Origin of the sequence: Streptomyces sp. NPDC006610, from assembly GCF_040611575.1 — a bacterium.
Lineage (GTDB): Bacteria > Actinomycetota > Actinomycetes > Streptomycetales > Streptomycetaceae > Streptomyces.
Window position 1 is genome coordinate 57672 of record NZ_JBEXOP010000002.1, and the last position, 114685, is coordinate 172356.

Below are 114685 nucleotides of genomic sequence, written 5' to 3' on the forward strand. Positions count from 1 at the left end.
CAGCTTGGCCAGGCCCCGGCCGCGGAAGGCGCGGGCCGTGCCGGTCATGGCGCTGCCGTAGCGGCCGTGGCCGTCGGTGTGGGCGACGCTGAAGGCGACGGGGCGGCCGTCGGCGACGGCGACCGAGGTGAGTTCCAGGTCGAGCAGCGGATGGCGCCAGGTCTCCGCGAGCCACGCCTCGTAGTCCGTGAACTCCGCGCCGACGTCGCTCGGTTCGTCCGCCGTGGCCTCCGCGTCCAGCTCGAACAGGGGCCGCGGGTCGTCCGCGTAGTCGGCGGCCGTGCGCAGCTCCACGCCCGGCGGCGGATCCTGGAGCGGAGGCAGGGCCCCGTGCGCCAGGTCCAGCCGCAGGAAGTGCGCCGAGCGCCCGGGACGGTAGCCGTGCCGCTCGGCGAACGCCCGGTTGCCCGGCTCGTCCGGCACCCACGCGAACAGCCTGGTCGCCCCGGCGCCGGCGAGGTGCTCCTCGGCGGCGCGCACCAGCAGCGAACCGGCGCCGCGCCCCGGCCTCCCCGGGTGGACGTACACATTGAGGTACCCCTGGCCGGGCAGCGGGCTGTCGTGGGCCAGGCCGACCTGGGCGGTGCCGACGATCTCCCCGTCCTCCTCGGCGACGAGCTGCCGGAACCGGGCGTCCGGATGGGCGTGCGCGAGCTGGTGCAGCACGGAGTCCGGGGTCGACAGCATGAAGGGCAGGGCCAGCCGGCGGATCGCGCTGAAGGCCGCCGCCTCGGCCGGCGCCTCGGGACGGATGTCGCGGACGATCATGCTCATGAGGGCGCACGCTACGCCGGGGAGGGGCCGGACGCCTCTCATTTTCCGTCGGGTACGGGACAATCGGCCGGTGACCTTGAAGATCCACATCGATGAGGGCGCCGCGGCGGCGCCGTACGAACAGGTGCGCGCGCAGATCTCCGCGCAGGCGCGGTCGGGCGAGCTGCCGGTCGGCCACCGGCTGCCGACGGTGCGCGGGCTCGCCGAGTCGCTGGGGCTCGCGGTGAACACCGTCGCCAAGGCGTACCGGGCGCTGGAGACGGACGGCGTGATCGAGACGCGTGGACGCAACGGCACCTTCGTCGCCGCCGCGGGCTCGGCGGCCGAGCGGGAGGCGGCGACGGCGGCGCAGGCCTACGCGGAGCGGGCGCACCGGCTCGGATTGTCGCGGGACGCGGCGCTGGTCGCGGTGCGGGACGCACTGCGTGCCGCCTACGGCGAGTAGCGCGTGTCGGCGGGGCACGGGCGAGCGGGGGTGCGCCGGCCCGGGTGGTCACGGGACACGGCGCCGGCCGTCGCACGGGACGCCGTGCGTTTTACGACGAGTGGTGTGCGCCTTACGGCGAGTGGTGCGCGTCGGCTGCGCGGAGTGGGCGGGGGCGCCGACGCGGGACGAGGCGCCGGCCGCCGTACGGAAGGGGCCGCGCGCCGCCCACGGCGAGGGGCACCGGTCGCCGACGAGGGCGGCTGCTACCGCTGCCCCACCAGTTCCCGCGGGGTCCGGGTCACCGTCAGGCCCGCCCTCCTCGCCAAGGACGCGAACGTCGACGCGTCGCCCACCGCCGCGCCGCCCGGGTCGTTGTTGAAGTACGCGTAGACGTCCTGCCCCCGGGGGAACGCCTCGGCGACCCGCCGGACCCAGGTGCGCAGCGAGCGCTCGCCGTAGTGCGGCCACGGCCGGGCGCGGCCCTGGTGGAAGCGGACGTAGCCCCAGTCGGCCGTGCGCCACAGCGGAGTCGCCGGACGGGCCAGCACGTCTGCCCAGCACAGCGCCGCGCCCCGGGAGCGCAGCACCTCCTCGGTCTCCGGCGTCCACCACGACGCGTGGCGAGGCTCCACCGCGACCCGCGCTCCGGCCGGGAAGCAGGCGAGGCACGCGTCCAGCAGCGCGGGGTCGGCGCGCAGCGTGGGCGGCAGCTGGAGCAGGACGGGGCCGAGGCGGTCGGCGAGCCCGGCGGCGTGGCTCATCAGCCGCTCCACCGGCTCCTCGGGCTCCCGCAGCCGCTTGATGTGCGTGAGGTAGCGGCTGGCCTTGACCGCGACCACGAAGTCCGGCGGCACCCGCTCCCGCCACGCCTCGAAGGTCTCCCGCGACGGCAGCCGGTAGAAGGCGTTGTTGATCTCCACCGTCGCGAACCGCCCCGCGTACTCCTCCAGCCACAGCCGCGTGGGCCGGTCGTCCGGGTAGAGGACGCCCCGCCAGTCCTTGTACTGCCAGCCCGAGGTGCCGACGAACAGGGTCATACGTCCATGAAAGCACCCTGGACGCGCCGGGCCCTGCCGGCGGACCGGCCTTCAGCGGCGACCCGGCCCCGGCGGATGACCCGGTCATCGCGGCGGCCCCGGCCCTACAGGTACAGCCCCGCCTCCGCCCCGCCCCGCGGCTCCGGCAGCGACGTCGGGGACGTGCCGCGGCGCAGCGCGAACAGCTCCGCCAGGGTCGCCCCGTCCCGCCCGACGCCCTCCTCGGTGCCGAGCCAGTCGACGGCCTCCCGCCGGGTCAGCGGGCCGACCTCGATGCGGGCCAGGCAGCGGCCGGGCCGCACCACGGCCGGGTGCAGGCGTTCGAGGTCCTCGTTGGTGGTGACGCCGACCAGGACGTTGCGACCCTGGCCGAGCAGGCCGTCGGTCAGGTTGAGCAGCCGGGACAGCGCCTGGCCGGCCGTGTGCTTGGCCTCGCCGCGGATCAGCTCGTCGCAGTCCTCCAGGAGCAGCAGCCGCCAGCGGCCCTTGCCCGTGGAGTCGTCCTCGCCGATCGCGATGTCCATCAGATAGCCGACGTCGGAGAAGAGGCGCTCCGGGTCGAGCACGCAGTCCACCTGGCACCAGTCCCGCCAGGACCGGGCCAGCGTGCGCAGCGCGGAGGTCTTGCCGGTGCCGGGCGGACCGTGCAGGAGCAGCAGCCTGCCCGCGATGTCCTCCGGCGTCGTCTTCATCAGCCGGTCCATCGCGTCGGCCACCGGCGCGGTGTAGTTGGGCCGCACCTCGTCCCAGGTGCCGGCGGAGATCTGCCGGGTGGTGCGGTGCGGGCCGCGCCGCGGGGAGACGTACCAGAACCCCATGGTGACGTTCTCCGGCTGCGGTTCGGGTTCGTCGGCCGCGCCGTCGGTGGCCCGGTTGAGGACGCTCTTGGCGAGTTCGGCGCTGGTCGCGGTCACGGTGACGTCCGCGCCGCGGTTCCAGCGGGACACCAGCAGCGTCCAGCCGTCGCCCTCGGCGAGGGTCGCGCTGCGGTCGTCGTCGCGCGCGACGCGCAGCACCCGGGCGTCCGGCGGCAGGAGCGTCGCCCCGGACCGTACGCGGTCGATGTTCGCCGCGTGCGAGTACGGCTGCTCGCCCGTCGCGAAACGGCCGAGGAACAGCGCGTCGACGACATCGGACGGCGAGTCGCTGTCGTCGACGTTGAGCCGGATCGGCAGTGCGTCGTGTGGGTTCGGGGACATGCCGCCATGATCGGGCACCCGGCCGCCGCGTGCACCCCGTTTCCGAGGTGCGCCGCGGGTCGGTACGGAGATCGGCGAGCGGCTGCCCGGACGCGGGAGGTTCCGAGAGCCGGAAAGGTTCCCCGGAGGCGGCCGTGGCCTCCGGGGAACCCTCCGTCACATCGGCGTCTGCGGCGCGAGTCCTACGGGACGAGCTTCAGCAGGCGGTTCGGGGAACCGGTGCCGGGGCTGGTCACCTTGCCGGTGGTGGCGCCGGCGATCAGGGCCGAGGCGACCTGGGCCGGGGTGGCCGAGGTGTGGCCGGCCAGGTAGACGGCGGCGGCGCCGGCGACGTGCGGCGTCGCCATCGACGTGCCGGAGATGGTGTTCGTGGCGGTGTCGCCGGTGTGCCAGCCGGCCGTGATGGAGGAGCCGGGCGCGAAGATGTCCAGGGCGGAGCCGTAGTTGGAGTAGCTCGCCCGGGCGTCGGTGCTGGTGGTGGCGCCGACCGTGATCGCCTCGGCGACGCGGGCCGGGGAGGACGAGGAGGCGCTGGTGTTGCTGTTGCCCGCGGCGACGGCGTAGGTGACGCCGCTCGCTATCGAGCGGCGCACGGCCGCGTCCAGGGTGGTGGACACGCCGCCGCCGAGCGACATGTTGGCGACCGAGGGCCCGGAGTGGTTGGCCGTGACCCAGTCGATGCCCGCGATCACGCCGGCGGTGGTGCCCGAGCCGCTGTTGTTCAGCACGCGGACCGCCACGATCTTCGCCTTCTTGGCGACGCCGTAGGTGGAGCCCGCGACGGTGGTGGCCACATGGGTGCCGTGACCGTTGCCGTCCTGCGCGACGCTGTCCCCGTCGACGGCGTCGTAGCCGTTGACGGCGCGGCCGGTGAGCTGCGAGTGGCTGATGCGCACGCCCGTGTCGATGACGAACACGGTCACGCCGCTGCCCGCGGTGTCCGGGTAGGTGTAGGTGCCGGACAGCGGCAGCGAGGTCTGGTCGATGCGGTCCAGGCCCCAGGGGGCGTTGGACTGGGTGGCGACGGCCTGGACGCGCTGGTTCTGCTCGACGGAGGCGACGGCCGGGTCGGCGGCGAGTCTCTTCGCCTCGGCCGCGGAGAGGGTGGCGGTGTAGCCGTTCAGCGCCGCGCCGAACGTCTTCTTCACCGCGCCGCCGTACTCCTTGATGAGGCTCTTGCCCTCGCTGGAGGACGCCTTGAAGCCGGCGTCCTTCTTCAGCGTGACGATGTAGCTGTCCTTGACGGCGGTGGGGGAGCCGGCCGCGAGGACGGTGCCCTGGGCCGGGGCGGCCTGGGCGGGCAGGGCGGTGAGCCCGCCCAGCAGGGCGGCGGTGGCCACACCGGTCAGGGTGGCGAACCGGAGCTTGTTGCTACGCAGTTGTGCCATTACGAGGGAGTCCTCCTGTTGGCGGCGCGTGCCCGGGTGAGGGCGCGCGTCTGTGGGGGGTGAGCGCGTATTCGAGCCCACGGCCGGGGGCGTCGCGTGCCGCCCCGGGCTGCGGTACAGCGTGGGCGATCTCCGCCGTGGGGACAAGGGAGTTGAACGCCTGTCAACAAATCTGTCATGAACACGAAATCGAACGCAAGGCGAACGTGCAGGCGAATGCCCGGCTACCTAAGGAGGTATGGCCGGAAACTTTTGGCATGGACACTTCCATTCAACACGCGTAGTTGATACCAACGTTCCGATGGAGTTGCTGCTATAGGGAGGTTCCATGAGACGTTCCCGCATTGCCGTATACGTCAGCTCGTTGCTGCTGGCCGCAGGCGCCGCTCTCGGCGGCGCGGCGACCGCGCAGGCGGCCGAGACCGCCGCCACCGGCTATGTGGCGCTGGGCGACTCCTACTCCTCGGGAGTCGGCGCCGGCAGCTACATCAGCTCCAGCGGTGACTGCAAGCGCAGCACGAAGGCGTACCCCTACCTGTGGGCCGCCGCCAACTCACCCTCGTCGTTCACCTTCGCCGCCTGCTCGGGCGCTCGTACGGATGAAGTTCTCGCCGGACAGCTGTCGTCGCTCGGCGCCGGCACCGGTCTGGTCTCCCTCAGCGTCGGAGGCAACGACGCCGGTTTCGCCGACGTCATGACCACCTGCGTCCTGCAGTCCGACAGCGCCTGCATCTCCCGCATCAACACCGCCCGCGCGTACGTCGACACGACCCTGCCCGGCAAGCTCGACTCCGTGTACACGGCGATCCGCAACCGGGCGCCGTCCGCCCGCGTCGTCGTGCTCGGCTACCCCACCTTCTACAAGCTCGGCACCAGCTGCCTGGGCCTGTCGGAGACCAAGCGCGCGGCCATCAACCAGGCCTCCGACCACCTGAACAGCGCCATCGCCAGGCGTGCCGCCGCCCACGGCTTCACCTTCGGCGACGTCCGCACCACCTTCACCGGCCACGAGATCTGCTCCGGCAGCTCCTGGCTGCACAGCGTCAACTGGCTCAACATCGGCGACTCGTACCACCCCACCGCGAACGGGCAGTCCGGCGGCTACCTGCCGGTGTTCCGCAACGCGGCCTGAGCGCCCGTCACCAGTCGTACGAACCCGTTCAGTCGCTGACGGAAGGCGACGGCGACGCCGAGGTCCCGCCCGTCGGGGTCCCGGCCGCCGTCGCGCAGCTCACCGAGAACGGCACGGTCCGCGACCTCGTCTCCACGGGGGACCGCACCTGCACGCCGATCTCGTTCTCGTACGTCCCACCGCCCGCGTACGCCGTCACGGTCACCCGGTCCTGGCGCGTACGCGGGCCGTCCTTCGAGAAGGACAGCGTCTTCCAGCCACCGCCGGCCACCTCGCCGTCGCGCGTCACCCAGCGGTAGTCGACCTCCGCCGGCAGCCGGCCCACGGTGAACGTGGCCGTGAACGCCGGCGCCTCGGCGCCCGGCGGCGGACAGGGGCCGGAGTAGGCGGTGCGCTCCCCGGAGACGGTCACCGTCACCGACTGGGGCGGCGCGGTGGCGCTCGGCGCGCTGCGACTCGGGCGCGGGCTCGGGGCCGACGTCTCGTCGGGGGCGCTCTCCCGCCCGGTCGCGCTCGCCGGGGCGCTTACCCGCGCCGACGGCGTGGCGGTGCCGCCGCCCGCGGTCCCGTCGCCGTCCCCGTCGTTCAGCAGCGTGTACGTCAGCCCGGCCAGCGCCAGCGCCACGGCGGCGACGCCCGCGACCAGCACGGGGACGGCGCGGCGGTCGCGCGGTGGTGGAACGGCCGTGCTCCCGGTCGCCGGGGCGGGGGCCGGAACAGGTCGCGTGGGCGCCGTCGACGGCGGTTCCGCGGCCGGGGTCGCAGCGGCCGGGGCGTACGGCGTCGTCGGCGGGGCGTCCGCGCGCGGGGTGCCGCCCGCGCCGACCAGCCGCAGGTCCTCCTCGGCCCGCTCCGCCGGGATGCGCTCGGCCGGGTCCTTGCGCAGCAGCCCCGCGATCACGGTGGCCAGCGGCCCCGCCCGGCGCGGCGGCGGCAGCTCCTCGTCCACGATCGCCCGCAGCGTGCTCAGCGGGGTGTCCTGCCGGAACGGCGTGCCGCCCTCCACCGCCGCGTACAGCAGCACCCCGAGCGACCACAGGTCCGACTCCGGCCCCGGCCTGCGGCCCAGCGCCCGCTCCGGCGCGAGGAACTCGGGGGAGCCGATCAGTTCGCCGGTCATGGTCAGCGCCGAGCTGCCCTCGACCATGGCGATGCCGAAGTCGGTGAGCACCACCCGGCCGTCGTTGGACAGCAGCACGTTGGCCGGCTTGACGTCCCGGTGCAGCACCCCGGCCCCGTGCGCGGCGCGCAGCGCGGCGAGCACCTCGGCGCCGATGTGCGCGGCCCGCCGGGGCGTCAGCGGCCCCTCGGCCTCCAGCAGCTCGGCCAGGGAGATCCCGCGGACCAGCTCCATCACGATCCACGGCCGGCCCTCCTCCGCGGCCACGTCGTACACCGTCACCACGTTGCGGCTGGTGATCCGCGCCGCCGCCCAGGCCTCGCGCTCCAGCCGTGCGTACATCCGCTCCACGTCGGCGGCGGGCAGCCCGGCCGGGGCCCGCACCTCCTTGACGGCCACCTCGCGGTGCAGCACCTCGTCGCGGGCGCGCCACACGGTCCCCATGCCGCCCTCGCCGAGCGGGGCGAGGAGACGGTAGCGGCCGGCGATCACACGTTCACTGCCCGGTTGCACGGACACGGGCGCCCCCATTCGCGTCCTTCCTCCCCAACGTAGCTCAGCCGAAGGCGGATGCCGCCCCCCTGAACACCGGTCCGGCGCCGACGGCCACCACGACGCACGCCGCGCCACCGGGCCGCGCGACGGACCGGCCCCGCCGCCGGGGCCGCCGACCGGCGGGGGCCGGCGCGCTGGGGCGGACGCCACCGCTCGGAGAGGCGTCCGGCCCGCTGCCGCCGCCGCGTCGCCGAGGTCGCGCCCTGTCCGAGGACGCCCTGCGGCCGGCCCGGTCCACGGCCGCCCCGGCGCGGCCCGCCCTGCGCGAACGGGTCATGGCCGCCGCGCGCGCCACCCCGCAGAAACCGCGCCGACGGCCCGCAGGCGCACGCTCGCGCTGCCCGTCGCCCCTCCGGGGGACACGGCCGCTCCCGCGCACCCGTACGCCCCGGACGCGTCCCGTGACCCTGCGCGGACACGGCGAACCGCCCGGCGGGCGCGTCCACCGGCTCCCGCTCGGCGTCCGCGGGAGCGACCGCGCTCCCGCGGGCTCCTCGACGGCGACACGCCCCTGGTCGCCGCCGGCCTCGGCCCCGCCGCCACGTCACTCGCCGTGACCGTCGAGCCCGGCGGGTCCGAGCGGCCCACCAGCGGACCCCATGTCCAACTCGCCCTGGATTCTGCCGGATTCGGAGAGTAGCCGAAGAGGCGTCGTCAACACCCTTACGGGGAACGTGTTTCCTGTGAGGCCGATACACGAGTGCCCCGGCGGGGCGATAGGGTTACCCTGCCCGGGCCGGGTGGACTCGTACGGGTGGGGAGTGACATGGAACAGATAACAGTGCGCAGCAGGGCGAGGGTCCCTGCCATCACCTGCGGGAGCAGCGCGACCAGTTCGCGCCTCGACCGCCATCTCTCGGTGCTCGCGGGGCCGGCGGTCCCGCAGCGGGAGGCGGCCGAGGCGACCTCGCTGATGCGTGAACTGACCGCGCGAGAGCCCGCGCACACTCCCAGCGCCAGGGGTGCGCGAGTGAGCCGTGTGTCGCTCTTCGCTCCGCTGCGCCGGCTGCGCCGTACCCTCTTCGGCGGCCACTGACCGGCGTCCGGCCCTCCCCGAGGGCCGCTTCGGGAACCGTGCTCAGGCGGCCACACCGTCCCGGCGCAACGCTGCGATCTCCTCGTCCGTCATCCCCACGGCACGCAGCACCGCATCGGTGTGCTGCCCGAGCGCGGGTACGTCCCCCATCCCCGCCTCGTCCCCACCCGGCAGCGTGATGGGCGGCAGCAGCGTCTTCAGCGGCCCGGCCGGCGAACCCACCTCCCGCCACCGCCCCCGGGCCGCCAGCTGCGGATGCCCGGCCAGCTCCCGCACGTCCCGCAGCCGGGCGCACGCGATGCCCGCGCCCTCCAGCCGGGCCAGCGCCTCGTCGGTGTCCAGCGCGCTCAGCGCCCGCGCGACCCGTGCGTCCGTGCGCTCCCGGTTCGCCACCCGCGCCGCGTTGGTCGCGAACGCCGGATCCGCCCCCAACCCCGGTTCTTCCAGCACCCGTTCGGCGAGCCGTCGCCACTCGCGGTCGTTCTGCACCGACAGCAGCACCCGTCCCCCGTCCGCCGTCGGATAGGCGTCGTACGGGGCGATGACGGCGTGCGCGAGGCCGGTGCGCGCCGGGGGCGTGCCTCCGTGCAGGGCGTGGTGCAGCGGATGCCCCATCCACTCCGCGAGCGCCTCCAGCATCGACACCTCCACCGGACCGCCCCGGCCCGTGACGCCGCGCCGCACCAGCGCCGCCAGCACGCCCGAGAAGGCGTACATGGCCGCCGCGATGTCAGCCGCCGGGATACCCGCCTTGACCGGCCGGTCCGGCGTGCCGGTCACCGACACCAGCCCCGCCTCGCACTGCACGAGCATGTCGTACGCCCGCTTGTCCGCGTACGGACCCGACGACCCGTAGCCCGAGATGTCCACGGCGATCAGGCGGGGGTGCGCGGCGCACAGCGTGGCGGCGTCCAGGCCGAGCCGGGCGGCGGCGCCCCGGGCGAGGTTCTGCACGAACACGTCCGCACCGGCGACCAGCCGCCGCACGGCCTCCAGGCCACGCGGGTCCTTCAGGTCCAGCGCGACCGATTCCTTGCCGCGGTTGCACCACACGAAGTGCGAGGCCAGTCCCCGCGCGGCGGTGTCGTAGCCGCGGGCGAAATCGCCGCCGTCCACCCGCTCCACCTTGACCACCCGGGCGCCGAGGTCGGCGAGCTGACGGGTCGCGAAGGGGGCGGCGACGGCCTGTTCGACGGCGACGACGGTGATGCCCGCGAGGGGCGGCGGCTGGCGTTCCATGGCACCGGATGATGGCAGCGCCGCTCACAGCAGCGCGAACTGGCCCTCCGGGCCCTCCTCGCGGTGGTCCAGCACCGACGCCGGCCGGCGCGCGGAGGGCGGCGCCGGCAGGACGCCCGCCGCACGCAGGTCCGCCGCGGTGACCGCCGACCCGGGCTCCGGCGGCCGTACTTCGGACAGCAGGGCCAGGACCGTGATCAGCTCCAGCAGTTCCGACGTCCACGACTGCGGCCAGGTCGCCGGGCGGACGGCCCGCAGCGTGCCGGGCCCGGCCTCGGCGGTGCGCGCCGCGAACCACTGCTCCAGCACCCTCGCCCCGCCCGCTTCGAAGTCCCACGCCTCGGGCGGCACCGGGGATATGCGGCCCTCGTCGACGTACAGGGCCTCCTCCTCGCGGTCGTAGCGCAGGGCGAGCGGGCGGGGCGGGAGCGGGGCGCGGACGTAGGGGCGGCGCCCGCCGGGCAGCTTGGGGCGCTCGCCGTCGCGGCGCATCAGCCACAGCATCCGGCGGCCCGTGCGCACGCCCTCCGCCCAGAGGTCCGGGTCGTCGGTGAGGGGCACGGAGAGGTCCGGGCGCACGACGGCGAGGGTCCAGGCGAGCACGTCCACCGGGTCGGGGGCGTGACCGAGGCGGGCGGCGAGGTGGTCCAGGAGGCCGGGGGCGAGGTTGGGCTCGGCGGCGCCGGGGCGACGGTAGAGCGGGCGGACGCGGCCGGGGCGCAGCAGCGGGACGCGGGAGGTGGCCAGCAGACGGGGACCGCCGGGGCCGGGCGCCTCGACGGCGAAGATCTGGTGCTCGTCGGCCGCCCGCCACAGCTCGGGGCGGGCCGCGTCGATCAGACGGTGGTCGGGAATCAGCCACTGCTCGTCGAAGGGCGCGTACAGCACCCGGACCGGCTCCGCGCAGGGGCCCGAGGCCCGCGCCAGCTTCTCCGTGCCGCCGCCCCCGCCCGGCAGCCGGCCGACCGCCGTGTGCAGGGTGCGCGCCCGCGACGGTTCGAACAGCGCCTCCCGGTCCGGCCCCTCGGCCTTGATCAGCGCCTCCCACCGCGCCTTCAGCGAGCCCGGGTCGGGCGCCGCCGGCCACCCCCGGCCGAGCCGCGGCGGTGCGACGGACCACGGCATGAGGTCCGCGAGCAGCGGAGCATCGTCGTGCGTCACGCCCGGCATCGTACGACGGGCGGCCTGCCGGCGGGCGGGGCGGCGGGCGGCGCGGGCGGTGCGCCCCGCGATCCGCCGGTCCCGCGATCCGCCGGTTCCGCGATCCGCCGGTTCCGCGATCCGCCGGTTCCGCGATCCGCCGGTTCCGCGATCCGCCGGTTCCGCCGGCCGCCGGAGACCTACGCGTCGAGGGTGACCGTGAAGGAGAAGCGGTCGCCGCGGTAGTGGATGACGGCCACGTCCAGGGCGCGGCCCGTGCTGTCGTGGGTGACGCCCGTGTAGTGCAGGATCGGGCTCAGCAGCGGGACCTGGAGGAGGCGGGCCGTCTCCGGGTCCGCGAGGCGGGCCTCCACCGTGTCCGTGATGCGGCTGATGTCCGCGCCCACCACGTCCCGCAGCACCTTGGTCATCGGCCAGCGCGCCAGGTCGTCCAGGTCGATGCGGGCCGCCAGTTCCGGGCGGACGTAGTTGACGGCGTGGTTGGTCGGCTCGCCGGTCTTCTCGTCGCTGCGCAGCCGGTGGTACCTGGCCACCTCGGCCAGATCGGGGAAGGTGTCGGCCAGTTCGGCCGGCACCGGCGTCCGGCCGTGGCCCAGCAGCTTCGTCGTCATGCCGGACTGCTGGGCGACGATCGCGTCCACCGAGCCGAGCAGCCGTACCGGCGCGCCCCGCAGGGCGTCCGGCTCGATGAACGTGCCGCGCCGCCGGTGCCGGGTGATGAGCCCTTCGTCCTCCAGCTCCTTCAGCGCCTGCCGCATCGTCAGCACGGACACGCCGTAGTGGCCGGCGAGCTGTTCCTCGGTGGGCAGGCGCAGCGGGTCCCTGGGCGAGCGTCCGAGTATCGAGGCGCGCAGCGACTGCGACACCTGGTACCAGAGCGGCAGCTTGCGGTTCAGGACGATCGAGTCCGGGGCGAAGGAGGTCACGGGGCCATCCGTACCGGCAGGGGATGTTTCAGTGCAAGGGGCGGAAGTGCCGCTCCAGGCCGAGCCACACGTCGTCGTAGCGCGACTGCAGGTGCTCCGCACCGGCCGCCTGCGGCGTCAGGGTCACCGGCCGGCGGGTCTCGAACATGAACGCCAGCCCGTCGTCCACCTTCTGCGGACGCAGCTCCGCGGCGCTCGCCCGGTCGAACGTCTCCCGGTCGGGTCCGTGCGCCGACATCATGTTGTGCAGCGAGCCGCCGCCCGGCACGAAGCCCTCCGCCTTCGCGTCGTAGGCGCCCTCGATCAGGCCCATGTACTCGCTCATCACGTTGCGGTGGAAGTACGGCGGCCGGAAGGTGTCCTCGCCCACCAGCCAGCGCGGCGCGAAGACCACGAAGTCGGCGTTGGCCAGACCGGGCGCGTCCGACGGGGACGTCAGCACCGTGAAGATCGACGGATCCGGGTGGTCGTACGAAATGGTGCCCAGCACATTGAAACTGCGCAGGTCGTAGACGTAGGGCACATGGTTTCCGTGCCAGGCGACGACGTCGAGGGGCGAGTGGTCGTAGGTGGCCGACCAGAGGTTGCCGCAGAACTTGTTGATCACCTCGACCGGTCCCTCGACGTCCTCGTACGCGGCCACCGGCGCGCGGAAGTCCCGCGGGTTGGCGAGGCCGTTCGCGCCGATCGGGCCGAGGTCGGGGAGGCGGAAGAAGGCGCCGTAGTTCTCGCAGACGTAGCCGCGGGCCGTCGCGTCGAGCAGTTCGACGCGGAAGCGGACCCCGCGCGGGATCAGCGCCACCTCGCCCGGACCGGCGTGCAGCAGCCCGAACTCGGTGCGCAGCAGCAGCCCTCCGCGCTCCGGCACGATCAGCAGCTCGCCGTCCGCGTTCCCGAACACCCGCTCCATCGAGGCGTTCGCGTGGTACAGGTGCACGGCCATGCCGGTGCGCTCCGCCACGTCGCCGTTGCCGCCGAGGGTCCACAGGCCGGCCAGGAAGTCCGTGCCCGGCTCCGGGGCGGGCAGCGGGTTCCAGCGCAGCCGGTTCGGGTCGGGCGCCGTCTGGTGGAACGGGGCCGTGCGCAGCGCGCCGTTCCGCGTCCGGGTGAACGCCGGGTGCGCGGCCGAGGGGCGGATGCGGTACAGCCACGAGCGCCGGTTGTGCGCCCGGGGCTCGGTGAAGGCCGTGCCGCTGAGCTGCTCCGCGTACAGCCCGAGCGGCGCGCGCTGGGGTGAGTTGCGGCCCTGTGGCAGCGCCCCCGGGACGGCCTCGGAGCTGTGCTCGTTGCCGAATCCCGTCAGGTACGCCAGCCCTTCGGCGGTCTTCCGCGCGTCCGCGCCCATGATCGCTGCTCCCTTGCCAAGCCGATTCCTATGCATCACCGTAGGATTGTGATCGCGGGCGACGCAAGGGGTCGGCGCGAAGCCGGGCCGGCGCGCCGGGCGCAGGCCGCCCCGCAGGCCGCCCCGCAGGCCGCCCCGGTCTGCCCGTGGGTCGCCCCCGCAGGGCGCCCCGTGTGCCGCTCAGGTACCACGCGCCTCCTCTCACCGGACGACAACGAGGCCGACCGGAACCAGACTTCAGGGGGATTCGAGGTGTCGGACCCGTGTTCTAGGCTCCCGGACATGTCGTGGACGCGCCGATGCGGCGCCGCGCTCGCCGTCTGTGTCCTGCTGCTGACCGGATCCGCGGGCTGCGGCGCCGGTGATACCCAGGAGCCCCAGTCGCCCCCGCCGTCCTCGGGGCCGTACCGCGAGATGGCGGAGGACGCCGACCCCGAGGTCGGCATCGAGGTGCAGCCCGACGGCGCCGACTGGGCCGTGCGGCTCACCCTGCGCGACTTCCGCCTCTCCCCGTCCGGCACGCCGTCGCGGGCCGCCCCCGGCCGCGGCGTCGCCCGCCTCTACCTCGACGGCCGCGAGATCGCCGTCCTGCGCACCCCCGAGTACCGCCTGCCCGCCTCCCTCGTCCCGCGCGGCACCCACGAGGTCACCGCGCGCCTGTACGCCGACGACGGCAGGGCGTGGGCCGTGGACGGGGAGCCGGTGCAGGCCACGGCGGACATCACGGCCTCGGGGAGCCCCGGAGGGCAGGCCGGCACCGAGGGCGCGGGGGAGCGGCCGCAGGGAGCGGACCAGCCCTGAGCGTGCGCCTCTCGCGGCGCGTACTCCGGGGTGTGGTTCACCCGATCGCCGCGGAGAGGCATCATGAAGCCCGTGCCCCATCCCACGCTTCGCCGTGCGCCGGTCCAGCGCCGCAGCGCCGAACGGCTGACCAGGATCCTCGACGCCTGCGCCGACCTCTTGGACGAGGTGGGCTACGACGACCTCAGCACCCGTGCGGTCGCCGAGCGCGCCGGCGTCCCGATCGGCTCGGTCTACCGTTTCTTCGGCAACAAACGCCAGATGGCCGGCGCCCTCGCCCAGCGCAACCTGGACCGCTACGCCGAGCGCGTCACGGAACGGCTGCGCGACGCCGAGCCGGGCGACTGGCGGGCCGCGATGGACGCCGTACTGGACGAGTACCTGGCCATGAAGCGCACCGCCCCCGGCTTCTCATTGGTCGACTTCGGCAACCAGATTCCGGTCGGCGCCCACGGGACCGAGCCCAACCACCGGGTCGCCGACCGGCTCACCGAACTGCTCGCCGGACCCATCGGCCGCGAGCCCGACGACGCCCTGCGCCGCACCTTCCTGATCGCCGTCGAGACGGCCGACGCCCTGGTGCAGCTGGCGTTCCGGATCGATCCCGAGGGCGACGCGCAGATCATCGGCGAGACGCGGGAGATGCTGCGGGCGTATCTCGCGCGCGTTCTGGACTGACCCCCGGCGCGGCGGGGCGGCGCCCGTCGTCACTTCGGCGCGGCGGCCGGCGGGTGGCCCTCACCCCGCCTCGGGTCCTGCGTCCCGCCCCCTCCTCGGATCCCGTGCCCAGGCCCCGAGGCCGTACGCCCGCCGTCCCGAGTCCGTACGCCCCCCACCACCCCACCCCTTCGCCCCCCTCCCCACCATGCCTACCGGTCGGTATGCTCGGCCCCGACCCGTGCGTCACCGTCGCCGCCGACCCTCCGGGAGGACCCCGTGCCCCGCACCGCCCTGCGCATCTGCCCCCTGTGCGAGGCCACCTGCGGCCTGACGCTCACCATCGAGGGGACCCGCGTCACCCACGCCCGCGGAGACCGCGACGACGTCTTCAGCCGGGGGTTCGTCTGCCCCAAGGGCGCCTCCTTCGGCGCCGTCGACGCCGACCCCGACCGGCTGCGCACCCCGCTCGTGCGCCGGGACGGCGAGCTGCGCGAGGCCACCTGGGAGGAGGCCTTCGACGCGGTCGCCGCCGGTCTGCGCCCGGTCGTGGAGCGGTACGGCCCGCACGCGGTCGGCGTGGTCCTCGGCAACCCCAACGTGCACACCATGGCCGGCGGCCTCTACCCGCCGCTCCTGATCGGCGGGCTCGGGACCCGCAGCGTCTTCAGCGCCTCCACGGTCGACCAGATGCCCAAGCACGTCTCCTGCGGCCTGCTCTACGGCGACGCCAACCTGATCCCCGTCCCCGACCTCGACCGCACCGACCATCTGCTCCTGATCGGCGCCAACCCCCTGGAGTCGAACGGCAGTCTGTGCACCGCCCCCGACTTCCCCGGCCGGCTCAAGGCGCTCAAGGCCCGCGGCGGCGCCCTCACGGTCGTCGACCCGCGCCGCACCCGCACCGCCGCCCTCGCCGACCGCCACATCGCCGTACGGCCCGGCACGGACGCCCTGCTGCTCGCCGCGATGGCCGCGACCCTCTTCGAGGAGGACCTCGTCGCCCTCGGCCACCTCGCCCCGCACGTCCAGGACCTGACCGAACTGCGCGCCGCCTCGCCGAGTTCACCCCGGAGGTCGTCGCGGACGCCTGCGACGTGGACGCCGCCCTCATCCGCACCCTCGCCCGCGAACTCGCCGCCGCCCCCACCGCCGCCGTCTACGCACGCATCGGCAGCTGCACCGTCCCGCACGGCACCCTCGCCAGCTGGCTCGTGGACGTCCTCAACATCCTCACCGGCAACCTCGACCGCCCCGGCGGCGCCCTCTTCCCGCAGTCCGCCACCGACCGCACCCCCCGCCCCGCCGGACCCGGCCGCGGCTTCGCCCTCGGGCGCTGGCACTCCCGCGTGCGCCGACACCCCGAGGCCAAGTCCGAGCTGCCGATCGCCGCGCTCGCCGAGGAGATCGACACCGTCACCGGTGACGGCGAGCCGATCCGCGCCCTCGTCGCGATCGGCGCCAACCCGGTGCTGTCCGTCCCCGACGGCGACCGCCTCGACAAGGCCCTGGACTCGCTGGAGTTCATGGTGAGCGTCGACCCGTACCTGAACGAGACCGCGCGCCACGCCCACGTCGTCCTGCCGCCGCCCCCGCCCGCCCAGAGCGCGCACTACGACTTCGCCTTCAACACCCTCGCCGTCCGCAACCAGGCCCGCTACACCCGCCCCGCCGTCCCCCTGGAGCCCGGCCGGATGCCGGAGACGGAGATCCTCGCCCGGCTGATCCTCGCCGCCACCGGCATGCACGGCGCCGACCCCGCCGCCGTCGACGCCATGGTGGTCGACCAGACCCTGGCCAAGGCCGTCCGCGAACCCCACTCCCCGGTGCACGGCCGCGACCCGAAGGAACTCGCCGCACAGCTCACCGGCGACGACGGCCCCGAGCGGCGGCTCGACCTGATGCTGCGCCTCGGCCCCTACGGCGACGGCTTCGGCGCCCGCCCGGACGGGCTGACCCTGGCCAGGCTGCTCGCCCACCCGCACGGCATCGACCTCGGACCCCTGACGCCCCGTCTGCCGCAGCCGCTGAAGACCCGCAGCGGCACGGTGGAGCTGCTGCCCGGCCCGATCGCCGACGACCTGCCCCGCCTGCGCGAGGCCCTGCGCGAACGCCCCGCCGGACTCGTCCTGGTCGGCCGCCGCCATCTGCGCTCCAACAACAGCTGGCTGCACAACGTGCCCGCCCTCACCGGCGGCACCAACCGCTGCAGCCTGCACATCCACCCCGACGACGCGGCACGGCTCGGGGTCCGCGACGGGGCCGCCGTCACCGTCAAGGGCGCCGGGGGAGCGGTGACCGCCCCCGCCGAGGTCACCGACACGGTGCGCAGGGGCGTGGTGAGCCTCCCGCACGGCTGGGGCCACGACCGCCCCGGCACCCGGATGCGGCACGCCGCCGCCGACCCCGGCGTCAACGTCAACCAGCTCCTCGACGGCAGTCTGCTCGACCCGCTGTCCGGCAACGCCGTCCTCAACGCGGTGCCCGTCGAGGTCGTCCCGGCCGCCGAGCAGCACACCGCGCTGACCTGAGCAGAGCGGTGACCTGGAGTTTTGCGCTTATTGCTCGCAGGCGGACGTCTTGTTGACGCGGCTTGGCGGGACCTAACGTCCAACGCACCGCCGGCTCAGGTGGGAGTTCAAGGGCGAACGTTAGGTAACCACTCATGCTGACCCTCCTCGGCTTCGCCATGATCGCGACCTTCCTGGTCCTGATCATGATGAAGAAGATGTCGCCGATCGCGGCGCTCGTGCTCATCCCCGCGCTCTTCTGCGTCTTCGTCGGCAAGGGCGCGCAGCTGGGCGACTACGTCATCGACGGCGTCACCAGCCTCGCCCCCACCGCGGCGATGCTCATGTTCGCGATCGTCTACTTCGGCGTGATGATCGACGTGGGGCTGTTCGACCCGATCGTGCGGGCCATTCTCCGGTTCTGCCGGGCCGACCCGATGCGGATCGTGGTCGGCACGGCCCTGCTGGCCGCGATCGTCTCCCTGGACGGCGACGGCTCCACCACCTTCATGATCACCGTGTCGGCGATGTACCCGCTGTACAAGCGCCTGAAGATGAGCCTGGTCGTGCTGACCGGCGTCGCCGCGATGGCCAACGGCGTGATGAACACGCTGCCGTGGGGCGGCCCGACCGCTCGTGCCGCCACCGCCCTCAAGGTCGACGCCGGTGACATCTTCGTGCCGATGATCCCGGCCCTCGCCGCCGGCCTGCTGTTCGTGATCGCCCTGTCGTACGTCCTCGGCCTGCGCGAGCGCCGTCGGCTCGGCCTGCTGACGCTGGACGAGTCGCTGGACGAGTCGCTGGTCGAGGAGCAGGAGACGGTGCTGGTCGGCGCCGGCGGCTCGACTGCCGGCCCCGCGCCCGAGTCCCCCGCGCCGAGCGGCGGTCGTGGCGAGGACGACGACTTCCGGGGCCTGGACCAGAATCGCGACACCCTGCGCCCGAAGCTGTACTGGTTCAACGCGCTGCTCACGGTGACCCTGCTCACCGCCATGATCATGGAGTGGCTGCCGATCCCGGTGCTGTTCCTGCTGGGCGCCGCCCTCGCGCTCACCGTCAACTTCCCGCGCATCCCCGACCAGAGGGCCCGCCTCGCCGCCCACGCCGACAACGTCCTCAACGTCTCCGGCATGGTGTTCGCCGCCGCCGTCTTCACCGGAGTGCTGCAGGGCACCGGCATGGTCGACGGCATGGCCACCTGGCTGGTCGACATCATCCCGGCCGGCATGGGCCCGCACATGGCCCTCGTCACCGGCCTGCTGAGCCTCCCGCTCACCTACTTCATGTCCAACGACGGCTTCTACTTCGGCGTTCTGCCGGTGCTCGCCGAGGCGGGCGCCGCGCACGGGGTCTCGCCGCTGGAGATCGCCCGCGCCTCGATCGTCGGCCAGCCGCTGCACATGTCCAGCCCGCTCGTCCCGGCCGTCTACGTCCTGGTCGGCATGGCGAAGGTGGAGTTCGGCGACCACACCCGGTTCGTCGTGAAGTGGGCGGCCCTGACCTGCCTGGTGGTCCTCGGGGCGGCCCTGCTGTTCGGCATCGTCTGAGGCATCCGGCGACAAGTCGAGAAACCGGCACCGACAGGGCGTCGAAAGCAGGGCGCGAAAGACAGTCGTCGACAAAGAGACGTCGACGAACGGACGTCGACACAGGACGTCGACGAAGGGGTCTCGTCGAAGGGGCCCGTCGAAAGGCTCGTCAAAGGGGCGTCGTCCGAAGATTTCGGCCGGCACGCAGGGAGGACACGACCATGGGGCCCGGTGGGAACCGCGGCTGGCTGCTCCGCCTCGTCATCGCCTTCGGCTTCGCGCAGGGGGCGGTGTCGATGGCCCGGCCCGCCGTCTCCTACCGGGCCCTCGCGCTGGGCGCCGACGAGCGGGCGATCGGCGTCATCGCGGGCGTCTACGCGCTGCTGCCGCTGTTCGCCGCGGTGCCGCTGGGCCGCCGTACCGATCACGGCCGCTGCGCGCCACTGCTGCCGGCCGGCGTGGTCCTCATCGCCGCAGGCTGCGCGCTCAGCGGCGTGGCCGGCTCGCTGTGGGCCATGGCCGTGTGGAGCGGGGTGATGGGCCTCGGGCACCTCGCCTTCGTCATCGGCGCCCAGTCGCTGGTGGCCCGCCAGTCCGCGCCGCACGAACAGGACCGCAACTTCGGCCACTTCACCATCGGCGCCTCGCTCGGCCAACTGGTCGGCCCCGTCGCCGCGGGCGTGTTGACCGGCGGCCACGACATGGCCCGCAGCAGCGCCCTCGCGCTGGCCGTGGCGGGGGCGACAGCCGCGGTCGCCTGCTCGTCGCTGTGGCGCGTCGAGGACCGTACGGCGGCCAAGTCCCCCACCCCCCAAGGGGAACAGGTCCCCGTACGGCGCATCCTGCGGGCGCGGGGCGTGCCCGGCGGCATCCTCGTCAGCCTCTCCGTGCTCTCGGCGACCGACGTCCTCACCGCCTATCTGCCGGTCGTCGGCGAGCGCCGCGGCATCGAACCGGCGGTCGTCGGAGCGCTGCTGAGCCTGCGGGCGGCAGCCACCATCGCATGCCGGCTGGCCCTCACGCCGCTGCTGCGACTCCTCGGCCGCACCGCCCTGCTGACGGCGAGCTGTCTGCTGGGCGCGCTGCTGTGCGCCGGACTCGCGCTGCCGGTGCCGGTGTGGGCGCTCGCGGTGCTGCTGGCGGTCCTCGGGTTCTGCCTCGGCGTGGGCCAGCCGCTGTCCATGACGACCGTCGTCCGGGCGGCCCCGGAGGACGCCCGCTCCACCGCCCTCGCGCTGCGGATCACCGGCAACCGGCTCGGCCAGGTCGCCGCGCCTGCGGCGGCCGGTCTGGTGGCCGGCGCGGCGGGCGTCGCGGCGCCGTTCGTGCTGCTCGGCGCCCTGTTGCTGCTCTCCTCGGGGGCCGCCCTGCGGTCGCCCGCGCGGCCCGCCGGGCCACCGGAGGAGACTGCGGAGGAGAGCGCGGAGAAGACCGTGGGGGAGGGCTCCGGGGGAGTGCGGACGGGAGGGCTCCGGGGGAGTACGGGCGGGGCGGCCGGTGGGCCGAAGGGGTGATGTCCGACGGGGCTTCCGGCGCGGTTGTCGCGCAACGCGGGTCGAGGTGACTCACAGTCAGGTGCAGAGTGATTTGTATGAAAATCGCCTGAACTGAAGGGATGTCCATGTCCACCTCGGTCCGTACGCGCCGCGCCGCCACGCTCGCGGCCCTCGCCGTGGCGGGGTCCGCGTTCGTCGCGGTCCCCACGGCCGTCGCCGCCCCCGGCGACAACGGAGACATCAAGATCCACTCGGTCGGCACGCCCGCCGACGACCCGCGCAACGAGCCGAAGGTGTGCAAGTTCTACCTCGCCGCCTTCAACTTCGACACCATCCAGCAGGTCGCCTGGACCATCCAGACCCAGCCGCTCGACCCGAACGGGGCGACCCGCACCGGCGCCCTGACCCTGGTGACGGGCACGGGCCGGTCGCCGGACCTCTCGCTGCCCGACGGCACGTACAAGCTCACCTGGACCTTCGCGGGCCAGCAGGGAGCGGCCAAGCAGAAGGTGTTCAAGGTCGACTGCCCGACCGACCCCTCCGCCCCGCCGAACGGCGGCCCGCCCGCGGGCGGCGGCGGCCTCGCCCGCGGCGACGCCTTCACACCGGTCGCCGGCGCCGCCGGCGTCGGGCTGGCGGCGGTCGGCGGAGCGGTCTGGCTGCGCTCCCGTCGCCGTTCCCATGGCGCGGCCTCCTGAGTACCGCGGCCGGCCCCGCGGCCGGACGCGCGCCTACCGCCTGACGCGGACGGCCCTGCTGGCCCTCTGTCTGGTGGTCGGCGGCGTCTGGTGGGCGCAGGACGAGGAGCCCGGAGCGGCCACCGCCGCTCCGGGCCCGGCGGCGGCCCGCGCGGGCGCCTCGGCGCCGGACCGGACGGCGCGCCCGGACTCGCCGCCGGGCGTGGCGTCCGGGCAGGGCGGTTCCGGGCCCGCGTCGTCCGCGTCGCCGGCCGCCCGGATGGGGGCCGCGGAGCGGGGTCCGGGCGCCCGGGCCGACGGTCCCGACTCCCGTGCCGGGGCCGGACGGCCGCGCTCGAGTCCCGGGTCCGGCGGTTCCGGGGCGCCTCCCCAGGCCGGCGGTCCGGGGGCTCGTCCCGGTTCCGGACGGCCGGGCGCACACGCACAGTCCGGCGGTCCGGGCGCCCGCCCCGGGGCCGAGGGGCCGGGTTCCCACGCGGGCGCCGGGAGCCGGGGTCCCCGGGCAGGCTCCCCGGGCCCGGGCGCCCGTACCGGAGCGGCCGTTCCGCGCGCCCCGGCCCGCCCCGCCCCCCGCCCGCTGCCGCCCTCCCGCGCCGCCCGGCTCACCGTCCCCTACCTCGACATCGACGCCCCCGTCGTCGGCATCGGCCTCGACGACCGCCGCCGGATGACGGCCCCGCCCGACGACGACCCCAACCTCGTCGGCTGGTACACCGGCGGTCCCACGCCCGGCGAGAACGGCACCGCCGTCGCCGTCGGCCATCTCGACACCATGAAGGGCCCCGCCGTCTTCGCCGGACTCGCCGAGCTGAGGCCCGGCCGCAGCATCGAGGCCCGGCGTTCCGACGGACGGACCGCCGTCTACACCGTCGACGCCGTGAAGTCGTACACGAAGGAGGACTTCCCCTCCCAGTTGGTGTACGGCCACCGGGGCCGCCCCGAGCTGCGCCTGATCACCTGCGACGGCGATTACGACCGTCGTTCCGGCTACTCCGGAAACCTGGTCGTCTTCGCCCATCTCACCCAGATCCGGGAGCCCGGACGAGCACCCGCGCGTGGCTGAATTCCACCGTCCGCTTCATCGCCGACTGATCCGGAGCGCCCGATCCCGCCCGATGTCTTCCCCCAGGTGGGCACATTCCGTTAACTTCCGTGACCCACAGGCCCCGCACGAACCGTGCGGGGCCAACCGACCGCGGAGCACCAGCGCTCAGTGAGCCCACGGGGGCACCTCTCATGACACGCGCCATCTCCCTGCACGACGTGAGCAAGTCCTACACGCGCGGCGTTCGCGTGGTGGACCGGATATCGCTCGACATCTCACCCGGCGAGTTCCTCGTCCTGCTCGGCCCGTCCGGCTGCGGCAAGTCCACCGTGCTGCGCATGATCGCCGGGCTGGAGGAGATCGACGAGGGCGAGCTGCTGCTGGACGGCGAGTTCGCCAACGGACAGGCGCCGTCCGAACGGGACATGGCGATGGTGTTCCAGAACTTCGCCCTCTATCCGAGCATGTCCAGCCGCGACAACATCGGCTTCCCGCTGCGCATCGAGGACCCGGGCGCCGACCCGCGGCCCCGGGTGGACGCCACCGCCCGGATGCTCGGCATCGAGGACCTCCTCGACCGCTACCCGGGCCAGCTCTCCGGCGGCGAACGCCAGCGCGTCGCCATGGGCCGGGCCATCGCCCGGCACCCGTCGGCCTTCCTGATGGACGAGCCGCTGTCCAACCTCGACGCCAAGCTGCGCAACCACCTGCGCGCCGAGATCTCCGCGCTCACCCACGAACTGGGCGTCACGACGGTGTACGTCACGCACGACCAGTCCGAGGCCATGTCGCTCGGCGACCGGGTCGCCGTCATGCGCGGCGGGGTGCTCCAGCAGGTCGACACCCCGCGCATGGTCTACGCGCTGCCCCGCAACGTCTTCGTCGCCGCCTTCATCGGCACCCCGCGCATCAACCTGCTGCGCGGCATGGTGCGCGCGCCGCTCGGCGGGGCGATGACCATCTCCCTCGGCAAGCAGTACCTGCGGCTGCCCGAACCGCTGTCGCGGGACCACCAGTTGCTGCGGGTCCAGCAGGGCCGCGAGATCATCGTGGGGCTGCGCTCGGAGGCCATCCGGATCGGCAAGGCGGAATCCGCCCGCCCCGGCGAGGTGCCGATCAACGGCCTCGTCGAGCACGTCGAGTACCAGGGCCACGAGAACCTCGTCCACTTCAACACCGGCTCCGTCCCGGCCGTCGTGCCGGAGCTGGAGGCCCCGCGCCCGTCCCGTCCCACGCGGCGGCGACGCCGTGACGGCACGGTGCTGGATCGGCTGCGGGAGAAGGCGGGCGCCCTGCGCTCCGGGTCCGTCGCGGTGCTGGACCGCCCGTCCGAGGAGCGCCCCCAGACCTCCGCCTCCGTCCCGCGGCTGCCCGGCGACCTCATCGTCCGCACCACCCCGGACATGGCCCTGCGGCACGGCATGCACGTCCCCCTCCTGGTCGACCTCGCCCACATGTTCGTCTTCGACCAGGACGGGGAACGCATCTGCCCGGCCCCGTCGCGGCTGCCCGACCTGGAGGCGTGAGCGGTATCCCGCGGGCGGCGTGAGGCGTGCCATGGAGGCGGCCCCTGGTGCCGAAAAACTAACGGCGCTAGTTTGGGGTCGGACGACGAGGCCCGCCCGGAGGGAACGCGATGAAGGCACATGACGGCATGTACATCGACGGCGCCTGGCGCCCGGCCGCCGGCCGGGACGTGATCGAGGTGGTGAACCCGGCCGACGAGCGGATCGTCGGGCGGGTCCCGGCCGGCGCCGCCGAGGACGTCGACGCCGCCGTACGGGCCGCCCGCGCGGCCCTGCCCGCCTGGTCCGCCACGCCGCCCGCCGAGCGGGCCGCCCGGATCGCCGCCCTGCGGGACGTCATGGTGGCCCGCGCGGACGAGATCGCCGAGACGGTGACGGCGGAACTGGGCTCGCCGCCGAAGTTCTCCCGGGCCGTGCACGTCGGCACCCCGATCGCGGTGGCCGGGTCCTACGCCGAGCTGGCGGCCACGTACCCGTTCGAGGAGAAGGCCGGCAACTCCACCGTCTACCAGGAGCCGGTCGGTGTGGTCGCCGCGATCACCCCGTGGAACTACCCCCTGCACCAGATCGTCGCCAAGGTCGCCCCGGCGCTGGCCGCGGGCTGCACGATCGTCGTGAAGCCCGCCGAGGACACCCCGCTCACCGCCCAGCTCTTCGCGGAGGCGACGCACGAGGCGGGGGTGCCGGCGGGCGTGTTCAACCTGGTGACCGGGCGGGGCTCGGTGGCCGGCCAGGCGCTCGCCGAGCACGCGGACGTCGACATGGTCTCCTTCACCGGCTCCACGGCCGTCGGCCGCCGCATCGGCGCGCTCGCCGGAGCCGCCGTGAAGAAGGTCGCCCTCGAACTGGGCGGCAAGTCCGCCAACGTCATCCTGCCCGGCGCCGACCTCGCGCGCGCGGTCAACGTCGGCGTCGCCAACGTGATGTCCAATTCCGGGCAGTCGTGCAACGCCTGGACGCGGATGCTGGTCCACCGCGACCAGTACGACGAGGCCGTGGAGCTGGCCGCGACGGCTGCCGCCAAGTACGGCGAGCGCATCGGCCCCCTGGTCAACGCCAAGCAGCAGGAGACGGTGCGCGGTTACATCGACAAGGGCGTCGAGGAGGGCGCCCGGCTGGTCGCGGGCGGCCCCGAAGCGCCCCGCGAGAAGGGCTACTACGTCAGCCCGACCGTCTTCGCGGACGTCACCCCCGAGATGACGATCGCCCAGGAGGAGATCTTCGGCCCGGTCCTCGCGATGCTGAGGTACGAGGACGAGGAGGACGCCCTGCGGATCGCCAACGGCACGGTCTACGGGCTCGCGGGCGCCGTCTGGGCCGGGGACGAGGCACAGGCGGTGGCCTTCGCCCGCCGTATGGACGCCGGCCAGGTCGACATCAACGGCGGGCGCTTCAACCCGCTCGCCCCGTTCGGCGGCTACAAGCAGTCCGGCGTCGGCCGTGAGTTCGGCGTCCACGGACTGACCGAGTACCTCCAGACCAAGTCCCTCCAGTTCTAAGGGAGTCACCCGACATGGCCGTCCGTGCCGCCGTACTGCCCGCCATCGGCGCGCCGTTGGAGATCACCGACATCGACCTGCCGGAGCCGGGGCCCGGCAAGCTGCGCGTCCGGCTCGCCGCCGCCGGCGTGTGCCACTCCGACCTGTCGCTGACCAACGGCACCCTCCGACTCCCGGTCCCCGCCGTCCTCGGCCACGAGGGCGCCGGCACCGTCGTCTCCGTCGGCGAGGGCGTCACCGGCTTCGCCCCCGGCGACGGCGTCGTCCTCAACTGGGCGCCCTCCTGCGGCGACTGCCCGGCCTGCGCGCTCGGCGAGGTGTGGCTGTGCGCCAACGCCCTGAACGGGGCCGCCGAGGTGCACGCCCGCCGCAGCTCTGACGGCGCCGAACTGCACCCCGGGCTGAACGTGGCCGCGTTCGCCGAGGAGACCGTCGTCCCCGTCTCCTGCGCCCTGCCCGCCCCGGCCGGCGTCCCGCTCACCGACGCCGCGCTCCTCGGCTGCGCGGTGCTCACCGGCTACGGCGCCGTCCACCACTCGGCCAAGGTGCGCCCCGGCGAGACCGTCGCCGTCTTCGGGGTGGGCGGCGTGGGCCTGGCCGCCCTCCAGTCGGCCCGCATCGCCGGCGCGTCGCGGATCGTCGCGGTGGACGTCTCCCCCGCGAAGGAGGAGCTGGCCCGCGCCGCCGGCGCCACCGACTACGTCGTCGCCTCCGACACCACCGCCCGCGAGATCCGCGCCCTCACCGGCAAGCAGGGGGTCGACGTCGCCGTGGAGTGCGTGGGCCGCGCGGTGACCATCCGCACGGCCTGGGAGTCCACGCGGCGCGGCGGCCGGACCACGGTCGTCGGCATCGGCGGCAAGGACCAGCAGGTCACCTTCAACGCCCTGGAGATCTTCCACTGGGGCCGCACCCTCTCCGGCTGCGTGTACGGCAACTGCGACCCGGCCGAGGACCTCCCGGTGATCGCCGGGCACGTCCGCTCCGGCCGCCTCGACCTCACGGCCCTGGTGACGGAGCGGATCGCCCTGGAGGGCGTCCCGGCGGCCTTCGAGAACATGCTCGCGGGCAAGGGGGGCCGGGCGCTGGTGGTGTTCTGACCGGCCGGCGGGGCGAGCGGACCGTCAGTCCTCCTCGCCCCGCCCCGCCCGCTCGTACTGCTGGGCCAACCCGTCCAGCAGCGCCCGCAGACCCGTCTCGAAAGCGCGCTCGTCGATCTTCTCCTGGTGACCGGCGAGCAGATGGGCCTGCCCGAGGTGGGGGTAGTCGGCCGGATCGTAGGCGCTCTCGTCGTTCACGAAGCCGCCGGCGAACGAGCCCAGGGCCGAGCCCATGATGAAGTACCGCATCAGCGCGCCGATGGACGTGGCCTGCGCCGGCGGCCAGCCCGCGTCGACCATCGCGCCGTAGACGGCGTCGGCCAGGCGCAGCGCGGCCGGGCGGCGGCCGGGGCCGCGGGCCAGGACCGGGACGATGTTGGGATGGTCGCGCAGGGCCGCCCGGTAGGAGACCGCCCAGTCGTGCAGCGCGGTCCGCCAGTCCCGGCCGTCGTCGAACATCGACAGGTCGACCTGCGCGCTCACCGAGTCCGCGACCGCCTCCAGGATCTCGTCCTTGGTGCGGAAGTGGTTGTACAGCGACGGCCCGCTCACGCCCAGCTCGGCGGCCAGCCGTCGGGTGGAGACGGCGGCCAGGCCCTCCGCGTCCACCAGCGCCCGCGCCGTCTCGACGATCCGGTCGGTGCTCAGCAGGGGCTTGCGCGGTCGGGCCATGGCGCACATAGTAGGGACCACCTTGAAACTAGCAGTGCTAATTTAAGTCGGTATGAAGGTCGGCAGTAGGGGTGACGCGTCATGAACCTGGAGCTCAGCGAGGAACAGAGCGCCGTACGGCAGCTCGCCCGGGACTTCGTGCAGCGTGAGATCGCCCCGCACGTCGTCGCCTGGGACCGCGCCGAGGAGGTCGACCGGGGCATCGTCGAGAAGCTCGGCGAGGTCGGCTTCCTGGGCCTGACGGTCGACGAGGAGTACGGCGGCTCGGGCGGCGACCACCTCGCCTACTGCCTGGTCACCGAGGAACTGGGGCGCGGCGACTCCTCGGTGCGCGGCATCGTCTCCGTCTCCCTCGGGCTGGTCGCCAAGACCGTCGCCGCCTGGGGCGACGAGGAGCAGAAGCGGCGCTGGCTGCCGGGGCTGACCTCCGGCGCCTACGTCGGCTGCTTCGGTCTGACCGAGCCGGGCACCGGCTCCGACGCCGGGAACCTCACCACCCGCGCGGTGCGCGCCGGCGGCGACTACGTGATCAACGGCAGCAAGATGTTCATCACCAACGGCACCTGGGCCGACGTCGTCCTGCTCTTCGCCCGCTCCACGGACGCTCCCGGCCACAAGGGCGTCTCCGCCTTCCTGGTCCCGGCCGACACCCCGGGCCTGACCCGCCGCACGGTCCACGGCAAGCTGGGCCTGCGCGGCCAGGCCACCGCCGAGCTGGTGCTGGAGGACGTCCGCGTCCCCGCCTCCGCGCTGCTCGGCCCCGAGGGCAAGGGCTTCTCGGTCGCCATGTCCGCCCTCGCCAAGGGCCGGATGTCGGTCGCGGCGGGCTGCGTCGGCATCGCCCAGGCCGCCCTCGACGCCGCGGTGCGGTACGCGGGGGAGCGCGAGCAGTTCGGCCGGACCATCGCCCACCACCAGCTCGTCCAGGAGCTGATCAGCGACATCGCCGTGGACGTCGACGCGGCGCGGCTGCTGACCTGGCGGGTCGCCGACCTGATCGACCGCGGGCAGCCGTTCGCCACCGAGGCGTCCAAGGCCAAGCTGTTCGCCTCCGAGGCCGCCGTCCGCGCCGCCAACAACGCCGTCCAGGTCTTCGGCGGCTACGGCTACATCGACGAGTACCCGGCGGGCAAGCTGCTGCGCGACGCCCGCGTGATGACCCTCTACGAGGGCACCAGCCAGATCCAGAAGCTGCTCATCGGGCGGGCCCTGACCGGGGTGTCGGCGTTCTGAGCGGCGCCCGCGGGGCCTGTCATCTGAGTAGCGGCTGAGTATGCGGGCGGATGTGGCGCGGGCCATGTCCGCCGATCCTGGTCGGCATGAGTGACTCATCGGTCAAACAGCAGAACACGGCCGCCTTCTACGGCCAGGCCGTCGCCTCGTTCGCCGTCGCCATGGCGGCCACCGCGATCGGCGTCTACCGCCTGGACGCCAACGCCTGGGTGCGCGGCTTCCTCGCCATCGCCGTCCTCTACCTGGTCACCTCGTCCTTCACCCTCGCCAAGGTCATCCGGGACCGGCAGGAGGGTCCGCGCCGCTCCCTCTAGATCCGCCGGGGCCGTCCCTAAGCGCCCGCTCACCCGTGGCGGTATGGTGGTGCCCTGGTCGGCAGAGGTGTGGCAGAGGATCGGGGCGAGGGCAGCGATGAGTACGGCGCAGGAGACGGCGGGCGGCGAGGCGCAGCCCTGGGCCGAGGTCACGCCCGACGCGGCCCGGCGGCTGCTGATCGCCGCCGTGGAGGCCTTCGCCGAGCGCGGCTACCACGCCACCACCACCCGGGACATCGCGGGCCGGGCCGGGATGAGCCCCGCCGCGCTCTACATCCACTACAAGACCAAGGAAGAGCTGCTCCACCGGATCAGCCGGATCGGCCACGAGAAGGCCCTGGACATCCTGCGCACCGCCGCGCGCGGCGAGGGCGGGGCCACCGAGCGGCTCGCCGACGCCGTCGGCTCCTTCGTGCGCTGGCACGCGGGAGGCCGTACCACCGCGCGCGTGGTCCAGTACGAACTGGACTCGCTCAGCCCCGAGGCCCGCGCGGAGATCGTCGCGCTGCGCAGGCAGTGCGACGCCGAGGTGCGCGGGATCATCGAGGACGGCGCGGCGACGGGCGAGTTCGACGTGCTGGACGTACGGGGCACCACCCTCGCCGTGCTGTCGCTCTGCATCGACGTGGCCCGCTGGTTCAGCGTGGACGGCCCATGGACGCCGGAGGAGGTCGGCGCGATGTACGCCGACCTCGTCCTGCGGATGGTGGGGGCCAAGCGGAGCCCCGAGGGCCCGGCGCGGCCGTAGCCGTACGGCGCCCAGGGCCGACGGCGCCACAGGCGTACGGCGCTCGGAGCCGTACGGCGCTCAGAGGTAGTACCGCGACACCGACTCCGCCACGCACACCGGCTTGTCCCCGCCCTCGCGCTCCACGGTGAACGCGACGCTCAGCTGGACGCCGCCGGGCACGTCCTCGACGCCGGTGATCGCCGCGGTGGCGCGCAGCCGGGAGCCGACCGGGACCGGGGCGGGGAAACGGACCTTGTTGGTGCCGTAGTTGACGCCCATCCGCACGCCCTCGACCGCGATCAGCTGCGGCCCGAACAGCGGCAGCAGCGACAGCGTCAGATAGCCGTGCGCGATGGTCGTGCCGAAGGGGCCGGCGGCGGCCTTCTCCGGGTCGACGTGGATCCACTGGTGGTCCCCGGTGGCCTCGGCGAACAGGTCGATCCGCTTCTGGTCGACCTCCACCCAGTCCGTGTGCCCCAGCGGCTCGCCCACCGCCGTCTTCAGCTCGTCGACGGACGTGAAGATCCTCGGCTCTGCCATGTCCCGGCCTCTCGCGTAGCAAGTCGCAGTGTCTAAGCAACTGCTTAGCATGGTGGGGCGAGGGGCCCCTGTCAACGGACCGGCGCCGCGCGGGGGTGGGTAGTGTTCGGGGGTGCCCCAGATTCGCGAGACGATCCACGAACTCACGGTCGGCCAGCTCTCCGCGCGCAGCGGCGCCGCCGTCTCCGCCCTGCACTTCTACGAGTCCAAGGGGCTGATCAGCAGCCGCCGGACCGCGGGCAACCAGCGCCGCTACAGCCGCGACACCCTGCGCCGCGTCGCCTTCATCCGCGCCGCCCAGCGGGTCGGGATCCCGCTGGCGACGATCCGGGAGGCGCTCGCCGAGCTGCCCGAGGAGCGCACGCCCACCCGCGAGGACTGGGCGCGGCTCTCCGAGAACTGGCGCTCCGTGCTCGACGAGCGCATCCGGCAGCTCAACCGGCTCCGCGACCACCTCACCGACTGCATCGGCTGCGGCTGCCTGTCGCTGGACGCCTGTGTGCTGTCCAACCCCAACGACGTCGTCGGCGAACGCCTCGCCGGCTCCCGCCTGCTGGCCGAACCCCGCGGCGGGGCGCCGGCGAAGGAGCGCCGGACGTGCTGACTCACTCGAACTCGGTGCCGCCCTTGCGGGTCAGGTACGCCGGGCTGACCGCCTTGGCGATCGCCCTGCCCCCGGTCACCGGGCTGTACCGCTCGACGGCCGGGCGGATCACCACGCCCTCCCGCAGGTGCAGCGCGCGCCCCGACACCGTCTCGCGGCCACTGGCGACCTCCAGCACCCGCCCGACGTCGTACGGCCCCTCGTACAGCCGCGGCGTCAACGGCAGCTCGCCGTCGAGCAGTTCGGCGGCGTCCAGCCAGCGGACCCGGCCGTCGATCTCCGCCGCGACGTCGAACACGGCGTACCCGAGGGTGGCGTCCCGCCCGTCCGCGCCGTACGTCAGGTCCTGCACGCCCGCCCCGTAGACCTCCGCGAAGACGCCGACCCGGCGCGCCCCGAGCTTCGCGGCGAGGCGCGCCGCGACCTCCGGGACGCCGTGGCCGCGCACCGCGCGCCAGTAGAGGTTGCGCGGATCCTCCTTCAGGGCCAGGGACTTGGCGCCGAAGCCCTTGGAGGAGACCAGCACCCGGTCCTCGTCCGCGAGATACGTCACCAGGCAGGCCGTGCCGTGCAGCTTCTCGGTCAGCACCACGGGCTCGCCGGGCGTGAAGACGTCCGGGTAGCGCTGGATGTTCTCGACGTCCACCCAGGGCAGCAGTTCGGGCGCGGACTCCACGTCGCCGTTCATCGTCGGCGGGACCGGCGGCACCCACTTGGTGATGCCGAGCCGCTCGGCGAAGTCCGTGCCGTCGGCCGCCGCCCGGGCCAGGTCCACGTCCGCCAGCGCCTTCGGCCGGCACACGATGCCCTGCGACAGCTCGCCGCGCAGCCGTACCGCCTTGACCCGGTCCGCCCCGCTCCCGGCCAGCCGCCCGGTCAGCCCCAGCTCCTCGATCAGCGCGGCCGGGAGCACCGACTGCTCGGGGATGTAGAGGGCGACGTCGCCGGTGCGGTAGGCGCCCTTGGCGACGACGGCCCGGTACAGGCCCACCTGGGCCAGTTCGAGGGCGTCGGCATGGGGGTGTTCGTGGACGGTCAGCACCTCGGCGGTGACGCGCAGCGTCGACATCGGGGATCTCTCCTGCTTCTCGGAGCGGTTCGGTCGGTGGTGAACACCGCCAACTGTCCGGACAGGAAAGGGGTGGAGCGAGCGGATTCCCGGCTGGTACGGTCCCGTGCCGTGCGGGGCAGGGCGTGCCGTGTCCGCCGCGCGGCAGCAGTGGGGGTGCGGCATCCCCTGCGCACCCCCGTGGGACGCCCCTCGGTCAGGCCGACGCCGACACCAGCAGGCGTTCGCGCCGGGACCAGGCGAGGGCCTCCGGTGTGAGCACGGGACGCGGGACGAGGATTCCGCAGTCCGCGCAGACCGGACCGGACGAGGGCTCGTGGTCCAGGCCGTACTTCCACACCAGGTGCTCCCCGTCGCACACCGGGCAACGGGAACCGGGCTCGCGCTCCAGGGCGGCGATCAGCCGGCGCAGCACCTCCGCCAGCGGTTCGCGCGGATGCAGCCGGGGGTCGTCGCACCAGGCGACCCCGAAACCGCCCCAGGTCAGCCGGTGCCAGTCGTCCACACTGCCCGGCCTGCGCAGCCCGTCGTGCTTCTCCTTCTTGCGGCGCTCGGCGAAGTCGACCTCATACGCCAGCCACACCGCCCGCGCCTCCTCCAGCTCGTCCAGCGCGGCCACGAGCCGCGCCGGGTCGGGAGAGCGGTCCTCCGGGCCGAAGCCGGCCCGGGAGCACAGATGGTCCCAGGTCGCTCTGTGCCCGTAGGGGGCGAACCGCTCAAGGCACTTGCGCAGCGAATAGCGCCGCAGTGCCAGATCGCACCGCGGGTCTCGTACTTGTCTCGCCAGACTCCGGAAACCGGCCATCGCCCTGCACCTCCGTCACACTGCCTGTACTTCGGTCACCTCGGCGTCGTCGCACGGACGTCGTCGAATGGACGTATCGACATCCGATTCGGCTCCCTCCGTCTTCCTGCCGACATCCGCCCGTTCCTCCAAGTCCCCCGAAACTGACGCATGTTCATCTTCGAACTCGGGGATAACCGCCGGTAACGTCCGGCCGTCCCCCGTAGGGAGGAGCTGCCATGCCATGGCGCGCCCCACGTAATGCGCTCGACAGACTGAGAACTCCCCACACGGCTTTCGGGTTCCTGAAGACCGCTTCCGTATGCGTCCTCATTGCCGGCCTTTTGTCCCCGCTGTCCCCCGCGCTCGCGGCCCCGGCCCCGGCCGCGTCCGCGGCGGCCGTCGCGGACCACTGCGGCAACCGGTGCTCCGACATCCTGCCGCCCGGCCAGAACGGCAACGCCACGCTCGCGCAGATCCTGCTCCACCAGGCCTTCGGCAGCCGCCCCGCGCACTCCGCCGACCAGCTCGGGCCCTACGCCAACCTGGCCACCGGCTACCCCTCGCTCACCGACGCCACGCTCGGCAGCTTCTTCAACGACGCCTCCTTCGGCGTCCCCGCCGACCAGGTCGCCTCCACCCTGCGCCCGGCCGGCCGCACAGACGTCACCATCGTCCGGGACAAGAAGACCGGCGTGCCGCACATCACCGGCACCACCCGCTACGGCACGGAGTTCGGCGCCGGCTACGCGGCGGCCCAGGACCGGCTCTGGCTGATGGACGTCTTCCGGCACGTCGGACGCGGCCGGCTCACCCCCTTCGCCGGCGGCGCGCCCTCCAACCAGGGCCTTGAACAGGAGTTCTGGCGCAACGCCCCCTACACCGAGGCCGACCTGCAGGCGCAGATCGACAGCGCCGTCGCCAGGGGCGGCGAGCGCGGCCGACAGGCCCTCGCCGACGTCAACGCCTACGTCGACGGCATCAACGCCTACATCGCCGCCTCCGACAGCGGCCGTTACTTCCCCGGCGAGTACGTGCTGACCGGCCACAAGGACTCGATCACCAACGCCGGCGCCATCGAGCGCTTCAAGCCCACCGACCTGATCGCCCTGGCCTCCGTGGTCGGCTCGCTGTTCGGCGCGGGCGGCGGCGGAGAGGTGAACAACGCGCTGTCGCTGCTGGCCGCCCAGCAGAAGTACGGCGTCGTGGAGGGCACCAGGGTCTGGGAGTCGTTCCGGATGCGCAACGACCCGGAGGCCGTCCTCACCGTCCACGACGGCAGCTTCCCGTACGGCGGCAGGCCCGCGGACCCGCAGGGCGGCGCGCTGCCCGACGCGGGTTCGGTGACCCGCGAACCGCTGGTGCACGACCGCACCGGCAGCGCGGCCTCGGCATCGGCCGCCCGCGCCTCGGCCTCCGCCGCCGCGGGCGCCGTCGCCTCGGCGCGGCGGGGCATGTCCAACGCCCTGGTGGTCAGCGGCGAGCACACCGCGAGCGGGCACCCGATCGCCGTGTTCGGGCCGCAGACCGGCTACTTCGCGCCGCAGCTGCTGATGCTCCAGGAGATCCAGGGCCCCGGCATCAGCGCCCGCGGCGCCTCCTTCGCGGGCCTGAGCTTCTACGTCCAGCTCGGCCGCGGCCAGGACTACGCCTGGAGCGCGACCACCTCCGGCCAGGACATCATCGACACCTACGCCGTCGAACTGTGCCAGGACGACCACCACTACCTCTTCCGCGGGACGTGCACGCCCATGGAGAAGGTGGAGCAGAGGAACGCCTGGAAGCCGACCGTCGCCGACGGCACCGCCGCCGGTTCCTACACCATGCGGGTCTGGCGCACCGCGTACGGCCCCGTCACCCACCGCGCCACCGTCGGCGGCAAGAAGGTCGCCTACACCACCCTGCGCTCGTCGTACCTGCACGAGGCCGACTCGATCATCGGCTTCCAGATGCTGAACGACCCCGGCCACGTCACGGGACCGGAGAGCTTCCAAACGGCCGTGCAGCACATCAACTTCACCTTCAACTGGTTCTACGCCGACTCCGAGGCGACCGCCTACTACAACAGCGGCGACAACCCGGTGCGGGCGAGCGGCGTCGACGCCGAGTTCCCGGTGTGGGCGCGCCCGGCGTACGAGTGGCGGAACTGGGACCCGGACGCCAACACCGCCGCCTACACGCCGCCCGCGCAGCATCCGCAGTCCGTCGGCCAGGACTACTACGTCTCCTGGAACAACAAGCTCGCCCGCGACTACACCGCCGCGTCCTGGGGCAACGGCTCGGTGCACCGGGGCGACCTGCTGGACGACCGGGTGCGCGCCCTGGTGCGGGCCGGCGGGGTGACGCGGGCCGGGCTGGTCCGGGCGATGGCCGAGGCCGGGCTCACCGACCTGCGCGCCGAACAGGTGCTGCCGGGCCTGCTGAAGGTCGTGAACAGCGCGCCGGCGCCCGACCCGGCGGTGGCCGACGCGGCCGGCGAACTCGCCGCCTGGGTGTCGGCGGGGGCACGGCGCCAGGAGACCTCGCCGGGGTCGAGGACGTACGCCCACGCGGACGCGATCCGCATCCTGGACGCCTGGTGGCCGCTGCTGGTGAGAGCCGCGTTCGAACCGGGGCTCGGCAGCGGGCTGTACGGCGCCTTCACCGCCAACCTGCCCGTGGACGAGTCCCCGTCCGCCGCGCACGGGCCGACCGGCTCCCACGCCGGAAGCGCCTACCAGTACGGCTGGTGGAGCTACGTCGACAAGGACATCCGCAGGGTGCTCGGCGAACGGGTCGAGGGACCGCTCGCCCGCGCGTACTGCGGCGGCGGTGACCTCGCCGGCTGCCGGGACGTCCTGACCGCCACGCTGAAGGAGGCGGCGGCGAGGACGCCGGCCCAGGTGTATCCCGGCGACGAGCACTGCGCGGCGGGCGACGAGTGGTGCGCCGACGCGATCGTGCACCGGGCCCTCGGCGGCATCACCCACGGCCCCGTCAGCTGGCAGAACCGGCCGACGTACCAGCAGGTCGTGGAGTTCGCCTCGCACCGCTGACGGCGGCCGACGGCCGGTGGGGGCGGCGGACCGCCGCCCCCACCGGCTCACCGGTAGAGCAGGTACTGCGCCCGCGTGCGCCGGAACGCGGCCAGCTCCTCCCGCCAGCCGGCCACCACCTCGTCCGGCTCCGCGCCCGCGTCGATCATCGTGCGGACCAGCGTGGAGCCTGTGAGCTTGTCGATCCAGTGGTCGGAGCGCCAGGCGAACCCGCTCCACGCCCGCTTCGCCGTCACCAGCAGCGCGATCCCCGTGCGCACCGGGTCGAACGCGGCCCGGTCGTGCACATGGAGCTGCACCCCGCCGACCGTCTTCCCCTGGAACTTGGAGAACGTGGGCGCGAAGTACGCCTCCCGGAACCGCACCCCGGGCAGTTCGAGGGCGTTCGCGGCGGCGGCCCACCGCCCGTCCACGCCCTCCGCGCCCAGCAGTTCGAACGGCCGGGTGGTGCCCCGCCCCTCGGAGAGGTTGGTCCCCTCGAACAGACAGGTCCCCGAGTACACCAGCGCGGTCTCCGGTGTGGGCATGTTGGGGCTCGGCGGCACCCACGGCAGCCCGGAGGCGTCGTGGAAGTCGGAGCGCCGCCAGCCGGTCATCGCCACCGTCTCCAGCTCCACCGGCGCGCTCAGGAACTCCCCGTTGAACAGCCGCGCCAGCTCCGCGACCGTCATCCCGTGCGCCTGCGCGATCGGCTGCCGCCCGACGAACGTGGCGAACTGCGGGTGCAGCACCGGCCCTTCGGCCGACCGCCCGGACACCGGGTTCGGCCGGTCCAGCACCACGAACCGCTTGCCCGCGAGCCGCGCCGCCTCCATGCAGTCGTACAGCGTCCAGATGTACGTGTAGAAGCGCGCGCCGACGTCCTGGATGTCGAAGACGACGGTGTCCACGCCGGACGCGGTGAAGACGTCGGCGAGGGGCCGGCCGCTCTTGAGGTACGTGTCGTAGACCGGCAGGCCGGTGGCGGGGTCGTCGTAGCGGCCCTCGGAGCCGCCCGCCTGCGCGGTGCCGCGGAAGCCGTGCTCGGGGCCGAAGACGGCGGTCAGGTTCACCCGGTCGTCGGCGTGCATCACGTCCACGATGTGGCGGACGTCGCGGGTGACGCCGGTGGGGTTGGTGACGACGCCGACCCGTTCGCCGTCGAGCGGGGCGTACCCGGCGGCGGCGAGGCGCTCGAAGCCCGTGCGCAGGGGCTGACGGCCCGCGGCGGGGGAAGGGGGTGCGGCGGCGGTTGCCGCCGGGAGGGACACGGCGGCTGTGGCCGTGGCGAGCAGACCGCGTCGGGACAGGTGCATGGGTGACCTCCGTGACCGTGGGGCGGCTGGCATGGGCACGCTAGGCGCAGCGGAGGGGGAGGGGAAGACGCCGTCCGGGCGAGGCTTCTTCTGCCTGGCCGCGACCCTTCCCTCCGCACATACCGACTGGTTAGTCTGTCGCCGTCCGGCCGCATGCCCGGCCGCACGTCCCGCCCTATGCCGGGACGGACGGCGGTCGTGGTCGGGTGGTGGTCCCGTGGCAGTCCAGTCGTAGTCGTGTGGTGTCGTCGCGTCGAAGGAGACCGATCGTGGAAGCCGTGCAGGATGCGGGAGTGGTCGTCACCGGTGCGGGAGGCGGCATCGGCGCCGCCCTGGCCCGCCGCTTCGCCGCCGAGGGGGCCAGGGTCGTCGTCAACGACCTCGACGTCGGCCGGGCGAAGGCGGTCGCCGAGGAGATCGGAGGCATCGCCGTGCCCGGCGACGCCTCCGCGATCGTCGCCGACGCCCGCGACGCCCTCGGCGGAACGGTCGACGTGTACTGCGCCAACGCCGGGGTCGCCTCGGGCGGCACGGAGGCGGCCGGCGAGGACGTCTGGGCGCGCGCCTGGGACGTCAACGTCATGGCCCACGTCCGCGCGGCCCACGCGCTGCTGCCCCAGTGGCTGGAGCGCGGCGGCGGCCGGTTCGTGTCGACGGTCTCGGCGGCCGGGCTGCTCACCATGATCGGCGCGGCCCCCTACAGCGTCACCAAGCACGGAGCCTACGCCTTCGCCGAGTGGCTCTCCCTGACCTACCGTCACCGCGGTCTGAAGGTGCACGCCATCTGCCCGCAGGGCGTGCGCACCGACATGCTGACCGACGCGGGCAGCGCCGGCGAGCTGGTGCTCGTGCCGACCGCGATCGAGCCGGAGGACGTGGCCGAGGCGCTGTTCCGGGGCATGGCGGAGGACCGCTTCCTGATCCTGCCGCACCCCGAGGTCGCCGAGTACTACCAGGCCCGGGCCGCCGTCCCCGAGCGCTGGCTGGCGGGCATGAACAAGGTCCAGCAGAAGTGGGAGGCGTCCCGGTGACCGCGGCGGGCTCCCGCTACGCGGCCAAGCCCTGGCTGGACCTGCTCAACGACGCCCAGCGCGCCCCGGTCGACCCCGCCGACTCCCTGGTCCACGCCCTGCGCCGGGCCGCCGCCACGACGCCGGAGCGGGTCTTCCTCGCCTACTTCGACGGACGCCTCACCTACCGCGAGGCGGACGAGCTGAGCGACTCCGTCGCCGGGCACCTCGCCGCCCGCGGGCTGGAGCGCGGTGACCGGGTCGCCGTGCTGCTGCAGAACTCGCCGCACTTCGTGCTCGCCGTGCTGGGCGCGTGGAAGGCCGGCGCGGTCGTCGTCCCGGTGAACCCCATGTACAAGTCGGGCGAGGTCGGGCACGTCCTCGCCGACGGCGACGTGGCCGCGCTGATCTGCTCGGACCGGGCCTGGGAGTCGTATCTGCGCGGCACGGCGGCCGGCTCACCGGTGCGCATCGTGCTCACCGCCTGCGAACTGGACTTCCAGGAGCGCGGCGACACGCGCGTGCTGACCTTCGAGCGGCTGCCGCAGGCACCCGACGCCGACGACCTCACCGCGGTCGCCCGGCACGGCCACCCGGCCCCGGCCGGACGCGAGCCGGGCCCCGGCGACACCGCCCTGATCAGCTACACCTCCGGCACCAGCGGCGCCCCCAAGGGCGCCACGAACACGCACGGCAACATCATGTACAACGCCGAGCGGCAGCGCACCGGCCTCGGTCTGCCCGAGGCACCGGTCTACTACGCGCTGGCGCCGCTGTTCCACATCACCGGCATGGTCTGCCAGTTCGGCGCCTGCCTGAACAGTTCGGGCACCCTTGTGCTCGGTTACCGGTTCGAGCCGGGGGCCGTGCTGGAGGCGTTCGCCGAGCACCGCCCGCACTACACGGTCGGCCCGGCCACCGCCTTCATGGCGCTGGCCGCCCACCCCGCCGCCACCCGCGACCACTTCTCCTCCTTCCGGATCATCTCCTCCGGCGGCGCCCCGCTGCCGCCCGCCCTGGTGGAGAAGTTCCGGGCCGGATTCGGCCCCTACCTGCGCAACGGCTACGGGCTGACCGAGTGCACCGCGCCCTGCGCCGCCGTCCCGCCGCACCGCGAGGCGCCCGTCGACCCCGGGTCCGGGACGCTCGCCGTCGGCGTGCCCGGACCCGACACGGTCGTCCGGATCGTCGACGAGAACGGCGACGAGGTCCCGTTCGGCGAACAGGGCGAGATCGTCGTCGGCGGACCCCAGGTCGTGCCCGGCTACTGGCGGCGGCCCGACGCCACCGCCGAGACCTTCCCCGGCGGCGAGCTGCGCACCGGGGACATCGGGTTCATGGACGCCGAGGGCTGGCTGTACGTGGTGGACCGCAAGAAGGACATGATCAACGCGTCCGGCTTCAAGGTGTGGCCGCGCGAGGTCGAGGACGTGCTGTACACCCACCCGGCGGTGCGCGAGGCGGCCGTCGTCGGCGTACCGGACGGGTACCGCGGCGAGACCGTCAAGGCCTACATCAGCCTGCGGCCGGGGGCGGATGCGGACCCGGATGCGCTCGCCGCGTACTGCAGGGAGAGACTGGCCGCCTACAAGTACCCGCGGCAGGTGGAGATCCTGCCCGACTTGCCGAAGACGGCGAGTGGGAAGATCCTCCGTCGGGAGTTGCGTTCCCGTTCCCGCGCAAGTCGCTAGGACATCACGAAAGGCAGGTGGCGGCAGTGCCCAGGACGACGGACGGAGACGGCACTCCGGTGCCGCAGCGGCTCCTGGCCGCCGCCACCCGGCTCTTCGCCGAGCAGGGATACGACCGCACCTCGGTGCAGGAGATCGTCGAGGCGGCCGGCGTCACCAAGGGGGCGCTGTACCACTACTTCGGCTCCAAGGACGACCTGCTGCACGAGGTGTACGCGCGCGTGCTGCGCGTCCAGCAGGAGCGGCTCGACGCGTTGGCGGACGCCGACGAGCCGATCGAGAAGCGGGTGCGGGCGGCGGCGGCCGACGTCGTCGTCACCACGATCGAGAACCTCGACGACGCGTCCATCTTCTTCCGCTCCATGCACCAGCTGAGCCCGGAGAAGAACAAGCAGGTGCGTGCCGAGCGGCGGCGCTACCACGAGCGCTTCCGGGCCCTCATCGAGGAGGGCCAGCAGGCGGGCGTCTTCTCCCGGGCGACGCCGGCCGACCTGGTGGTGGACTACCACTTCGGCTCCGTGCACCACCTGTCCACCTGGTACCGGCCCGACGGCCCGCTCAGCCCTCAGGAGGTCGCCGACCACCTGGCAGACCTGCTGCTGCGGGCGCTGCGGCCGTAGGGGCCTGCTCGCGCGGCATGAGCAAGGGGCCAGCACGCGGCGCGAGCACGCGGCCCGAGTAAGGGGCGTCGGCCACGGCCGGCGCCCCTTACCGCTGCTCACCGCCGGGTCACACGTACTTCTTGAGCTCCCGCCGCGCCAGCGACCGCTGGTGCACCTCGTCCGGGCCGTCGGCGATCATCAGCGTGCGCGCCCCCGCGTACAGCTCGGCCAGCGGGAAGTCCTGGCTCACCCCGCCCGCGCCGTGCAGCTGGATCGCCCGGTCGATGATGTCGACCACCGCGCGCGGCGTGGCGATCTTGATGGCCTGGATCTCCGTGTGGGCGCCCCGGTTGCCGACCGTGTCCATCAGCCACGCCGTCTTCAGCACCAGCAGCCTCAGCTGCTCGACCGTCACGCGCGCGTCCGCGATCCAGTTGTGCACCACGCCCTGCTGCGCCAGCGCCTTGCCGAAGGCCTCGCGGGACACCGCCCGCCGGCACATCAGCTCGATCGCCCGCTCGGCCATGCCGATCAGCCGCATGCAGTGGTGGATGCGGCCCGGACCGAGCCGCGCCTGGGCGATGGCGAAGCCGCCGCCCTCCTCGCCGATCAGGTGGGACACGGGCACGCGCGCGTGGTCGAAGATCACCTCGGCGTGGCCGCCGTGCCAGTGGTCCTCGTACCCGAACACCTGCATCGCCCGCTTCACGGTGACGCCCGGCGTGTCGCGCGGGACCAGCACCATGGACTGCTGGCGGCGGATGTCCGGCCCGTCCGGGTCGGTCTTGCCCATGACGATGAAGATCCTGCAGTCCGGGTTCATCGCCCCGGAGATGTACCACTTGCGGCCCGTGATGACGTACTCGTCGCCGTCCCGCTCGATGAGCGTGGTGATGTTCGTGGCGTCCGAGGAGGCCACCTCCGGCTCGGTCATCGCGAACGCGGAGCGGATCTCGCCGGCCAGCAGCGGCTCCAGCCACTGCTTCTTCTGCGCCTCGTCGCCGAACTGGGCCAGCACCTCCATGTTCCCGGTGTCCGGGGCGGCGCAGTTGGTCGCGGTGGGCGCGAGCTGGGGGCTGCGGCCGGTGATCTCGGCGAGCGGCGCGTACTGGAGGTTGGTCAGGCCCGCGCCGTGCTCCGCGTCGGGCAGGAAGAGGTTCCACAGGCCCCGGCGGCGCGCCTCGGCCTTCAGCTCGTCGACGACCGGCGGGGTGTCCCAGGGTGAGGCCAGCGCGGACCGCTGCTCCTCCATGACGGCCTCGGCCGGGTACACGTACTCGTCCATGAAGGCGAGCAGCTTGGCACGCAGCTCCTCGGTGCGTGCGTCGAACGCGAAGTCCATGGCGTCAGCCTTCCTGGAGAGTGTGCAGTCCGTGCTCGATGAAGACGGGCACCAGCTCGCCGATGCGGTCGAAGCCGCGGCCGACGGTCTGGCCCAACGTGTAGCGGTAGTGGATGCCCTCCAGGATCACGGCGAGCTTGAACCAGGCGAACGCCGTGTACCAGGAGACGGCGGACACGTCGCGCCCCGAGCGCTCGGCGTACCGCTCGATCAGCTCGGCCGGGGCGGGGTGGCCGGGGGCCTCGGCGGTGGTGGAGACGGGCGACTTCGGCATGCCGAGCGGCCTGCTGTACATCACCAGCAGACCGAGGTCGGTCAGCGGGTCGCCGAGGGTGGACATCTCCCAGTCGAGGACGGCCTTGATCGTGTCGTCCTCGCCGATCAGCACGTTGTCGAGCCGGTAGTCGCCGTGCACCACCGCGGGGGCGGGGGAGACGGGCAGCTCCCGGCCGAGCGCGGCGTGCAGCTCGTCGATGCCGGGCAGGTCGCGGTTGCGGGAGGCGTCCAGCTGCTTGCCCCAGCGGCGCAGCTGGCGGTCCAGGAATCCCTCGGGCCGGCCGAAGTCCGCCAGGCCCACCTCCGCGGGGTCGACGGCGTGCAGCTCGACGAGCGTGTCGACCAGGTTCAGCACGGCGTCCCGGGTGCGCTCGGGGCCGAGCGGGGCGAGCTGACCGGCGGTGCGGTACGGCGTGCCCGCCACGAACTCCATGACGTAGAACGGCGCCCCGAGCACGTCCTCGTCCTCGCACAGCAGCACCGGCCGCGGCACCGGCACGCGCGTGGGGTGCAGGGCGCTGATCACCCGGTGCTCGCGCTTCATGTCGTGCGCGGTGGCCAGGACGTGGCCGAGCGGCGGGCGGCGTACGACCCACCGCGAGACGCCGTCGGTGACCGCGTAGGTGAGGTTCGACCGTCCGCCCTCGATCAGCCGGCCGGTCAGCGGGCCGCGCACCAGCCCCGGCAGCTCACGGTCGAGCAGACCGCGCAGCCGGTCGGGGTCGAGGCCTGGCGGGTGGTCGGAAGCCATCGTCGCTCCTACGGACGCGTGAACGGGACGCCTTCATGATGCCGACCGGTCGGTATGCCGTCCAGAGTGTCGCGCGAACGTGATCGGAGCCACGATAGGCCGAAAGTCGTGCGGCGGGTCGCCGACGGGCGTGCCGGCGGGCGCGGGACCCGGACGCCCCCGTGTCCGGTCAGAGGACCAGGGCCGCCGCGCACACCGCCAGGGCCGCCGTGCACAGGGTGGCCGCCGTGGCGTGGCGGGGCGCCATGGCCGCGGGGCGGCCGGTCGCCGCCAGGGTGCGGATGCGGGCGTGGGCCAGGAGCAGGAAGCCCAGCCACAGGGCGCAGCACAGGGCCGCGGCGACGACGCGGGCGGGCGACGGGCCGGCGTGCAGGGCGCTGCGGACGGCCAGTACGGCGGCGACCGTGCCGGACAGCGTGGTGCGCCGCCAGGCGAGCCGGGTCCGCTCCGGCTGCAGCCCCGGGTCCCTGTCCCCCTCCGTCGTCCGGGACCGGGCCCCGGCTTCCGTCGCCGCCGGTTCCGGGTCCCTGTCCCCGCCCGTCATCCCTCGCCGCCCGCGACCACCACGACGACCATCGCGACCGCCACCACGGCCACCACCAGGCTCAGCAGCGCCGGGAACCGCGACACCGGCAGGTCCTCGCCCCGCCGCATGGCCCGCTCGCACCGCACCCAGTGGTTGACCGCGCGCAGCGCGCACAGCACGCCGGACGCCAGCAGCGCCAGCGCCAGCCCGATCCGCCAGCCCCGGCCCAGGTCGGGCAGGAACTGGTCCACCGCGAAGCCGCCGCCGATCAGCGCGAGCGCGGTGCGCAGCCAGGCCAGGAAGGTGCGCTCGTTCGCCAGCGAGAACCGGTAGTCGGGCGTCTCGCCCTCCTCGCCGACCTGTCCGGGCGCGAACCAGAGCCGGACGTTCCGCACGAGTTCGATCACGCGTCCGACCCTATCCGGCCGTTTCCCGCCGGGCCCGGAGGCGTTCGTAGGCCGCCAGTCCGTCCGGGACCCACTCCCACTCGGGGAGCCGGCGCTCGACCTCCTCCTCGGGAAGGAAGGCGTGCCAGGCCACCTCCTCCGCCTGGGGGCGCACCGGCAGGTCGCAGCGGACCCGGTAGACGGCCGACCACCAGCTGCCGCCGGCTCCGTCGTAGCGGAACTTGAACAGGAACTCGGGCCGGGGCAGTCCGTCGACGCCCAGTTCCTCCTCGGCCTCGCGCAGCGCCGCGTCGTCGTAGGACTCGCCGGCGCCGACCACTCCGCCGACGAACATGTCGTACAGCGAGGGGAAGACCAGCTTCGTCGGCGTGCGGCGGTGCACGAAGACCCGGCCGGCCGCGTCGCGGGCCAGGACGAAGACGCAGCGGTGGGTGAGGCCCCGCGCGTAGACCTGCCCGCGCGGCAGCCGGCCGACGACGTGGTCGTGCTCGTCGACGACGTCGAGGATCTCGTCAGCGGCGCTCATGGACCCATCCAAGCAGGCCGCCGGTTTCGGCCGGGCGCAGGGCGGGGGTCCGGGCCGGCGCCGGGCAGCCCCTGCGGCATCGCGGGATGCAGGCCGAGCAGGACGATGCCGGTGACGACCGCCGCGAGCCCGCCCGCCTCCCAGGCCAGGGCCCCCGCGTCGGTGCGCAGCCGGTCGCCGAGGAAAGCGACGCCGCAGACGATGCCCGCCAGCGGCTGGGCGGCGGTCAGGGCGGGCAGCGAGGCGCGCAGCGGGCCCGCCTCGAACGCGCTCTGCACCAGGATCAGCCCGGTCACGCCGAGCAGGACGACGCCGTACGGCTGCCAGCCGGTCAGCAGCGCCGGGAGGCCGCCCGCGTCGAAGCGCTGCCCGCTCAGGCGCGTCAGGGCGTCCTGCACGCCGTACAGCAGGCCCGCCGCCAGGCCCAGCAGCACCGGGGCCGATCCGGGGCAGCGCCGCGCGCGGGCCGTCAGCAGGAGGGCCAGGGCCGTCATCGCGCCCACGACGGGCCAGGGGCGGACCGCGTCGTCGGCCGGGGTGCCGCCGTGGGGCTGCCCGGCCACCAGGAACGCCGCCACCCCGCCCGCGAGCAGGACCAGCCCCGACCAGCCCTGCCGGCCCAGCGGCTGCCGGGTTCGGCGGCGGGACAGGGCGAGCGCGAACAGCAGGTTCGTCGCGAGGAGCGGCTCCACCACGGAGAGCCGGCCCGCGCCGAGGGCGGCGGCGCCCAGCGCCGTCCCGGCGATCATCAGCGCGATGCCGCCGAGCCAGTGCGGCACGCGGGCCAGGTCGAGCAGCAGCCGCGGCGAGAGGAAGTCGCCGCGCGGGGCGTGCCGGGCCGCCTCCTGCTGGAGGACGAAACCGCATCCGAGGCAGCAGGCGGCGCCGAGCGAGAGAGCGAGTACCAGGAACGACAAACCGCTTACCTCGATGGTCACCCGGCCGCGCCGATGCGCGCCGGTCGGCGGGCTCGGCCGCGGCGCCCGGCATGGCCGGAGGGCGGCGCGCGACCGCCCGGCCATCGTGGGCGCCGGCCGGTGAGGACGCCATGACCTGGGTCACGCCGGGGTCCCGCGGAGCCCTGGCGACTGCAAAGATCCCCTCGGCCCGGCGCATCGGCGGGTCGATCAATTCCCGCCATTCATCCGGTGGTTGAAGCCTGTCATATTCCGTTCGAGCTTGACGGAAAGCGTTGGCTATGGATTTGCTGTGCGGGATCGGCGCAGGCGGCCGATGACCGCGATCGTCACCTCGAGGAAAGTCCGGCGTGTCCCCACCCCCACCACTTCCGGGCCGCGGGCGCAAAAGCCCCGAGCGGGCGTTCGACGCGGCGCTCGACGACGGTGAGCTGGGCGCCGCCCGCGCCGCCCTGGCGCAGGGGCGCTGGCAGGTCGCCCGCTCCCTGCTGGCCCGCACCGGCGACGACTGGGACCGCCGGGGCCACCGCGTCGCCGTCCTCGCGTCGGAACCGTACTGCGCCGCCTGGACCCGCGCGTGGCTGCTCGCCGAACCCGACTCCGCCGACGCCCCCGTGCTGCTCGCCCTGGCACAGGTGCGCCGGGCCCTGCTCGGCAAGGAGGAGCCGGTGCGCGCCCGCGAGTCCTGCCGCGCCGCCGCCGAACGCCTCCCGGCCGACCCGACCCCCTGGCTCGGCCTGCTCATGCTGGAGCGCGAGCTGGGCCCCGAGGAAGCGGTGGTCCGCGGCTTCGAGGAGGTGCGGGCCCGCCACCGCGAGCACCATCACGCCCACCACCTGATGGTCGCGCGCCTCGCCGAGCGCCGGGCCGGGGCCGGGTCCGACCCGCTCCACGAGGTCTACGACTTCGCCGACTGGGCCGCCGAGCAGGCCCCCGCCGACTCCCCGCTCGCCGTCCTGCCGGTCGTCGCGCACGCGGAGCGCTACCGGGCCCTCGCCGCCGCCGGCCTGGAGCCCGTCGACCCGGCCGCCTCCGAGCACTGGGCCGGCCGCCGCGCGCGGCAGGCGATGAAGGCCGCCTTCGACTGGTGGCTGGAGTGGGAGCACGACGGCCACCCGCGCCGCCTCGTCGACCTCAACTACCTCGCCCACGCCAAGTGCTGCGAGGGCCGCGACGCCGAGGCCGCCGCCCTGTTCCAGCGCATCGGGGGCCGGGTCACCCCCCAGCCGTGGTCCTACCCGGACCGCGACCCCTGCACCGCCTTCCGCGCCGCGCGCGACCGGGCGCTCGGCGCGGCATGACCGCGTACGCGGCGGGCGGCGCGACCGCTGAACGCCGCCGCCGTTCCCGCCCGCTATATGACCAGCGACAACAGCAGCACCACGGCGCCCGCGACCACGGAGATGATCGTCTCCATCAGCGACCAGGTCTTGATGGTCTGCCCGACGTCGAGGCCGAAGTACTCCTTCACCAGCCAGAAACCGGCGTCGTTGACATGGCTGAAGAAGAGCGAGCCGGCGCCGATGGCCAGGACCAGCAGGGCGGCGTGGGTGGTCGACATGTCGGCCGCGAGCGGCGCCACCAGTCCGGCCGCCGAGACGGTCGCCACCGTCGCCGAACCGGTCGCCAGCCGGATCGCCACCGCGATCAGCCAGGCCAGCAGCAGCGCCGGGATGGACCAGTCCTCGGAGACGTCCAGCACCATCCGCCCCACACCGGAGTCGATCAGCGTCTGCTTGAAGCCGCCGCCCGCGCCGACGATCAGCAGGATGCCCGCGATGGGCGCGAGCCCCTTCTCGACCATCCCGGAGACCCGTTCCTTGGAGAACCCGGCGGGACGGGCCAGCGTGAAGATGCCGACGAGCACGGCGGCCAGCAGCGCGATCAGCGGCGAGCCGATCACGTCGAACACGCGCTGCACGGTGTTCTCGGGGTCGTCGATCACGATGTCGACCAGCGCCTTGGCGAGCATCAGCACCACCGGCAGCAGGATCGTCGCCAGCGTCGCGCCGAAGCCCGGCCGCTTCTCCAGGTCCTCCGAGGCGCGCTGGGGGATCATCCGCTCCGGCGCCGGGACGTCCACCCAGCGGGCCGCGAACCGCGCGAACAGCGGGCCTGCGACGATCACCGTCGGGATCGCGACCAGGACGCCGAGGGCCAGGGTGACGCCGAGGTTGGCGCCGACCGCGTCGATCGCGACCAGCGGGCCGGGGTGGGGCGGCACCAGCCCGTGCATCACGGACAGGCCCGCGAGCGCCGGGATGCCGATGCGCATCAGGGAGTAGTTGCCGCGCTTGGCGACCATCAGCACCACCGGGATCAGCAGCACCACGCCGACCTCGAAGAACAGCGGAAGGCCGATCACGGAGGCGATCAGCACCATCACCCACGGCATCGACCGGCCGCCCGCCCGGGCCAGGACGGTGTCCACCACCTGGTCGGCGCCGCCGGAGTCGGCGAGCATCTTGCCGAGGATCGCGCCGAGGGCGATCAGTACGCCGACGCCCGCGACGGTGGAGCCCAGTCCGGCGGTGAAACTGGCGATGGCCTTGTCGAGCGGCGCCCCGGCGAAGGCTCCGAGAGCCAGCGAGCCGATGGTCAGCGCCAGGAAGGCGTGCAGCTTGAACCGGGTGATGAGCAGGACGATGACGGCGATGCCCGCCAGCACGGCGATGCCCAGCTGGGCGTGGCCGGCCGAGGTGATCGGCTCGACGGGGTCCGCTGCCAGCATCTCGGCGCTGAGCCTGGTCACGGGAGTCACGGGGGTTCCTTGCGGTGAGGGGGGAGGCGGGGGAGAAGGGGGTGCGGTGGGGGAGAAGCGGGTGGGGGGTGGGCTCAGTCCGTGCCGAGGGTTCCCAGCGCGGCCGTGGCGCGCGCCGTGATCTCCTCCGGCGTCACCGAGACGTCGACCGCGACGCCGGCCTCGTCCGGCTGCAGCGGCTGCAGCGCGGCGAACTGCGAGTCCAGCAGCGCCGTCGGCATGAAGTGGCCCTGCCGCTGCGCCATCCGCCGCTCGATCAGGGCGCGGTCGCCCGCGAGGTGCAGGAACACGACGCCGGGAGCGGCGGCCCGCAGCCGGTCGCGGTAGGCGCGCTTGAGCGCCGAGCAGCTGACCACGCCGCCCAGCCCGGTCCGCTCGTGCGCCCAGGCGCCGATCGCGTCCAGCCACGGCAGGCGGTCCGCGTCGTCCAGGGGGACGCCGGCCGACATCTTCGCGATGTTCGCCTGCGGGTGGAAGTCGTCGCCCTCGGCGTACGGGACTCCGAGCCGGGCCGCGAGCAGCCGACCGATGGTCGTCTTGCCCGTGCCGGCGACACCCATGACCACGACCACGTGGGGGCTGCGCATGACTGCCTCGCTGTCTTCCTCGACATGGGACACCGGCTTCGTCATCCGGCGTCGACGTCACTGAAACCGATTAGGTACGACGAATTCAAGAGCCTGTGACAAATAAGTCTGACTTTTTGATCGCGTGATCCGCCCCGTACGCTGAGTGCATGAGCACACCGGACCGGGGGCTGCACGGCCGCGTTCTGGACACCCTCGGCCCCGAGATCACCGCGGGGGAGTACCCTCCGGGCAGCGTTCTGCGCACCGACGAACTGGCCCAGCGCTTCGACGTCTCGCGCTCCGTGATGCGCGAGGCGGTGCGGGTGCTGGAGTCCATGCACCTGGTCGAGTCCCGTCGCCGGGTGGGCGTCACCGTGCGGCCGGCGGCCGAGTGGAACGTCTACGACCCCCAGGTCATCCGCTGGCGGCTGGCCGGCGCCGACCGCGCGCGGCAGCTGCGCTCACTCACCGTGCTGCGCTCCGCCGTCGAACCGGTCGCGGCGGGGCTCGCCGCGACGAACGCCACCGCCGAGCAGTGCGCCGAGCTGACCGAGTGCGCCCTCGGCATGGTCGCCCACTCGCGCGGCCACCAGCTCGAGGGCTACCTCCTGCACGACATCGCCTTCCACCGGGTGATCCTCAACGCCTCCGGCAACGAGATGTTCGCCCGCCTGGGCGACGTCGTCGCCGAGGTGCTCGCCGGGCGCACCCGGCACGACGTCATGTTCGACGACCCCGACCCGGCCGCCGTCAGCCTGCACGTGCGGGTCGCGGAAGCGGTGCGGGAGGGCGACGCGGACCGTGCCGAGCGGCTGACGCGTCAGATCACGGTGGGGGCCCTCCAGGAACTCGACGTCCTCGCGCCGTAGGCCCTTCGCGACGGGCCCGGCCCGTCAGTCGAGGAACTCCCCGTCGACGTAGACCCACGCCCCGTCGACGCGCTCGAACCGGCTGCGCTCGTGCAGCGAGCCGCCGCGGAACGACGCCCGGAAGGTCACCGTCCCGGTGGTGTGGAACGCCGACCCCTCGCTCGTGCCGAGGATCTCCAGGCCGGTCCACCGCATCCCCGGGTCCGGGTCGAGGCGCGCGGGGCGCGTGCGCGGGTGCCAGGTCCGCAGCAGGTAGCTCTCGTCCCGCCGCACGAACGCGCTGTAGCGGGAGCGCATGAGCGCCTCCGCGGTCGGCGCCGTCGCCGCGCCCCGATGGAATCGGCCACAGCACATCGCGTATCCCTCCGCGAGACCGCAGGGGCACGAGGAGTCGTGCGCGGCGGGGGCGGATCGTCGGCTGCCGGAACGTGCGGGGCGTCGGGACATGTGTGCCATTCTGCTGCATCACGGACCGTGGAGGAATCGTGCAACCCCCGGCGTGACACGCGCACATCGTGTGCGGGTCGTGGCGGTCGCCCTCCATCGAACCTCCCCCGGGGCCGGCGCGAAGACGCCTTGCCGGGGCGGCCGCCCGGTCCTCAAGGTGGAGTGAGCACCTGAGCATCAGGAGTCACAAGTGAGCCGCTTGGCCCGGACGGCCGTCCGCCCGGGCAGTGACGGGGGAAACTGATGCGGTGTCACGGACCCGGCGCACGCGTTACGCGTCGTAGCCCTTCGTGCACCGATGCCACCACTCCTCCGCCATCTCGGCGCACGCGCAGGCCGCCGCGTTGCGGACGCTCCTCGCCCGGACCGCGTACCCGGGTATCGCCGCCGCGACATGCCGCCACCACGGCTGGTCCGAGCGCTCTGTCATCGGCCACAGGGAGTGGCAGCCCGGCAAGATCGACCCGCGCGGGTTCACCATGGACGGCATGCGCCGCCGCATCGCCGAACGCCTCCGCGGCGCACCCCCCCCGCCACCGAGCCCGCCCCGAAGCCCGAGCCTCAGCCGTCCCGGCCCCGCTACGAGCCCTTCCCCGGCAGCGCCTTCTTCCACGCAGGCCAGAAGTCGCCCGTCATCACCGCGATGGGCCGCCGGCTCGTCGCCGAGGGCTGCTCCCGCTACGCGGACGGCCCCGGCCCCGAGTGGACCGAGGCCGACCGCCGCTCCTACGCCGCCTGGCAGCGCAAACTCGGCTACGAGGGCAAGGACGCCGACGGCATCCCCGGAAGGACCAGCTGGGAGGCGCTCAAGGTGCCCAACACCTGAACCGGCCTACGCGGACCCGGCGTTGGTCGGCGGATGCGCCGGCTGCGCCGGAATCCGCGTCTGCTGCTCCGGCAGCGGCGGCAGCGCCGTCCCGTACAGCCACGCGTCGAACAGCCCGTCCAGCGGCTCCGCCGCGTACCGGGCCGCGTGCGCGGTGAACGCCGCCGTGCTCACCGCGCCGCCCCGGTGCAGCCCAGCCCAGCCGCGCAGCATCCGGAAGAACGCCTCGTCGCCCAGCGCGCAGCGCACCGCGTGCACGGCGAGCCCGCCCCGCTGGTAGACCCGGTCGTCGAACATCAGCTTGCGGCCCGGGTCGGCCAGCCGCAGGTCCTGCGGCAGCCCGGCCAGCACCCGGTGCGCGGCGGCGGCCTGCTGCTGCGCCGTCCGCCCGCCGGAGCGCTCCGACCACAGCCACTCGGCGTACTTGGCGAACCCCTCGTTCAGCCAGATGTGCCGCCAGTCGGCGATGGACACGCTGTTGCCGAACCACTGGTGCGCCAGCTCGTGCGCCACCAGCCGCTCCCAGCCGCGCGCCCCGTCCACATGGTTGGACCCGAACAGCGACAGCCCCTGCGCCTCCACGGGCACGTCCAGCTCCTCCTCGGTCACCACCACCGCGTAACCGTCGAAGGGATAGGGCCCGAACAGCTCCTGGAACAGCTCCATCATCGCGGGCTGCCGCGCGAAGTCCCGGGAGAACTCCGGCAGCAGACGCGCCGGGATGTGCCCGTGCTGCGGCACCCCGCCCGGCCCCGGATCGCCGAGCAGCACCGTCTGGTACTTCCCGATCGCCAGGCCCACCAGGTAGCTCGACGTCGGCGCGGACTGCTCGTACACCCAGGTCGTCGTCGACGCCTTGGTCGTCCGGGTCAGCAACCGCCCGCCCGCCACCACCGCGTACGCCGACGGCGTCGTCACCGAGATCTGGTACGACGCCTTGTCGGCCGGCCGGTCGTTGCACGGGTACCACGACGGCGCCCCCACGGGCTGGCTCGCCACCAGAGCCCCGTCCGCCAGCTCCTCCCAGCCGAGTCCGCCCCAGGGGCTGGACACCGGCCTCGGGTTGCCCGACCAGTGCACCTCCACGGTGAACGCCGCCCCCGCCCGCAGCGCCTTCGCCGGCCGAACCCGCAGTCTGCCGCCCCGGTGCGTGTAGTGCGCCGCCCGCCCGTCGACCTTGACCCGGCCGACCCGGAACTCCGCCAGGTTCAGCTGGAACTCGGCGAGCGGGGCCGGGCCGGCGATGGCGTTGATCCGCGCCGTCCCGGACAGCCGGTTGGGGCCCGGACGGTAGTCGAGCACCAGCTCGTAGCGGTGCACCCGGTACCGGGAGTCGCCATGGGCCGGGAAGTACGGGTCCGGACCCGCCGCCTGCTGAACCGCCACTGCCGCGTCCGCTCCCTGCCCTGTGCTCGTACGACGTTCCCCGTCCCCGCCCCCGAGCGCGGCGGGAGCCGCTACCGGCGCCATGACTCGATCGGGTTGCCCAGCCAGCGGGTGTCGTCCGGGACGGACTCCGCCGCCATCACCAGCGACGCCGGACCCAGCGTGGTACGGGCGCCGACGGTGCTGCCGGGCAGGACGATTCCGCCAGGGCCCAGCGTCGCGCCCTCACGGAGGACCACAGTATCCGTCCGCAAGATCCGGTCGTGGAAGAGGTGGGTCTGCAGCACACAGCCCCGGTTCACCGTCGCCGCGTCCCCGAGCGTCACCAGGTCCGCCTCCGGCAGCCAGTGGCTCTCCACCCAGGCGCCCCGGCCGATCCGCGCCCCGAGCCCGCGCAGCCACGCCGTCAGCACCGGCGTGCCCGTCACCGGCCCGGCCAGCCACGGCACCGCCAGCACCTCCACGAAGGTGTCCGCCAGCTCGTTGCGCCACACGAAGCCGCTCCACAGCGGATGCTCCCCGCTGCGGTGCCGTCCGACCAGCGCCCACTTCGCCGCCACCGACACCCCGGCCGCCACCGCGCCCGCCGCGAGCAGCACCACCCCGCCCAGCGGCCACGCCCAGCCGCCCAGCGCCGCGAGCGCCGCCACCGTCAGCACCGCGATCCCCGCCGAGCAGAACACCGGCACGATCCGGCACACCTCCACCAGCGCCCGCGCCCACAGCAGCCGGGCCGGCGGATCGTACGTCCGGCTCCCGTCCGCGTCGGCCGAGCTGCGGGGCAGCTTCACCGGCGGCAGCCCCAGATACGAGCTGCCCTTCTTCGCCTTCTTCGGCGTCGCCGACAGCACTCCCACCAGGCCCCCGTCCGGCACGCTGCGCCCCGGCGCGGTCATCCCCGAGTTGCCGAGGAACGCCCGCCGCCCGATCTGCGCCCGCCCGACCCGCACCCAGCCGCCGCCCAGCTCGTACGGCGCGGTCAGCGTGTCGTCGGCGAGGAACGCGCCCTCGCCGACCGTCGTCAGGCTCGGCAGCGCCAGCACCGTCGACACCTCCGCGCCCCGCCCGATCCGCATCCCGAGCAGCCGCAGCCACACCGGCGTGACCAGCCCGGCGTACAGCGGGAACAGCATCTCCCGCGAGCGGTCCATCAGCTGCGTCACCGACCAGGCCTGCCAGCCGCCCCGGCTGTGCGTCGGATACGTCCCCTCGCGCAGCCCCAGGCTCAGCAGCCGCACCGCCGCCAGGATCAGCAGCGCGTACGCCGCCCCGAACGCCAGCGTCGCCGGAACCAGCGCGAGCGCCGCACCCCGCAGGGCCCCGCCGATGCCGGCGTCCGGGTCGACGAACAGGCCCGCCACGGCCAGCGCGGCGGCGACCGAGACCACCGGCAGCGCGCTCAGCGCGAACCCGGTCGCCCCGTACGCCGCCCGCCACAGCCCGCCGCGCGGCGGACGCTCCTTGGGCCAGTTCCGCTTGGCCCGGCCCAGCTTCACCGCGGGCGCGCCCGCCCACCGCTGTCCGGTCGGGATCTGCCCGGCCACGGCCGAACCCGGGGCCACCTCGGCCCGCTTGCCCACCCGCGCGCCCGGGAAGAGCACGCTGCGCGTCCCCACCACGGCGTGCGCGCCGACCCGCACCGGGCCGATCTCCAGCATGTCGCCGTCCAGCCAGTGCCCGGCCAGATCGACCTCCGACTCCACGGCCGCGCCCCGGCCCAGCCTGAGCATCCCGGTGACCGGCGGCAGCGAGTGCAGATCCACCTCCGGCCCCACCCTGGCGCCCAGTGCCCGCGCGTAGCGCTGCAGCCACGCCCCGGTCAGCGAGGTCGCCCCGCTGCACTCGGCCAGCCGCTCCGCGGCCCACAGCCGCAGATGCACACTCCCGCCCCGCGGATGACGCCCCGGCCGCACTCCGCGCAGCAGCAGCCGCGCCCCGCCCGCCGCCAGCGCCAGCCGTCCCGGCGGGCTGAAGAACACCACCGCGCCCGCCGCCACCAGCCACCAGGGGGCCGTCGGCAGCCAGGCGTACCCCGGCAGGACGTTCCCGAGCGCTGCCAGCACCACGCTCCAGCGCAGCCCCACCAGCGTGAACAGCGGCAGCAGCACCAGCAGTTGCACGGCCTGCGCCCGGCGCGGCACCGGAGCCACGGTTCGCGCGGCCCCGTCGCCCTGCGCCGACTCCTCCAGGTGCCGGGCCAGCTTCCGCAGCACCGGCTGCTGGTACAGGTCGAGCACCGCCGCGCTGGGATACCGCTCGCGCAGCCGGGTGGTGAGCCGGGCGGCGGCGAGGCTGCCCCCGCCGATCGCGAAGAAGTCGTCGTCGGCGCTCGCCACCGGCACGCCCAGCACCTCGCTCCACTGCTCGGCGAGCCACGCCTCCGTGCCGTACAACTGCTCGACGGGACCGGTACTCTCCACGCTCTCCAGCGGCCACGGCAGCGCGGCCCGGTCCACCTTCCCCGACGTGCGGGTCGGCAGGTCCTCGACCGGCGCGAGCAACGGCACCAGCGCGGCGGGCAGTTCGGAGCGCAGCCGGGCCACGGCCGCCGCGGCGTCCCAGCCGTCCTGCGTCACGACGTAGCCGACCAGCAACTGGTTGCCGCCGCGAGCCGTGCGCACCGCCGCCGCGGCCCCCGCGACACCGGGCAGCGCCTGCAACGCCGCGTCCACCTCGCCCAGTTCGATGCGCCGCCCGCCCAGCTTGATCTGCTCGTCGGCCCGCCCGAGGAACACCAGCCCTTCCGGCTCCGCCCGCACCAGGTCGCCGCTGCGGTACGCCCGCTCCCATCCCAGCGACGTCAGCGGCGCGTACTTCTCCGCGTCCTTCCGCGCGTCGAGATACCGGGCGAGCCCCACCCCGCCGATCACCAACTGGCCGCTGCCGCCCATCGGGACCGGCTCCCCGGCCTCGTCCACGACGGCCAGCTCCCAGCCCTTCAGCGGCAGCCCGATCCGCACCGGCTCCGCGCCGCTCATCAGCGACGCGCACGCCACGACGGTCGCCTCGGTCGGCCCGTAGGTGTTCCAGACCTCGCGTCCCTCCGTCACCAGCCGCTGCACCAGCTCGGGCGGGCACGCCTCACCGCCGAAGATCAGCAGCCGTACGTCGTTGAGGGTCTCCGGCTCCCACAGCGCGGCCAGCGTCGGCACCGTGGAGACCACGGTGATCTCCTGCTCCACCAGCCACGGCCCGAGATCGGCGCCGCTCCTGACCTGCGCGCGCGGCACCGGCACCAGGCACGCGCCGTAGCGCCAGGCCAGCCACATCTCCTCGCAGGACGCGTCGAAGGCGACGGACAGGCCCGCCATCACCCGGTCGCCGGGCCCGATCGGCTCCTCGGCGAGGAACAGCGCGGCCTCGGCGTCCACGAACGCGGCGGCGCTGCGATGGCTGACGGCGACGCCCTTCGGCTTCCCGGTGGACCCGGAGGTGAAGATGACCCAGGCGTCGTGCCCGACGCCGGGGCGGGCGGCCGGCGTCCCGGAGCGGCCGTGCACGGTCAGCTCGTGCCCCGCCCCGACGACGGCCCGCACACCGGCCTCGCCGAACACCAACGCGGCCCGCTCGTCCGGGTCCTCGGCGTCGACCGGCACATAGGCGGCGCCCGCGGCGAGGACGGCCAGGATCGCCACGTAGAGGTCGTTGGTCCCGGACGGCACCCGCACTCCGACGCGGTCCCCGAGCCCCACCCCGGCGGCCGCCAGCCGCCCGCGCAGTCCCTCCACGGCGGCGGCGAGGGCGCGGTAGGTCAGCGCGGCGGTCCCGTCGTCCAGGGCCGGCTCGTCCGGGAAGGCGCGCACGGACGCGTCGAAGACGTCGACCAGCGTGCGCGGGGAGGCTGCGGGGCCGCCGGAGAAGAGGGCGGCGCCCGTGGGGGAGCGGTGGTTCTGGTCGTGCTGGTCGATCTGGTCGAACTCGTCGCCGAGCAGGCCGAGAGCACTGCTCTCGTCTATGGCTGCCATCGGGTCCTCGCGTCTCGATCCCGGAAGCCTCCGGGGCGCTGGCGGGCCCGCAGGTGCGCCTGGGGTTGTCCGGATCCAGCTCCGTAACAAGCCGGAAATTTTAGTACGAGGCGGGTCCGCGCCCCGGCCGAAACCGGCGCGGGACGACGAGAGATGCCCCACAATGCAGAAGACCCCTGCTCAGCAGGGGTCTTCACTGGTGTCCGAGGGGGGACTTGAACCCCCACGCCCGATAAAGGGCACTAGCACCTCAAGCTAGCGCGTCTGCCATTCCGCCACCCGGACAAGGTGTGTGTCGTGCAGGGTTTCCCCCGCGGCGACGACGTAAACATTACCAGGCTTTCGACGAGGGCCGATCACACCCCCGGGCGGCCGGTCCGCCCCGTGAACGGCGTGTGACGGCCGGGCCCGGTCTTGGGCGCCCGCCCGCCCGGGAGGGAGGATGAGGGGGAACCACCAGCGGCGACAGCGGGAGGAACAGCGTGAGCCAGACGGACACGGCCGGGAGCGTCACCGGCGAGGACGAGGTCGTGGACCTCTGCCGCGAGCTGATCCGGATCGACACCAGCAACTACGGCGACCACTCCGGGCCGGGCGAGCGCAAGGCGGCCGAGTACGTCGCCGAGAAGCTCGCCGAGGTGGGCCTGGAGCCGACGATCCTGGAGTCCCACCGGGGCCGCGCCTCCACGGTGGCCCGCATCGAGGGCGAGGACCCCTCCCGGCCCGCGCTGCTCATCCACGGCCACCTCGACGTGGTTCCGGCCAACGCGGCCGACTGGACCCACGACCCGTTCTCCGGCGAGATCGCGGACGGCTGCGTGTGGGGCCGGGGCGCCGTCGACATGAAGGACATGGACGCGATGACCCTCGCGGTCGTCCGGGACCGGATGCGCAGCGGCCGCAAGCCGCCCCGCGACGTCGTCCTCGCCTTCCTCGCCGACGAGGAGGCCGGCGGCACCCACGGCGCCCGCTACCTCGTCGACGAGCACCCGGACCTGTTCGAGGGCGTCACCGAGGCGATCGGCGAGGTCGGCGGATTCTCCTTCACCGTCAACGAGAAGCTGCGGCTGTACCTGATCGAGACCGCCCAGAAGGGCATGCACTGGATGCGCCTGACGGTCGAGGGCACGGCCGGGCACGGCTCGATGACCAACACCGACAACGCCATCACCGAACTGTGCGAGGCCGTCGGGCGGCTGGGCCGGCACACCTGGCCGGTGCGGGTCACCAAGACCGTGCGGTCCTTCCTGGACGAGCTGTCCGACGCCCTCGGCACCGAACTCGACCCCGAGAACATGGACGAGACGCTCGCCAAGCTCGGCGGCATCGCCAAGATGATCGGCCCCACCCTGCGCAACTCGGCCGCGCCGACCATGCTCGGCGCCGGCTACAAGGTCAACGTCATCCCGGGCCAGGCCACCGCGCACGTCGACGGGCGCTTCCTGCCCGGCTACGAGGAGGAGTTCCTCGCCGACCTCGACCGGATCCTCGGCCCCCGTGTGAAGCGGGAGGACGTGCACGGCGACAAGGCCCTGGAGACCGACTTCGACGGCAAGCTGGTCGACGCCATGCAGAGCGCGCTCGGCGCCGAGGACCCGATCGCCCGCGCGGTGCCCTACATGCTCTCCGGCGGCACCGACGCCAAGTCCTTCGACGACCTCGGCATCCGCTGCTTCGGCTTCGCGCCGCTGCGGCTGCCGCCGGAGCTGGACTTCGCGGGGATGTTCCACGGGGTGGACGAGCGGGTGCCGGTGGACGGGCTGAAGTTCGGCGTGCGGGTGCTCGACCGGTTCCTCGACGCCTCCTGACAATTCGCGCGCGTGTGCCGGTCGTTACCGGGACGGGTGAATGCGCTCATCAGGTCGTAGCCCTATTCATTCCTCCTCGTTACTGCTGGTGCGATCAGCTACTTGGATCGCATTGCCAACTAGGAGGAATAATGATCAAGAAGATCGTCGCCGCCGCGGCTGCCACCGGTGGCCTGGTCCTCGCGGGCGCGGGCCTCGCCGTCGCCGACTCCGGCGCGCAGGGCGCCGCCGTGCACTCCCCGGGCGTCGTGTCGGGCAACGTTGTCCAGGTCCCGGTCCACGTGCCCGTGAACGTCTGCGGCAACACGGTCTCCGTGATCGGCGTGCTGAACCCCGCCTTCGGCAACACCTGCGTCAACAGGTGACGTTCCGCCCACGGTTTTTCTGAGGGTCCGAGTTCCGTCGGCCCCGGAGTGCGCGCCATGCGCTCCGGGGCCGACCGGTCTTCTCACCTCGTCACGCGAGCGCACACAGATCGAAGGGGGAATGGGGAATCATGGGAAAGGTCACCCGAAAGGGACTGCTGACCATGGCGGCGGCGACCGGAGTGATCGCCGCCATGGGGGGCCAGGCGTACGCCCACACCGGCTCCGAGGCCGACGGCACGGCCGCCGGTTCGCCCGGCGTGCTGTCCGGCAACGTCGTCCAGGCGCCGGTGCACGTGCCGGTCAACGTCTGCGGCAACACCGTCAACGTCATCGGCCTGCTCAATCCGGCCGCCGGCAACGCCTGCGCCAACCAGGGCGGAGGCGGTGCCGGGGGTGCCCAGGCGGAGGGCACGGCCGAGGGGTCGCCGGGCGTCGGCTCCGGCAATCTGATCCAGGCGCCGGTCCATGTGCCGGTCAACGTCTGCGGCAACACCGTGGACGTGGTGGGCGCCGGCAACCCGGCGGCGGGCAACGACTGCGGCAACGGCGGCCCGGGCGGCGGCGACACCGAGCCGCCGCAGGGACAGCCGGGAGAACCGGGAAAGCCGGGTGAGCCCGGGGAACCGGGGGAGCCCGGCGATCCGGGGCAGCCGGGGGAGCCCGGCGAACCCGGTGAGCCGGAGCAGCCGAACGAGCCGGACAACCCGGGCAATCCGGGTCGGCCCGGCGAAACGGGCGGCGAGGAAGGCCCCGACGCGGGCGTCAACCGGCCCGGGCCCCAGTCCGGGGGCGGCGGTGAACTCGCCGAGACGGGAAGCGGCCTGCCCATGGGCGCGGCCATGTCACTGAGCGCGGGCGCGCTGTTCGCGGGCGCGATCCTCTACCGCAGGGCGCGCACGTCCGCGTAGCACGGCGCCGCGGCGAAGCGGAACGGAACGGGCCGGGCCCCGCCACGGCGGGACCCGGCCCGTTCCGGCGTCCTCCGTTCCGGCACCGTCCCGATCACCAGGTGGCGCGAACCTGGCGGATGATCCGCCGCCGCAGCCGCACCCTGCGGCTGCCGTCGCGCAACAGGCTCAGACGGTGCAACTCCCAGTGTCCGTACTCCGCGTGGTCGGTCAGCAGACGTGCCGCCTCCTTGCGGGAGACCCCGCGCGGCACGTACACGTCGACAAATTCGTATTCCGGCATCGCATCTATTGTGCGGGCACCGGCCCGGTACGGATAGCGTCTGCACTATGTCTGATGCTGCGCAGTCCACCGCTGCCGAGGTACGCGCCGCCGCCGAGGCGGTCAAGACCGCGCTCGACCGCCACCTGGCCGCGGTCGAACGCCGGTCGGGGGAGGACGACCCGGCCGTCTACGAGGCGTTCAACGAGCTGGCCGCGGCCGCGGAGGCGTACGACGAGCTGCTCTACGACCGTTACGACGAGGTCACCCCCTTCGAGATCCCCGGCGCGGAGGACTCGTTGCCCCCGTACGCGGGTCCCGCGGAACCGAACGCCCTCAGTGTGCTGATCCGCCGCGACTACGCGGTGGCGGAACCGCAGCGGCTGATGGCGCAGGCCCAGCGGATCGAGGCGGCCGACGACGACGGCCGGGGCGCGGAGTTCGCGGGCTCGGTCCACGGTGCGCTCGGCATCCTGTTCGGGGAGTTCGAACCGGACGAGATCGCCTCCCGGCACAAGGAGTTCGGCCTGGAGGAGGGCGACTCCACGCTGTGGGTGACGGCCGCCGACGAGCCGGCCGAGCCGGGCGAGTGGCTGGAGGCGCCGTTCGACGGCGTGGACCCGCAGGAGGTGGTCTGCCGCTTCGACGTCAGCGCGGTCTTCGACGACGACGCCGAGGACGACATCGACATCGACGACGCCGACGACGACGAGGACATCGAGGTCGTGGTGCTGGACGAGGACGAGGAGCTGGAGCCGCTCGACGCGGACCGGTGACACAGCCTCGCCCTGCACGGCGGCGGCCGCACCGGAAGGTGCCCGGGACGGCGGCGGACACCCGGGAAGCGATGCTTCCCGATGGCCGCCGCCGTTTTCGTCGGTCTCGACCGCCCGGTTCGGCCCGGTCCCGTTCGACCCGGCCCGGTTCCGCGCGGTCCGATTCCGCGCGGTCCGATTCGGACGGACCGGCCTGGCCCGGCCGGTGCGGCACGGCTCGGCCCGGACCAGATTGGCCCGGCCGGGACACGGGCCGGGATCAGCCGGTCGTCGGCAACTGCGCCGCCAGCAGCTCCGGCAGCCGGGTCGTGCGGGGCTTGGGCCCGACCTCGGCGACCGCCCGCGGCAGCGCCTGCTCCACCCCGTGGACGACGGACAGATGCCGCTCCGCCCGCCCGAACGCGGTGTAGACCCACGGCCTGCTGAGGGCCTGCGCGGCGTCGCCCGGCAGCACGACCACCGCGGCCGGCCAGCGGGCCCCCACGGCCTGGTGCGCGGTCAGCGCCCACCCGTGGCGCACGGACCGCTCCACGCGCTCCTTGGGCACGACGACGGCCTCCCCCAAGCAGGACAGGTGCAGCCCGTCGGCGTCCGCCGTGACGACCCGGCCCGGCAGCGTGCGTCCGGGCGCGGGGGAGTAGGCGATCCGGTCTCCCGGGTCGAAGCCCCCGAAGCGGCCGGGGCCGGGGTTGAGCCGCTCCTTCAGGGCCGCGTTCAGCGCGCGGGTGCCGGCCGCGCCGCCGTGGCCCGGCGTGAGGACGACGGTCTCCTCGGCGGGCACGCCCAACGCCCGGGGCACCGAGTCGGCGACGAGCTGCACGGTGCGGTGCACGGCTTCGCCGGCGTCCCGCACCGGCACGATCACGACCTCCTTGCCGGGCGCCTCGACCTGGAGCAGCTCGCCGACGCCGATGCCGGACACCAGCTCGCCCAGCGGACCGGGGTCCGGCCGCCGGGAGGCCACCTGCGGGCAGCCGCGCACGGCGAGCAGGTCGGCGAAGACGCGGCCGGGCCCGACCGACCACAGCACGCCCGGATCGCCGCTGAGCACCAGCCGCGCGCCGTCCGGCAGCGACTCCGTGAGCAGCGCGGCCGTCTCCACGTCGAGCTGGGGCGCGTCCAGGACGACGAGCAGGTCCAGGTCCAGCGCTCCCTCGGGATCCCGCCCGGGGCCCTCGGCCCCAGAGAGCAGCCCGGCGACCGTCGCGACGGACTGGGCCGGGGCGGCGAGCCGCGCCCGGCCCACGGGGCTGTGGACGGCGGCCCAGGCCCGCAGCCCCGGACCGCGTGCGGCGGCGAGCAGCTCCGCCGCCTCCGCGCGGGCGGCCTCGCCACCGGTGTGCAGCACGAGTCCGTGCCCGGCGACGGCGCGGATCAGATCGGCGGCGGACCCCCGCGCCCCTGCGGCGGCCCGCTCCCACTCGTCGGCCGGACGACCCTCCTTCGGCACGGAGTTGATCAGCCGGGCCAGCCCGTCGGCGAGGCTCTCCTCGGCGAGCGCGTACCGCTCAAGCCCCACGAGAACCCGTACGGGCGCCGGGTCCTCCGCCTTCTCCGCCTCCTCCGCCTGCTCCTCCACACCGTCCTGGAAGGCCAGGACGTCACCCTCCGCCAAGGCGCCCTGCACGGCGCCGTCCGGATCGGGGACGCCCCGCCGGGACAGGGCGGCGTGCAGGGCCGGAAGCTCCAGGGCGGTGTGCCCGGCGAGCGCCGCCTGCTCCAGCAGCCAGCCGGTCACCGCCCGGCCCCGCCGCTCGTCGTCCGGTCCGCACTCGGCGCCCAGCAGCGCCCGGGCGAACCCGTCGGCCTGCTCGGGGCGCACCCCGGCGACGCGCAGCAGCTGCCAGGGGTCGGCACGCAGCCGCTCGGCCGCGCCGTCCCCGAGCACGGCGGCGGTGTCCGCGGCCAGGGCCTCGGGCGCCCCGCCCTCGGCCAGCACCCGCCGTACGGCCTCCACGGCGTCCGGCGCGGGCCCGGCGGGAGCGGGCGCGGGCTGCTGGGGACGCCGTACGGGCGCGGGGGCCGGCCGGCGCGGCGGGGGCTCCTCGAAGACGGTGGCGGGCGGCTTCTCCCCGCTCTCCACGGCCCGGACGGCCGCGAGCAGGTCGGCGGCCTTCCCGCTCAGCTTGGCCCCGGCCTCGATCCGGGCCTTCTCGGCCTTCCGCCGCTCGATCCGCTCCCGCTCGACGCGCTGAGCGGCCAGCTCGGCCTCGGCCTCGGACAGCGCCCCGGGCGCACCCTCCGCGGCACCGCCCGGCTCGGCGCCCCCCGCACCTTCCGCCCCGCCGGGCTCGGCTTCGCTCCCGGACGCGCCGTCGTCCTCCGTGGCGCCGCCCTCCCCGTCCTCCGGCCCGCTGCCCTGGGCCGCCGCCCCGGGAGTCCCGCCGTCCTCCTCGCCGGCGCCGCGGGGCGCGCCGCCCGTCACCGTGCCTGCCGCACCCCCGGGCCCCGCCCCGCCGCCCTCCGCCGCGGTGCCCGGCGTCGTGCTCTCCGCGGCCTCGGTGGTGTTCGGCTCCGTGCTCACAGCGTGCTCCAGTCGTGATCGGGGTAGTGGTGCACCGGCGCGGACACGTCGTCCAGCGCCCGGCAGATCTCGTCGGGCAGACTAAGCGCCTCCACTGACAACGCCGCCGTGAGCTGCTGCGCGTTGCGCGCGCCGACGATCGGGGCGGTCACGCCGGGGCGGTCGCGAACCCAGGCGAGGGCCACCTGGAGCGGGGTCACCGCGAGGCCGTCCGCCGCCGTGGTCACCGCCTCCACGATCCGGTCGGCCGTGTCGTCAAGATACGGCTCGACGAACGGCGCCAGATGCTCCGAGGCGCCGCGCGAGTCCGGCGGCGTCGTGTTGCGGTACTTGCCCGTCAGCACGCCCCGCCCGAGCGGCGAGGACGGCAGCAGCCCGATCCCGAGGTCGATCGCGGCCGGCAGCACCTCCCGCTCCACGCCGCGCTGGAGCAGCGAGTACTCCATCTGCGTGCACGCCAGCCGCGTGCGCGTCCCCGGCGCCGCGAGCTGCCAGGTCCCGGCCTTGGCGAGCTGCCAGCCGCAGAAGTTGGAGACGCCCGCGTACCGCGCCCGGCCGCTGCTCACCGCCAGGTCCAGCGCCTGCAGCGTCTCCTCCAGCGGGGTGTCCGGGTCGTAGGCGTGGATGTGCCACACGTCGACGTAGTCCGTGCCGAGCCGGGCCAGCGAGGCGTCCAGCGCCGACAGCAGATGCCCGCGCGAGCCGTCGAAACGCCGGTCAGGGTCGGGCACGCTGCCGGCCTTGGTGGAGATCACCAGGTCCCGCCGCGGCACCAGCCCGTCGACGAGCCGCCCGAGCAGGTACTCGGCCTCCCCGTCCCCGTACACGTCGGCCGTGTCGACGAGGCTCCCGCCCGCTTCCCAGAACGTCTTCAACAGGTCCGCGGCGTCGTGCTCGTCGGTGTCCCGGCCCCAGGTCAGGGTGCCGAGTCCGATCCGGGACACGCGCAGGCCGGTACGGCCGAGATGCCTCTGCTCCATGACCGCCGAGATTACTGGCCGGAACTCGTGCCGTGGGATGCCTGTGGACAACGGATGCGCGCAGCGCCCGCACGCGCCCCGCCGGGCGCGCCCCCACACGCTAGGGTCGAGGCCACAAGGGACGTTACTGATCAGTAAGGGGAAGGTCATGCAGCTCGGGATCAACCTCGGCTACTGGGGCGCCGGAATGGACGGGGACAACCTCGCCGTCGCCCAGGAGGCCGACCGCCTCGGCTACGCCGTCTGCTGGGCGGCCGAGGCCTACGGCTCCGACGCCGCCACCGTGCTCAGCTGGGTCGCGGCCCGCACCGAGCGGATCGACGTGGGCTCGGCCATCTTCCAGATCCCCGCCCGACAGCCCGCGATGACCGCGATGACGGCCGCGACCCTCGACTCCCTCTCCGGCGGCCGCTTCCGCCTCGGCCTCGGCGTCTCCGGCCCGCAGGTCTCCGAGGGCTGGTACGGCGTCAGGTTCGACAAGCCGCTGGCCCGCACCCGCGAGTACGTGGAGATCGTCCGCCGGGCGATGACCCGCGAACGCCTCTCCTACCAGGGCGAGCACTGGACCCTCCCGCTGCCCGACGGCCCCGGCAAGCCCCTGAAGCTGACCGTCCACCCGCAGCGCGAGCACATCCCGCTCTACATCGCCGCGATCGGCCCGAAGAACCTGGAGCAGACCGGCGAGATCGCCGACGGCGCCCTGCTGATCTTTCCCTCCGCCGAGCACCTGGAGGAGACGGCCGTCCAGCACCTGCGCGCCGGCCGGGAGAAGGCCGGCAAGACCCTGGACGGCTTCGACGTCTGCCCGACCCTGCCGCTCGCGGTGGGCGACGACAAGGACGTCCCGGCCCTCGCCGACACCTTCCGCCCGTACACCGCCCTCTACGTCGGCGGCATGGGCAGCCGCAAGCAGAACTTCTACAACCGGCTCGCCCGCCGCATGGGCTACGAGCAGGCCGCCGAGGAGATCCAGGACAAGTACCTCTCCGGCGACAAGCAGGGCGCCGCGGCGGCCGTGCCGCACGAGCTGATCGACCGGACCACGCTGCTCGGCTCGGTGGACCGCATCGCGGACCGGATGAAGGCGTACGCGGCGGCGGGGGTCACCACCCTGACGCTGGCCCCCGCGGGCTTCACGCTGGAGGAGCGCCTGACCGCCCTGCGCGCGGGCACCGAGGCCCTGGAGCGCGCCGGACTGGCGTGACACGCAAGGGGGGCGGGCCGGAAACCGCGGCCCGCTCGCGTGCGTGAGGCGGCCGCGTGGCCGTGGCGGGGGCTCGGGGGCGTCCCCGCCACGGCCGTCACGGGAACAACGCGCCGGCCCGCGCGCGGTCACGCCCCCGAGCCGACCGGCGTGTCCTTCTTTCGGCGGAGTTGTCCGACAGAACGGTTGCCACCCCCGCACGGGCCCCTTTGACTCGTTCTTCGCGGACTTCGCGGATCCCGCAGAGAGCGGATCCCGCAGAGAGGGGCCCCAGATGCTTTCGGCCAAAAGCCTGTTCCAGGAGATCCTCGAGCACGACGAGTCCTTCCGCCTCTTCTGCTCCATCGCCGCGAGCGGCGAGACCCAGGGCGGCTGGGAGAACGCCCGCATCGCCGCGCTCGTCCCCGAGAGCGAGCGCGCCCTCGCCCCCAGGATCACCCGCCACGGCGCCGACGAGGACAAGCACGGCCGGATCTTCAACGCCCTGCTGAGGAAGCGCGGCCTCGACCCCGCCCCCGTACCTCCCGAGACCGACTACACGATGCTCCTGGAACGCCACGGCATCGGCCTCGCCCACGCCCGGCTCCGGCGCGACGAGCCGCTCACCGTCCAGGACATCGTCACCTACCTCGCCCACAGCCGCGTCACCGAGCAGCGCGCCTCCGAGCAGATGCGGCTGCTGCGCAAGCACTTCTCCGGCCACCCCGACATCGGCCGCGCGGTCCGCATGATCTCCGACGACGAGGACAGCCACCTCGCCTACTGCCACGAGGAACTGCTCCGCCTCGCGCGCGCCGGCCACGACCGGGCCATCCGGCGGACGCTGCGCGAGTGCGCCCGCGCCGAGATCCGGGTCTACCGGGACGTCAGCCTCGCCGTCATGGCCCACATGGGCCGTATCCTCGGCTGGTCCGGGCCCAAGGCCGCCGTCCTCGCCCTCGGCATCCACGCCGTGTACGCGTACGAGCGGCTCGGCGGCCTGCGCCGCATGGTGTCGCTGCGGATGCCCGACCGCCGCGACGCCCTCGGCGGACCCGCCGCTCCCGCCGCCGAGTTCGCGTGAGCCCGGCCGCGCCCGCCCTCACAGCCAGCCCCGCTGCTTGAACAGCCGGTACAGCAGCACCTCCAGGGCGGCCATCAGGGCGATCACCGCCGGATACGCCCACACCCAGCGCAGCTCCGGCATGTGCTCGAAGTTCATGCCGTAGACCCCGGCGATCATCGTGGGGACCGCGGCCATGGCCGCCCACGCGGAGATCTTCCGCATGTCGTCGTTCTGCCGGACGCTCATCTGCGCCAGATGCGCGGACAGGATGTCCGACACCAGCCGGTCCAGGCCCTCCACCGACTCGTTCACCCGCGTCAGATGGTCGCCGACGTCCCGGAAGAACGGCCGCGCCCGCTCGTCGACGAACGGCACCGAGCCGAACGCCCCATTGCCCGCCAGCCGTGTCATCGGCGGCGCCAGCGGCCCGGTCGCCCGGCGGAACTCCAAAATCTGCCGCTTGAAGTTGTAGATCCGCGACGCCGTGTGGCGCGAGCCGCCGTCGTCCGGCGAGAAGACCTCCGCCTCCAGCTCCTCCAGGTCGGTCTGGAGCTCCGCGGACACCTCCAGGTAGTGGTCCACCGCCGCGTCGGCGATCGCGTACAGCACCGACGTCGGACCCTTGCCGAGCAGCTCCGGCTCCCGCTCCAGCCGCCGCCGCACGGCCGCCAGCGGCGCGCCCTCGCCGTGCCGGACCGTCACCACGAAGCCGTCCCCGAGGAAGACCATCACCTCTCCGGTGGACACGGCGTCGCTCTCCGGCTCGTACACCACCGGCTTCAGCACCAGGAACAGCGAGTCGTCGTAGACCTCCAGCTTCGGCCGCTGGTGCGCCTTCAGGGCGTCCTCGACGGCCAGCGGGTGCAGCCCGAACTCCTCGGTGACATGGGCGAACTCCTTCTCACCGGGCTCGTGCAGCCCGATCCACACGAACCCGCCCGCCGTCCGGGCGTCGGCCAGGGCGTCGGACAGATCCTCGGGCCCCTCGGCCCGCCGTCCGTCCCGGTAGATGGCGCAGTCCACGATCACTCGGCGGTCTCTCCCGTCCTCGGCACGCCGGTGCACCCCGGCGTGCGCCTACGCTGGTCGGCATGCCCACGCTGATCCTCGTCCGGCACGGACGTTCCACCGCCAACACCGAAGGCGTACTCGCCGGCCGGACGCCCGGCGTCGCCCTCGACGAGCGCGGCGCCGAGCAGGCCGCCGCACTGCCCGGCCGGCTCGCCGAGCTGCCTCTCGCCGAGGTCGTCACCAGCCCGCTCCAGCGCTGCCGCGAGACCGTCCGCCCGCTCCTGGACGCCCGCCCCGGCCTCACCGCGCACACCGAGGAGCGGATCAGCGAGTGCGACTACGGCGACTGGTCCGGCCGCAAGCTCGCCGAGCTGAAGGACGAACCGCTGATGGAGATCGTGCAGGCCCACCCCTCGGCCGCGGCGTTCCCCGGCGGGGAGTCCCTGCGCACGATGCAGACCCGCGCCGCCGAAGCGGTGCGGGAGTGGAACGCGCGCGTGGAGCGCGACCACGGCCCCGACGCCGTGTACCTCATGTGCTCCCACGGGGACATCATCAAGTCCCTCGTCGCCGAAGCCCTCGGACTGCATCTCGACCTCTTCCAGCGGATCGCTGTGGAACCGTGTTCCATCACGGCGATCCGTTACACCCGTCTGCGGCCCTTCGTCGTGCGCCTCGGCGACACCGGGGACTTCGCCTCCCTGGTGCCGCGCCAGGAACCTCCGGCCCAGGACGCACCGGTCGGGGGCGGTGCGGGCGCACCGTGATCGTCGCCCGCAGTAGGGTGAAGCGGTCGCAGTAGCGCCGCACTCGCCCGCAGTCGAAGTCGACCCACGATCAATGGAGACAGGACGTGTCCCGTCAGGTGTTCCTCTACGACCCCCCGGACCGCTTCGTGGCCGGCACGGTCGGGCTGCCCGGACGCCGTACGTTCTTCCTCCAGGCCTCAGCCGGCTCCCGGGTGACCAGCGTGGCCCTGGAGAAGACCCAGGTCGCCGCGCTCGCCGAACGCATGGACGAACTGCTGGACGAGGTGGTGCGGCGCAGCGGCGGCAGCGCGGCGGTGCCGGCCGTCGCCCCCGCCGAGATCACCGACACCGCCCCCCTGGACACCCCCGTCGAGGAGGAGTTCCGGGTCGGCACCATGGCTCTCGCCTGGGACGGCGAGGAAGAGCGCATGATCGTCGAGGCGCAGGCCCTGGTGGAGCTGGACGCCGACACCGACGAGGACCTCGCCGAGGCGGAGGAAAGACTCCTCCAGGACGAGGAGAACGGACCCCCGATGCTGCGGGTCCGGCTCACCGGCGCCCAGGCCCGCGCGTTCGCCAAGCGCGCCCTCGACGTCGTCAACGCCGGCCGGCCGCCGTGCCCGCTGTGCAGCCTGCCGCTCGACCCGGAAGGACACGTATGTCCGCGCCAGAACGGATACCGCCGCGGAGCGTGACGGCCGCCGACGCCGCGCTGCTCGCCGCCGGCGAGCTGACCGTGCGCGGACGCATCCGTGACGCCTCCAACGCCGCCCTGTACTGCACCGTCGCGCACGAGGGCCGGGAGGCGGCCTGCGTGTACAAGCCGGTCGCCGGGGAGCGCCCGCTGTGGGACTTCCCCGACGGCACCCTCGCCCGGCGCGAGGTGGCCGCGTACGAGGTCTCCGAGGCGACCGGCTGGGGCCTGGTCCCGCCGACCGTGCTGCGCGACGGGCCCTACGGCGAGGGCATGTGCCAGCTGTGGATCGAGGCCGTGCCCGGGGACGAGCTGCTCGCCCTGGTGGACGCGGAGGAGCCCGGGCCCGGCTGGAAGGCCGTCGGCCTCGCCGAGGTGGGCGAGGGCCGGACCGCGCTGCTGGTGCACGCCGACGACCCGCGGCTGCGCCGGCTCGCCGTCCTCGACGCCGTGATCAACAACGCCGACCGCAAGGGCGGCCATCTGCTGCCCGCCGCGGACGGACGGCTCTACGGCATCGACCACGGCGTCACCTTCAACACCGAGAACAAGCTGCGCACCCTGCTGTGGGGCTGGGCCGGGGAGCCGCTGCCGGACGAGGCCGTCGACGTGCTCAAGCGGCTGCGCGAGGACCTCGCGCCGGGCGGCGCCCTCGCCGGACGCCTCGCCGGTCTGATCACCGGGGCGGAGCTGGACGCCACGCGCGCGAGGATCGACGCCCTCCTCGCCACCGGCGTGCATCCCGAGCCCGGCGGGGAATGGCCGGCCATTCCCTGGCCACCCGTATAGCCCCCGGCCGGGCTCCCGGGCCGCGGAGGCCCGGAAGGCATACCGGCCGCGGAAACACAAGAGCGCCTTCCCGGCCGAACCGCCCGATCCGGTTCGTATACGGGACTCCGGTCCGGTTAGGCTCGAGTCATGCATGCCTGGCCCGCTTCCGAGGTCCCCGCCCTGCCTGGTCAGGGCCGCGACCTGAGGATCCACGACACCGCGACCGGCGGCCTCGTCACCCTCGACCCCGGTCCCGTCGCCCGTATCTACGTCTGCGGCATCACCCCCTACGACGCGACGCACATCGGTCACGCGGCGACCTACAACGCGTTCGACCTCGTGCAGCGCGTGTGGCTCGACAACCAGCGCCAGGTCCACTACGTCCAGAACGTCACCGACGTCGACGATCCGCTGCTGGAGCGGGCGCAGCGCGACGACATCGACTGGGCGGCCCTGGCGGAGCAGGAAACCGCCCTGTTCCGCGAGGACATGACGGCCCTGCGGATGCTGCCCCCGAAGCACTACATCGGCGCCGTCGAGGCGATACCCGGCATCGTTCCGCTGGTGGAACGACTGCGCGACATGGGCGCCGCCTACGAGCTGGACGGCGACGTCTACTTCTCCGTCGAGACCGACCCGAACTTCGGCAGGGTCTCCGGCCTCGACGCCGCCGCCATGCGGATGCTGTCCGCCGAGCGCGGCGGCGACCCCGACCGCCCGGGCAAGAAGAACCCCGTCGACCCGATGCTGTGGATGGCCGCCCGCGAGGGCGAACCCAGCTGGGACGGCGGCTCCCTCGGCCGCGGCCGGCCCGGCTGGCACATCGAGTGCGTCGCCATCGCCCTCGACCACCTCGGCATGGGCTTCGACGTCCAGGGCGGCGGCTCCGACCTCGCCTTCCCGCACCACGAGATGGGCGCCTCCCACGCCCAGGTGCTGACCGGCGACTTCCCGATGGCGAAGGCCTACGTCCACGCCGGCATGGTCGCCCTGCACGGCGAGAAGATGTCCAAGTCCAAGGGAAATCTGGTCTTCGTCTCCCGGCTGCGCCGCGACGGCGTCGACCCGGCCGCCATTCGGCTGGCGCTGCTCGCCCACCACTACCGGGCCGACTGGGAGTGGACCGACCAGGTGCTGCAGGACGCCGTGGCCCGGCTCGGCCGCTGGCGCGCCGCGGTCTCCCGGCCCGACGGACCGCCCGCCGAGGCGCTCGTCGAGCAGATCCGCGACGCCCTCGCCGAGGACCTCGACGCGCCGGCCGCGCTGGCCGCCGTCGACCGCTGGGTCGCCCTCCAGGAGCAGAGCGGCGGCGCCGACGCGGGCGCGCCCGGGATCGTCTCCCGCGCGGTGGACGCGCTGCTGGGCGTCGCGCTGTAACGGCCGCCGCCACGACGCGAGAAGGGCGCCCCGTCGCGGACGGGGCGCCCTTCTCGTTCAGCCGGTCGACCGTGTGCGGGTCCGGCGGTCATTCCTCGGTCGGCTCGTCGTCCTCCGCGTCCGGCTTCGGCGGCTTCGGCGGGCGAGTGCGGCCGCCGGGGCTGTCCCGCAGATACGACGTCGTACCGTCCCCGCCGTCCGCCGTGGCGTGCCCGCCGGGCGCGGTGCCGCCGCCGTCCCGGCGCCGCAGGTACCGCTCGAACTCGCGGGCGATCGCCTCGCCCGACGCCTCCGGCAGCTCCGCGGTGTCCCGGGCCTCCTCCAGCGTCTGGACGTACTCCGCGACCTCGCTGTCCTCGGCGGCCAGCTGGTCGACGCCCACCTGCCAGGCGCGCGCGTCCTCGGGCAGCTCGCCCAGCGGGATCCGCACGTCGATCAGGTCCTCCAGGCGGTTGAGCAGGGCCAGCGTCGCCTTCGGGTTGGGCGGCTGCGACACGTAGTGCGGCACCGCCGCCCACAGCGACACGGCCGGCACTCCCGCGTGCGTGCACGCCTCCTGGAGGACGCCGACGATGCCCGTCGGACCCTCGTACTTGGTCTCCTCCAGGCCCATCCGCCGCGCCAGGTCCGGATCGGACGTGGTCCCGCTGATCGGCACCGGACGGGTGTGCGGGGTGTCCCCGAGCAGCGCGCCCAGGATCACCACCAGCTCCACGCCCAGCTCGTGCGCGAAACCGAGCAGCTCGTTGCAGAACGAGCGCCAGCGCATGGACGGTTCGATGCCGCGGACCAGCACCAGGTCGCGCGGCTTGTCGCCGCCGACCCGGACCACCGAGAGCCGTGTCGTCGGCCAGGTGATCTTGCGGACTCCGGCGTCCATCCACACGGTGGGCCGGTTGACCTGGAAGTCGTAGTAGTCCTCGGCGTCCAGCGCCGCGAAGACCTCGCCCTTCCACTCCCTCTCGAGATGCGCGACCGCGGTGGAGGCGGCGTCGCCGGCATCGTTCCAGCCCTCGAACGCGGCCACCATGACCGGGTCGATCAGCTCGGGAACCCCCTCGAGCTCGATCACCCAGTGCCTCCTTCCGACGTGCTCTCGCTTGACGACCCAACCTTACGGCGTTCGGAGGGGGCGCCCGCAGCCCCCTGGACGGGGGAGTGCACGGATCACTGCCCAGCTCACCCGAGTTGAACACCCGTTCCCGGGACGTGCGGAAGGGGCGGCTCCATCCATGGGAACCCACCGGAATCCATGGGAATCCATGGGAAACCGTGGGAATCCGCGGGGAGCCGCCCCTTGCCGCCGTGCCGTGCCGTGCCGTGCCGGGCCCGGGCCGTTGCGGACTACTTCGCGTCGAGCACGGACTGCACCTTCGCGCGGACCTCGTCCGTGGCCAGGCCGCGGATCGTCAGCGTGGTGCGGCGGCGCAGTACGTCGTCGGCCGTCTCGGCCCACTCGTGGTCGCGGGCCCACACCACCTGGGCCCAGATCTCCGGGGCGTCCGGGTGGACGCGCTCGGCGAGGGCGGGGTCGCCGTTCGCCAGGCGGGCGATGTCGAAGGCGAGGGAGCCGTAGTGGGTGGCCAGGTGGCGGGCGGTGTCGGCGGCCATGCGCGGGCCGGGCGCCGGGCCGTCGACCAGCAGCCGGTGGGCGACCGCGCGCGGGTTGGCGATGCCGGGCAGCGGCAGCTTCTTCGGCAGCGAGGCGACCGGCTCGAAGTCCTCGCCGAGCGGATGGCCCGGCAGCGATTCCAGCTTCCTCATGACGGTCCGTCCGATGTGCCGGAACGTCGTCCACTTGCCGCCGGCGACCGACAGCATCCCGCCCCGGCCCTCGGTGACGACCGTCTCCCGCCTGGCCTTGGCGGTGTCGCCGGGACCGCCCGGCAGCACCCGCAGACCCGCGAAGGCGTACGTGATCAGGTCCCGTTCGAGCTGCTGGTCGCGGATGGAGAAGGCGGCCTCGTCGAGGATCTGGGCTATGTCCCGGTCGTTGACGGCGACGTCGGCCGGGTCGCCCTCGTACGGCTCGTCGGTGGTGCCGAGCAGCAGCATGTCCTCCCAGGGGAGGGCGAAGGTGATGCGGTACTTGTCGATCGGGGTGGCGAGCGCGGCCTTCCACGGGGAGGTGCGCTTGAGCACCAGGTGCGCGCCCTTCGACAGCCGGATCGACGGCGCGGCCTTCGGGTCCTCCATCCGGCGCAGGTGGTCGACCCAGGGGCCGGTGGCGTTGAGCACCAGCCGGGCGTCGACGCCGAACTCCTCGCCCGACAGCCGGTCGCGCAGCTCGGCGCCGGTGACCCGGCCCCGGGTGAAGCGCAGACCGGTGACCTCCGCGTGGTTGAGGACGACGGCGCCCGCCTCGACGGCCGCGCGGACCGTCATCAGAGCCATCCGCGCGTCGTTCATCTGGTCGTCGCCGTACACGGCCACGGCCTTGAGGTTCTCGGTGCGCAGCTCGGGCACGTCCGCCTGCGCCCTGGCGGGGGACAGGAGGTGGCCGACGCCGTCGCCGAAGGCGGACAGCGCGGAGTAGGCGAAGACGCCCGCGCCGAGCTTGGCCGCGCCGTGCGGGCCGCCCTTGTAGACCGGCAGGTAGAAGGTGAGCGGGTTGGCGAGGTGGGGGGCCACCTGGCGGGAGACCGCGCGGCGCTCGAAGTGGTTCTCCGCCACCAGCCTGACCGCGCCGGTCTGGAGGTAGCGCAGCCCTCCGTGGAGCAGCTTGGAGGAGGCGGAGGAGGTGGCGCCGGCGAAGTCGCCGGCGTCGACCAGCGCCACCCTGAGACCGGACTGCGCGGCGTGCCAGGCGGTGGAGATGCCCAGGATGCCGCCGCCGATCACAAGAAGGTCGTAGGACGCCTTGTCGAGCCGCTCCCGGGTCTCGGCGCGGCTCGGTCCCGTGCCGTGGGCCGGGCGGGTGCCCGGCGCGGGCACGGACTGCAGGGTGGACTGGCTGGTCATGGTGGGTGGTTGCTCCTCGTCAGCTCTCTTGAGCCAGGGGCCGGGGACGGCCCGCGCGTGCCGGGGGAGGCCGGGGAGAGCCCCGTGGGCGACGCGCGGGCCGGGTCCGGGTCCCGTCAGCTCTCGTCCTCGAGCCAGCCCATGGTCCGTTCGACGGCCTTGAGCCAGTTCTTGTACTCACGGGCGCGGGTGTCCGCGTCCATGCGGGGGGTCCACTCGGCGGCCCGCCGCCAGTTGGCGCGCAGGTCGTCGGTGCTGTTCCAGAAACCGACGGCCAGGCCGGCGGCGTAGGCGGCGCCGAGGCAGGTGGTCTCGGCGACCATCGGGCGCACCACGGGGGCGTCCACGAAGTCGGCGAGGGTCTGCATCAGCAGGTTGTTGGAGGTCATGCCGCCGTCGACCTTCAGGGCGGCCAGCTCCACGCCGGAGTCCTTGGTCATGGCGTCGGCGATCTCCCGCGTCTGCCAGGCGGTGGCCTCCAGCACCGCGCGGGCCAGGTGCGCCTTGGTGACGTACCGGGTGAGGCCGGCGATCACCCCGCGGGCGTCGGAGCGCCAGTACGGGGCGAACAGTCCGGAGAAGGCCGGCACGAAGTAGGCGCCGCCGTTGTCCTCGACGGACAGCGCGAGCGTCTCGATCTCGGCGGCGGTGGAGATCAGGCCCATCTGGTCGCGCATCCACTGCACCAGCGAACCGGTGACGGCGATCGAGCCCTCCAGGGCGTAGACCGTGTCCTGGTCGCCGATCTTGTAGCCGACGGTGGTCAGCAGGCCGCTGTAGGAGTTGATGATCTTGTCGCCGGTGTTCATCACCATGAAGGTGCCGGTGCCGTACGTCGACTTGGTCTCGCCCTCGGAGAAACAGGTCTGGCCGAACAGGGCCGCCTGCTGGTCGCCGAGCGCGGAGGCCACCGGGATGCCGCCGAGCAGCTCGCCGAGGCGGCCGCCCCTGATCTCGCCGTACACCTCGGCCGAGGAGCGGATCTCGGGGAGGATGCGCGTCGGCACGCCGATGGACTCGGCGATCCTCTCGTCCCACTCCATGGTGTGGAGGTTCATCAGCAGGGTGCGGGAGGCGTTGGTGACGTCGGTGACGTGCCGGCCGCCGTCGACGCCGCCGGTGAGGTTCCAGATGACCCAGGTGTCCATGGTGCCGAAGAGGATGTCGCCCGCCTCGGCGCGCTCCTTGAGGCCCTCGACGTTGTCGAGCAGCCAGCGGGCCTTGGGGCCGGCGAAGTAGGAGGCGAGCGGCAGGCCGGTCTCGCGGCGGAAGCGGTCCTGGCCGACGTTGCGGCCCAGTTCCTTGCACAGGGCGTCGGTGCGGGTGTCCTGCCAGACGATGGCGTTGTGGACCGGCTCGCCGGTGGTGCGGTCCCACAGCACGGTGGTCTCGCGCTGGTTGGTGATGCCGATGGCCTTGATGTCGTCGCGGGTGATGCCCGCCTTGGCGACGGCGCCGGCGACGACCTCCTGGACGTTGGTCCAGATCTCGGTGGCGTCGTGCTCGACCCAGCCCGGCTTCGGGAAGATCTGCTCGTGCTCCTTCTGGTCGACGGCGACGATGCGCCCGTCGCGGTCGAAGACGATGCAGCGGCTGGAGGTGGTGCCCTGGTCGATGGCGGCGATGAACGGGCCGGCGGTGTGGGCGTCGGTCACGGTGTGCTCCTGATTCACAGGTACGGACTGGGGATGACGTGCGCTGGCTGCTGCGGCGGTCCTGACGGACTGTCTAGGCGAATCCCTAGGCGAAGGCCAGCCTGTAGATGCCTGCCGCGAGCGCGCCGCCGATCAGCGGTCCGGCGACCGGGATCCAGGCGTAGCTCCAGTCCGAACCGCCCTTGTTGGGCAGCGGGAGCAGCGCGTGCACGATGCGCGGGCCCAGGTCGCGTGCCGGGTTGATGGCGTAGCCGGTGGGGCCGCCCAGGGAGAGGCCGATGCCCACCACGACCAGCGAGGTGATCAGCGCGCCGAGGATGCCCAGGCCGTTGCCGTCGTCGTTGAGGCCCTGCGTGAGGACGGCGAGCACCAGCACGACCGTGCCGATGATCTCGGTGGCGAGGTTCTGCGCCACGTTCCGGATCTCGGGGCCGGTGGAGAAGATGCCCAGAACCGGGCCCGCGCCCTTCTCCCGGGCCTCCACGGCCTTCGCGTCGGTGTCCTCGGCGCCCGGTCCTCCGACGATCTCCCGGTCGGTGAGGTGGGCGTGGAACTGGCCGTAGTACGCGACCCAGACCAGGGCGGCGCCGATCATGGCGCCGAGCAGCTGTCCGGCGAAGTAGGCCGGGACGTCGCCCCAGGCGTTGTCCTTGACCGCGATGCCGACGGTGACCGCCGGGTTCAGGTGGGCGCCGGAGAGCGGCGCCGAGGTGTAGACCGCCGTGAGCACGGCGAAACCCCACCCGAAGGTGATGGCGAGCCAGCCGGCGTTGCGGGCTTTGGATGCCTTCAGCGTGACGGCGGCGCAGACGCCGCCGCCGAGCAGGATGAGCATGGCGGTACCGATGGTCTCGCCGATGAAGATGTCGGAGCTGGACACCCGCGACTCCTTTGTCCTTCGTCCAGGGGAAGAGCGATGCCGGCCCTTGGCGTTGTCACACTCTAGCGCGTATTGCCGGTAGGTGTTCGACAATGCCGACCGATGGACGGGAGTCTCGCTTCGGCGTTCCGTGCACGTCAAGAGTTCTGTTGTCGGAAGCCCGATCGTTACTGATTCCCGTGACCTGCCGGTCCGTCCCCGGGGGCGACCGCCGCCTATCTGCGGATAGCGACCGCGGTGCCTGTTGTGAGACGTTTTGTTGCCGTTCCGGGCCGGTTTCAGGGTAGGGCGCGGACCGGGACGGCGTACGGACGTCCCGGTCTCGGCGGGTGTGTCTAGAAGCGCCCGGCGCCCAGGTCGCGGGAGACCGCGCGGGCGCAGTCGCGCACGGCCGCGATCAGGTCGGGGCGCAGCTCGCCGTCCCGGCACAGCCGCTCCACGGCCCCCGTGATGCCGACCGAGCCGACCGGCATCCGCCGCCGGTCGTGGATGGGCGCGGCGACGGACGCCACGCCCTCCCAGGTCTCCTCCACGTCGGCGGCGTAGCCCCGTGCGCGCGTGAGGTCGAGGATGTGCTCGAAGGCGGCCGCGTCGCAGACGGTGCGGTCGGTGAAGGGTTTGCGGTCGGCCTCGAGCGCCTCGCTGTGGGCGACCGGGTCGTAGGCGGAGAGCACCTTGCCCAGCGCGGTGGAGTGCAGCGGCTGCATGGCCCCGATCTCCAGGACCTGCCGGCTGTCGTCGGGGCGGAAGACGTGGTGCACGATGAGCACGCCCTGCTGGTGCAGGACGCCGAGATAGACGCTCTCGCCGCTCGAACGGGCCAGGTCGTCGGTCCACACCAGGGCGCGGGCGCGCAGTTCGTGCACGTCCAGATACGTGGTGCCCAGGCGCAGCAGCTCGGCGCCCAGCTGGTACCGCCCGGATGCCTCGTCCTGCTCGACGAAGCCCTCCTGCTGGAGGGTGCGCAGGATGCCGTGGGCGGTGCCCTTGGCGAGGCCCAGCGACGAGGCGATGTCCGACAGGCCCAGCCGCCGCTCGCCGCCCGCGAGCAAGCGCAGCATCGCCGCCGCCCGTTCGAGCGACTGGATGTTCCGTGCCATCGCCGTCCTGCCCTCCGTCCCTTCGACCGTCGAGCAGCGCTTGCGGCTGCCGCTGTCAGGTACTGTCCGCCGTTCGGCAATGTCGAACACTACCGGTCCATGCCGACCTCCCGCCAATGGCAGGCCGGGAGTTGCCTCCGGGACGCCGCCCGCCCTCGGCGGTGTCCCGCCCCGCCGCGGTGTGCGCCGGGGCGGTCCGTGTCGTGGACCACCTGACCCTAGGGCCTCGATCCCGGCTACCCTGGCGGCGTGCGCCTTCCGCCGGGGACAAGCCGGTGACCTTCCTCCGGAGCCGTCCGGCCGTCCGGAGCCGTCCGGAGACACCGGAGGGATCCGGGACACCGGACGGGTCCCGCGGGGGAAAGCGCAAAGCCGACAGCCGTCGCATTATCAGGGAGCCCTTACATGGCCTCGTCGCCGCAGTCCACCTCCGCCGACACCCGGACCCGTGTGTCCGCCCTCCGTGAGGCCCTCGCCACCCGCGTGGTGGTCGCCGACGGAGCCATGGGCACGATGCTCCAGGCCCAGGAACCCACCCTCGACGACTTCCAGAACCTCGAGGGCTGCAACGAGGTCCTCAACGTCACCCGCCCCGACATCGTCCGCTCGGTGCACTCCGCCTACTTCGACGCGGGCGTCGACTGTGTCGAGACCAACACCTTCGGCGCCAACCTCAGCGCCCTCGGCGAGTACGACATCGCCGACCGCATCCACGAGCTGTCCGAGGCCGGCGCCCGCATCGCCCGCGAGACCGCCGACGAGTTCACCGGCCGCACCGGACAGCAGCGCTGGGTCCTCGGCTCCATGGGCCCCGGCACCAAGCTGCCCACCCTCGGCCACACCACCTTCGCCGCCATCCGCGACGCCTACCAGAAGAACGCCGAGGGCCTCCTCGCCGGCGGCGCCGACGCGCTGCTCGTGGAGACCACCCAGGACCTGCTGCAGACCAAGGCCTCCGTCGTCGCCGCCCGCCGCGCCATGCAGGCCGCCGGATACGACGTCCCGCTGATCGTCTCCGTCACCGTCGAGACCACCGGCACCATGCTGCTCGGCTCCGAGATCGGCGCCGCGCTCACCGCGCTGGAGCCGCTCGGCATCGACATGATCGGCCTGAACTGCGCCACCGGCCCCGCCGAGATGAGCGAGCACCTGCGCTTCCTCGCCCGCCACTCCCGCGTCCCGCTGTCCTGCATGCCGAACGCCGGACTGCCCGTGCTCACCTCGGACGGCGCCCACTACCCGCTCGGCGCCCCCGAACTGGCCGACGCCCAGGAGAACTTCGTCCGCGACTACGGCCTGTCCCTGGTCGGCGGCTGCTGCGGCACGACCCCCGAGCACCTGCGCCAGGTCGTCGAGCGGGTCCGCGGCCTCGCTCCCGCCGAGCGCTCCCCGCGCCCCGAGCCGGGCGCCGCCTCCCTCTACCAGTCGGTGCCGTTCCGTCAGGACACCTCGTACCTGGCGATCGGCGAGCGCACCAACGCCAACGGCTCCAAGAAGTTCCGCGAGGCCATGCTGGAGGGCCGCTGGGACGACTGCGTGGAGATGGTGCGGGAGCAGATCCGCGAGGGCGCGCACATGCTCGACCTGTGCGTGGACTACGTCGGCCGGGACGGCGTCGCCGACATGGAGGAGCTGGCGGGCCGCTTCGCCACCGCCTCCACGCTGCCGATCGTGCTGGACTCCACCGAGGTCGAGGTCATCCGGGCCGGCCTGGAGAAGCTCGGCGGACGCGCGGTCATCAACTCCGTCAACTACGAGGACGGCGACGGCCCCGACTCCCGCTTCGCCAAGGTCACCCGGCTCGCCCGGGAGCACGGCGCCGCCCTGATCGCGCTCACCATCGACGAGGAGGGCCAGGCCCGCACCGTCGAGAAGAAGGTCGAGATCGCCGAACGGCTGATCGCCGACCTGACGGGCAACTGGGGCATCCGCGAGGAGGACATCCTCATCGACTGCCTCACCTTCACCATCTGCACCGGCCAGGAGGAGTCCCGCAAGGACGGCATCGCCACCATCGAGGCCATCCGCGAGCTCAAGCGCCGCCACCCCGACGTGCAGACCACGCTCGGCCTGTCCAACATCTCCTTCGGCCTCAACCCGGCCGCCCGCATCCTGCTCAATTCCGTCTTCCTCGACGAGTGCGTCAAGGCCGGCCTGGACTCCGCGATCGTCCACGCCTCCAAGATCCTCCCCATCGCCCGCTTCAGCGAGGAGGAGGTGCAGACCGCCCTCGACCTGATCCACGACCGGCGCACCGAGGGCTACGACCCCCTCCAGAAGCTGATGCAGCTCTTCGAGGGCGCCACCGCCAAGTCCCTGAAGGCCGGCAAGGCCGAGGAACTGGCCGCGCTCCCGCTGGACGAGCGCCTCAAGCGCCGGATCATCGACGGCGAGCGCAACGGCCTGGAGGCCGACCTGGACGAGGCGCTGAAGGACCGCCCCGCCCTGGACATCGTCAACGACACCCTGCTCGACGGCATGAAGGTCGTCGGCGAGCTGTTCGGCTCCGGCCAGATGCAGCTGCCGTTCGTCCTCCAGTCCGCCGAGGTGATGAAGACCGCCGTCGCTCACCTCGAACCGCACATGGAGAAGACCGACGACGAGGGCAAGGGCACCATCGTGCTCGCCACCGTCCGCGGCGACGTCCACGACATCGGCAAGAACCTCGTCGACATCATCCTCTCCAACAACGGCTACACCGTCGTCAACCTCGGCATCAAGCAGCCCGTCTCCGCGATCCTGGAAGCCGCCGAGGAGCACCGCGCCGACGTCATCGGCATGTCCGGTCTCCTCGTCAAGTCCACCGTGATCATGAAGGAGAACCTCGAGGAGCTGAACGCCCGGGGCCTGGCCGCGAACTACCCGGTCATCCTCGGCGGCGCCGCCCTCACCCGCGCCTACGTCGAGCAGGACCTGCACGAGATCTACGAGGGCGAGGTCCGCTACGCCCGCGACGCCTTCGAGGGTCTGCGCCTGATGGACGCCCTCATCGGCGTCAAGCGCGGTGTGCCCGGCGCCAAGCTCCCCGAGCTCAAGCAGCGCCGGGTGCGGGCCGCGGCCCCCGCCGTCGTCGAGGAGCACCCGGAGGAGGGCCACGTCCGCTCCGACGTCGCCACCGACAACCCGGTCCCGAGCCCGCCCTTCTGGGGCACCCGCGTCGTCAAGGGCATCCAGCTGCGCGAGTACGCCTCCTGGCTCGACGAGGGCGCCCTGTTCAAGGGGCAGTGGGGCCTCAAGCAGGCCCGCACCGGCGAGGGACCGTCGTACGAGGAACTCGTGGAGACCGAGGGCCGCCCCAGGCTGCGCGGGCTGCTCGACAAGCTCCAGACGGAGAACCTGCTGGAGGCGGCCGTGGTCTACGGCTACTTCCCGTGCGTCTCCAAGGACGACGACCTGATCATCCTGGACGAGGCCGGCAACGAACGCACCCGCTTCACCTTCCCCCGCCAGCGCCGCGGCCGCCGGCTGTGCCTCGCCGACTTCTTCCGCCCGGAGGAGTCCGGCGAGACCGACGTCGTCGGCCTCCAGGTCGTCACCGTCGGCTCCCGCATCGGCGAGGAGACCGCCCGGCTGTTCGAGTCCGACTCCTACCGCGAGTACCTGGAGCTGCACGGCCTGTCCGTCCAGCTCGCCGAGGCCCTCGCCGAGTACTGGCACGCGCGCGTGCGCTCCGAGCTGGGCTTCGCCGGAGAGGACCCCGCCGACGTCGAGGAGATGTTCGCGCTCAAGTACCGCGGCGCCCGCTTCTCCCTCGGCTACGGCGCCTGCCCCGACCTGGAGGACCGCGCCAAGATCGCGGACCTGCTGGAGCCGGAGCGGATCGGCGTCCGCCTCTCGGAGGAGTTCCAGCTCCACCCCGAGCAGTCCACCGACGCCATCGTCATCCACCACCCGGAGGCCAAGTACTTCAACGCCCGGTGACCGCCGGGCGGGCCTGCGCCCACCCTCCGTGACGCCGTTCACCGCAAAAGGATCGGCCGCGTCGTACAATGGTCGGTCCACGACAGGCCGGTTCCCGCCCGGGAACCGGCCTGGTCGTCCCTCAAGGAGGTACGTGGATGACGACAACGCTTCCCGCGCCCGACGCCCGGACGGCCGACGGCTCGGCCCTGCAGGCCGTGCTCCTCGACATGGACGGCACCCTCGTCGACACCGAGGGCTTCTGGTGGGAGGTCGAGGCGGAGGTCTTCGCCTCCCTCGGCCACACCCTGGACGACTCCTGGCGCCATGTCGTGGTCGGCGGCCCCATGAGCCGCAGCGCGGGCTTCCTGATCGAGGCCACCGGCGCCGACATCACCCTCGCCGAACTGACCGTGCTGCTCAACCAGGGGTTCGAGAAGCGCATCGACCGGCACCTGCCGCTGATGCCGGGCGCCACCCGGCTGCTCGCCGAGCTCGCCGCCCACGACGTCCCCACCGCCCTCGTCTCCGCCTCGCACCGCCGCATCATCGACCGCGTGCTCGCCTCCCTCGGCGCCCAGCACTTCGCCCTCACCGTGGCCGGCGACGAGGTCGCCCGCACCAAACCGCACCCCGATCCCTACCTGGTCGCCGCCGCCGGGCTCGGCGCGGACCCGACCCGCTGCGCCGTCGTGGAGGACACCGCGACCGGCGTCGCCGCCGCCGAGGCCGCCGGCTGCCATGTCGTGGCCGTCCCCTCCGTCGCCCCCATCGCCCCGGCCCCCCGGCGCACCGTGGTGCACTCCCTCGAAGAGGTCGACCTGGCATTTCTGCGCGGCCTGATGACATTCACCGCCCAGCAGTCCACCCCGGCGGAAAGCTGAAAGGACATCAATTTCCGGTCCCCGGCCCGACCCTGGAACGCCGGAAATCCGAACCGATTCCGAACGCCCCCGGGCGACTGTCAACCGCCTCCTCACACCCGGCCGACCGGGTGAGGTTCCTCACGCCGACCGGCCTCGACAGCCCGTCGCGTATGTGCTTCACGCCCCCTTTGCCGGGCCGTCGGCCGGACCATGTGCCCCGATTCGTGGGACGCTGCACGAATCCTTCCCCCGTCGGGTTTTCGGTGCGTCCACGCCCGGTTTCGCAGCGTGATGAACACCCAACTCCGGTTGCCGTGAAGCCCTCTGCGGGCGCCCATTAATCTCGTCGCGAGAACACCACTCGCACCACCCGTGATCCGCGGCGCCACCCCTGCATGCCGGGTACACGGACCTGACAGCTCTGGAGAAACTCGAGCATGAACCGCAAGACCCTGGTGCTGCCGGCCGTCGTCGGCCTGCTCGCCCCCGTACTCGCCGCCTGCGGCGGATCGGACGGCGGAAGCGGGGACGGGGACGCCATCGTCGTCGGCACCACGGACCGGTTCGTCACCTCCGAGGAAGCCCCCGCGCCCCTCGACCCCGCCTACGCCTACGACGTCGGCACCTGGAACGTCCTGCGCCAGACCGTGCAGACCCTGATGATCCAGCCCCGCGGCGACGGCCAGCCCGTCCCCGAGGCCGCCCAGAGCTGCTCCTTCACCGACACCGGCAACGAACGCTACGCCTGCAAACTGCGCCCCGGCCTGAAGTTCGCCGGCGGCGACGCCATCACCGCCGAGGACGTCAAGTTCTCCATCGACCGCGCCCGCTCCCTCAAGGCCGACAGCGGCGTCTTCGCCCTGCTGTCCACCATCGACACCGTCGAGACCAAGGGCGACGACGAAGTCATCTTCCACCTCAGGACCGCCGACGCCACCTTCCCGTACAAGCTGTCCACCCCGGTCGCCGGCATCGTCAACGCCGAGGACTACGAGAAGGACAAGCTGCGCGAGGGCTTCTCCGTCGACGGCTCAGGCCCCTACACGCTGCGGGCCGAGGAGAGCGACGGACAGGTCACCAGGGCCGTGTTCACCAAGAACGCCGACTACCGGGGCGCCCTCGAGGTGAACAACGAGAAGGTCGAGATGGTCCCCTACGAGGACGCCGACGCCATGGGCGCCGCCCTCGCCGACGGCGACATCGACCTGATGACCCGTTCCATGACCCCCGAGCAGATCCAGAAGCTCGCCACCGACTCCGAGGACGCCGTCGACCTCATCGACATGCCCGGCCTCGAGATCCGCTACCTGGCCTTCAACACCGACGCGCCCTCCGTCAAGGACAAGGCCGTACGCCAGGCCATGGCCCAGCTCGTCGACCGCACCGCCCTCGTCTCCGAGGTCTACGGCTCCCAGGCCGAGCCCCTCTACTCGCTCGTCCCGGCCTCCGTCACCGGCCACTCCAACGCCTTCTTCAACAAGTACGGCGACCCGGACCCCGACAAGGCCGAGGACCTCCTCGCCGACGCCGACGTCGCCACCCCGGTGAAGCTGACCCTGCACTACACGACCGACCACTACGGCGCCGCCACCAAGAAGGAGTTCGAGGTGCTGAAGAAACAGCTCAACTCCAGCGGCCTGTTCGACGTCACCGTCGAGGGCGCCCCGTGGGAGACCTTCGTGCCCGCCGAGCGCAACGGCGAGTACGACGTGTGGGGCATGGGCTGGTTCCCCGACTTCGCCGACGCCGACAACTTCCTCGCGCCCTTCCTGGACGACGACAACTTCCTCAGGTCGCCGTACGCCAACAGCCGGATCCGGGGCACCCTGATCCCCGACTCCCGCCGCGAGGCCGACCGGTCCGCCGCCGTCGAGAGCGTCACGGAGATCCAGGACATCGTGGCCGAGGACGTGCCGATCCTGCCGCTGTGGCAGGGCAAGCAGTACGCCGCCGCACGCGACGACGTGACCGGCGCCGCCTACGCGCTCAACTCCTCCTCCACCCTCCAGCTGTGGGAGCTCGGCCGCGGTGTGAGCGGCTGACGCCACCCCTTCGTGCCCGGCGCCCCCGACCGAGGCGCCGGGACCTTTCCGAGAACGACGCTTCGAGAACGACGTAAGGCACACGCACGTGAACATGCGCACCCAGTGGCCCGTCCTGCCGATCGTGGCAGGACTGGCCTCCGGCCTGCTGACCGGATGCGGAACGGAGACCGGGGGCTCCGGCGACAACGGCTCGAACGTGGTCATGGGGATGTCCGACGACGTCCTGGCCACCGACCCCGCCTCCGGCTACGACCCCGGCTCCTGGCTGTTGTTCAACAACGTCTTCCAGTCGCTGCTCAGCTTCCCCAAGGGCGGCACCGAACCGCAGCCCGAGGCCGCCAGCGCCTGCGCCTTCACCGACACCGAGACCAAGGTCTACAAGTGCACCCTGAAGGACGGCCTGAAGTTCAGCAACGGTGACGCCCTCACCTCCGAGGACGTCAAGTTCTCCTTCGACCGCATGCTGAAGATCGACGACGCCGAGGGCCCGGCGATCATGTTCCCCATGCTGGACGAGGTCGAGACCCCGGACGAGAAGACCGTCGTCTTCCGGCTGAAGGTGCCCGACGCCACCTTCCCCAGCAAGATCGCCTCCGGCGCCGGCTCCATCGTCAACCACCGCGAGTACGACGCCGACGGCCTGCGCGAGGACGGCGGCGCCGTCGGCTCCGGCCCCTACAAGCTGGAGTCCTTCACCGAGGACGAGGCCGTCTTCTCCGTCAACGAGCACTACAAGGGCACCGCCGAGGTACAGAACGACGGCGTCACCCTCAAGTTCTTCCACGGCGACCAGAGCGCCCTCAAGAAGGCCCTCCAGGACGGCGACGTCGACATCGCCTACCGAGGCCTGAGCGCCGGCGACATCGCCGACATCGAGAAGGCGTCCGACAGCGCCGGCATCGAGGTCATCGAGGGCAGCAGCGCCGAGGTCCAGCACCTCGTCTTCAACATGGACGACCCCGTCGCCGGCCGGCTCGGCGTCCGCAAGGCCATCGCCCACCTCATCGACCGCGAAGCCCTGATCAAGGACGTCTACCAGGGCACCGCGTCCCCGCTGTACTCGATCATCCCGGCCGGCATCGGCGGCCACAACACCGCCTTCTTCGACACCTACGGCGCCGGCCCCTCCAAGGCCAAGGCCGAGGCCGCGCTGCGCGCCGACGGCATCACCGACACGGTCCGGCTCACCCTCTGGTCGACGCCCTCCCGCTACGGCCCCGCCACCGACCAGGAGCTCAAGGCCATCGCCGGGCAGCTCAACGAGAGCGGCCTGTTCGAGGCGGACGTCAAGTCCGTCCCCTTCGAGCAGTACGAGAAGGACATCGCCGCCGGCAAGTACGGCGTCTACGTCAAGGGCTGGGTGCCCGACTACCCCGACGCCGACAACTTCACCGCGCCGTTCTTCGGCGAGGGCAACGTCCTCGACAACAACTACGCCAACGGCACCATCACCGGCACCCTCATCCCGCGCACGGCGGCCATGAGCGACCGCGCCGCCACCGACGACGAGTACGGGCGGCTCCAGGACATCGTCGCCGACGAACTGCCCGTCCTGCCGGTGTGGCAGGCCAAGCAGTACGCCGTCGTCCGGGACGGCGTGTACGGCCTCGAGTACTGCCTCGACGCCTCGACCGTGTTCCGCTTCTGGGAGATCAGCAAGGCCTGACCCGGCGCCGAACACACCGGAGGGCGCCCGCCTCGACGAAGCGGGCGCCCTCCCGGCGTCCTGGGATGCCCGGCGGCCTCGGCCGCTCACTGCGCGCCGGGACGCACCAGACCGCTCTCGTACGCGTACACCGCGGCCTGCACCCGGTCCCGCAGCCCCAGTTTCGTCAGCACATGACCCACATGCGTCTTGACGGTCGTCTCACTGACGAACAGATCCGCGGCGATCTCCGCGTTCGACAGCCCGCGGGCGACCAGCTTCAGCACCTCCACCTCACGCTCGGTGAGCGTGTTCAGCGTGTCGGGCACCGGCTCCTCGCCGGACGGCAGATGCGTGGCGTACTTGTCCAGCAGCCGGCGCGTGATGCTCGGCGCGAGCATCGCCTCCCCGGCCGCCACCACCCGGATGGCCTGCACCAGCTCGTTGGCCGGCGCGTCCTTCAGCAGGAAACCGCTGGCCCCCGCCTTCAGCGCCTCCACCACGTACTCGTCCAGATCGAACGTCGTCAGCACCAGCACCTTCGCCGGGCCGTCCCGGCCGGGGCCGGTGATCTGCCGGGTCGCCTCCACGCCGTCCATCCGCGGCATACGGATGTCCATGAGCACCACGTCGGGCTGCAGGGCCCGCACCTGGTCGAGCGCCTGAAGGCCGTCACCGGCCTCCCCGACGACCGCGATGTCCTGCTCCGCCTCCAGGATCATCCGGAAGCCCGTACGCAGCAGCGGCTGGTCGTCGACCAGTAGGACACGGATGGCCACGTAAGTCTCCTTCGGCTAGTCCGCGCCCATTCTGCCCTGCGCCACGGGGCCCGACTCGACCGCCCTCACCGGCAGCGGATAGGGCGGGGGAGTGCCGCCGAACTCCGGGCACACCGACTGGTGATCGCACCAGCCGCACAGCTTCGTCGGGCGCGGCCGCCAGTCGCCGCTCTCGGTGGCCTGCGAGATCGCCTCCCACAACGCCAGCAGCTTGCGCTCCACCCGCTCCAGATCGGCCACGACCGGGTCGTACGTCAGCACGTCGCCGCTGCCGAGATACACCAGCTGGAGCCGGCGGGGCACCACCCGCTTCAGCCGCCACACCACCAAGGCGTAGAACTTCATCTGGAACAGCGCGCCCTCGGCGTACTCCGGGCGCGGAGCCTTGCCCGTCTTGTAGTCGACGATCCGCACCTCCCCGGTCGGCGCCACGTCGACCCGGTCGATGATCCCGCGCAGCCGCAGCCCCGACTCCAGCTCCGCCTCCACGAACAGCTCCCGCTCGGCCGGCTCCAGCCGGCTCGGGTCCTCCAGCGTGAACCATCGCTCCACCAGCCGCTCCGCCTCGCCCAGCCAGCGCGCCAGCCGCTCGCCCCGCGGATCGTCCGCGAACAGCTCGGCCACCTCCGGCCGGGACTCCCGCAGCCGGTCCCACTGCCCCGGGATCAGCGCCTTGGCGCGCGGCGCGGTGCGCTCCGCGGCCGGGGCGTCGAAGAGCCGCTCCAGCACCGAGTGCACCAGCGTGCCCCGGGTCGCAGCCTCGCTCGGCTTCTCCGGCAGCCGGTCGATCACCCGGAACCGGTACAGCAGCGGGCACTGCATGAAGTCACCGGCACGCGACGGCGACAGCGAGGACGGAGGCATGACCACGCGCTCACGGGAAACACTGACGGCGGCGGCCGCCCCCGTAGCGGTATCGCCCTGGCCGATGCTGTGGGCCTCCGTCGCGCCCCCGGTGCTGGTCTCCATGCCCACAGACCATACGGCCCGCCACTGACAGCGACCCAGTCGCGGTGCCGGGGCGGAACGCGACGCGGGGTCCGCATACCATCGACCCCAGACCCTTCCGCCCCGGCAGGCGCGGAAGACGCTGAAACGAGGGGACACCGTGAACGAGAGCGGCGGGAGCGGGCAGCCGCGGCCGGGCACCGAACAGCCGACCGAACACCGACCCACGCCCTCCCCGACCCGCCCACCGGGCGACACGGCCGGCCCGGCCCCCGACGAGCGCCCCGAGACGCCGGCCGAGGAGGCCGAGGAGACCCGGGGCGAGCCCGACTCGGCCACCCCCGCCCCGGACGCACGCCCCGAGTCGCCGGCACCCGAGTCGCCGGCACCCGAGACGTCCCCGGCCCCCACGCCCGCGCCGCCCCCGACCCCGGCCTCCCCGGAGGACGCGCCCGCCCGCGCCCCCCAGTCCCCGCCCCCCGCCGACCGCCCCGCCTCCCCGCCCCGGCCCCCCGCGGGCGGCGCCAAGGGACAGCCCGCCTTCGGAGACGCGCCCGCCGCACAGCGGCCCGAACCCGGCGGCGGCCTGCTGATGGGACGGCCCTTCGGGGTGCCCGTGTACGTTGCGCCCAGCTGGTTCCTCGTCGCCGCCCTGATCACCTGGGTCTTCGGCGGACAGCTGGACCGCGTCCTGCCCGAGCTGGGCGCCGCCCGCTACCTCGTCTCCCTCTTCTTCGCCGTCGCCTTCTACGCCTCCGTACTCGTCCACGAGCTGGCCCACACCGTCGCCGCCCTCCGTTTCAAACTCCCCGTGCGCCGCATCCAGCTCCAGTTCTTCGGCGGCGTCTCCGAGATCGAGAAGGACGCCGAAACCCCCGGCCGGGAGTTCGTCCTCGCCTTCGTCGGCCCTCTGCTCTCCCTCGTCCTCGCCGGCCTCTTCTACCTCGCCCTGCTCCCCGTCGAGCCCGGCACCGTCCCCGGCGTCCTGCTGGCCGGCCTGATGATCTCCAACCTCATCGTCGCCGCCTTCAACCTCCTGCCCGGCCTCCCCCTCGACGGCGGCCGCATGCTCCGCGCCGTCGTCTGGAAGATCACCGGCAAGCCCATGACCGGCACCGTCGCCGCCGCCTGGGTCGGCCGCGCCCTCGCCGTCTCCGTCCTGATCGGCCTGCCCCTGCTCACCCAGTCGGGCGCCCTCGGCTCCGACGCCGTCGACAACGTCGGCATGGACACCGTCATGGACGCCCTGCTCGCCGCGATCCTCGCCGCCATCATCTGGACCGGCGCCGGCAACAGCCTGCGCGTCGCCCGCCTGCGCGAGCACCTCCCCGAACTGCGTGCCCGCACCCTCACCCGCCGGGCCGTCCCCGTCGAGAGCCACACCCCCCTCTCCGAGGCCCTGCGCCGCGCCAACGCCGCCGGAGCCCGCGCCCTCGTCGTCGTCGACTCCGACGGCAGCCCGCACTCCCTCGTCCGCGAGACCGCCATCGTCGGCGTACCCGAACACCGCCGCCCCTGGGTCACCGTCGGCGGCCTCGCCCAGGAGATCACCGACGGCATGCGCGTCTCCGCCGAACTGGCCGGCGAGGACCTGCTCGAAGCCCTGCGCGCCACCCCCGCCACCGAATACCTCGTCGTCGAGGACACCGGCGCCATCTACGGCGTCCTGTCCGCCGCCGACGTCGAGCGCGCCTTCGTGAAGGCCATGGCCAGGCCCTCCTAGCCGCCCGGCCGGTGGTCGGCGCCTCCGCCGACGACCGGTAGGCTGGTCACATGTCCGAACCGACCGGTGCCGCCCGCCGTCGCGGGCCCTTCAAGGTCGGGGACCAGGTACAGCTGACCGACCCCAAGGGCCGCCACTACACGTTCACGCTCGAAGCCGGGAAGAACTTCCACACCCACAAGGGTTCCTTCCCGCACGACGAACTGATCGGCGCACCCGAGGGCAGCGTTGTCCGCACCACCGGGAACGTCGCCTACCTCGCGCTGCGCCCCCTGCTCCCCGACTACGTCCTGTCCATGCCCCGCGGGGCCGCCGTCGTCTACCCCAAGGACGCCGGGCAGATCCTCGCCTTCGCCGACATCTTCCCCGGCGCCCGCGTCGTGGAGGCCGGCGTCGGCTCGGGCTCGCTCAGCAGCTTCCTGCTGCGCGCCATCGGCGACCAGGGCATGCTGCACAGCTACGAGCGCCGCGCCGACTTCGCCGAGATCGCCCAGGCCAACGTCGAACGCTACTTCGGCGGCCCGCACCCCGCCTGGCAGCTCACCGTCGGCGACCTCCAGGACAACCTGTCCGACACCGACGTCGACCGCGTCATCCTCGACATGCTCGCCCCCTGGGAATGCCTGGAGGCCGTCTCCAAGGCGCTCGTCCCCGGCGGCATCCTGTGCTGCTACGTCGCCACCACCACCCAGCTCGCCCGGACCGTCGAGTCCATCCGCGAGATCGGCTCCTTCAACGAGCCGACCGCCTGGGAGACGATGATCCGCAACTGGCACATCGAGGGCCTCGCCGTCCGCCCCGACCACCGGATGATCGGCCACACCGGCTTCCTCCTCACCGCCCGCCGCCTCGCCGACGGCGTCGAGCCGCCCATGCGCCGCCGCCGCCCCGCCAAGGGCGCCTACGGCGAGGACTACTCCGGACCCAACGCCGACGGCGGAATGGGCCGCTGACCCACCCGGGCCGTCGCGCACCCGGTGCCCCCGCACGGCCAACCCCACCACGCCGTGGCCGAGTTCCCGCAGACCGCCGGGAACCCGGCCACGGCGTCCGCGCATTGACACCCCGCCACCGCCCACCACCGGGCGGCCGACCCCACCGTTCACAGGCACCACGGCGTGTGGCACCATGCAGGCCACCCCCACCGGCACAGCCCTCACGGGAGACACTCCTAGTGCAGCACTCCGCGGTCCCGGAACTGGCCCACGCCCACACCCGCCCCATCCACTGGCTGGCCACCGCCACCGCCGTCGCCGGCGTGGTCGCCCTCTCCTCGACGCTCCAGCCCGACCCGGCGACCGCCGCCCAGACCCCCCGCCACCAGGCGCAGCCCGCCGCCCCCGCCGCCGCGCCCCCGACCACCGACGGCGTCGACTTCCCCATCGAGTGCGGCCCCGTCGACGCCGTGGTGGAACGCAAGCAGTCCACCGACCTCGACGGCGACCACCGGCCCGAGACCGTCGCCGTCGTCCACTGCGACGCCGGCATCAGCACGCCGCCCGACGGCGTCTACGTCCTCACCCGGGCCGCGGGCCAGGCGGCCCCCCGCGTCGTCGCCACCCTCCTCGACCCCAAGGACCGGTACACCGTCCGCGACTTCACCGCCCGCGACGGCGCCGTGCTCGCGACCCTCCTCGGCTACTCCTCCGACTCCGTGCCGACCTGCTGCCCCGACGTCGAGGAGAGCGCGAAGTGGCAGTGGAAGAACGGTGCGTTCGTCCGCTCGTCACCCGCCGAGGCCCGCAGCGTCTGACCGCCGCATCCCGGCCCTGCTCCGCCGGTGTGAGAAATCAGACAGCCCTAACCCACCGTAAAGATCAAGTCACTCCGCGTCCGGACCGAAGACCTCGACCCCGTCCGAAACCCGACGCACATGGATGCATTCGCCCGGACACTCCCGAGCCGAGTCCACCACGTCCGTGAGAAGCGGCAACGGCACGGGCGTTGTCGCCCCCGCCGCCTGCAACAGCTCGTCGTCCGCGCCCTTCACATAGGCCAGACCATCGATGTCCAGCTCGAACACCTCGGGCGCGTACTGGACGCAGATGCCGTCGCCGGTGCACAGATCCTGATCGATCCACACCTCCAGGGCCTCACCCTCGACTCCGGCCTCCTGCTGCACGGTCACTCTCCTGCCCTCTTCCTTCCGTAACGAACCGAACGGGAATCCGGCCAGCTCTGACGGGTGTTGAACGCTTCGACCCTACCTCCGGCTGCTTTTCCATCGCGTTCCGTGGGTATTCCCCTGGCGTGAGGGAGAGCGCAAGGGTGAAGATCGGACACACCCCGACAGTCTTTGTGATCTAGGGGTTTCAATCGACACCCACCCAGGTAGGGTCTGGAAGCGTCCAGCTCCCCTTGGAGGAGGTGAGGACCGTGGCAGCCCACGACGACGACATGAACCGCGGCATCCGCCCGGGACGCGGGTCCGACGACCCGGCCGGGCAGATTGCCTACCTTGAGCAGGAGATCGCCGTCCTGCGACGCAAGCTCGCCGACTCTCCGCGACACACGAGGATTCTCGAAGAGCGGATCGTCGAGCTGCAGACCAACCTGGCCGGCGTGTCCGCCCAGAACGAACGACTCGCCAACACCCTGCGCGAGGCCCGCGACCAGATCGTGGCCCTCAAGGAAGAGGTCGACCGGCTCGCCCAGCCGCCCGCCGGCTTCGGCGTCTTCCTGCAGGCCAACGACGACGGCACCGCCGACATCTTCACCGGCGGCCGCAAGCTCCGGGTGAACGTCAGCCCCAGCGTCGAGCTCGACGAGCTGCGGCGCGGCCAGGAAGTCATGCTCAACGAAGCGCTCAACGTGGTCGAGGCCATGCAGTTCGAGCGCGTCGGCGAGATCGTCACCCTCAAGGAGATCCTCGAGGACGGCGAGCGCGCCCTGGTGCTCGGGCACACCGACGAGGAACGGGTGGTACGGCTCGCCGAGCCGCTGCTGGACGTGACCATCCGCGCCGGCGACGCCCTGCTGCTCGAACCCCGCTCCGGCTACGTCTACGAGGTCGTGCCCAAGAGCGAGGTCGAGGAACTCGTCCTCGAAGAGGTCCCCGACATCGGCTACGAGCAGATCGGAGGCCTCGGCAACCAGATCGAGGCCATCCGGGACGCGGTCGAGCTGCCGTACCTCTACCCGGACCTGTTCAAGGAGCACGAACTGCGCCCGCCCAAGGGCGTCCTGCTCTACGGCCCCCCCGGATGCGGCAAGACGCTCATCGCCAAGGCCGTCGCCAACTCGCTGGCCAAGAAGGTCGCCGAGGTCACCGGCCAGGCCGCCGGCAAGAGCTTCTTCCTCAACATCAAGGGCCCCGAGCTGCTGAACAAGTACGTCGGCGAGACGGAGCGGCAGATCCGCCTCGTCTTCCAGCGGGCCCGCGAGAAGGCCAGCGAGGGCACCCCCGTCATCGTCTTCTTCGACGAGATGGAATCCCTCTTCCGCACCCGCGGCTCCGGCGTCAGCTCCGACGTCGAGAACACCATCGTGCCGCAGCTCCTCGCCGAGATCGACGGCGTCGAGGGCCTGCAGAACGTGGTCGTGATCGGCGCCTCCAACCGCGAGGACATGATCGACCCGGCCATCCTGCGCCCCGGCCGGCTCGACGTGAAGATCAAGATCGAGCGTCCCGACGCCGAAGCCGCCAAGGACATCTTCGGCAAGTACCTGACAGAGCGGCTCCCGCTGCACTCCGAGGACCTCGGAGAGCACGGCGGAGACCGGGGCGCATGCGTCCAGGCCATGATCCAGACGGCCGTGGAACACATGTACGCCGAATCCGAGGAGAACCGCTTCCTCGAGGTCACCTACGCCAACGGCGACAAGGAAGTCCTCTACTTCAAGGACTTCAATTCCGGCGCCATGATCGAGAACATCGTGGGCCGCGCCAAGAAAATGGCGATCAAGGACTTCCTCGAACACCAGCAGAAGGGTCTGCGCGTCTCCCACCTCCTCCAGGCCTGCGTGGACGAGTTCAAGGAGAACGAGGACCTGCCCAACACCACCAACCCGGACGACTGGGCCCGGATCTCCGGAAAGAAGGGCGAGCGGATCGTCTACATCCGCACCCTGATCACCGGAAAGCAGGGATCCGACACCGGCCGCTCCATCGACACCGTGGCGAACACCGGGCAGTACCTTTAAAGCACAGGGCGGCTGCGGGTGCCCCGCCGGGTACCCGCAGCCGACTGCTTTTCCGGCCACGGCCGCAATGGAACCGCGCAAGGCAATGACGCAAATGATCTCCCCACCAGCGCAAAGGCGTTCTAGGCTCTTCCATACCGCCGAACCGCCGGTCGCGGGCACCGGCACCGCGCACACCACCCGGCGCCGGCGGGATCTGAGCGGCGCCCGCGACCGAGGGAGCCGCCGGGCAAGGAGGGCCGCATGACCGTACGGCGAGTAATGGGCATCGAGACGGAGTACGGGATCTCCGTCCCCGGCCACCCCAACGCCAATGCCATGCTCACCTCGTCCCAGATCGTCAACGCCTACGCGGCGGCGATGCACCGGGCCCGCCGGGCCCGCTGGGACTTCGAGGAGGAGAACCCCCTGCGGGACGCCCGAGGCTTCGACCTCGCCCGCGAGGTCGCCGACTCCAGCCAGCTCACCGACGAGGACATCGGCCTCGCCAACGTCATCCTCACCAACGGCGCCCGCCTCTACGTCGACCACGCCCACCCCGAATACAGCGCCCCCGAGGTCACCAACCCCCGGGACGCCGTCCTCTGGGACAAGGCCGGCGAACGGATCATGGCCGAGGCCGCCGAGCGGGCCGCGCAGCTGCCCGGCGCCCAGCCGATCCACCTCTACAAGAACAACACCGACAACAAAGGCGCCTCCTACGGCACCCACGAGAACTACCTGATGAAGCGGGAGACCCCCTTCTCGGACATCGTGCGCCACCTGACGCCCTTCTTCGTCTCCCGCCAGGTCTTCGCCGGCGCCGGCCGCGTCGGCATCGGCCAGGACGGCCACGAACACGGCTTCCAGCTCAGCCAGCGCGCCGACTACTTCGAGGTCGAGGTCGGTCTCGAGACCACCCTCAAGCGCCCGATCATCAACACCCGCGACGAGCCGCACGCCGACGCCGAGAAATACCGCCGGCTCCACGTGATCATCGGCGACGCCAACCTCTCCGAGATCTCGACCTACCTCAAGCTGGGCACCACGGCCCTGGTCCTGTCCATGATCGAGGACGGCTTCATCGCCGTCGACCTGGCCGTCGACCAGCCCGTCCGCACCCTGCACCAGGTCTCCCACGACCCGACCCTCAAGCGGCTCGTCACCCTGCGCAGCGGCCGGACGCTCACCGCGGTCCAGCTCCAGATGGAGTACTTCGAGCTGTCCCGCAAATACGTCGAGGAACGCTTCGGGGCCGACGCCGACGACCAGACCAAGGACGTCCTCGCCCGCTGGGAGGACACCCTCAACCGGCTCGAACGCGACCCCATGAGCCTCGCCGGAGAGCTCGACTGGGTCGCCAAACGCGAACTGATGGAGGGCTACCGGCGCCGCGACGGCCTCGACTGGGACGCCGCCCGGCTCCACCTGGTCGACCTCCAGTACGCCGACGTACGCCCCGACAAGGGCCTCTACAACCGCCTCGCCGCTCGCGGCCGCATCAAGCGCCTGCTGGACGAGGCGGAGGTCCAGCGGGCCGTCACCAAGCCCCCGGAGGACACCCGCGCCTACTTCCGCGGACGCTGCCTGGAGCAGTACGCCGACGACGTCGCCGCGGCCTCCTGGGACTCGGTCATCTTCGACCTCCCGGGCCGGGACTCGCTCCAGCGGGTCCCAACCCTGGAACCGCTTCGCGGAACGCGTAATCACGTCAAGGAGCTCCTGGACCGCTGCCGCACCGCGGAGGACCTGGTCAAGGTCCTTTCCGGCGGCTGAGGGGTACCCGTCCGGGGGCGGGCGGCCGGGGTGGAAACCCCGGCCCCCGGGAATCATCGAGGTGGGCCCCGTACGTTGAAGGAACTGCGGGGCCGATGTCGGACCCGGCTTGTAGGGTCTGATCATCACCGATCGGCAGATGTCGGGCGAACTGAGCGGGGTGAGGGATATGGCGACCAAGGACACCGGCGGCGGCCAGCAGAAGGCGACGCGTTCCACGGAGGAGGTCGAGGAGCAGGCCGCGGAGACGCAGGCCGCGGAGGACCTCAAGGAGCGCCAGGAGAAGCTGAGCGACGACGTGGACTCGGTGCTGGACGAGATCGACGACGTGCTCGAGGAGAACGCCGAGGACTTCGTTCGCTCATTCGTTCAAAAAGGCGGCGAATAGCCTTCGAGTCGAAGGTCTTAGCGACTTTCTGCCTTTGAGGTGAAGGTCGGGTGAATCGCTGTTCGCGGTACGAGGAGCACGTGCCGCGAGCAGCGTTCGCCGAACGGCGCGTCCTCACCACAGCCGGGAGTGACGCGAGCGTCGCTGCCCGGGCGTGGCTCCGTGTGATCTTTCCGAAGGTGCCCGCCGTGCATGTGGATCACTGCCACAAGACGGGTAGGGTCCGTGGCGTACTGTGCTTCAACTGCAATTCGGCCATCGGCAAGTTGGGGGACGATCCCGACGCCGTCCGCCGTGCGGCCGCTTACCTGGAAGGAAACGCGTGGAAGCCAACACTCGTAGCACCGGGCGTCTACCAGCTGCCTTCCTGACGCCTGGGTCGTCCTCCTTCATGGACTTCCTCTCCGAGCACCAGCCCGAGCTGCTGCCCGGCAACCGTCAACTCCCGCCCACGCAGGGCGTGATCGAGGCGCCGCACGGCACCACGATCGTGGCCGTGACGTTCCCGGGCGGTGTCGTGCTCGCCGGTGACCGGCGCGCGACCATGGGGAACGTCATCGCGCAGCGGGACATCGAGAAGGTGTTCCCGGCCGACGAGTACTCGGCGGTGGGCATCGCCGGCACCGCCGGTCTGGCCGTGGAGATGGTGAAGCTGTTCCAGCTGGAGCTGGAGCACTTCGAGAAGGTGGAGGGCGCCCAGCTGTCGCTGGAGGGCAAGGCGAACCGCCTGTCCACGATGATCCGTTCCAACCTCGGCATGGCCATGCAGGGCCTGGCCGTGGTGCCGCTGTTCGCCGGGTACGACGTGGACCGCGGCAGGGGCCGGATCTTCTCCTACGACGTGACGGGCGGCCGTTCCGAGGAGCACGGCTTCGCGGCGACGGGCTCGGGCTCGATCTTCGCGCGCGGTGCCATGAAGAAGCTGTTCCGTGCCGATCTGACCGAGGCCGACGCCACGACCCTCGTGGTGCAGGCCCTGTACGACGCGGCAGACGACGACTCGGCGACCGGTGGTCCCGATGTCGCCCGCCGGATCTACCCGATCGTCACCGTGATCACCGAGGACGGTTTCCGCCGGCTGACCGAGGACGAGTCCTCGGAGATCGCCCGCGCGGTGCTGGAGCGGCGTCTGGAGCAGCCGGACGGTCCGCGGGCCGCGTTGCTGTAGGCGCGGCGGTTCTTGGTCAGGGTGATCCAGTGACTTCCACAGAAAGGGACGGATAACCGGTGTCGACGCCGTTCTATGTCTCACCCCAGCAGGCCATGGCCGACCGGGCGGAGTACGCCCGCAAGGGCATCGCCCGCGGTCGCAGCCTGGTCGTGCTGCAGTACGCCGACGGCATCGTGTTCGTCGGTGAGAACCCGTCCCGTGCGCTGCACAAGTTCAGCGAGATCTACGACCGGATCGGCTTCGCCGCGGCCGGCAAGTACAACGAGTACGAGAACCTGCGGATCGGCGGTGTGCGCTACGCCGATCTGCGGGGTTACACCTACGACCGGGACGACGTGACGGCGCGTGGTCTCGCGAACGTCTACGCGCAGACGCTGGGCACGATCTTCTCCTCGGCGGGTGAGAAGCCGTACGAGGTGGAGCTGGTCGTGGCCGAGGTCGGTGAGACGCCGGACGGGGACCAGATCTACCGGCTGCCGCACGACGGCTCGATCGTGGACGAGCACGGCTCGGTGGCGGTGGGCGGCAACGCGGAACAGATCAGCAGCTATCTGGATCAGCGGCACCGGGACGGCATGACGCTGGCGGAGGCGCTGAAGCTGGCGGTGCAGGCGTTGTCGCGGGACACCAACGGCAGTGAGCGGGAGATTCCCGCCGAGCGGCTGGAGGTGGCGGTGCTGGACCGTACGCGTCCGCAGAAGCGCAAGTTCAAGCGGATCACCGGCCGTCAGCTGGGCCGGCTGCTGGAGGCCAATGGCGCGTCGACGGCGGCGGAGGCCGAGGACCAGGCAGGCGAGGACGAGTAGCCGTAGCGCGCGGTGTGCGGGAGCCCCGGCCGGGGGTTGGACGGCCGGGGCTTTCCTGTGCGCGGGGTCAGTCGGCCGGCGGGGGCGCGGTGGAGGCGCGTACGACGAGTTCGACGGGGATGTCGCCGCGTTCGGGTTCGCGGCCTTCGAGGACGGCGAGGAGGGCTCGCATGCCGCGTTCGCCGAACTGTTCGGCGTCGAGGCGGACGGTGGTCAGTTCGGGGTCGATGGCGGTGGCGAGGGCGAGGTCGTCCAGGCCGGTGACGGAGATGTCGTCGGGGATGCGCAGGCCGAGGCGGCGCAGGGCCTTGTAGGCGCCGGCGGCGAGTTTGTCGTCGTCGCAGACGATGGCGGTGGGGCGGGGGCCGGGGCGGGTGAGGGCGGCCTGGGCGGCGGCGAGGGCGCCGTCGATGGTCAGGGGGGCGCGGGCGGTGTGCAGGGTGGTGCCGGGGGCGGTGGTGAGGCGGGCGGCCAGTTCCCGGGCGCGGACCGCGAAGGTCCAGGAGGGCACGTCGGCGGCGAGGTGGAGGTAGCGGCGGTGGCCGAGGCCCAGGAGGTGTTCGGCGATCCGGCGGACGGCGTCGGCGATGTCGAGGTTGACCGTGGCTGCGGCGCCGGGGCTGCCGGCGGGGTCGCTGTCGAGCATGACGAGGGGGAGCTGGCCGCCGCGGATGGCGGTGAGGGCGTCGGCGGCCATGGAGGAGGCGATGACGCCGTCGAGGGCGGCCTGGGCGGAGGCGAAGGGGTCCTTGGCGGGGCCGATGCCTTCGGGGGAGGGGTAGAGGACGACGCCGAAGCCGTGGGCGGCGGCGACGCGGGCGGCGCCGGTGTAGACGCCGGCGAAGAACTCGGTGGTGAGGGCGGGGACGACGAGGAGGACGGTGCGGGTGCGGCCGAGGCGCAGGTTGCGGGCGGCGAGGTTGGGCCGGTAGCCGAGTTCCTCGGCGGCCTGGCGTACCCGTCGGGCGGTGGGTTCGGATACCCGGCCGCGCCACTTGCCGCCGAGGACCAGGGAGACGGCGGCCTGGGAGACGCCGGCGGCCTGGGCGACGTCGCGGCTGGTGGGTCGGGTGCTGCCGGGTGCCACCGTCGGCCTGCTCCTTCGTGGGCGGTCGTCCGGGTCTGACGCCTGGACGGGTGAACAGCGGACATGGTACGTATGACGAACGACGTTATACGTACAACCTCCGGGCAACCGCAGTGCGACCCGGTCGGAAGGCGGACATGGCCACGGGATATCTGGAGATCCTCCGGGCGAAGCACGCCACCCGGCTGCTGGTCGGGACGCTGGTGGGGCGGCTGCCGAACGCGACGGCGGCGATCGCGATCGTGCTGTTCGTCCGCGCGGAGGGCGGTTCGTACAGCCTCGCCGGCGTGCTGGCGGCCGTGTACGGGGTCGCCAACGCGGTCGGGCAGCCCGTGCTGGGCCGCCTGGTGGACCTGTACGGCCAGCCGCGCGTCCAGTTGCCGGCCGCCCTCGCCTCCGCCCTGGCGACGGCCGTCTTCGCCGTCAGCGGCACGGGGGCGCTCGCGCTGTCGTATGCGGCCGTGGCCGCGGCCGGCCTGTTCACGCCGCCCCTGGAGGGCGGGCTGCGGGCGCTGTGGCCGTCGGTGCTGCGCCGGGAGGACCAGGTGCACACGGCGTACGCGATGGACGCGGTGGCGCAGGAGGTCATGTTCACCGTCGGGCCGCTGCTGGTGACGCTGTGCGTGTCGCTGTGGTCGGCGCAGGCGGCGCTGCTGCTGGTGAACGCGGTCGGTGTGCTGGGGGCCTTGTCGGTGGTGCTGTCGCCGCCGTCGCGTGCCTGGCGGTCCGCGCCGCGCGAGGCCCACTGGCTGGGGGCGCTGCGTTCGCCGGGGCTGGTGGCGCTGCTGGCGGCGTTCCTGTTCGTGGGCGTGGCGCTCGGCTCGATCACCGTGGCGGCGGTGTCGTACGCGGACGGGCACGGGGGCGACGCCGTCTACGGCTGGCTGATGGCGGCGCTGGGGCTGGGCGCGCTGGTGGGCGGGTCCGTGTACGGGGCGCGACGGTGGGCTGGTGCGCCGGAGCGGCGACTGCGCGTGCTGGTGGGGCTTTTGGCGGTGTGTTATCTGCCGCTGATGCTGATGCCGGGTCCGGTGGCGATGGCGGCGCTGACCGCGCTGGCGGGTGTGTTCCTGGCGCCCGCGATCGCCTGTGCGTTCGTCATCGTGGACCGCCACGCGCCGCGGGGCACGGTCACGGAGGCGTTCTCGTGGCTGGTGACGACGTTCACGGTGGGGGCGTCGGTGGGGACGGGGCTGACGGGGCCGGTGCTGGAGTGGGGCGGGGCGCTGTGGGGGTTCGCGGTGCCGGGGGCGGCGGGCGGTGTGTCGTTGCTGGTTTTGCTGGCGACGGGGCGGGTATTGGCAGTGGGGCCGAGAACGGCGGTCGTCGCCGCTTCTTCGGAAAATGATCCAAATCGTGCTGCCGAACCCCGTTTCAGTTCCGGGGATCGGGCGTAATGTTCAGTCATGGACCGCCGCATTTTCGGGCTGGAGAACGAGTACGGCGTCACGTGCACGTTCAGGGGACAGCGCCGTCTGTCGCCTGACGAGGTGGCGCGGTACCTCTTCCGCCGTGTCGTGTCATGGGGCCGTAGCAGCAATGTCTTTCTGCGCAACGGCGCCCGCCTCTATCTCGACGTGGGTTCGCATCCGGAATACGCGACACCCGAATGTGACAACGTGACCGAGCTGGTCACCCACGACAAGGCCGGCGAGCGCATTCTGGAAGGGCTCCTGGTGGACGCGGAACGACGCCTGCACGAGGAGGGAATCGCAGGCGACGTCTACCTCTTCAAGAACAACACCGACTCCGCCGGCAACTCCTATGGTTGCCACGAAAACTATCTCGTCGCCCGGCACGGGGAGTTCTCCCGGCTGGCGGACATCCTCATCCCGTTCCTCGTCACGCGTCAGCTGCTGTGCGGCGCGGGCAAGGTGCTGCAGACGCCGCGCGGGGCGGTGTTCTGCGTCAGCCAGCGGGCCGAGCACATCTGGGAGGGCGTCTCCTCGGCGACGACGCGTTCCCGGCCCATCATCAACACGCGTGACGAACCGCATGCGGACGCCGAGCGCTACCGCCGCCTGCATGTGATCGTCGGCGACTCGAACATGTCCGAGACGACGATGCTGCTGAAGGTCGGGGCGACCGATCTGGTGCTGCGCATGATCGAGGCCGGCACGGTGATGCGGGACCTGACGCTGGAGAACCCGATCCGGGCGATCCGCGAGGTCAGCCACGACATCACGGGCCGGCGCAAGGTGCGGCTGGCCAGCGGCCGGGAGGCCTCGGCGCTCGAGGTGCAGCGCGAGTACTACGAGAAGGCCGTCGACTTCTGCGAGCGGCGCGGCATCCGCACCGGCACGGTGGAGCAGGTGCTGGAGCTGTGGGGCCGGGCGCTGGACGCGATCGAGGCGGAGGACCTCGACCGGATCGGCACCGAGATCGACTGGGTGATGAAGTACAAGCTCCTGGAGCGGTACCGGGCCAAGCACAACATGACGATGTCGCACCCGCGGGTGGCGCAGATAGACCTCGCCTACCACGACATCCACCGGCGTCGCGGGCTGTACTACCTGCTGGAGAAGAAGGGGCAGGCGGCGCGGATCTGCAACGACCTGAAGATCTTCGAGGGCAAGTCGGTTCCGCCGCAGACCACGCGCGCCCGGCTGCGCGGCGACTTCATCCGGCGGGCGCAGGAGCAGCGCCGGGACTTCACCGTGGACTGGGTGCATCTCAAGCTCAATGACCAGGCGCAGCGCACGGTGCTGTGCAAGGACCCGTTCCGTTCGGTGGACGACCGGGTGGAGAAGCTGATCGCCGGAATGTAGCGGGGTTCGCAGCCGCTCCGTGGCGGCCTGATCGCAACGCCCGGTGCCCGGAGGTGTTCGACGCCTCCGGGCACCGGGCGTTCTTTGGTCGTAGAGTGGCGGCACTCGCCCCCACCCCCGAACCCAGTTGGACTGATGAACTACACCATGAATCGACGCCTCGCGGCGCTGCTCACCGTTCCCGCACTGTTGTTCACCGCCGCATGCGGTTCGGACGACGACAGCAAGGGCGAGGCGGCGGCCGACGTCGCCCAGGTCGAGGGGAAGGTCGGGGAGAAGCCCGAGATCTCCGAGCCCGAGGGCGGCGAGCCGTCGCAGAAGACGGTGACCAGGACGGTCGTCCAGGGCAGCGGCAGCGCGATCAAGGCCTCCGACTTCGTCCGGCTGGACTGGACGGTCAAGAAGTGGGGCGGCGACGAGGAGCTGGGCGGCACCTGGGGCGCGCAGCAGGGCGGCGCCGGGACGCCCAAGCAGCAGTCCGTCGAGCAGGTCGGCAAGCAGAGCCGGCAGCTGCCCGCGAAGGTCCTGGACGCCGTGAAGGGCAAGAAGGCGGGCAGCCGGGTCCTGGTGCAGGGCACCGCGGGCGACCTGATCGGCGAGGGTCTCAACCCCCAGTCCGGGATCACCGCGAAGGACGTGCTGATCTGGGTGGTCGACCCGGTCGGCGCCGCGGCCGTCGACGCCAAGGGCGAGGTCGAGGGCGAGCAGGCCGCCCCGGAGGCCGGCATGCCGGAGGTGAAGGCTCCGTCGCAGAAGGCGGCGACCATCACCGTGCCCAAGGGCGTCAAGCCCCCCAAGGAGCTTAAGGAGCAGGTCCTGATCAAGGGCGACGGCAAGAAGGTCGAGGCCGGGCAGGGACTCGTCGCCCAGTACACCGGGATCAAGTGGGAGGACGGCAAGAAGTTCGACTCCTCCTGGGACCACGGGGGCGCCACGGCGTTCCAGATCGGCACCGGGGCCGTCGTGCAGGGCTGGGACCAGGGCCTGGTCGGCAAGAACGTGGGCGACCGGGTCCTGCTGGTGATCCCGCCGTCCCTCGGTTACGGCGCCGATCCGCAGAGCGAGCTGGCGAAGAACACGCTGGTCTTCGTCGTCGACATCCTGGGCACCGTGTGATCGGGAAGTCTGTGAGACTGTCCGTGACGCAGGTCGGCAACAAGGAGAAATGAAGTGAGCATCGACAAGCCCGAGATCGACTTCCCGGGCGGCGAGCCCCCGGCGGACCTCGAGATCAAGGACATCTGGGAGGGCGACGGCGAGGTGGCCCAGCCGGGCCAGACCGTCACCGTGCACTACGTGGGCGTCGCCTTCAGCACGGGCGAGGAGTTCGACGCCAGCTGGAACCGCGGGACGCCGTTCCGCTTCCCGCTGGGCGGCGGCCGGGTCATCCAGGGCTGGGACCTGGGCGTGCAGGGCATGAAGGTCGGCGGGCGCCGCCAGCTGACCATTCCCCCGCACCTGGCCTACGGCAACCAGAGCCCGACCCCGGCGATCAAGCCCGGCGAGACCCTGATCTTCGTGGTCGATCTGCTCGGCGTCTGACCGCCGGACGGCCGCGTCCGGCCGTTGAGAGGCCCATGTCCGTCCGGGGCATGGGCCTCCGCTTTTGCCGGGACACCGCGGAGCGGTACGGTCGTCGCTCGTAAGCACCATAGGGAGGCGAAGGGCGTCGATGGCCATTGCCAAGGCCGAGCGGCTGATGAACCTGGCGCTGTGTCTGCTGGGGACGCGCCGGCCGCTCAGCAAGCGCGAGCTGCGCGACTCCATCGAGGCCTATCTCGAGGCCGGGTCGGACGACTCGTTCAACCGGATGTTCGAGCGGGACAAGGACGATCTGCGCGAGCTGGGCCTGGTCATCGAGACCGTCGAGAACCTGGACGGCGAGGTCGGCTATCTCGCCCGCCGGGACAGCAACCGGCTGCCGCCCATCACCCTGGACGCCGAGGAGGCCGCCGCGCTGGGACTGGCCGCCAAGGTGTGGCAGCAGGCCCGGCTCGCCGGCGCGGCCAGCGGCGCCCTGCAGAAGCTGCGCGCGGCCGGGCTGCCGGAGGACGTCGACCCCTACGAGGCCCACGGGGCCCTGGAGCCGCGCATCCCGGTGCACGAGGCCGCCTTCGAGCCGCTGATGCTGGCCTGCCGCGACCGCCGCCCGGTGGTGTTCGACTACCGCAAGGCGACCGCCGCCCGTCCCGAGCCCCGGCAGGTGGAGCCGTGGGCGCTGGAGTGCTGGCGCGGCCACTGGTATCTGGCCGGCTGGGACCGTGACCGGGGCGCCGAGCGGGTGTTCCGGCTGTCCCGGATCACCGGCAGGGTGCGCTCGCGCGGCGGGCGCTACACGGCGCCGGTGCCCGACGTCGTCACCGTGCGGGAGACCGTGGCGAGCTGGGCGGGGGAGACCGCCGACCGCTCCGCGCGGATCCGGCTGCGTTCGGGGGCCGGCTACCCGCTGCGGGCGCGGGCCGCCTCGGTGCGGGAACTGGGCGACGGGTGGGACGAGTTGGAGATTCCGTACGGGCACGGACTGGACGCCTGGCTGGTGGAGTTCGGGCCCGACGTGGTGGTCCTGGACCCCGCGGAGCTGCGGGCCGACGTGGTGGACCGGCTGCGTGCCGTGGCCAAGGGCTGAGCGGGAGCGGACGAGCACAGTGGCAGGCAAACCGGTCAGGCCCGTGAACGCCATCGACCAGACCCGGCGGATGCTCTCGCTGGTGACGTATCTCAAGGAGCGCCCCGGCGCCAGGATCGCGGACGTCGCCCGCGCCTTCGGCATCACCGAGGACGAGCTGGTCTCCGACCTCGACGTGCTGCCGATGTGCGGCACGAGTTTCCGCGGCGGCGATCTGCTCGACATCGACACGGACGGCGAGCGCATCTGGTGGCACAACCCGGCCGCGCTCGGCGCGGACGCGGCGGAGCCGCTGCGGCTGGCCGCCGACGAGGCGACCGCGCTGCTGGTCGCGGCGCGGGCCGTGGCCACGCTGCCGGGGCTCAGGGAGAGCGACCGGCAGGCGCTGCTGCGGGCCACCGCCAAGGTGGAGACGGCGGCCGGCGAGGCGGCGGGCGCCAGCTCCCGGCTGTCGGTGACGTTCGAGTCCGAGGGCGGCGTCTTCGCCGACGTCGACCGGGCGATCTCCGAGCGCCGCAGGCTGTGGATCCGGTACTACTCGCCGGCCCGCGACGAGGTCACCGAGCGCGAGATCGACCCGATCCGCCTGGTCAGCGTGGGCCACACCTATGTCGAGGCGTGGTGCCGGCGCTCGGAGGCGCGGCGTACCTTCCGGCTGGACCGGGTGGCCGAGATCAAGGTTCTCGACGAGCCGTCCGCGCCGCCCGAGGTGGAACTGCGCGATCTGTCCGAGGGGCTGGTGCAGCCGGCCGCCGAGGACCCGGAGGTCGTGGTCGAGGTGGGGCCCGGCGGGCGCTGGGTCGCCGAGTACTACCCGCACGACAGCGCCGAGGAACTGGCCGACGGAGGGCTGCGGATCACCTTGCGCACGCCCGAGCCGGCGTCGCTGCGGCGCCTGGCGCTGCGGCTGGGGGCCGACGGCCGGATCGTGGCGCCCGCGGAGCTGGCCGAGAGCGCCCGCCGGGCGGCCCGGGAGGCGCTGGCGGCGTACGACGTGATCGACGCGGACGGCCCGCGGCCGGCGGGGTGGGACGACAGGCAGGAGCAGACACGGTGAGCGAGTCGGCGTCCGGGGTGCAGGAGATGACGGTGGCGTCCGCGTTCGCGGGGATGCGCAGCGTGGCGCCGGTGGTGTTCCGGGCGGGCTGCCCGGAGTGCCGGGCCAGCTTCGAGCTCGCGGCGAACGCCCTGCGGCTGGCGATCGGCGCCACCAGCCGCACCACGTTCTACTCCTTCACCTGCCCCGAGTGCGGCGCCTCGGTGCGCAAGCCGGCCGGGGAGCGCATCGTGGAACTCCTCACCGGCGGGGGAGTGCGCACCCTGCGCCTCCACTCGGCCCTTTGAGAGCACTGGAGCGGACGTCATGTTCTGGTCGATGTTTGCTGTAGCCATGGGTTTCGCCGGCCTCGTCGTGGTCGCGGTCCCGGCCGTGCGGGTGTGCGTGGAGGCGCGGCGGCTGGGGCGGCAGGTGGCGGAATCGGCCCAGCGCATCGGCCGTGCCGCCGAGGAGCTGGAGCGGGCGGGGGCGAGCGCGGCGCGGTCCGTGGACGCCCTGTGAGCGGGGCCGTGCCGTTTCCGTGAGTCCGGCGCCCGGGGCGCTTTGGGCAACTTCGCCCTGTCGAGGTGGCGGGTGCGGCAGGTACGCTGCTGATCGCGGCACCGGAAAACGAGGCCCGGGCCGTGGATCGGGAGTACGCACAGGGATTGCCTCGCGTTCATCCCTGAGCGTTACGATCGCTGACAGCACGATCCTTCGGACACCTGTCCAAAGGATCGGACAGCACCCACCCAGCCGCCTCGGTGAGAAGGTAAAGACTTATGTTCGGAAGGCTCGGAGCTCCCGAGATCATTCTCATCCTCGTCGTCATCATCCTGCTGTTCGGCGCGAAGAAGCTTCCGGACATGGCCCGCTCCCTCGGCAAGTCCGCGCGCATCCTCAAGAGCGAGGCCAAGGCGATGAAGGAGGACAAGTCCTCCGCCCCGGCCGACCCGCCGCAGGCCGCTGACGACCAGCAGCCCCCGGCTCAGCGCGTCATCCAGGCCGCCCCCGGCGACGTGACCAGCTCCCGGCCGGTCACCGAGCCGACGGACACGACCAAGCGCTGACGCAGGGCCGGTGACCTCCGGCCCGCCGCACGAGATGGGAACGTGGGTTGCTGAAGCCTGCCCGCAAGAAGAAGAAGGATCCCGAGGGGCGGATGCCCCTCGCGGAACACCTGCGTGAGCTACGCAACCGGCTCGCGAAAGCCGTGCTGGCCATTGTCGTCGTGACGGTCGTGGCCGCCTTCTTCTACAAGGACATCATCGAGTTCTTCACGGACCCGATCCTGCATGCCGTGGGATGCGAGGCGAGCTTCGCCGAGCTGTCGGAGAAGGACAGCGGTACCTGCGCTCGCATTGTGCTCAACGGCCTGTTGACGCCTTTCACGCTCGCGCTGAAGGTGTCGCTCATGGCCGGCGTGATTTTTGCGTCTCCGGTGTGGCTCTACCAGCTGTGGGCGTTCGTCGCCCCGGGTCTGCACCGCCGCGAGAGGAAGTACGCTCTGGCTTTCGTCGGCGCAGGGTTTCCGCTTTTCCTGGGCGGGGCCTTCTTCGCCTACATAACTCTGCCCACCATGGCAACGGTGTTGCTCGAGTTCTCGCCTGCGGACCTCGACAACCAGCTGCCGCTGGACGAACTGCTCGACTTGATCGTCCGGATGGTGCTCGTCTTCGGGTTGTCTTTCGAGCTGCCTCTCCTGCTGGTCATGCTCAACTTCACCGGCGCCGTCACCGGCAGGCGGATGCTCGGCTGGTGGCGCGGCATGATCATGGGCATCACGGTCTTCGCGGCCGTCGCCACCCCGAGCACTGAGCCGGTGACGATGCTCGCGTTGGCCGGGCCGATCTGGATCCTGTACTTCGCCGCCGTGGCCATTTCGTTGGTGAACGACCGGCGCAGGCGCCGCCGCGAGGCCCTCGGCCCCGCCGACGACGAGGCCTCCGAGCTGGACCTCACTCCCGAGGACATCGGCGACATCGAGACCGTGAGCGCGACCGGCGCGCTGCCCGAGCAGATCGCCAAGGACCGGGTGAACGGGTACGACGACGTGACGTGAGGCAGCCCGGTCTCTGCGGGTGAGTGTTCTCATGACGATGGGGTGCCGTTGCATAGTGCGAACGGCACCCCATCTGGTGTTCAGATCAGATAGACGGGGAGCCCCCCAGGGCCCAGGTCTTGTCACCGTCGCCGTCAAGGTCGACGTTGTACGACACGGTGCCGTCCGCAGTCCAACCACCCGTGGTGCTGCTGTGGTATTCGGTGGTCTCGTTGCTGGCCGAGCTCGAACCATAAGCGTTCATCACGTTTGAGTAGTTTGTGGTGTTCGTCCTGTAGTCGGCGTCGTTCCGCTCGAGTCGTACCTGCACGTAAAACTTCTCCATGCCGCCGGCATTGCCCTGGCCGCCGTCGGCCCAGGACACGTACGCCTTGGCCTTGTAGTCGCTGTTGCTGTCCCGGTACACGCACAGCGTGATGTAGACGTCCAGATTGGCACCGAGGGTGTCGAAGTCCTTGTGCTGCTTGGCGCTGCAGTCGCTGTCGGCAGCGGCTGAAGCGGTGCCGGGCATGGCTACGAGACCGCCGACGGCGAGTGCCGCCGCGGCGGCGGTGGTGATCATGCGGGGACGGGGGAGCTTCAAGTTCTTCTCCTTGAAAAGGCGGTTTCACGTTGTGTAACTAATCGAACGCGTGTCGCAACATACAATGATCGACGGTTCGTGAAAGTGTCAAGTTGGTATAGAGAGGATGAGGTCTCGCGTTCAGGGAAGTCAGGCTGATGGACGGTTCGCACGCGCTGCTGCCTGGCGTGGCAGGTGATCCGGATAATGATCGTCCTGTTGTCAGTGCGGCCCGGTACGCTCGAAAGCACGATGACAGAGGACCTCTCCCCGGCCGAGCGGTACGCGGCGGCGCGTCGGCGCGCCGCCGAGCAGGCCACCGCGCTCGCCTCCTTCCGCGAGATGTACGACTTCGGCCTCGATCCGTTCCAGATAGAGGCCTGCAAGGCGCTGGAGGCGGGCAAGGGCGTGCTGGTCGCCGCGCCCACCGGCTCCGGCAAGACGATCGTGGGCGAGTTCGCCGTCCACCTCGCCCTGCAACAGGGCAAGAAGTGCTTCTACACCACGCCCATCAAGGCGCTGTCGAACCAGAAGTACGCCGACCTGTGCCGCCGCTACGGCGCGGCCGAGGTCGGCCTGCTCACCGGCGACAACAGCGTCAACTCCGACGCCCCCGTGGTCGTGATGACCACCGAGGTCCTGCGGAACATGCTGTACGCCGGCTCGCAGACCCTGCTCGGTCTCGGGTACGTGGTCATGGACGAGGTGCACTACCTCTCCGACCGCTTCCGCGGCGCGGTCTGGGAAGAGGTGATCATCCACCTGCCCGAGTCCGTGACGCTGGTGTCGCTGTCGGCGACCGTGTCCAACGCCGAGGAGTTCGGCGACTGGCTCGACACCGTCCGCGGCGACACCGAGGTGATCGTCTCGGAGCACCGGCCCGTGCCGCTGTTCCAGCACGTGCTGGCCGGGCGGCGGATGTACGACCTGTTCGAGGAGGGCGAGGGGCACAAGAAGGCCGTCAACCCGGATCTGACGCGGATGGCGAGGATGGAGGCCAGCCGGCCGTCGTACCAGGACCGCAGACGCGGCCGGTCGATGCGCGAGGCCGACCGCGAGCGGGAGCGACGGCAGCGCTCGCGGGTGTGGACGCCGAGCCGGCCGGAGGTGATCGAGCGCCTCGACTCCGAGGGCCTGCTGCCCGCCATCACCTTCATCTTCAGCCGCGCGGCCTGCGAGGCCGCCGTCCAGCAGTGCCTGTACGCGGGCCTGCGGCTGAACGACGACGAGGCCCGGCAGCGCGTCAGGGCGCTGGTGGAGGAGCGCACCGCCTCCATCCCGACCGAGGACCTGCACGTCCTCGGCTACTACGAGTGGCTGGAGGGCCTGGAGCGGGGCATCGCCGCCCACCACGCGGGCATGCTGCCGACCTTCAAGGAGGTCGTCGAGGAGCTGTTCGTGCGCGGCCTGGTGAAGGCCGTGTTCGCCACCGAGACCCTCGCGCTGGGCATCAACATGCCCGCGCGGTCGGTCGTGCTGGAGAAGCTCGTCAAGTGGAACGGCGAGCAGCACGCCGACATCACCCCCGGCGAGTTCACCCAGCTCACCGGCCGGGCCGGTCGGCGCGGCATCGACGTCGAGGGCCACGCCGTGGTGCTCTGGCAGCGCGGGATGAGCCCCGAGCACCTGGCCGGCCTCGCGGGGACGCGCACCTATCCGCTGCGCTCCAGCTTCAAGCCGTCGTACAACATGGCGGTCAACCTCGTGGAGCAGTTCGGGCGGCACCGCTCGCGCGAGCTGCTGGAGACGTCCTTCGCGCAGTTCCAGGCCGACAAGTCGGTCGTCGGGATCTCCCGGCAGGTGCAGCGCAACGAGGAGGGGCTGGCCGGCTACAAGGAGTCGATGACCTGCCACCTCGGCGACTTCGATGAGTACGCGCGGCTGCGCCGGGAGCTGAAGGACCGCGAGACCGAACTTTCCCGGCAGGGTGCGGCGCAGCGGCGTGCGGAGGCCGCCGTGGCGCTGGAGAAGCTGCGGCCCGGCGACGTCATCCACGTGCCGACCGGGAAGTACGCGGGCCTGGCCCTGGTGCTCGACCCGGGCCTGCCGGCCGGGCGGACCAACGGGCACCGCGCACTGGAGTACCACGACGGACCGCGCCCGCTGGTGCTCACCGCCGAGCGGCAGGTCAAGCGGCTGGCGTCGATGGACTTCCCGGTACCGGTCGAGCCGCTGGAGCGGATGCGCATCCCGAAGTCGTTCAACCCGCGCTCGCCGCAGTCGCGCCGGGACCTCGCCTCCGCGCTGCGGACCAAGGCCGGGCACATCGCGCCGGAGCGGCACCGCAAGCAGCGCTCGCAGGCCGCCGACGACCGCGAGATCGCCCGGCTGCGCGCGGCCATCCGGGCTCACCCCTGCCACGGCTGCGACGACCGCGAGGACCACGCCCGCTGGGCCGAGCGCTACCACCGGCTGCTGCGCGACACCGCACAGCTGGAGCGCCGGATCGAGGGCCGCACGAACACCATCGCCCGCACGTTCGACCGCATCGTCGCGCTGCTGACCGAGCTGGACTACCTGCGCGACGACGAGGTGACCGAGCACGGCCGGCGGCTCGCCCGGCTCTACGGCGAGCTGGACCTGCTGGCCAGCGAGTGCCTGCGGGCCGGTGTCTGGGAGGGCCTCGCCCCGGCCGAACTGGCCGCCTGCGTCTCGGCGCTGGTGTACGAGGCGCGGGCCGCGGACGACGCCATGGCGCCCAAGCTGCCGTCGGGCAAGGCCAAGGCCGCGCTGGGCGAGATGGTGCGGATCTGGGGCCGGCTGGACGCGCTGGAGGAGGAGTACCGCATCCGCCAGACCGAGGGCGTCGGACAGCGCGAGCCCGATCTCGGGTTCGCCTGGGCCGCGTACACCTGGGCCGGCGGTGCGGGCCTGGACGAGGTGCTGCGCGAGGTGGACATGCCGGCCGGCGACTTCGTGCGGTGGTGCAAGCAGGTCATCGACGTGCTGGGGCAGATCCAGGCGGCGGCTCCCGAGGGCTCGACCGTGGGGAAGGCCGCGCGCAAGGCGGTCGACGGACTGCTCAGAGGGGTCGTGGCCTACTCGTCCGTGGGCTGACCGCCTCCCTCCGCGACGACGCGACGACGTTTCCGCGACAGCGCGACGACGCCCCTCACCGCCCGGTCACCGGGTCCGGTGAGGGGCGTTCGCATGCCCCGGCGTCCTCACGCAGCGTGTGCGGGTGGGATCCGAGCGTGCAAATGGGGCCGAGGTTACTCCTTCCCCGCGCCCGTTTCAGGTGCTTGCGGAATATGACATCGCGATGATCCGGTCGGACTAAGCTCGCCCGCAGCGCACCGAGTTGCGCCGTAATGGTTCGCTTGTTCCCACTTGTCGCGAAGGTTCCGTTGTCGCGCGCACTCCTCCCAGCCGATTCCTTCCAGAGGGCCCACATGGTGAGTGTTCAATCCCCGCCCGAACGCCGTGAACTTCCCTACATGGGCGTGCTGTTGCTGCCGGCCGTACTCATGGCCGCGGCGACCGGAGCGGCCGTCGCCCTCGTGGCGCAACCGGCCCGGACCGCCGTCGGCTGGTGCGGCGCCATCGCCACCGTGCTGGTCGTCGCCACCGCCGCCGACGCCGTGCGCCGCGCCCGCGAGACACGCGCCCTGCGCGCCGAACACGCCCGCCGCACCGCTCAGTTGGAGCAGCGGATCGCCGTCCACGACGACCAGATCACCCGGCTCTCCGAACACCACCTGCCCGCCGCCCTGCACCTGCTCAAGCACGGCAACGACACGCCGCGCGAGGTGATGATCAGGCTCGGCGAGAGCAGCTCCGAGTTCGCCGCCCTGTCCGCACCGCAGCGCCGGATCGTCTCCACCGTGCTGGACATCGTCGAACACGAGCAGACCCTGCGCGAGTCCGCCGAGCGCTCGTTCGTCAACATCGGCCGGCGCGTGCAGGCGATCGTCCACCAACAGGCCGCGGAACTGCGGGAGATGGAGGAGGACCACGGCCGCAACCCGGACGTCTTCGACGACCTGCTGCGCATCGACCACGGCAACGCGATGATCGGCCGGCTCGCCGACTCCATCTCCGTCCTCGGCGGCGGCCGCCCCGGCCGCCAGTGGCCCCGGCCCGTCGCCCTCTACAGCGTGCTGCGCGGCGCGATGTCCCGGATCCTTGAGTACCGCCGCATCAACCTGGCCTCCATCGCCATGGTCAACGTCAAGGGCATCGCCGTCGAGCCCGTCATCCACGCCGCCGCCGAACTCCTCGACAACGCCACCCGCTACTCGCCGCCCAACACCAAGGTGCACGTCACCGCCACCGAGGTGCAGACCGGCGTCTGCATCGAGATCGAGGACTCCGGCGTCAGCCTCAGCGAGGAGGCACGCAAACGCGCCGAGGGCGTGCTGGAGCGCGCCAAGCTCGGCGACGACATCCAGGAACTCGGCCACAGCCCCCGCCTCGGCCTCGCCGTCGTGGGCCGGCTGTGCACCGCGTACAAGATGCAGGTCTCGCTGCGCGCGTCCGCGTACGGCGGCGTCCGAGCGATCCTCGTCGTGCCCTCCGACATGCTCACCGACGAGCCCGGCGTCGGCCTCGCCCACGGCATCGGCGCCACCTCCGTGCCGCAGCGCACCCCGGGCACCCTGGAAGGACCCAAGCGCTCGCCCAAGCGCCGCCGCCCCACCAACCCGCGCGTCCCCGCCGACGTCTCCCGCGACGACGACGTCCCCGAGGTCACCGAGTGGACCGAGCAGGGCCTGCCGCAGCGCCGCAGCCGGGTCTCGGTGCCGGCGCACGAACAGCTCGTGGCGCAGGCCAAGCGCGAACTGGCCGCCCGACGGGGCGAGGAGACGGCGTCCTACCGGCCGCAGGACGGCCACGAGACCGCACCCGAGCCGGAGCGCAGGAAGGACGACACCCCGCCCGGGGTCGGCTTCGAGGCCTTCTGGGAGGGCCTGAAGAAGGACACCCCGCCCGGAGTGCACCCCACCGCCTTCACCCGCGACCCGGCCGCGTTCGCCCATCTGATCAAGGATCCGGCCCGCACCGAGGCCGACGACGAGGGGGATCTCACGTGATCCAGCAGCGAGGGAACTTCGACTGGATGCTCAAGGACCTGAACGACGGGGTCCCGGGCATCGAGATGATCGTGGTGCTCTCCGCCGACGGCCTGCGCATCGCCCGCTACGGCGGTGACCCGGACACGGCCGACCGGGTCGCCGCGGCCTGCGCCGGGCTCCAGAGCCTGACGACGGCCGTGGCCCGGGAGGTCCCGGGCAGCACCGGTGAGATGAAACTGGTCGTCGTCGAGGTCGACGGGGGCTACTTCTACCTGATGGCCGCCGGCGCCAACGCCTACCTCGCGGTCCTGTCCGACGTGCGCTGCGAGCCGGGTCACATGGCCGCCCGGATGCGGGACCTCGTCGTCAGGATCGGCGCGCACCTGACCAGCCCGCCCCGGCGGAACGGGCAGACCGTATGACTCCTGCCCGACGCCGGCGGCGCCGGCCCGTCCCGGAACCGCCGCCCCGGTCCGCCGAGCGGCCGGGCCCCGAGCGCCCCAACCCCGAGCGGCTCTACACCATCTCCGGCGAGGACGGCGCCCGGCTGCCCCTCGACCTGGTGACGCTGATCGTGGCGGACGGCGACCCGCCGCCGTCCGCCACGCCGGAACAGGCGGCGCTGCTCAGGCTGTGCTCGGCCCCCCTGTCCGTGGCCGAGCTGTCGGCCTACCTCGGCCTGCCGTTCAGCGTGGTGAGCGCGCTGCTCACCGAACTGCTGGCGGCCGAGCAGGTGCAGGCGCGCGCGCCCATCGTCCGGCAGGCGCTCCCCGACCGGTCCCTCCTCGAAGCGGTGATGCATGGACTTCAAAGGCTCTGACACGATTCCCGGCCCCCGCGCCGAGGACCATCTGCCGTCCACGGCGCAGGCCGCGGTGAAGATCGTGATCGTGGGCGGTTTCGGCGTCGGCAAGACGACGATGGTCGGCTCGGTCAGCGAGATCCGGCCGCTGACCACCGAGGAGACCATGACCCAGGCCGGCGTCGGCGTCGACGACGACTACGGCTCCGACTCCAAGACCGCCACCACCGTGGCCATGGACTTCGGCCGCATCACCATCACCGACCAGCTCGTGCTCTACCTCTTCGGCACCCCCGGCCAGGAACGCTTCTGGTTCCTGTGGAACGGCCTGTTCGAAGGGGCCCTCGGTGCGGTCGTCCTGGTCGACACCCGGCGCCTCGAGGTCAGCTTCGACGCCATGGGACGGCTGGAGGAACGCGGCGTGCCCTTCGTGGTGGCCGTCAACTCCTTCCCCGACGCGCCCCGCCACCCCCTGGAGGACCTGCGGGCCGCGCTCGACCTGTCCCCGGTGATCCCGATCGTCGAGTGCGACGTACGCCGCCGCGCCTCCAGCCGGGACGTCCTGCTGACCCTGGTGCGCTTCCTGCACGACCTCGCCCTCACCGGCAAGCTCGCCTGACCCGACCCGGACCCGTTCCCCCGAAAGCGACCGCTGTGACGCCTGAACCCCACTCCCCGACCCGCACGGACGACCACACCCCCCTCCCCGCCCCGCCGCCGGGCTGCCCCGCGCACGCGCAGGCGCCGGGCTCCGGCTCCGGCGGAGCACACCGGCTGCACCGGACCGAGGACCTGGCCGGGCTGTACGAGCGGCTCCGCGAGCAGCACGGCCCGGTGGCGCCCGTACTGCTGCACGACGACGTGCCGATGTGGGTCGTCCTCGGCCACACCGAGAACCTGCACATGGTGCGCACCCCCTCGGTCTTCACCCGCGACAGCCGCATCTGGACGCCGCTGCGGGAGGGCAGGGTCAAGCCCGACCACCCGCTCATGCCGCACATCGCCCGGCAGCCGATCTGCTCGCACGCCGAGGGCGAGGAGCATCTGCGGCTGCGCTCCGCCGTCACCGGCGCGATGTCCACCATCGACCACCGCAGCCTGCGCCGGCACATCAACCGCCACACCCAGCGCCTGGTCAACGAGTTCTGCGAGCAGGGCGAGGCGGACCTGGTGAGCCGGTTCACCGAGCATCTGCCGATGGCGGTGATGTGCCAGATCCTCGGCATGCCCGAGGAGTACGACGAACGACTGGTGCACGCCGCCCGCGACGCCCTCAAGGGCACCGAGACGGCCATCGCCAGCCACGCCCACGTGATGGACGCCCTCGGCCGGCTCACCGCCCGCCGACGCGCCCGGCCCGAGGACGACTTCACCAGCCATCTCGTCAACCATCCGGCACGGCTCACCGACGACGAGGTCAGGGAGCATCTGCGGCTGGTGCTGTTCGCCGCCTACGAGGCCACCGTCAACCTGCTGTCCAACGCGCTGCGCACGGTGCTCACCGATCCCCGGTTCCGGGCGCAGCTCAACGGCGGCCAGATGACCGTGCCCGAGGCCGTCGAGCAGTCGCTGTGGGACGAGCCGCCGTTCAGCACGGTCCTCGGCTACTTCGCCAAGCAGGAGACCGAGCTGGGCGGCCGGCGCATCCACAAGGGCGACGGGCTGCTGTTCGCGCCGGCGCCGGGCAACATCGACCCGCGGGTGCGTCCCGACCTGTCGGCCAGCATGCAGGGCAACCGCTCCCACCTCGCCTTCGGCGGCGGCCCGCACGAGTGCCCCGGACAGGACATCGGCCGCGCGATCGCCGAGGTCGGCGTCGACGCGCTGCTGCTGCGGCTGCCGGACGTCGAACTGGACTGCGCGGAGGGGGAACTGCAGTGGCGGGAGTCGATCGCCTCCCGCCATCTGGTGGCCCTGCCGGTGCGGTTCGAGCCCAAACCGCAGCAGGAGATCTCGCAGGCGCCCGTCCCGGGGACGGTCCCGCCGCCGCGCGCCGCCGACGACCGGCGGGCCGGGGGCGTGCCCCTGCCGGCTCCCGCCCGACCACGACCCCGCAGGCCGGAGCCCGCGCCGGCGGTGGAGGAGCCCGCCCCGCGCAGGAGAGGCGTCTGGCCGCGGCTGCGGCGGTGGTGGCTGGG

General features: G+C 72.7%; 100 protein-coding genes, 1 tRNA gene and 4 pseudogenes (2 of these 105 only partly in view). 64 read left to right on the plus strand and 41 right to left on the minus strand.

Annotation, left to right across the window (positions count from 1 at the left end; genetic code table 11):
* Positions 1 to 774, minus strand: partial view of a GNAT family N-acetyltransferase gene (locus tag ABZY13_RS02005; protein WP_356626906.1) — the 5' portion only. 168 nt of this gene lie to the left of the window's left edge; only the first 774 of its 942 coding nucleotides appear in the window; the start codon lies at positions 772 to 774; the stop codon falls past the left edge of the window.
* 70 nt (positions 775 to 844) lie between these two features.
* Between ABZY13_RS02005 and ABZY13_RS02010 the strand changes: the two genes are divergently transcribed.
* A complete protein-coding gene (locus ABZY13_RS02010; RefSeq protein WP_356626907.1) occupies positions 845 to 1219 on the plus strand; it encodes a GntR family transcriptional regulator in 375 nt (124 codons plus the stop codon).
* Between the two features lie 245 nt (positions 1220 to 1464).
* Here the strand turns inward: ABZY13_RS02010 and ABZY13_RS02015 are convergent, their stop codons facing one another.
* The 3 genes from ABZY13_RS02015 to ABZY13_RS02025 form a co-directional block, all read right to left on the minus strand.
* The gene (locus tag ABZY13_RS02015) at positions 1465 to 2238 is read right to left on the minus strand and encodes a DUF72 domain-containing protein (RefSeq protein WP_356626908.1); all 774 of its coding nucleotides are present in this window, start codon (positions 2236 to 2238) and stop codon (positions 1465 to 1467) included.
* A gap of 104 nt (positions 2239 to 2342) precedes the next feature.
* Positions 2343 to 3437 carry a DUF5925 domain-containing protein gene (locus ABZY13_RS02020; protein ID WP_356626909.1) on the minus strand — a complete coding sequence of 365 codons (1095 nt, stop codon included), beginning with the start codon at positions 3435 to 3437 and terminating at the stop codon, positions 2343 to 2345.
* A gap of 182 nt (positions 3438 to 3619) precedes the next feature.
* Positions 3620 to 4825 carry a S8 family peptidase gene (locus tag ABZY13_RS02025; RefSeq protein WP_356626910.1) on the minus strand — a complete coding sequence of 402 codons (1206 nt, stop codon included), beginning with the start codon at positions 4823 to 4825 and terminating at the stop codon, positions 3620 to 3622.
* A gap of 328 nt (positions 4826 to 5153) precedes the next feature.
* Between ABZY13_RS02025 and ABZY13_RS02030 the strand changes: the two genes are divergently transcribed.
* Complete coding sequence (locus ABZY13_RS02030) at positions 5154 to 5957, plus strand: SGNH/GDSL hydrolase family protein (RefSeq protein ID WP_356626911.1); 804 nt, start codon at positions 5154 to 5156, stop codon at positions 5955 to 5957.
* A gap of 28 nt (positions 5958 to 5985) precedes the next feature.
* Here the strand turns inward: ABZY13_RS02030 and ABZY13_RS02035 are convergent, their stop codons facing one another.
* Positions 5986 to 7608 carry a serine/threonine-protein kinase gene (locus ABZY13_RS02035; protein WP_356626912.1) on the minus strand — a complete coding sequence of 541 codons (1623 nt, stop codon included), beginning with the start codon at positions 7606 to 7608 and terminating at the stop codon, positions 5986 to 5988.
* 213 nt (positions 7609 to 7821) lie between these two features.
* Here ABZY13_RS02035 and ABZY13_RS02040 point away from each other — a divergent pair.
* Positions 7822 to 8272, plus strand: a pseudogene (locus ABZY13_RS02040) (anti-sigma factor); the annotation flags it as partial.
* A gap of 126 nt (positions 8273 to 8398) precedes the next feature.
* Entirely contained in the window at positions 8399 to 8668 is a 270-nt protein-coding gene (locus ABZY13_RS02045; RefSeq protein ID WP_356626913.1) for a hypothetical protein, read from the plus strand.
* Between the two features lie 42 nt (positions 8669 to 8710).
* On the opposite strand, the gene ABZY13_RS02050 is transcribed toward ABZY13_RS02045, so the two are convergent.
* The 4 genes from ABZY13_RS02050 to hmgA all read right to left on the minus strand — a co-directional run bounded on the left by ABZY13_RS02050 (position 8711) and on the right by hmgA (position 13339).
* On the minus strand, positions 8711 to 9907 hold the full coding sequence (locus ABZY13_RS02050; RefSeq protein ID WP_356626914.1) for a CaiB/BaiF CoA-transferase family protein: 1197 nt from the start codon (positions 9905 to 9907) through the stop codon (positions 8711 to 8713).
* 24 nt (positions 9908 to 9931) lie between these two features.
* Positions 9932 to 11077, minus strand: coding sequence for a type ISP restriction/modification enzyme (locus ABZY13_RS02055; protein ID WP_356626915.1), 1146 nt, complete (start codon positions 11075 to 11077; stop codon positions 9932 to 9934).
* Between the two features lie 170 nt (positions 11078 to 11247).
* Positions 11248 to 11994 carry a GntR family transcriptional regulator gene (locus ABZY13_RS02060; protein WP_356626916.1) on the minus strand — a complete coding sequence of 249 codons (747 nt, stop codon included), beginning with the start codon at positions 11992 to 11994 and terminating at the stop codon, positions 11248 to 11250.
* 28 nt (positions 11995 to 12022) lie between these two features.
* Positions 12023 to 13339, minus strand: a complete 1317-nt coding sequence (hmgA, locus tag ABZY13_RS02065; protein ID WP_356626917.1) for a homogentisate 1,2-dioxygenase — start codon at positions 13337 to 13339, stop codon at positions 12023 to 12025.
* A gap of 282 nt (positions 13340 to 13621) precedes the next feature.
* Between hmgA and ABZY13_RS02070 the strand changes: the two genes are divergently transcribed.
* The 10 genes and pseudogenes from ABZY13_RS02070 to ABZY13_RS02115 all read left to right on the plus strand — a co-directional run bounded on the left by ABZY13_RS02070 (position 13622) and on the right by ABZY13_RS02115 (position 26200).
* Positions 13622 to 14140 carry a hypothetical protein gene (locus ABZY13_RS02070; RefSeq protein ID WP_356626918.1) on the plus strand — a complete coding sequence of 173 codons (519 nt, stop codon included), beginning with the start codon at positions 13622 to 13624 and terminating at the stop codon, positions 14138 to 14140.
* 63 nt (positions 14141 to 14203) lie between these two features.
* Positions 14204 to 14818, plus strand: coding sequence for a TetR/AcrR family transcriptional regulator (locus ABZY13_RS02075; RefSeq protein WP_356626919.1), 615 nt, complete (start codon positions 14204 to 14206; stop codon positions 14816 to 14818).
* A gap of 258 nt (positions 14819 to 15076) precedes the next feature.
* Positions 15077 to 17328: pseudogene (locus tag ABZY13_RS02080) on the plus strand (molybdopterin oxidoreductase family protein).
* Positions 17329 to 17462: 134 nt separating this feature from the next.
* Positions 17463 to 18854 carry a citrate:proton symporter gene (locus ABZY13_RS02085; RefSeq protein WP_356626920.1) on the plus strand — a complete coding sequence of 464 codons (1392 nt, stop codon included), beginning with the start codon at positions 17463 to 17465 and terminating at the stop codon, positions 18852 to 18854.
* Between the two features lie 203 nt (positions 18855 to 19057).
* Complete coding sequence (locus ABZY13_RS02090; RefSeq protein WP_356626921.1) at positions 19058 to 20350, plus strand: MFS transporter; 1293 nt, start codon at positions 19058 to 19060, stop codon at positions 20348 to 20350.
* A gap of 107 nt (positions 20351 to 20457) precedes the next feature.
* A complete protein-coding gene (locus tag ABZY13_RS02095) occupies positions 20458 to 21030 on the plus strand; it encodes a hypothetical protein (RefSeq protein ID WP_356626922.1) in 573 nt (190 codons plus the stop codon).
* Positions 21014 to 22093 carry a class F sortase gene (locus ABZY13_RS02100; RefSeq protein WP_356626923.1) on the plus strand — a complete coding sequence of 360 codons (1080 nt, stop codon included), beginning with the start codon at positions 21014 to 21016 and terminating at the stop codon, positions 22091 to 22093. Before ABZY13_RS02095 ends, ABZY13_RS02100 begins: the two co-directional genes overlap by 17 nt.
* Before the next feature lie 173 nt (positions 22094 to 22266).
* Positions 22267 to 23601, plus strand: a complete 1335-nt coding sequence (locus ABZY13_RS02105) for an ABC transporter ATP-binding protein (protein ID WP_356626924.1) — start codon at positions 22267 to 22269, stop codon at positions 23599 to 23601.
* Positions 23602 to 23711: 110 nt separating this feature from the next.
* Entirely contained in the window at positions 23712 to 25100 is a 1389-nt protein-coding gene (locus ABZY13_RS02110; protein ID WP_356626925.1) for an aldehyde dehydrogenase family protein, read from the plus strand.
* 14 nt (positions 25101 to 25114) lie between these two features.
* Positions 25115 to 26200 (plus strand): Zn-dependent alcohol dehydrogenase, encoded by a 1086-nt coding sequence (locus ABZY13_RS02115; protein WP_356626926.1) that lies wholly within the window; start codon positions 25115 to 25117, stop codon positions 26198 to 26200.
* 24 nt (positions 26201 to 26224) lie between these two features.
* On the opposite strand, the gene ABZY13_RS02120 is transcribed toward ABZY13_RS02115, so the two are convergent.
* Entirely contained in the window at positions 26225 to 26872 is a 648-nt protein-coding gene (locus ABZY13_RS02120; protein WP_356626927.1) for a TetR/AcrR family transcriptional regulator, read from the minus strand.
* An 81-nt stretch (positions 26873 to 26953) separates the two neighbouring features.
* Between ABZY13_RS02120 and ABZY13_RS02125 the strand changes: the two genes are divergently transcribed.
* The 3 genes from ABZY13_RS02125 (at position 26954) to ABZY13_RS02135 (ending at position 29167) form a co-directional block, all read left to right on the plus strand.
* A complete protein-coding gene (locus ABZY13_RS02125; protein ID WP_356626928.1) occupies positions 26954 to 28105 on the plus strand; it encodes an acyl-CoA dehydrogenase family protein in 1152 nt (383 codons plus the stop codon).
* Positions 28106 to 28191: 86 nt separating this feature from the next.
* Positions 28192 to 28419, plus strand: a complete 228-nt coding sequence (locus ABZY13_RS02130) for a YiaA/YiaB family inner membrane protein (protein ID WP_356626929.1) — start codon at positions 28192 to 28194, stop codon at positions 28417 to 28419.
* Between the two features lie 97 nt (positions 28420 to 28516).
* A complete protein-coding gene (locus ABZY13_RS02135; RefSeq protein WP_356626930.1) occupies positions 28517 to 29167 on the plus strand; it encodes a TetR/AcrR family transcriptional regulator in 651 nt (216 codons plus the stop codon).
* Positions 29168 to 29227: 60 nt separating this feature from the next.
* Here ABZY13_RS02135 and ABZY13_RS02140 read toward each other — a convergent pair whose 3' ends face one another.
* Positions 29228 to 29689 carry a MaoC family dehydratase gene (locus tag ABZY13_RS02140; RefSeq protein ID WP_356626931.1) on the minus strand — a complete coding sequence of 154 codons (462 nt, stop codon included), beginning with the start codon at positions 29687 to 29689 and terminating at the stop codon, positions 29228 to 29230.
* A gap of 112 nt (positions 29690 to 29801) precedes the next feature.
* Here ABZY13_RS02140 and soxR point away from each other — a divergent pair, with 112 nt between their 5' ends.
* Positions 29802 to 30293: a redox-sensitive transcriptional activator SoxR gene (gene soxR / locus ABZY13_RS02145; RefSeq protein WP_356626932.1), complete on the plus strand. Its 492-nt coding sequence runs from the start codon at positions 29802 to 29804 to the stop codon at positions 30291 to 30293.
* 1 nt (position 30294) lies between these two features.
* Here the strand turns inward: soxR and ABZY13_RS02150 are convergent, their stop codons facing one another.
* Both ABZY13_RS02150 and ABZY13_RS02155 read right to left on the minus strand, forming a co-directional pair.
* Positions 30295 to 31362, minus strand: coding sequence for an RNA ligase (ATP) (locus ABZY13_RS02150; protein ID WP_356626933.1), 1068 nt, complete (start codon positions 31360 to 31362; stop codon positions 30295 to 30297).
* Between the two features lie 196 nt (positions 31363 to 31558).
* Positions 31559 to 32167, minus strand: coding sequence for a hypothetical protein (locus ABZY13_RS02155; protein WP_356626934.1), 609 nt, complete (start codon positions 32165 to 32167; stop codon positions 31559 to 31561).
* 218 nt (positions 32168 to 32385) lie between these two features.
* Here ABZY13_RS02155 and ABZY13_RS02160 point away from each other — a divergent pair, with 218 nt between their 5' ends.
* A complete protein-coding gene (locus ABZY13_RS02160) occupies positions 32386 to 35181 on the plus strand; it encodes a penicillin acylase family protein (RefSeq protein ID WP_356626935.1) in 2796 nt (931 codons plus the stop codon).
* Positions 35182 to 35228: 47 nt separating this feature from the next.
* On the opposite strand, the gene ABZY13_RS02165 is transcribed toward ABZY13_RS02160, so the two are convergent.
* Positions 35229 to 36476 (minus strand): DUF1343 domain-containing protein, encoded by a 1248-nt coding sequence (locus tag ABZY13_RS02165; protein ID WP_356626936.1) that lies wholly within the window; start codon positions 36474 to 36476, stop codon positions 35229 to 35231.
* A 266-nt stretch (positions 36477 to 36742) separates the two neighbouring features.
* Between ABZY13_RS02165 and ABZY13_RS02170 the strand changes: the two genes are divergently transcribed.
* Genes ABZY13_RS02170 through ABZY13_RS02180 form a run of 3 tightly spaced genes read left to right on the plus strand, consistent with a single transcriptional unit; the run spans position 36743 to position 39797 of the window.
* A complete protein-coding gene (locus tag ABZY13_RS02170) occupies positions 36743 to 37507 on the plus strand; it encodes an SDR family oxidoreductase (protein ID WP_356627130.1) in 765 nt (254 codons plus the stop codon).
* Positions 37504 to 39177 carry an AMP-binding protein gene (locus ABZY13_RS02175; protein WP_356626937.1) on the plus strand — a complete coding sequence of 558 codons (1674 nt, stop codon included), beginning with the start codon at positions 37504 to 37506 and terminating at the stop codon, positions 39175 to 39177. The genes ABZY13_RS02170 and ABZY13_RS02175 overlap by 4 nt, the downstream gene beginning before the upstream one ends.
* A gap of 26 nt (positions 39178 to 39203) precedes the next feature.
* Positions 39204 to 39797 carry a TetR/AcrR family transcriptional regulator gene (locus ABZY13_RS02180; protein ID WP_356626938.1) on the plus strand — a complete coding sequence of 198 codons (594 nt, stop codon included), beginning with the start codon at positions 39204 to 39206 and terminating at the stop codon, positions 39795 to 39797.
* Positions 39798 to 39906: 109 nt separating this feature from the next.
* On the opposite strand, the gene ABZY13_RS02185 is transcribed toward ABZY13_RS02180, so the two are convergent.
* From ABZY13_RS02185 to ABZY13_RS02210, 6 genes are all read right to left on the minus strand, one after another.
* The gene (locus ABZY13_RS02185; protein WP_356626939.1) at positions 39907 to 41121 is read right to left on the minus strand and encodes an acyl-CoA dehydrogenase family protein; all 1215 of its coding nucleotides are present in this window, start codon (positions 41119 to 41121) and stop codon (positions 39907 to 39909) included.
* Positions 41122 to 41125: 4 nt separating this feature from the next.
* Complete coding sequence (locus ABZY13_RS02190; RefSeq protein WP_356626940.1) at positions 41126 to 42148, minus strand: phosphotransferase family protein; 1023 nt, start codon at positions 42146 to 42148, stop codon at positions 41126 to 41128.
* Positions 42149 to 42317: 169 nt separating this feature from the next.
* Entirely contained in the window at positions 42318 to 42692 is a 375-nt protein-coding gene (locus ABZY13_RS02195) for a DUF202 domain-containing protein (RefSeq protein ID WP_356626941.1), read from the minus strand.
* On the minus strand, positions 42689 to 43081 hold the full coding sequence (locus tag ABZY13_RS02200; protein ID WP_356626942.1) for a DUF202 domain-containing protein: 393 nt from the start codon (positions 43079 to 43081) through the stop codon (positions 42689 to 42691). The genes ABZY13_RS02195 and ABZY13_RS02200 overlap by 4 nt, the downstream gene beginning before the upstream one ends.
* Positions 43082 to 43091: 10 nt before the next feature.
* Positions 43092 to 43607: an NUDIX domain-containing protein gene (locus tag ABZY13_RS02205; protein WP_356626943.1), complete on the minus strand. Its 516-nt coding sequence runs from the start codon at positions 43605 to 43607 to the stop codon at positions 43092 to 43094.
* Positions 43604 to 44524: a DMT family transporter gene (locus ABZY13_RS02210; RefSeq protein ID WP_356626944.1), complete on the minus strand. Its 921-nt coding sequence runs from the start codon at positions 44522 to 44524 to the stop codon at positions 43604 to 43606. The genes ABZY13_RS02205 and ABZY13_RS02210 overlap by 4 nt, the downstream gene beginning before the upstream one ends.
* Positions 44525 to 44874: 350 nt before the next feature.
* On the opposite strand from ABZY13_RS02210, the gene ABZY13_RS02215 reads away from it, so the two are divergent.
* Positions 44875 to 45825 carry a hypothetical protein gene (locus ABZY13_RS02215; RefSeq protein ID WP_356626945.1) on the plus strand — a complete coding sequence of 317 codons (951 nt, stop codon included), beginning with the start codon at positions 44875 to 44877 and terminating at the stop codon, positions 45823 to 45825.
* Positions 45826 to 45878: 53 nt separating this feature from the next.
* On the opposite strand, the gene ABZY13_RS02220 is transcribed toward ABZY13_RS02215, so the two are convergent.
* Positions 45879 to 47276 (minus strand): gluconate:H+ symporter, encoded by a 1398-nt coding sequence (locus tag ABZY13_RS02220; RefSeq protein ID WP_356627131.1) that lies wholly within the window; start codon positions 47274 to 47276, stop codon positions 45879 to 45881.
* Positions 47277 to 47359: 83 nt separating this feature from the next.
* Entirely contained in the window at positions 47360 to 47872 is a 513-nt protein-coding gene (locus tag ABZY13_RS02225) for a gluconokinase (RefSeq protein ID WP_356626946.1), read from the minus strand.
* 149 nt (positions 47873 to 48021) lie between these two features.
* On the opposite strand from ABZY13_RS02225, the gene ABZY13_RS02230 reads away from it, so the two are divergent.
* Positions 48022 to 48723 carry a FadR/GntR family transcriptional regulator gene (locus ABZY13_RS02230; RefSeq protein WP_356626947.1) on the plus strand — a complete coding sequence of 234 codons (702 nt, stop codon included), beginning with the start codon at positions 48022 to 48024 and terminating at the stop codon, positions 48721 to 48723.
* Positions 48724 to 48747: 24 nt separating this feature from the next.
* On the opposite strand, the gene ABZY13_RS02235 is transcribed toward ABZY13_RS02230, so the two are convergent.
* Positions 48748 to 49170, minus strand: a complete 423-nt coding sequence (locus ABZY13_RS02235) for a YchJ family metal-binding protein (RefSeq protein ID WP_356626948.1) — start codon at positions 49168 to 49170, stop codon at positions 48748 to 48750.
* Positions 49171 to 49441: 271 nt separating this feature from the next.
* Positions 49442 to 49600, minus strand: coding sequence for a hypothetical protein (locus ABZY13_RS02240; RefSeq protein ID WP_356627138.1), 159 nt, complete (start codon positions 49598 to 49600; stop codon positions 49442 to 49444).
* Between ABZY13_RS02240 and ABZY13_RS02245 the strand changes: the two are divergent.
* Positions 49554 to 49996: pseudogene (locus tag ABZY13_RS02245) on the plus strand (peptidoglycan-binding protein); the annotation flags it as partial. The gene ABZY13_RS02240 and the pseudogene ABZY13_RS02245 overlap by 47 nt on opposite strands.
* A 6-nt stretch (positions 49997 to 50002) precedes the next feature.
* Here the strand turns inward: ABZY13_RS02245 and ABZY13_RS02250 are convergent.
* The 3 genes from ABZY13_RS02250 to ABZY13_RS02260 all read right to left on the minus strand — a co-directional run bounded on the left by ABZY13_RS02250 (position 50003) and on the right by ABZY13_RS02260 (position 55632).
* Positions 50003 to 51382 carry a M1 family metallopeptidase gene (locus tag ABZY13_RS02250; RefSeq protein WP_356626950.1) on the minus strand — a complete coding sequence of 460 codons (1380 nt, stop codon included), beginning with the start codon at positions 51380 to 51382 and terminating at the stop codon, positions 50003 to 50005.
* A gap of 71 nt (positions 51383 to 51453) precedes the next feature.
* The gene (locus ABZY13_RS02255; protein ID WP_356626951.1) at positions 51454 to 55347 is read right to left on the minus strand and encodes a Pls/PosA family non-ribosomal peptide synthetase; all 3894 of its coding nucleotides are present in this window, start codon (positions 55345 to 55347) and stop codon (positions 51454 to 51456) included.
* A gap of 197 nt (positions 55348 to 55544) precedes the next feature.
* Positions 55545 to 55632, minus strand: a tRNA-Leu gene (locus ABZY13_RS02260).
* A 197-nt stretch (positions 55633 to 55829) separates the two neighbouring features.
* Between ABZY13_RS02260 and ABZY13_RS02265 the strand changes: the two genes are divergently transcribed.
* The 3 genes from ABZY13_RS02265 (at position 55830) to ABZY13_RS02275 (ending at position 58431) form a co-directional block, all read left to right on the plus strand.
* Positions 55830 to 57155 (plus strand): M20/M25/M40 family metallo-hydrolase, encoded by a 1326-nt coding sequence (locus ABZY13_RS02265; RefSeq protein WP_356626952.1) that lies wholly within the window; start codon positions 55830 to 55832, stop codon positions 57153 to 57155.
* Positions 57156 to 57286: 131 nt separating this feature from the next.
* Positions 57287 to 57520 (plus strand): chaplin ChpH, encoded by a 234-nt coding sequence (gene chpH / locus ABZY13_RS02270; protein ID WP_356626953.1) that lies wholly within the window; start codon positions 57287 to 57289, stop codon positions 57518 to 57520.
* A gap of 131 nt (positions 57521 to 57651) precedes the next feature.
* Positions 57652 to 58431, plus strand: a complete 780-nt coding sequence (locus ABZY13_RS02275; protein ID WP_356626954.1) for a chaplin — start codon at positions 57652 to 57654, stop codon at positions 58429 to 58431.
* A 94-nt stretch (positions 58432 to 58525) separates the two neighbouring features.
* Here ABZY13_RS02275 and ABZY13_RS02280 read toward each other — a convergent pair whose 3' ends face one another.
* A complete protein-coding gene (locus ABZY13_RS02280; RefSeq protein WP_356626955.1) occupies positions 58526 to 58714 on the minus strand; it encodes a DUF5703 family protein in 189 nt (62 codons plus the stop codon).
* Between the two features lie 47 nt (positions 58715 to 58761).
* On the opposite strand from ABZY13_RS02280, the gene ABZY13_RS02285 reads away from it, so the two are divergent.
* Entirely contained in the window at positions 58762 to 59469 is a 708-nt protein-coding gene (locus ABZY13_RS02285; protein ID WP_356626956.1) for a hypothetical protein, read from the plus strand.
* Positions 59470 to 59728: 259 nt separating this feature from the next.
* Here the strand turns inward: ABZY13_RS02285 and ABZY13_RS02290 are convergent, their stop codons facing one another.
* Both ABZY13_RS02290 and ABZY13_RS02295 read right to left on the minus strand, forming a co-directional pair.
* The gene (locus ABZY13_RS02290) at positions 59729 to 61993 is read right to left on the minus strand and encodes a helix-hairpin-helix domain-containing protein (RefSeq protein WP_356626957.1); all 2265 of its coding nucleotides are present in this window, start codon (positions 61991 to 61993) and stop codon (positions 59729 to 59731) included.
* Positions 61990 to 62973: an aldo/keto reductase gene (locus ABZY13_RS02295; protein WP_356626958.1), complete on the minus strand. Its 984-nt coding sequence runs from the start codon at positions 62971 to 62973 to the stop codon at positions 61990 to 61992. Before ABZY13_RS02295 ends, ABZY13_RS02290 begins: the two co-directional genes overlap by 4 nt.
* A 148-nt stretch (positions 62974 to 63121) precedes the next feature.
* On the opposite strand from ABZY13_RS02295, the gene ABZY13_RS02300 reads away from it, so the two are divergent.
* Both ABZY13_RS02300 and ABZY13_RS02305 read left to right on the plus strand, forming a co-directional pair.
* Positions 63122 to 64177 carry an LLM class F420-dependent oxidoreductase gene (locus ABZY13_RS02300; RefSeq protein ID WP_356626959.1) on the plus strand — a complete coding sequence of 352 codons (1056 nt, stop codon included), beginning with the start codon at positions 63122 to 63124 and terminating at the stop codon, positions 64175 to 64177.
* Between the two features lie 274 nt (positions 64178 to 64451).
* On the plus strand, positions 64452 to 65240 hold the full coding sequence (locus ABZY13_RS02305; RefSeq protein ID WP_356626960.1) for a ferritin-like domain-containing protein: 789 nt from the start codon (positions 64452 to 64454) through the stop codon (positions 65238 to 65240).
* 18 nt (positions 65241 to 65258) lie between these two features.
* On the opposite strand, the gene corA is transcribed toward ABZY13_RS02305, so the two are convergent.
* The gene (gene corA, locus ABZY13_RS02310; RefSeq protein ID WP_356626961.1) at positions 65259 to 66251 is read right to left on the minus strand and encodes a magnesium/cobalt transporter CorA; all 993 of its coding nucleotides are present in this window, start codon (positions 66249 to 66251) and stop codon (positions 65259 to 65261) included.
* Between the two features lie 62 nt (positions 66252 to 66313).
* On the opposite strand from corA, the gene ABZY13_RS02315 reads away from it, so the two are divergent.
* From ABZY13_RS02315 to mshC, 4 genes are all read left to right on the plus strand, one after another.
* Positions 66314 to 67000 (plus strand): histidine phosphatase family protein, encoded by a 687-nt coding sequence (locus tag ABZY13_RS02315; RefSeq protein WP_356626962.1) that lies wholly within the window; start codon positions 66314 to 66316, stop codon positions 66998 to 67000.
* Between the two features lie 86 nt (positions 67001 to 67086).
* A complete protein-coding gene (locus ABZY13_RS02320) occupies positions 67087 to 67677 on the plus strand; it encodes a DUF3090 domain-containing protein (RefSeq protein WP_356626963.1) in 591 nt (196 codons plus the stop codon).
* Positions 67641 to 68465: an SCO1664 family protein gene (locus ABZY13_RS02325; RefSeq protein WP_356626964.1), complete on the plus strand. Its 825-nt coding sequence runs from the start codon at positions 67641 to 67643 to the stop codon at positions 68463 to 68465. The genes ABZY13_RS02320 and ABZY13_RS02325 overlap by 37 nt, the downstream gene beginning before the upstream one ends.
* A 129-nt stretch (positions 68466 to 68594) precedes the next feature.
* Positions 68595 to 69824 (plus strand): cysteine--1-D-myo-inosityl 2-amino-2-deoxy-alpha-D-glucopyranoside ligase, encoded by a 1230-nt coding sequence (gene mshC, locus ABZY13_RS02330; protein ID WP_356626965.1) that lies wholly within the window; start codon positions 68595 to 68597, stop codon positions 69822 to 69824.
* Between the two features lie 88 nt (positions 69825 to 69912).
* Here mshC and ABZY13_RS02335 read toward each other — a convergent pair whose 3' ends face one another.
* From ABZY13_RS02335 to ABZY13_RS02355, 5 genes are all read right to left on the minus strand, one after another.
* Complete coding sequence (locus ABZY13_RS02335) at positions 69913 to 70896, minus strand: PAC2 family protein (protein WP_356626966.1); 984 nt, start codon at positions 70894 to 70896, stop codon at positions 69913 to 69915.
* 272 nt (positions 70897 to 71168) lie between these two features.
* A complete protein-coding gene (locus ABZY13_RS02340; protein ID WP_356626967.1) occupies positions 71169 to 72785 on the minus strand; it encodes a glycerol-3-phosphate dehydrogenase/oxidase in 1617 nt (538 codons plus the stop codon).
* 116 nt (positions 72786 to 72901) lie between these two features.
* Positions 72902 to 74440 (minus strand): glycerol kinase GlpK, encoded by a 1539-nt coding sequence (gene glpK, locus ABZY13_RS02345; protein ID WP_356626968.1) that lies wholly within the window; start codon positions 74438 to 74440, stop codon positions 72902 to 72904.
* Positions 74441 to 74525: 85 nt separating this feature from the next.
* Positions 74526 to 75320, minus strand: coding sequence for an MIP/aquaporin family protein (locus ABZY13_RS02350; protein ID WP_356626970.1), 795 nt, complete (start codon positions 75318 to 75320; stop codon positions 74526 to 74528).
* A gap of 335 nt (positions 75321 to 75655) precedes the next feature.
* Positions 75656 to 76420, minus strand: coding sequence for an IclR family transcriptional regulator (locus ABZY13_RS02355; RefSeq protein WP_356626971.1), 765 nt, complete (start codon positions 76418 to 76420; stop codon positions 75656 to 75658).
* 405 nt (positions 76421 to 76825) lie between these two features.
* Between ABZY13_RS02355 and metH the strand changes: the two genes are divergently transcribed.
* The 4 genes from metH (at position 76826) to ABZY13_RS02375 (ending at position 84897) form a co-directional block, all read left to right on the plus strand.
* Complete coding sequence (gene metH, locus ABZY13_RS02360) at positions 76826 to 80341, plus strand: methionine synthase (RefSeq protein WP_356626972.1); 3516 nt, start codon at positions 76826 to 76828, stop codon at positions 80339 to 80341.
* A 137-nt stretch (positions 80342 to 80478) separates the two neighbouring features.
* A complete protein-coding gene (locus tag ABZY13_RS02365) occupies positions 80479 to 81204 on the plus strand; it encodes an HAD family phosphatase (RefSeq protein WP_356626973.1) in 726 nt (241 codons plus the stop codon).
* 419 nt (positions 81205 to 81623) lie between these two features.
* On the plus strand, positions 81624 to 83228 hold the full coding sequence (locus ABZY13_RS02370) for an ABC transporter substrate-binding protein (protein WP_356626974.1): 1605 nt from the start codon (positions 81624 to 81626) through the stop codon (positions 83226 to 83228).
* An 88-nt stretch (positions 83229 to 83316) separates the two neighbouring features.
* Positions 83317 to 84897, plus strand: coding sequence for an ABC transporter substrate-binding protein (locus ABZY13_RS02375; RefSeq protein ID WP_356626975.1), 1581 nt, complete (start codon positions 83317 to 83319; stop codon positions 84895 to 84897).
* Between the two features lie 86 nt (positions 84898 to 84983).
* On the opposite strand, the gene ABZY13_RS02380 is transcribed toward ABZY13_RS02375, so the two are convergent.
* Positions 84984 to 85655, minus strand: a complete 672-nt coding sequence (locus ABZY13_RS02380; RefSeq protein ID WP_356626976.1) for a response regulator transcription factor — start codon at positions 85653 to 85655, stop codon at positions 84984 to 84986.
* Between the two features lie 15 nt (positions 85656 to 85670).
* On the minus strand, positions 85671 to 86624 hold the full coding sequence (locus tag ABZY13_RS02385) for a RecB family exonuclease (protein ID WP_356626977.1): 954 nt from the start codon (positions 86622 to 86624) through the stop codon (positions 85671 to 85673).
* 139 nt (positions 86625 to 86763) lie between these two features.
* On the opposite strand from ABZY13_RS02385, the gene ABZY13_RS02390 reads away from it, so the two are divergent.
* From ABZY13_RS02390 to ABZY13_RS02400, 3 genes are all read left to right on the plus strand, one after another.
* Positions 86764 to 88326, plus strand: a complete 1563-nt coding sequence (locus ABZY13_RS02390) for a site-2 protease family protein (protein ID WP_356626978.1) — start codon at positions 86764 to 86766, stop codon at positions 88324 to 88326.
* A 50-nt stretch (positions 88327 to 88376) separates the two neighbouring features.
* Entirely contained in the window at positions 88377 to 89279 is a 903-nt protein-coding gene (locus ABZY13_RS02395) for a tRNA (adenine-N1)-methyltransferase (RefSeq protein ID WP_356626979.1), read from the plus strand.
* 221 nt (positions 89280 to 89500) lie between these two features.
* The gene (locus tag ABZY13_RS02400; protein ID WP_356626980.1) at positions 89501 to 90079 is read left to right on the plus strand and encodes a hypothetical protein; all 579 of its coding nucleotides are present in this window, start codon (positions 89501 to 89503) and stop codon (positions 90077 to 90079) included.
* A gap of 69 nt (positions 90080 to 90148) precedes the next feature.
* On the opposite strand, the gene ABZY13_RS02405 is transcribed toward ABZY13_RS02400, so the two are convergent.
* Complete coding sequence (locus ABZY13_RS02405; RefSeq protein WP_356626981.1) at positions 90149 to 90454, minus strand: ferredoxin; 306 nt, start codon at positions 90452 to 90454, stop codon at positions 90149 to 90151.
* A 248-nt stretch (positions 90455 to 90702) separates the two neighbouring features.
* Here ABZY13_RS02405 and arc point away from each other — a divergent pair, with 248 nt between their 5' ends.
* The 6 genes and pseudogenes from arc to prcA all read left to right on the plus strand — a co-directional run bounded on the left by arc (position 90703) and on the right by prcA (position 96589).
* Positions 90703 to 92469: a proteasome ATPase gene (gene arc / locus ABZY13_RS02410; RefSeq protein ID WP_356626982.1), complete on the plus strand. Its 1767-nt coding sequence runs from the start codon at positions 90703 to 90705 to the stop codon at positions 92467 to 92469.
* 243 nt (positions 92470 to 92712) lie between these two features.
* Positions 92713 to 94224, plus strand: coding sequence for a depupylase/deamidase Dop (gene dop, locus ABZY13_RS02415; protein ID WP_356626983.1), 1512 nt, complete (start codon positions 92713 to 92715; stop codon positions 94222 to 94224).
* Positions 94225 to 94393: 169 nt separating this feature from the next.
* Positions 94394 to 94612: a ubiquitin-like protein Pup gene (locus ABZY13_RS02420; RefSeq protein WP_356626984.1), complete on the plus strand. Its 219-nt coding sequence runs from the start codon at positions 94394 to 94396 to the stop codon at positions 94610 to 94612.
* A gap of 182 nt (positions 94613 to 94794) precedes the next feature.
* Positions 94795 to 94983 (plus strand): annotated as a pseudogene (locus tag ABZY13_RS02425) (endonuclease VII domain-containing protein); the annotation flags it as partial.
* Complete coding sequence (prcB, locus tag ABZY13_RS02430; protein ID WP_356626985.1) at positions 94935 to 95780, plus strand: proteasome subunit beta; 846 nt, start codon at positions 94935 to 94937, stop codon at positions 95778 to 95780. The pseudogene ABZY13_RS02425 and the gene prcB, both read left to right, overlap by 49 nt.
* A 59-nt stretch (positions 95781 to 95839) precedes the next feature.
* Positions 95840 to 96589, plus strand: coding sequence for a proteasome subunit alpha (gene prcA, locus ABZY13_RS02435; RefSeq protein ID WP_356626987.1), 750 nt, complete (start codon positions 95840 to 95842; stop codon positions 96587 to 96589).
* Positions 96590 to 96656: 67 nt separating this feature from the next.
* Here prcA and ABZY13_RS02440 read toward each other — a convergent pair whose 3' ends face one another.
* Positions 96657 to 97676: a LacI family DNA-binding transcriptional regulator gene (locus ABZY13_RS02440; RefSeq protein ID WP_356626988.1), complete on the minus strand. Its 1020-nt coding sequence runs from the start codon at positions 97674 to 97676 to the stop codon at positions 96657 to 96659.
* Between the two features lie 137 nt (positions 97677 to 97813).
* On the opposite strand from ABZY13_RS02440, the gene ABZY13_RS02445 reads away from it, so the two are divergent.
* From ABZY13_RS02445 to tatC, 10 genes are all read left to right on the plus strand, one after another.
* Positions 97814 to 99073 (plus strand): MFS transporter, encoded by a 1260-nt coding sequence (locus ABZY13_RS02445; RefSeq protein ID WP_356626989.1) that lies wholly within the window; start codon positions 97814 to 97816, stop codon positions 99071 to 99073.
* A gap of 9 nt (positions 99074 to 99082) precedes the next feature.
* Positions 99083 to 100444, plus strand: coding sequence for a Pup--protein ligase (gene pafA, locus ABZY13_RS02450; protein ID WP_356626990.1), 1362 nt, complete (start codon positions 99083 to 99085; stop codon positions 100442 to 100444).
* A 135-nt stretch (positions 100445 to 100579) separates the two neighbouring features.
* Positions 100580 to 101560, plus strand: coding sequence for an FKBP-type peptidyl-prolyl cis-trans isomerase (locus tag ABZY13_RS02455; RefSeq protein ID WP_356626992.1), 981 nt, complete (start codon positions 100580 to 100582; stop codon positions 101558 to 101560).
* A 54-nt stretch (positions 101561 to 101614) separates the two neighbouring features.
* Entirely contained in the window at positions 101615 to 101986 is a 372-nt protein-coding gene (locus ABZY13_RS02460; protein WP_356626993.1) for an FKBP-type peptidyl-prolyl cis-trans isomerase, read from the plus strand.
* A gap of 130 nt (positions 101987 to 102116) precedes the next feature.
* Positions 102117 to 103070 (plus strand): WYL domain-containing protein, encoded by a 954-nt coding sequence (locus ABZY13_RS02465; protein WP_356626994.1) that lies wholly within the window; start codon positions 102117 to 102119, stop codon positions 103068 to 103070.
* Between the two features lie 19 nt (positions 103071 to 103089).
* A complete protein-coding gene (locus tag ABZY13_RS02470; protein ID WP_356626995.1) occupies positions 103090 to 104127 on the plus strand; it encodes a WYL domain-containing protein in 1038 nt (345 codons plus the stop codon).
* Positions 104124 to 104414 (plus strand): hypothetical protein, encoded by a 291-nt coding sequence (locus tag ABZY13_RS02475; protein ID WP_356626996.1) that lies wholly within the window; start codon positions 104124 to 104126, stop codon positions 104412 to 104414. The genes ABZY13_RS02470 and ABZY13_RS02475 overlap by 4 nt, the downstream gene beginning before the upstream one ends.
* A gap of 19 nt (positions 104415 to 104433) precedes the next feature.
* Positions 104434 to 104628, plus strand: coding sequence for a hypothetical protein (locus ABZY13_RS02480; protein ID WP_356626997.1), 195 nt, complete (start codon positions 104434 to 104436; stop codon positions 104626 to 104628).
* A gap of 260 nt (positions 104629 to 104888) precedes the next feature.
* The gene (gene tatA / locus ABZY13_RS02485; protein WP_356626998.1) at positions 104889 to 105176 is read left to right on the plus strand and encodes a Sec-independent protein translocase subunit TatA; all 288 of its coding nucleotides are present in this window, start codon (positions 104889 to 104891) and stop codon (positions 105174 to 105176) included.
* 47 nt (positions 105177 to 105223) lie between these two features.
* The gene (gene tatC, locus ABZY13_RS02490; RefSeq protein ID WP_356626999.1) at positions 105224 to 106168 is read left to right on the plus strand and encodes a twin-arginine translocase subunit TatC; all 945 of its coding nucleotides are present in this window, start codon (positions 105224 to 105226) and stop codon (positions 106166 to 106168) included.
* 85 nt (positions 106169 to 106253) lie between these two features.
* On the opposite strand, the gene ABZY13_RS02495 is transcribed toward tatC, so the two are convergent.
* Positions 106254 to 106730: a hypothetical protein gene (locus tag ABZY13_RS02495; RefSeq protein ID WP_356627000.1), complete on the minus strand. Its 477-nt coding sequence runs from the start codon at positions 106728 to 106730 to the stop codon at positions 106254 to 106256.
* Positions 106731 to 106937: 207 nt separating this feature from the next.
* Here ABZY13_RS02495 and ABZY13_RS02500 point away from each other — a divergent pair, with 207 nt between their 5' ends.
* From ABZY13_RS02500 to ABZY13_RS02525, 6 genes are all read left to right on the plus strand, one after another.
* The gene (locus tag ABZY13_RS02500; RefSeq protein WP_356627001.1) at positions 106938 to 109787 is read left to right on the plus strand and encodes a DEAD/DEAH box helicase; all 2850 of its coding nucleotides are present in this window, start codon (positions 106938 to 106940) and stop codon (positions 109785 to 109787) included.
* A gap of 335 nt (positions 109788 to 110122) precedes the next feature.
* On the plus strand, positions 110123 to 111763 hold the full coding sequence (locus tag ABZY13_RS02505) for an ATP-binding protein (protein ID WP_356627002.1): 1641 nt from the start codon (positions 110123 to 110125) through the stop codon (positions 111761 to 111763).
* A complete protein-coding gene (locus tag ABZY13_RS02510) occupies positions 111760 to 112167 on the plus strand; it encodes a roadblock/LC7 domain-containing protein (RefSeq protein WP_356627003.1) in 408 nt (135 codons plus the stop codon). The genes ABZY13_RS02505 and ABZY13_RS02510 overlap by 4 nt, the downstream gene beginning before the upstream one ends.
* Positions 112164 to 112565 (plus strand): DUF742 domain-containing protein, encoded by a 402-nt coding sequence (locus tag ABZY13_RS02515; protein ID WP_356627004.1) that lies wholly within the window; start codon positions 112164 to 112166, stop codon positions 112563 to 112565. Before ABZY13_RS02510 ends, ABZY13_RS02515 begins: the two co-directional genes overlap by 4 nt.
* A complete protein-coding gene (locus ABZY13_RS02520; RefSeq protein ID WP_356627005.1) occupies positions 112546 to 113166 on the plus strand; it encodes an ATP/GTP-binding protein in 621 nt (206 codons plus the stop codon). Before ABZY13_RS02515 ends, ABZY13_RS02520 begins: the two co-directional genes overlap by 20 nt.
* Before the next feature lie 35 nt (positions 113167 to 113201).
* A protein-coding gene (locus tag ABZY13_RS02525; protein WP_356627006.1) for a cytochrome P450 crosses the window boundary here: on the plus strand, positions 113202 to 114685 show its 5' portion. Its footprint extends 7 nt past the window's final position; only the first 1484 of its 1491 coding nucleotides appear in the window; the start codon lies at positions 113202 to 113204; its stop codon lies off the right edge, out of view.

Coding starts and splice junctions, on each gene's coding strand:
- ABZY13_RS02015 (WP_356626908.1), bottom strand. CDS start 2,238: ATGACCCTGTTCGTCGGCACCTCGGGCTGGCAGTACAAGGACTGGCGG.
- ABZY13_RS02020 (WP_356626909.1), bottom strand. CDS start 3,437: ATGTCCCCGAACCCACACGACGCACTGCCGATCCGGCTCAACGTCGAC.
- ABZY13_RS02025 (WP_356626910.1), bottom strand. CDS start 4,825: ATGGCACAACTGCGTAGCAACAAGCTCCGGTTCGCCACCCTGACCGGT.
- ABZY13_RS02030 (WP_356626911.1), top strand. CDS start 5,154: ATGAGACGTTCCCGCATTGCCGTATACGTCAGCTCGTTGCTGCTGGCC.
- ABZY13_RS02035 (WP_356626912.1), bottom strand. CDS start 7,608: ATGGGGGCGCCCGTGTCCGTGCAACCGGGCAGTGAACGTGTGATCGCC.
- ABZY13_RS02045 (WP_356626913.1), top strand. CDS start 8,399: ATGGAACAGATAACAGTGCGCAGCAGGGCGAGGGTCCCTGCCATCACC.
- ABZY13_RS02050 (WP_356626914.1), bottom strand. CDS start 9,907: ATGGAACGCCAGCCGCCGCCCCTCGCGGGCATCACCGTCGTCGCCGTC.
- ABZY13_RS02055 (WP_356626915.1), bottom strand. CDS start 11,077: ATGCCGGGCGTGACGCACGACGATGCTCCGCTGCTCGCGGACCTCATG.
- hmgA (WP_356626917.1), bottom strand. CDS start 13,339: ATGGGCGCGGACGCGCGGAAGACCGCCGAAGGGCTGGCGTACCTGACG.
- ABZY13_RS02070 (WP_356626918.1), top strand. CDS start 13,622: ATGTCGTGGACGCGCCGATGCGGCGCCGCGCTCGCCGTCTGTGTCCTG.
- ABZY13_RS02075 (WP_356626919.1), top strand. CDS start 14,204: ATGAAGCCCGTGCCCCATCCCACGCTTCGCCGTGCGCCGGTCCAGCGC.
- ABZY13_RS02085 (WP_356626920.1), top strand. CDS start 17,463: ATGCTGACCCTCCTCGGCTTCGCCATGATCGCGACCTTCCTGGTCCTG.
- ABZY13_RS02090 (WP_356626921.1), top strand. CDS start 19,058: ATGGGGCCCGGTGGGAACCGCGGCTGGCTGCTCCGCCTCGTCATCGCC.
- ABZY13_RS02095 (WP_356626922.1), top strand. CDS start 20,458: ATGTCCACCTCGGTCCGTACGCGCCGCGCCGCCACGCTCGCGGCCCTC.
- ABZY13_RS02100 (WP_356626923.1), top strand. CDS start 21,014: ATGGCGCGGCCTCCTGAGTACCGCGGCCGGCCCCGCGGCCGGACGCGC.
- ABZY13_RS02105 (WP_356626924.1), top strand. CDS start 22,267: ATGACACGCGCCATCTCCCTGCACGACGTGAGCAAGTCCTACACGCGC.
- ABZY13_RS02110 (WP_356626925.1), top strand. CDS start 23,712: ATGAAGGCACATGACGGCATGTACATCGACGGCGCCTGGCGCCCGGCC.
- ABZY13_RS02115 (WP_356626926.1), top strand. CDS start 25,115: ATGGCCGTCCGTGCCGCCGTACTGCCCGCCATCGGCGCGCCGTTGGAG.
- ABZY13_RS02120 (WP_356626927.1), bottom strand. CDS start 26,872: ATGGCCCGACCGCGCAAGCCCCTGCTGAGCACCGACCGGATCGTCGAG.
- ABZY13_RS02125 (WP_356626928.1), top strand. CDS start 26,954: ATGAACCTGGAGCTCAGCGAGGAACAGAGCGCCGTACGGCAGCTCGCC.
- ABZY13_RS02130 (WP_356626929.1), top strand. CDS start 28,192: ATGAGTGACTCATCGGTCAAACAGCAGAACACGGCCGCCTTCTACGGC.
- ABZY13_RS02135 (WP_356626930.1), top strand. CDS start 28,517: ATGAGTACGGCGCAGGAGACGGCGGGCGGCGAGGCGCAGCCCTGGGCC.
- ABZY13_RS02140 (WP_356626931.1), bottom strand. CDS start 29,689: ATGGCAGAGCCGAGGATCTTCACGTCCGTCGACGAGCTGAAGACGGCG.
- ABZY13_RS02150 (WP_356626933.1), bottom strand. CDS start 31,362: ATGTCGACGCTGCGCGTCACCGCCGAGGTGCTGACCGTCCACGAACAC.
- ABZY13_RS02155 (WP_356626934.1), bottom strand. CDS start 32,167: ATGGCCGGTTTCCGGAGTCTGGCGAGACAAGTACGAGACCCGCGGTGC.
- ABZY13_RS02160 (WP_356626935.1), top strand. CDS start 32,386: ATGCCATGGCGCGCCCCACGTAATGCGCTCGACAGACTGAGAACTCCC.
- ABZY13_RS02165 (WP_356626936.1), bottom strand. CDS start 36,476: ATGCACCTGTCCCGACGCGGTCTGCTCGCCACGGCCACAGCCGCCGTG.
- ABZY13_RS02185 (WP_356626939.1), bottom strand. CDS start 41,121: ATGGACTTCGCGTTCGACGCACGCACCGAGGAGCTGCGTGCCAAGCTG.
- ABZY13_RS02190 (WP_356626940.1), bottom strand. CDS start 42,148: ATGGCTTCCGACCACCCGCCAGGCCTCGACCCCGACCGGCTGCGCGGT.
- ABZY13_RS02195 (WP_356626941.1), bottom strand. CDS start 42,692: ATGACGGGCGGGGACAGGGACCCGGAACCGGCGGCGACGGAAGCCGGG.
- ABZY13_RS02205 (WP_356626943.1), bottom strand. CDS start 43,607: ATGAGCGCCGCTGACGAGATCCTCGACGTCGTCGACGAGCACGACCAC.
- ABZY13_RS02225 (WP_356626946.1), bottom strand. CDS start 47,872: ATGCGCAGCCCCCACGTGGTCGTGGTCATGGGTGTCGCCGGCACGGGC.
- ABZY13_RS02230 (WP_356626947.1), top strand. CDS start 48,022: ATGAGCACACCGGACCGGGGGCTGCACGGCCGCGTTCTGGACACCCTC.
- ABZY13_RS02235 (WP_356626948.1), bottom strand. CDS start 49,170: ATGTCCCGACGCCCCGCACGTTCCGGCAGCCGACGATCCGCCCCCGCC.
- ABZY13_RS02240 (WP_356627138.1), bottom strand. CDS start 49,600: ATGACAGAGCGCTCGGACCAGCCGTGGTGGCGGCATGTCGCGGCGGCG.
- ABZY13_RS02255 (WP_356626951.1), bottom strand. CDS start 55,347: ATGGCAGCCATAGACGAGAGCAGTGCTCTCGGCCTGCTCGGCGACGAG.
- chpH (WP_356626953.1), top strand. CDS start 57,287: ATGATCAAGAAGATCGTCGCCGCCGCGGCTGCCACCGGTGGCCTGGTC.
- ABZY13_RS02275 (WP_356626954.1), top strand. CDS start 57,652: ATGGGAAAGGTCACCCGAAAGGGACTGCTGACCATGGCGGCGGCGACC.
- ABZY13_RS02280 (WP_356626955.1), bottom strand. CDS start 58,714: ATGCCGGAATACGAATTTGTCGACGTGTACGTGCCGCGCGGGGTCTCC.
- ABZY13_RS02285 (WP_356626956.1), top strand. CDS start 58,762: ATGTCTGATGCTGCGCAGTCCACCGCTGCCGAGGTACGCGCCGCCGCC.
- ABZY13_RS02295 (WP_356626958.1), bottom strand. CDS start 62,973: ATGGAGCAGAGGCATCTCGGCCGTACCGGCCTGCGCGTGTCCCGGATC.
- ABZY13_RS02300 (WP_356626959.1), top strand. CDS start 63,122: ATGCAGCTCGGGATCAACCTCGGCTACTGGGGCGCCGGAATGGACGGG.
- ABZY13_RS02305 (WP_356626960.1), top strand. CDS start 64,452: ATGCTTTCGGCCAAAAGCCTGTTCCAGGAGATCCTCGAGCACGACGAG.
- ABZY13_RS02315 (WP_356626962.1), top strand. CDS start 66,314: ATGCCCACGCTGATCCTCGTCCGGCACGGACGTTCCACCGCCAACACC.
- ABZY13_RS02325 (WP_356626964.1), top strand. CDS start 67,641: ATGTCCGCGCCAGAACGGATACCGCCGCGGAGCGTGACGGCCGCCGAC.
- mshC (WP_356626965.1), top strand. CDS start 68,595: ATGCATGCCTGGCCCGCTTCCGAGGTCCCCGCCCTGCCTGGTCAGGGC.
- ABZY13_RS02340 (WP_356626967.1), bottom strand. CDS start 72,785: ATGACCAGCCAGTCCACCCTGCAGTCCGTGCCCGCGCCGGGCACCCGC.
- ABZY13_RS02355 (WP_356626971.1), bottom strand. CDS start 76,420: ATGGCACGGAACATCCAGTCGCTCGAACGGGCGGCGGCGATGCTGCGC.
- metH (WP_356626972.1), top strand. CDS start 76,826: ATGGCCTCGTCGCCGCAGTCCACCTCCGCCGACACCCGGACCCGTGTG.
- ABZY13_RS02365 (WP_356626973.1), top strand. CDS start 80,479: ATGACGACAACGCTTCCCGCGCCCGACGCCCGGACGGCCGACGGCTCG.
- ABZY13_RS02370 (WP_356626974.1), top strand. CDS start 81,624: ATGAACCGCAAGACCCTGGTGCTGCCGGCCGTCGTCGGCCTGCTCGCC.
- ABZY13_RS02385 (WP_356626977.1), bottom strand. CDS start 86,624: ATGGAGACCAGCACCGGGGGCGCGACGGAGGCCCACAGCATCGGCCAG.
- ABZY13_RS02395 (WP_356626979.1), top strand. CDS start 88,377: ATGTCCGAACCGACCGGTGCCGCCCGCCGTCGCGGGCCCTTCAAGGTC.
- dop (WP_356626983.1), top strand. CDS start 92,713: ATGACCGTACGGCGAGTAATGGGCATCGAGACGGAGTACGGGATCTCC.
- ABZY13_RS02420 (WP_356626984.1), top strand. CDS start 94,394: ATGGCGACCAAGGACACCGGCGGCGGCCAGCAGAAGGCGACGCGTTCC.
- ABZY13_RS02445 (WP_356626989.1), top strand. CDS start 97,814: ATGGCCACGGGATATCTGGAGATCCTCCGGGCGAAGCACGCCACCCGG.
- pafA (WP_356626990.1), top strand. CDS start 99,083: ATGGACCGCCGCATTTTCGGGCTGGAGAACGAGTACGGCGTCACGTGC.
- ABZY13_RS02455 (WP_356626992.1), top strand. CDS start 100,580: ATGAACTACACCATGAATCGACGCCTCGCGGCGCTGCTCACCGTTCCC.
- ABZY13_RS02465 (WP_356626994.1), top strand. CDS start 102,117: ATGGCCATTGCCAAGGCCGAGCGGCTGATGAACCTGGCGCTGTGTCTG.
- ABZY13_RS02480 (WP_356626997.1), top strand. CDS start 104,434: ATGTTCTGGTCGATGTTTGCTGTAGCCATGGGTTTCGCCGGCCTCGTC.
- tatA (WP_356626998.1), top strand. CDS start 104,889: ATGTTCGGAAGGCTCGGAGCTCCCGAGATCATTCTCATCCTCGTCGTC.
- ABZY13_RS02495 (WP_356627000.1), bottom strand. CDS start 106,730: ATGATCACCACCGCCGCCGCGGCGGCACTCGCCGTCGGCGGTCTCGTA.
- ABZY13_RS02500 (WP_356627001.1), top strand. CDS start 106,938: ATGATCGTCCTGTTGTCAGTGCGGCCCGGTACGCTCGAAAGCACGATG.
- ABZY13_RS02505 (WP_356627002.1), top strand. CDS start 110,123: ATGGTGAGTGTTCAATCCCCGCCCGAACGCCGTGAACTTCCCTACATG.
- ABZY13_RS02515 (WP_356627004.1), top strand. CDS start 112,164: ATGACTCCTGCCCGACGCCGGCGGCGCCGGCCCGTCCCGGAACCGCCG.
- ABZY13_RS02520 (WP_356627005.1), top strand. CDS start 112,546: ATGGACTTCAAAGGCTCTGACACGATTCCCGGCCCCCGCGCCGAGGAC.